General features: G+C 52.1%; 94 protein-coding genes and 1 tRNA gene (2 of these 95 cut by a window edge). 60 read left to right on the plus strand and 35 right to left on the minus strand.

The window, feature by feature from the left end; genetic code table 11:
- From SH302x_RS12670 to SH302x_RS12685, 4 genes are all read left to right on the plus strand, one after another.
- Positions 1–185 carry the end of a PVC-type heme-binding CxxCH protein gene (locus tag SH302x_RS12670; protein WP_479369049.1) on the plus strand. Its footprint begins 2,920 nt before the window's first position, so the window shows 185 of its 3,105 coding nt (coding positions 2,921–3,105); its start codon lies beyond the left edge, outside the window; it ends in the stop codon at positions 183–185.
- A gap of 516 nt (positions 186–701) precedes the next feature.
- Positions 702–3,131 carry a polysaccharide biosynthesis tyrosine autokinase gene (locus tag SH302x_RS12675; RefSeq protein WP_479369050.1) on the plus strand — a complete coding sequence of 810 codons (2,430 nt, stop codon included), beginning with the start codon at positions 702–704 and terminating at the stop codon, positions 3,129–3,131.
- Between the two features lie 567 nt (positions 3,132–3,698).
- Positions 3,699–5,777 (plus strand): S46 family peptidase, encoded by a 2,079-nt coding sequence (locus tag SH302x_RS12680; protein WP_479369051.1) that lies wholly within the window; start codon positions 3,699–3,701, stop codon positions 5,775–5,777.
- A 343-nt stretch (positions 5,778–6,120) separates the two neighbouring features.
- Positions 6,121–6,621, plus strand: a complete 501-nt coding sequence (locus tag SH302x_RS12685) for a macro domain-containing protein (protein WP_479369052.1) — start codon at positions 6,121–6,123, stop codon at positions 6,619–6,621.
- Between the two features lie 113 nt (positions 6,622–6,734).
- Here the strand turns inward: SH302x_RS12685 and SH302x_RS12690 are convergent, their stop codons facing one another.
- From SH302x_RS12690 to SH302x_RS12715, 6 genes are all read right to left on the minus strand, one after another.
- Positions 6,735–7,613 (minus strand): alpha/beta hydrolase, encoded by an 879-nt coding sequence (locus tag SH302x_RS12690; RefSeq protein WP_479369053.1) that lies wholly within the window; start codon positions 7,611–7,613, stop codon positions 6,735–6,737.
- Positions 7,614–7,646: 33 nt separating this feature from the next.
- Positions 7,647–8,927 (minus strand): outer membrane protein assembly factor BamB family protein, encoded by a 1,281-nt coding sequence (locus SH302x_RS12695; RefSeq protein WP_479369054.1) that lies wholly within the window; start codon positions 8,925–8,927, stop codon positions 7,647–7,649.
- A 172-nt stretch (positions 8,928–9,099) separates the two neighbouring features.
- On the minus strand, positions 9,100–9,507 hold the full coding sequence (locus SH302x_RS12700; RefSeq protein WP_479369055.1) for a hypothetical protein: 408 nt from the start codon (positions 9,505–9,507) through the stop codon (positions 9,100–9,102).
- On the minus strand, positions 9,488–10,549 hold the full coding sequence (locus SH302x_RS12705; protein ID WP_479369056.1) for a flotillin-like FloA family protein: 1,062 nt from the start codon (positions 10,547–10,549) through the stop codon (positions 9,488–9,490). Before SH302x_RS12705 ends, SH302x_RS12700 begins: the two co-directional genes overlap by 20 nt.
- A gap of 79 nt (positions 10,550–10,628) precedes the next feature.
- Positions 10,629–11,216 (minus strand): hypothetical protein, encoded by a 588-nt coding sequence (locus SH302x_RS12710; RefSeq protein ID WP_479369057.1) that lies wholly within the window; start codon positions 11,214–11,216, stop codon positions 10,629–10,631.
- Between the two features lie 250 nt (positions 11,217–11,466).
- Positions 11,467–11,733, minus strand: a complete 267-nt coding sequence (locus SH302x_RS12715) for a TIGR03643 family protein (RefSeq protein ID WP_479369058.1) — start codon at positions 11,731–11,733, stop codon at positions 11,467–11,469.
- 186 nt (positions 11,734–11,919) lie between these two features.
- Here SH302x_RS12715 and SH302x_RS12720 point away from each other — a divergent pair, with 186 nt between their 5' ends.
- Together SH302x_RS12720 and SH302x_RS12725 are read left to right on the plus strand one after the other, a co-directional pair.
- A complete protein-coding gene (locus tag SH302x_RS12720) occupies positions 11,920–12,246 on the plus strand; it encodes a hypothetical protein (protein ID WP_479369059.1) in 327 nt (108 codons plus the stop codon).
- Positions 12,234–12,443, plus strand: coding sequence for a carbon storage regulator (locus tag SH302x_RS12725; RefSeq protein WP_479369060.1), 210 nt, complete (start codon positions 12,234–12,236; stop codon positions 12,441–12,443). The genes SH302x_RS12720 and SH302x_RS12725 overlap by 13 nt, the downstream gene beginning before the upstream one ends.
- Positions 12,444–12,833: 390 nt before the next feature.
- Here SH302x_RS12725 and SH302x_RS12730 read toward each other — a convergent pair whose 3' ends face one another.
- Positions 12,834–13,352, minus strand: coding sequence for a hypothetical protein (locus tag SH302x_RS12730; RefSeq protein WP_479369061.1), 519 nt, complete (start codon positions 13,350–13,352; stop codon positions 12,834–12,836).
- Positions 13,353–14,188: 836 nt separating this feature from the next.
- Between SH302x_RS12730 and SH302x_RS12735 the strand changes: the two genes are divergently transcribed.
- The 4 genes from SH302x_RS12735 to mgtE all read left to right on the plus strand — a co-directional run bounded on the left by SH302x_RS12735 (position 14,189) and on the right by mgtE (position 19,816).
- The gene (locus SH302x_RS12735; RefSeq protein WP_479369062.1) at positions 14,189–15,142 is read left to right on the plus strand and encodes a TIGR01777 family oxidoreductase; all 954 of its coding nucleotides are present in this window, start codon (positions 14,189–14,191) and stop codon (positions 15,140–15,142) included.
- 585 nt (positions 15,143–15,727) lie between these two features.
- Positions 15,728–16,864: a THUMP domain-containing class I SAM-dependent RNA methyltransferase gene (locus SH302x_RS12740; protein WP_479369063.1), complete on the plus strand. Its 1,137-nt coding sequence runs from the start codon at positions 15,728–15,730 to the stop codon at positions 16,862–16,864.
- Positions 16,865–16,946: 82 nt separating this feature from the next.
- Positions 16,947–18,194 (plus strand): hypothetical protein, encoded by a 1,248-nt coding sequence (locus tag SH302x_RS12745; RefSeq protein ID WP_479369064.1) that lies wholly within the window; start codon positions 16,947–16,949, stop codon positions 18,192–18,194.
- A 278-nt stretch (positions 18,195–18,472) separates the two neighbouring features.
- Positions 18,473–19,816, plus strand: a complete 1,344-nt coding sequence (gene mgtE / locus SH302x_RS12750) for a magnesium transporter (protein WP_479369065.1) — start codon at positions 18,473–18,475, stop codon at positions 19,814–19,816.
- A gap of 7 nt (positions 19,817–19,823) precedes the next feature.
- Here the strand turns inward: mgtE and SH302x_RS12755 are convergent, their stop codons facing one another.
- On the minus strand, positions 19,824–22,538 hold the full coding sequence (locus SH302x_RS12755; RefSeq protein WP_479369066.1) for an MMPL family transporter: 2,715 nt from the start codon (positions 22,536–22,538) through the stop codon (positions 19,824–19,826).
- 405 nt (positions 22,539–22,943) lie between these two features.
- Positions 22,944–23,846 carry an MBL fold metallo-hydrolase gene (locus SH302x_RS12760; RefSeq protein WP_479369269.1) on the minus strand — a complete coding sequence of 301 codons (903 nt, stop codon included), beginning with the start codon at positions 23,844–23,846 and terminating at the stop codon, positions 22,944–22,946.
- A gap of 339 nt (positions 23,847–24,185) precedes the next feature.
- Here SH302x_RS12760 and SH302x_RS12765 point away from each other — a divergent pair, with 339 nt between their 5' ends.
- The 3 genes from SH302x_RS12765 to SH302x_RS12775 all read left to right on the plus strand — a co-directional run bounded on the left by SH302x_RS12765 (position 24,186) and on the right by SH302x_RS12775 (position 29,755).
- Positions 24,186–24,791: a hypothetical protein gene (locus tag SH302x_RS12765; protein WP_479369067.1), complete on the plus strand. Its 606-nt coding sequence runs from the start codon at positions 24,186–24,188 to the stop codon at positions 24,789–24,791.
- A 142-nt stretch (positions 24,792–24,933) separates the two neighbouring features.
- Positions 24,934–25,575, plus strand: a complete 642-nt coding sequence (locus SH302x_RS12770) for a hypothetical protein (protein WP_479369068.1) — start codon at positions 24,934–24,936, stop codon at positions 25,573–25,575.
- A gap of 280 nt (positions 25,576–25,855) precedes the next feature.
- Complete coding sequence (locus SH302x_RS12775) at positions 25,856–29,755, plus strand: hydantoinase B/oxoprolinase family protein (RefSeq protein ID WP_479369069.1); 3,900 nt, start codon at positions 25,856–25,858, stop codon at positions 29,753–29,755.
- A gap of 22 nt (positions 29,756–29,777) precedes the next feature.
- On the opposite strand, the gene SH302x_RS12780 is transcribed toward SH302x_RS12775, so the two are convergent.
- A complete protein-coding gene (locus SH302x_RS12780) occupies positions 29,778–31,082 on the minus strand; it encodes a DUF1552 domain-containing protein (protein WP_479369070.1) in 1,305 nt (434 codons plus the stop codon).
- Positions 31,083–31,571: 489 nt separating this feature from the next.
- Here SH302x_RS12780 and SH302x_RS12785 point away from each other — a divergent pair, with 489 nt between their 5' ends.
- Positions 31,572–31,871 carry a hypothetical protein gene (locus SH302x_RS12785; RefSeq protein ID WP_479369071.1) on the plus strand — a complete coding sequence of 100 codons (300 nt, stop codon included), beginning with the start codon at positions 31,572–31,574 and terminating at the stop codon, positions 31,869–31,871.
- Positions 31,872–32,035: 164 nt separating this feature from the next.
- Here SH302x_RS12785 and SH302x_RS12790 read toward each other — a convergent pair whose 3' ends face one another.
- On the minus strand, positions 32,036–32,644 hold the full coding sequence (locus SH302x_RS12790; protein ID WP_479369072.1) for a cytochrome c oxidase subunit 3: 609 nt from the start codon (positions 32,642–32,644) through the stop codon (positions 32,036–32,038).
- A gap of 284 nt (positions 32,645–32,928) precedes the next feature.
- On the opposite strand from SH302x_RS12790, the gene SH302x_RS12795 reads away from it, so the two are divergent.
- Together SH302x_RS12795 and SH302x_RS12800 are read left to right on the plus strand one after the other, a co-directional pair.
- Complete coding sequence (locus SH302x_RS12795; RefSeq protein ID WP_479369073.1) at positions 32,929–33,183, plus strand: hypothetical protein; 255 nt, start codon at positions 32,929–32,931, stop codon at positions 33,181–33,183.
- Between the two features lie 478 nt (positions 33,184–33,661).
- On the plus strand, positions 33,662–34,177 hold the full coding sequence (locus SH302x_RS12800) for an NUDIX hydrolase (RefSeq protein WP_479369074.1): 516 nt from the start codon (positions 33,662–33,664) through the stop codon (positions 34,175–34,177).
- Positions 34,178–34,196: 19 nt separating this feature from the next.
- Here SH302x_RS12800 and SH302x_RS12805 read toward each other — a convergent pair whose 3' ends face one another.
- Positions 34,197–35,060 (minus strand): c-type cytochrome, encoded by an 864-nt coding sequence (locus tag SH302x_RS12805; RefSeq protein WP_479369075.1) that lies wholly within the window; start codon positions 35,058–35,060, stop codon positions 34,197–34,199.
- 146 nt (positions 35,061–35,206) lie between these two features.
- Between SH302x_RS12805 and SH302x_RS12810 the strand changes: the two genes are divergently transcribed.
- The 4 genes from SH302x_RS12810 (at position 35,207) to SH302x_RS12825 (ending at position 38,384) form a co-directional block, all read left to right on the plus strand.
- Positions 35,207–35,821: a c-type heme family protein gene (locus SH302x_RS12810; RefSeq protein ID WP_479369076.1), complete on the plus strand. Its 615-nt coding sequence runs from the start codon at positions 35,207–35,209 to the stop codon at positions 35,819–35,821.
- A gap of 115 nt (positions 35,822–35,936) precedes the next feature.
- Entirely contained in the window at positions 35,937–37,139 is a 1,203-nt protein-coding gene (locus tag SH302x_RS12815; RefSeq protein ID WP_479369077.1) for an NAD(P)/FAD-dependent oxidoreductase, read from the plus strand.
- Positions 37,140–37,276: 137 nt separating this feature from the next.
- Positions 37,277–37,759 (plus strand): bacterioferritin, encoded by a 483-nt coding sequence (locus tag SH302x_RS12820; RefSeq protein WP_479369078.1) that lies wholly within the window; start codon positions 37,277–37,279, stop codon positions 37,757–37,759.
- Between the two features lie 28 nt (positions 37,760–37,787).
- Entirely contained in the window at positions 37,788–38,384 is a 597-nt protein-coding gene (locus tag SH302x_RS12825) for a methyltransferase domain-containing protein (RefSeq protein WP_479369079.1), read from the plus strand.
- Between the two features lie 112 nt (positions 38,385–38,496).
- Here the strand turns inward: SH302x_RS12825 and SH302x_RS12830 are convergent, their stop codons facing one another.
- The 4 genes from SH302x_RS12830 to SH302x_RS12845 form a co-directional block, all read right to left on the minus strand.
- Positions 38,497–39,252: a choice-of-anchor M domain-containing protein gene (locus tag SH302x_RS12830; protein WP_479369080.1), complete on the minus strand. Its 756-nt coding sequence runs from the start codon at positions 39,250–39,252 to the stop codon at positions 38,497–38,499.
- A gap of 25 nt (positions 39,253–39,277) precedes the next feature.
- Entirely contained in the window at positions 39,278–39,685 is a 408-nt protein-coding gene (locus SH302x_RS12835) for a hypothetical protein (protein ID WP_479369081.1), read from the minus strand.
- Between the two features lie 89 nt (positions 39,686–39,774).
- On the minus strand, positions 39,775–40,923 hold the full coding sequence (locus SH302x_RS12840; protein ID WP_479369082.1) for a DUF1559 family PulG-like putative transporter: 1,149 nt from the start codon (positions 40,921–40,923) through the stop codon (positions 39,775–39,777).
- 245 nt (positions 40,924–41,168) lie between these two features.
- A complete protein-coding gene (locus SH302x_RS12845; protein ID WP_479369083.1) occupies positions 41,169–41,606 on the minus strand; it encodes a hypothetical protein in 438 nt (145 codons plus the stop codon).
- Between the two features lie 278 nt (positions 41,607–41,884).
- Between SH302x_RS12845 and SH302x_RS12850 the strand changes: the two genes are divergently transcribed.
- The 7 genes from SH302x_RS12850 (at position 41,885) to SH302x_RS12880 (ending at position 53,292) form a co-directional block, all read left to right on the plus strand.
- Complete coding sequence (locus SH302x_RS12850; RefSeq protein ID WP_479369084.1) at positions 41,885–43,237, plus strand: DUF58 domain-containing protein; 1,353 nt, start codon at positions 41,885–41,887, stop codon at positions 43,235–43,237.
- Complete coding sequence (locus SH302x_RS12855) at positions 43,218–45,593, plus strand: transglutaminase-like domain-containing protein (RefSeq protein ID WP_479369085.1); 2,376 nt, start codon at positions 43,218–43,220, stop codon at positions 45,591–45,593. The genes SH302x_RS12850 and SH302x_RS12855 overlap by 20 nt, the downstream gene beginning before the upstream one ends.
- A gap of 96 nt (positions 45,594–45,689) precedes the next feature.
- Positions 45,690–46,646: an AAA family ATPase gene (locus SH302x_RS12860; protein ID WP_479369086.1), complete on the plus strand. Its 957-nt coding sequence runs from the start codon at positions 45,690–45,692 to the stop codon at positions 46,644–46,646.
- A 63-nt stretch (positions 46,647–46,709) separates the two neighbouring features.
- The gene (locus SH302x_RS12865) at positions 46,710–47,261 is read left to right on the plus strand and encodes a hypothetical protein (protein WP_479369087.1); all 552 of its coding nucleotides are present in this window, start codon (positions 46,710–46,712) and stop codon (positions 47,259–47,261) included.
- Positions 47,262–48,908, plus strand: a complete 1,647-nt coding sequence (locus SH302x_RS12870; RefSeq protein ID WP_479369088.1) for a permease — start codon at positions 47,262–47,264, stop codon at positions 48,906–48,908.
- A 1,014-nt stretch (positions 48,909–49,922) separates the two neighbouring features.
- Positions 49,923–50,723 (plus strand): GxxExxY protein, encoded by an 801-nt coding sequence (locus tag SH302x_RS12875; protein ID WP_479369089.1) that lies wholly within the window; start codon positions 49,923–49,925, stop codon positions 50,721–50,723.
- A 1,234-nt stretch (positions 50,724–51,957) separates the two neighbouring features.
- Complete coding sequence (locus SH302x_RS12880; protein ID WP_479369090.1) at positions 51,958–53,292, plus strand: LamG-like jellyroll fold domain-containing protein; 1,335 nt, start codon at positions 51,958–51,960, stop codon at positions 53,290–53,292.
- 66 nt (positions 53,293–53,358) lie between these two features.
- On the opposite strand, the gene SH302x_RS12885 is transcribed toward SH302x_RS12880, so the two are convergent.
- Complete coding sequence (locus SH302x_RS12885; protein ID WP_479369328.1) at positions 53,359–53,610, minus strand: hypothetical protein; 252 nt, start codon at positions 53,608–53,610, stop codon at positions 53,359–53,361.
- On the opposite strand from SH302x_RS12885, the gene ahr reads away from it, so the two are divergent.
- From ahr to SH302x_RS12910, 5 genes are all read left to right on the plus strand, one after another.
- Positions 53,506–54,495 carry an NADPH-dependent aldehyde reductase Ahr gene (gene ahr / locus SH302x_RS12890; RefSeq protein ID WP_479369270.1) on the plus strand — a complete coding sequence of 330 codons (990 nt, stop codon included), beginning with the start codon at positions 53,506–53,508 and terminating at the stop codon, positions 54,493–54,495. The genes SH302x_RS12885 and ahr overlap by 105 nt on opposite strands.
- 36 nt (positions 54,496–54,531) lie before the next feature.
- The gene (locus SH302x_RS12895) at positions 54,532–55,413 is read left to right on the plus strand and encodes an RNA polymerase sigma factor (RefSeq protein ID WP_479369091.1); all 882 of its coding nucleotides are present in this window, start codon (positions 54,532–54,534) and stop codon (positions 55,411–55,413) included.
- A gap of 66 nt (positions 55,414–55,479) precedes the next feature.
- Positions 55,480–56,232, plus strand: coding sequence for an SDR family NAD(P)-dependent oxidoreductase (locus SH302x_RS12900; protein WP_479369092.1), 753 nt, complete (start codon positions 55,480–55,482; stop codon positions 56,230–56,232).
- Between the two features lie 46 nt (positions 56,233–56,278).
- The gene (locus SH302x_RS12905; RefSeq protein WP_479369093.1) at positions 56,279–56,566 is read left to right on the plus strand and encodes a DUF1330 domain-containing protein; all 288 of its coding nucleotides are present in this window, start codon (positions 56,279–56,281) and stop codon (positions 56,564–56,566) included.
- 375 nt (positions 56,567–56,941) lie between these two features.
- Positions 56,942–58,810, plus strand: coding sequence for a glycosyl hydrolase family 28-related protein (locus tag SH302x_RS12910; protein WP_479369094.1), 1,869 nt, complete (start codon positions 56,942–56,944; stop codon positions 58,808–58,810).
- 476 nt (positions 58,811–59,286) lie between these two features.
- Here the strand turns inward: SH302x_RS12910 and SH302x_RS12915 are convergent, their stop codons facing one another.
- Complete coding sequence (locus SH302x_RS12915) at positions 59,287–60,702, minus strand: hypothetical protein (RefSeq protein ID WP_479369095.1); 1,416 nt, start codon at positions 60,700–60,702, stop codon at positions 59,287–59,289.
- Between the two features lie 319 nt (positions 60,703–61,021).
- Between SH302x_RS12915 and SH302x_RS12920 the strand changes: the two genes are divergently transcribed.
- The 8 genes from SH302x_RS12920 (at position 61,022) to SH302x_RS12955 (ending at position 67,077) form a co-directional block, all read left to right on the plus strand.
- Positions 61,022–61,249, plus strand: coding sequence for an addiction module protein (locus SH302x_RS12920; protein WP_479369096.1), 228 nt, complete (start codon positions 61,022–61,024; stop codon positions 61,247–61,249).
- Complete coding sequence (locus SH302x_RS12925) at positions 61,246–61,536, plus strand: type II toxin-antitoxin system RelE/ParE family toxin (protein ID WP_479369097.1); 291 nt, start codon at positions 61,246–61,248, stop codon at positions 61,534–61,536. The genes SH302x_RS12920 and SH302x_RS12925 overlap by 4 nt, the downstream gene beginning before the upstream one ends.
- 108 nt (positions 61,537–61,644) lie before the next feature.
- Positions 61,645–61,869 (plus strand): hypothetical protein, encoded by a 225-nt coding sequence (locus tag SH302x_RS12930; RefSeq protein WP_479369098.1) that lies wholly within the window; start codon positions 61,645–61,647, stop codon positions 61,867–61,869.
- Positions 61,853–62,251 carry a hypothetical protein gene (locus tag SH302x_RS12935; RefSeq protein WP_479369099.1) on the plus strand — a complete coding sequence of 133 codons (399 nt, stop codon included), beginning with the start codon at positions 61,853–61,855 and terminating at the stop codon, positions 62,249–62,251. Before SH302x_RS12930 ends, SH302x_RS12935 begins: the two co-directional genes overlap by 17 nt.
- 348 nt (positions 62,252–62,599) lie before the next feature.
- Positions 62,600–63,694, plus strand: coding sequence for a M14 family metallopeptidase (locus tag SH302x_RS12940; RefSeq protein ID WP_479369100.1), 1,095 nt, complete (start codon positions 62,600–62,602; stop codon positions 63,692–63,694).
- Positions 63,695–63,764: 70 nt separating this feature from the next.
- Positions 63,765–63,977 (plus strand): hypothetical protein, encoded by a 213-nt coding sequence (locus SH302x_RS12945; protein ID WP_479369101.1) that lies wholly within the window; start codon positions 63,765–63,767, stop codon positions 63,975–63,977.
- A 1,908-nt stretch (positions 63,978–65,885) separates the two neighbouring features.
- Positions 65,886–66,452 (plus strand): hypothetical protein, encoded by a 567-nt coding sequence (locus SH302x_RS12950; protein ID WP_479369102.1) that lies wholly within the window; start codon positions 65,886–65,888, stop codon positions 66,450–66,452.
- 133 nt (positions 66,453–66,585) lie between these two features.
- On the plus strand, positions 66,586–67,077 hold the full coding sequence (locus SH302x_RS12955) for a hypothetical protein (protein ID WP_479369103.1): 492 nt from the start codon (positions 66,586–66,588) through the stop codon (positions 67,075–67,077).
- 78 nt (positions 67,078–67,155) lie between these two features.
- Here the strand turns inward: SH302x_RS12955 and SH302x_RS12960 are convergent, their stop codons facing one another.
- Positions 67,156–67,368, minus strand: a complete 213-nt coding sequence (locus SH302x_RS12960) for a hypothetical protein (protein ID WP_479369104.1) — start codon at positions 67,366–67,368, stop codon at positions 67,156–67,158.
- Positions 67,369–67,644: 276 nt separating this feature from the next.
- Here SH302x_RS12960 and SH302x_RS12965 point away from each other — a divergent pair, with 276 nt between their 5' ends.
- The 4 genes from SH302x_RS12965 to SH302x_RS12980 all read left to right on the plus strand — a co-directional run bounded on the left by SH302x_RS12965 (position 67,645) and on the right by SH302x_RS12980 (position 72,080).
- Positions 67,645–67,983, plus strand: coding sequence for a hypothetical protein (locus SH302x_RS12965; protein WP_479369105.1), 339 nt, complete (start codon positions 67,645–67,647; stop codon positions 67,981–67,983).
- Between the two features lie 83 nt (positions 67,984–68,066).
- On the plus strand, positions 68,067–69,950 hold the full coding sequence (locus tag SH302x_RS12970; RefSeq protein ID WP_479369106.1) for a 2-oxoacid:acceptor oxidoreductase subunit alpha: 1,884 nt from the start codon (positions 68,067–68,069) through the stop codon (positions 69,948–69,950).
- A 109-nt stretch (positions 69,951–70,059) separates the two neighbouring features.
- Entirely contained in the window at positions 70,060–71,076 is a 1,017-nt protein-coding gene (locus SH302x_RS12975; protein WP_479369107.1) for a 2-oxoacid:ferredoxin oxidoreductase subunit beta, read from the plus strand.
- Between the two features lie 242 nt (positions 71,077–71,318).
- Positions 71,319–72,080, plus strand: a complete 762-nt coding sequence (locus SH302x_RS12980; protein ID WP_479369108.1) for a 4'-phosphopantetheinyl transferase family protein — start codon at positions 71,319–71,321, stop codon at positions 72,078–72,080.
- A 40-nt stretch (positions 72,081–72,120) separates the two neighbouring features.
- Here SH302x_RS12980 and SH302x_RS12985 read toward each other — a convergent pair whose 3' ends face one another.
- Positions 72,121–74,070 (minus strand): hypothetical protein, encoded by a 1,950-nt coding sequence (locus SH302x_RS12985; protein WP_479369109.1) that lies wholly within the window; start codon positions 74,068–74,070, stop codon positions 72,121–72,123.
- Between the two features lie 358 nt (positions 74,071–74,428).
- Between SH302x_RS12985 and SH302x_RS12990 the strand changes: the two genes are divergently transcribed.
- The gene (locus SH302x_RS12990) at positions 74,429–75,064 is read left to right on the plus strand and encodes a DUF2238 domain-containing protein (protein WP_479369110.1); all 636 of its coding nucleotides are present in this window, start codon (positions 74,429–74,431) and stop codon (positions 75,062–75,064) included.
- Between the two features lie 26 nt (positions 75,065–75,090).
- On the opposite strand, the gene SH302x_RS12995 is transcribed toward SH302x_RS12990, so the two are convergent.
- The 3 genes from SH302x_RS12995 to SH302x_RS13005 all read right to left on the minus strand — a co-directional run bounded on the left by SH302x_RS12995 (position 75,091) and on the right by SH302x_RS13005 (position 77,541).
- Entirely contained in the window at positions 75,091–75,948 is an 858-nt protein-coding gene (locus tag SH302x_RS12995) for an ATP-grasp domain-containing protein (RefSeq protein WP_479369111.1), read from the minus strand.
- 63 nt (positions 75,949–76,011) lie between these two features.
- Complete coding sequence (locus SH302x_RS13000; protein WP_479369112.1) at positions 76,012–76,725, minus strand: hypothetical protein; 714 nt, start codon at positions 76,723–76,725, stop codon at positions 76,012–76,014.
- Between the two features lie 267 nt (positions 76,726–76,992).
- A complete protein-coding gene (locus SH302x_RS13005; protein ID WP_479369113.1) occupies positions 76,993–77,541 on the minus strand; it encodes a nuclear transport factor 2 family protein in 549 nt (182 codons plus the stop codon).
- A 397-nt stretch (positions 77,542–77,938) separates the two neighbouring features.
- Here SH302x_RS13005 and SH302x_RS13010 point away from each other — a divergent pair, with 397 nt between their 5' ends.
- The 3 genes from SH302x_RS13010 to SH302x_RS13020 all read left to right on the plus strand — a co-directional run bounded on the left by SH302x_RS13010 (position 77,939) and on the right by SH302x_RS13020 (position 79,526).
- On the plus strand, positions 77,939–78,619 hold the full coding sequence (locus SH302x_RS13010; protein WP_479369114.1) for a hypothetical protein: 681 nt from the start codon (positions 77,939–77,941) through the stop codon (positions 78,617–78,619).
- Positions 78,620–78,754: 135 nt separating this feature from the next.
- Positions 78,755–78,958 (plus strand): CsbD family protein, encoded by a 204-nt coding sequence (locus tag SH302x_RS13015; RefSeq protein WP_479369115.1) that lies wholly within the window; start codon positions 78,755–78,757, stop codon positions 78,956–78,958.
- A gap of 355 nt (positions 78,959–79,313) precedes the next feature.
- The gene (locus tag SH302x_RS13020) at positions 79,314–79,526 is read left to right on the plus strand and encodes a hypothetical protein (RefSeq protein ID WP_479369116.1); all 213 of its coding nucleotides are present in this window, start codon (positions 79,314–79,316) and stop codon (positions 79,524–79,526) included.
- A gap of 231 nt (positions 79,527–79,757) precedes the next feature.
- Here SH302x_RS13020 and SH302x_RS13025 read toward each other — a convergent pair whose 3' ends face one another.
- Positions 79,758–80,096 (minus strand): hypothetical protein, encoded by a 339-nt coding sequence (locus SH302x_RS13025; protein ID WP_479369117.1) that lies wholly within the window; start codon positions 80,094–80,096, stop codon positions 79,758–79,760.
- A gap of 261 nt (positions 80,097–80,357) precedes the next feature.
- Between SH302x_RS13025 and SH302x_RS13030 the strand changes: the two genes are divergently transcribed.
- Genes SH302x_RS13030 through SH302x_RS13040 form a run of 3 tightly spaced genes read left to right on the plus strand, consistent with a single transcriptional unit; the run spans position 80,358 to position 86,995 of the window.
- Positions 80,358–81,248 carry a hypothetical protein gene (locus SH302x_RS13030; protein WP_479369118.1) on the plus strand — a complete coding sequence of 297 codons (891 nt, stop codon included), beginning with the start codon at positions 80,358–80,360 and terminating at the stop codon, positions 81,246–81,248.
- 51 nt (positions 81,249–81,299) lie between these two features.
- Complete coding sequence (locus SH302x_RS13035) at positions 81,300–83,579, plus strand: efflux RND transporter periplasmic adaptor subunit (RefSeq protein ID WP_479369119.1); 2,280 nt, start codon at positions 81,300–81,302, stop codon at positions 83,577–83,579.
- A gap of 5 nt (positions 83,580–83,584) precedes the next feature.
- Complete coding sequence (locus tag SH302x_RS13040) at positions 83,585–86,995, plus strand: efflux RND transporter permease subunit (RefSeq protein WP_479369120.1); 3,411 nt, start codon at positions 83,585–83,587, stop codon at positions 86,993–86,995.
- A gap of 9 nt (positions 86,996–87,004) precedes the next feature.
- Here the strand turns inward: SH302x_RS13040 and SH302x_RS13045 are convergent, their stop codons facing one another.
- On the minus strand, positions 87,005–88,648 hold the full coding sequence (locus tag SH302x_RS13045) for a TolC family protein (protein WP_479369121.1): 1,644 nt from the start codon (positions 88,646–88,648) through the stop codon (positions 87,005–87,007).
- Positions 88,649–89,135: 487 nt separating this feature from the next.
- Between SH302x_RS13045 and SH302x_RS13050 the strand changes: the two genes are divergently transcribed.
- The 4 genes from SH302x_RS13050 (at position 89,136) to SH302x_RS13065 (ending at position 96,163) form a co-directional block, all read left to right on the plus strand.
- The gene (locus tag SH302x_RS13050; RefSeq protein WP_479369122.1) at positions 89,136–92,366 is read left to right on the plus strand and encodes an efflux RND transporter permease subunit; all 3,231 of its coding nucleotides are present in this window, start codon (positions 89,136–89,138) and stop codon (positions 92,364–92,366) included.
- 85 nt (positions 92,367–92,451) lie between these two features.
- Positions 92,452–93,777 carry an efflux RND transporter periplasmic adaptor subunit gene (locus SH302x_RS13055; protein ID WP_479369123.1) on the plus strand — a complete coding sequence of 442 codons (1,326 nt, stop codon included), beginning with the start codon at positions 92,452–92,454 and terminating at the stop codon, positions 93,775–93,777.
- A 309-nt stretch (positions 93,778–94,086) separates the two neighbouring features.
- On the plus strand, positions 94,087–95,022 hold the full coding sequence (locus SH302x_RS13060; RefSeq protein WP_479369124.1) for a DNA integrity scanning protein DisA nucleotide-binding domain protein: 936 nt from the start codon (positions 94,087–94,089) through the stop codon (positions 95,020–95,022).
- A 166-nt stretch (positions 95,023–95,188) separates the two neighbouring features.
- Positions 95,189–96,163, plus strand: a complete 975-nt coding sequence (locus SH302x_RS13065; RefSeq protein WP_479369125.1) for an SMP-30/gluconolactonase/LRE family protein — start codon at positions 95,189–95,191, stop codon at positions 96,161–96,163.
- Between the two features lie 600 nt (positions 96,164–96,763).
- On the opposite strand, the gene SH302x_RS13070 is transcribed toward SH302x_RS13065, so the two are convergent.
- Entirely contained in the window at positions 96,764–97,924 is a 1,161-nt protein-coding gene (locus SH302x_RS13070; protein ID WP_479369126.1) for a transposase, read from the minus strand.
- 199 nt (positions 97,925–98,123) lie between these two features.
- Here SH302x_RS13070 and SH302x_RS13075 point away from each other — a divergent pair, with 199 nt between their 5' ends.
- Positions 98,124–99,185, plus strand: a complete 1,062-nt coding sequence (locus SH302x_RS13075; protein WP_479369127.1) for an ImuA family protein — start codon at positions 98,124–98,126, stop codon at positions 99,183–99,185.
- Positions 99,085–100,794, plus strand: coding sequence for a Y-family DNA polymerase (locus SH302x_RS13080; RefSeq protein WP_479369128.1), 1,710 nt, complete (start codon positions 99,085–99,087; stop codon positions 100,792–100,794). The genes SH302x_RS13075 and SH302x_RS13080 overlap by 101 nt, the downstream gene beginning before the upstream one ends.
- Positions 100,795–100,808: 14 nt before the next feature.
- Here SH302x_RS13080 and SH302x_RS13085 read toward each other — a convergent pair whose 3' ends face one another.
- Genes SH302x_RS13085 through rho form a run of 4 tightly spaced genes read right to left on the minus strand, consistent with a single transcriptional unit; the run spans position 100,809 to position 104,311 of the window.
- The gene (locus SH302x_RS13085) at positions 100,809–101,171 is read right to left on the minus strand and encodes a hypothetical protein (protein WP_479369129.1); all 363 of its coding nucleotides are present in this window, start codon (positions 101,169–101,171) and stop codon (positions 100,809–100,811) included.
- Positions 101,172–101,181: 10 nt separating this feature from the next.
- The gene (locus SH302x_RS13090) at positions 101,182–101,925 is read right to left on the minus strand and encodes a pyridoxine 5'-phosphate synthase (protein ID WP_479369130.1); all 744 of its coding nucleotides are present in this window, start codon (positions 101,923–101,925) and stop codon (positions 101,182–101,184) included.
- Entirely contained in the window at positions 101,922–102,941 is a 1,020-nt protein-coding gene (locus SH302x_RS13095) for a hypothetical protein (protein WP_479369131.1), read from the minus strand. The genes SH302x_RS13090 and SH302x_RS13095 overlap by 4 nt, the downstream gene beginning before the upstream one ends.
- Positions 102,942–102,991: 50 nt before the next feature.
- Complete coding sequence (gene rho / locus SH302x_RS13100) at positions 102,992–104,311, minus strand: transcription termination factor Rho (protein WP_479369132.1); 1,320 nt, start codon at positions 104,309–104,311, stop codon at positions 102,992–102,994.
- Between the two features lie 907 nt (positions 104,312–105,218).
- Here rho and SH302x_RS13105 point away from each other — a divergent pair.
- From SH302x_RS13105 to SH302x_RS13115, 3 genes are all read left to right on the plus strand, one after another.
- Complete coding sequence (locus SH302x_RS13105; protein ID WP_479369133.1) at positions 105,219–106,847, plus strand: thioredoxin fold domain-containing protein; 1,629 nt, start codon at positions 105,219–105,221, stop codon at positions 106,845–106,847.
- Between the two features lie 107 nt (positions 106,848–106,954).
- Positions 106,955–107,028, plus strand: a tRNA-His gene (locus SH302x_RS13110).
- A 247-nt stretch (positions 107,029–107,275) separates the two neighbouring features.
- Positions 107,276–108,739, plus strand: a complete 1,464-nt coding sequence (locus SH302x_RS13115) for an IS701 family transposase (protein WP_479364550.1) — start codon at positions 107,276–107,278, stop codon at positions 108,737–108,739.
- 40 nt (positions 108,740–108,779) lie between these two features.
- Here the strand turns inward: SH302x_RS13115 and SH302x_RS13120 are convergent, their stop codons facing one another.
- From SH302x_RS13120 to SH302x_RS13140, 5 genes are all read right to left on the minus strand, one after another.
- Positions 108,780–110,261, minus strand: a complete 1,482-nt coding sequence (locus SH302x_RS13120; RefSeq protein WP_479369134.1) for a J domain-containing protein — start codon at positions 110,259–110,261, stop codon at positions 108,780–108,782.
- Positions 110,254–111,321 carry a hypothetical protein gene (locus SH302x_RS13125; protein ID WP_479369135.1) on the minus strand — a complete coding sequence of 356 codons (1,068 nt, stop codon included), beginning with the start codon at positions 111,319–111,321 and terminating at the stop codon, positions 110,254–110,256. The genes SH302x_RS13120 and SH302x_RS13125 overlap by 8 nt, the downstream gene beginning before the upstream one ends.
- A gap of 46 nt (positions 111,322–111,367) precedes the next feature.
- On the minus strand, positions 111,368–113,083 hold the full coding sequence (locus tag SH302x_RS13130) for an Hsp70 family protein (RefSeq protein WP_479369136.1): 1,716 nt from the start codon (positions 113,081–113,083) through the stop codon (positions 111,368–111,370).
- 248 nt (positions 113,084–113,331) lie between these two features.
- A complete protein-coding gene (locus SH302x_RS13135) occupies positions 113,332–114,750 on the minus strand; it encodes an NAD-dependent malic enzyme (RefSeq protein ID WP_479369137.1) in 1,419 nt (472 codons plus the stop codon).
- A gap of 77 nt (positions 114,751–114,827) precedes the next feature.
- On the minus strand, positions 114,828–115,343 hold the final stretch of the coding sequence (locus SH302x_RS13140; protein ID WP_479369138.1) for a hypothetical protein. The gene runs 870 nt beyond the window's last position; 516 of the gene's 1,386 nt are visible here — the last part of the coding sequence; its start codon lies beyond the right edge, outside the window; the stop codon is at positions 114,828–114,830.

The raw sequence follows: 115,343 nt of genomic DNA on the forward strand, positions 1-115,343 counted from the left end.
AAACGCTTACATTACAAACGCAAACGGAGCTTCTGACAATTGCACTGGAGGATATAGCGGAGATTAAGCAAACGACGCTTTCGCCAATGCCAGACGGGATTTTCGACACGCTGACGCATGGGGAAATAGTCGATTTGATATCGTATTTGCAGGGGCCGACGCAGGTGCAGTTGCCGCAAAAATAGCACAGGCACTCTCCGAGTGCCGTGAGTAACGTAGTTGCCTTTGTTACGGCCCACGGAGTGTGCCTACTACCTTACGGCCCACGGAGTGTGCCTACTACTGGGAGCGAGGGGGCTGAGCAGAACAGTCCCAGAGGTCGCACAGTTGCTATAATCCGAACAAACCAGCCGATTCGGCAGGTTCGCCGATCGGTGGCAAACTTCCGTAGCGACAAAATCGGCGGGTTGGGCTAGAATTTTAACCATTCATTCTTTTTATAGCCCTCAATGGATTGAGGGATTTCTGTTACCTTTTAGACGACCGCGACACACAATATGTTACAATTCCCGTTCTGAGCCATTACCGAACAACCGCTCATTTGACCGACCGCTGCACGCGTTTTGAAACATGGGAAACGCGAAGGATTGCGGCCCACGGTTACTTGAAAGCAACGAAAAGCTTCGTTGAACGGTTTTGCTTTTTACGCGACCGTAGGCAGCCGAAATTCAAACCCCTTTTTCTCGTCGATTTGAACCAAGATGAATGCTGAACGCGAAGTGCTAAACCAAATACCCAACCAAACCAACCCGTTGTTGATGGAAGCCCTTCAGCAAAAGACGGACCGGGTCGACGCGCTGCTGACAGCGTGGCGATGGAAATGGTTGATTCTTTTAGGTTTGCTGTTGGGTGTCGCGATCGGCTATTTGATCGTCATTCAGTTAGCTCCACAGTACACCTCGTACGCGATGGTGCAAATATTGACGCCAAATCAGAAAAGTGCCACGAGTGCTCAGTTGGATTTGGGTGAATCCGCGATGTCGGAAACGCGGCAAGACGAGATACGAATTATGCGTGGCACCCGCGTGATTGAAAATGCGATCAAAATGGGTCGCTTGGATCAGCATCAAATCTTCACGGGCAAATCGCCAGCCGATATCTTCGCATGGATTGTCGACGAGTCGCGTTTGAACATTATACCTGGGACGAAAGAAGCCAAGACCGACTTGATCGATCTGACGTTCGAGTGCGAGGATAAAGAGTTCAGTGCAGAAGTGTTGCAAGCGATCCTAGCGGGCTACGAAAAGTACTTGCAGGATGTTTATACCGACCGCGGTGGTGAAGTTTTCGACAAGCTGGCTGAGTATCGCGACCAGTACGACGATCGTTATCGCAAGGTCAAAGAGCAGTACATCAAACGTGTAAGCTCCGGCAACATTGTTTGGGCGAACGAAGAACTGCGTAACCCGTACGCTCAAGCTTTGGACGATATCACCAAGAAGATTACGGAGCTGACTTCCGAGGCGGATCACATCGACGCAGTGATGAATCAGGTTAGTGAAGCGATGAAGGCGAACCGTTCAGCAGAAAGCTTGCTGACTTTGCTGGGTAAAGAGCTTGGGCAGATGGAGCGAGCGCGATTTGAAACGACGCTGGAAGCGATCCAGAAGAACGAGGAATTGTATGGTTCGAAAAACTCGCAAGTGACCATGCTTAAAAACTTGATCTTGGAAAAGGATATCGAAAAAGACAAGATGACCCGTATGTTTGGTTTAAAGCACCGAACCGTAGTCTCAATTGACGCAGAGATCTCCAAGCTGAAGCAAGAACTGGAGAACGCTCAAAAAGGCGAGGAAGAACGCAAGGTAAAACTCCAAGAAGACTTGATGGCGAACTTCAGCGGTGCTCAGACGCCCGAAGAGCGATTGTCGATCGCGATTGCTTCGATGCAAGAAACACGTCAGTCGCTTGTCACCGAACTCAGGATGTTGGCTACACGAGCGGCAGAGCAACGGCAATTGAGCATGGAACTGCAAGCGCAATTGGCTGAAGTCGAAATCTTAAAGAAAGAAATGGACTTGTTCGAAGAGAACGCGACGGAATTGAAGAAGTCTTTGGAGAGCTTGCGGATTGGCTCAGACTACAATCGCAAACGTATGGTGCGGCATACGGAGCCTGGCATTGGTGAGCGAACCGGGCCTAGCTATCTGAAGTTTTTGGGATTAGGCGGTTTGCTGGGCGGTGCCATGTTCTTTGGGCTTGCCTATCTGCTCGAGATGGCGGATCGCTCGTACCGTTCCCCAGATGAAATCCTGCGATCGTTGAATGTACCGGTGCTTGGTCACATCCCGATTTTCGAAGTGGACCGACGTGAACTGCGCGACGAAAATGTCGACGGATCAGTGGTCACGCTTCATAAACCGCAATCGAATACCAGTGAATGTTATCGCGGAATTCGGACTTCGCTGTTCTTTGCCAATAAAAAGGATACGACGCGTGTCATTCAAGTGACCAGTCCGTTGCCCGGTGATGGGAAAAGTACGTTGGCGTGTAATATCGCCGTGTCGCTTGCACAATCGGGACGCAAAGTGCTCTTGGTTGACTGTGACCTTCGCCGACCTCGTGGAGCGAAGATTTTTGGAGTGAAAGATGACCTTGGTTTAAGTTCTTGCTTGGCCAGCGACGTTAAAGTTGCGGAGGCAGTTAAAGAAACGGCCGTGGAAGGCTTGTCGGTCTTATCCAGTGGACCGCGGGTTGCAAATCCATCGGAGTTGTTGGTCTCGCCTGAGTTTGAAGCACTGCTGGCTGAACTACGACGAACGTATGAGTTCGTCATCATCGATACACCGCCCATGTTGTCGGTAAGTGACCCGGCAAGTGTGGCCCCAATGATGGATGCCGTGATTCTGACAATGCGGTTGCGACGCAATAGTCGCCCAATTGCGGAACAAGCAAAGAATATCCTTGATTCCGTCGATGCGAGGATCGTGGGCATTGTGATCAACGGCGTGGATCAAAAGAACAATTATGGATACGGCGGTTATCGCTATGACACATCCGGCATGGCAGGTTACTCCTATGCGAACAAGAGTTACGGCTACGGCGGTTCTGGAAAAGTATACGGGGACGAGCAGATGCAAAGTTTTGCACGTCCGCGAGCTGAAAGAACTGAGCGAACTAACCGCAGTTAGCGGGCTGTTGATTTAGTGACTGTCGCCTTTCGCCTCGCGAAAGTGCGATCCCCTAACGCACTTTTGCGGAGCAAAAGGCGACCATGTTTTGCCGAATCGGATTGAATCAACAGTCCGCTAGCATGCGGTTGCGATTACCTCTCGTCAGTCATACCACGCCATCGGAGTGTCTTGGCGTGGTATAGTTTGGTGCCATCGAGTATTCGCCATCGAGTATTCGCCACCGAGTATTCGCTTGGTTAACGTCCCGTGATTGACTCCACGGCGATCTCGGCGGCTAAGCTACACTTGGCAAAGCTGTCTACCACACTTTGACAAAGTGGAAGACAGGTGGGAAATCGTCTGACTTCCAATCGGTCAGATCTTCTTTCAGACCGAGCTTAGCTATCTTTGCGGCATTCTCTCTTGTTGGATGCTTGATGCGAGTGATTGGCTAACGATAAAAATTCTGGTGTCAACGTACTAGTCATCAAAAATCATTTTCGTATGATCCTGCATGTAGCAATCGAGCAGGCGAGATTTGTCTTGTAGCCTGTATGCTCAGTCGAACTCTTTACGAACTGAACCATGAATCGATATCCGAACACTCGATCCAGCGCTGCTTGCTTCTTTGCATTTCAATGGCTCTTGATACTGATCGCAATGCCTATGACCGCATACAGCGACGAAGGAATGTGGCTGTTCACACACCTTCCCCGCGAGCAATTAGCAGCCCGCTATCAATTTGAAATTACCGATCAGTGGGCTCAACATGTGCAAATGAGTTCGGTGCGGTTCAACAGTGGTGGTTCTGCGTCATTCGTATCATCGGATGGGTTGGTGCTGACCAATCATCATGTGGCTGCTGATACTTTGTTTAAACTTTCAAGCCAAGATGCGAACTTGTATGAGCAAGGTTTTCTAGCAAAGTCGCTTGAACTTGAGATCCCTGCTCCTGACCTGGAACTGAACCAGTTGGTCTCTATCGAAGACGTCACACAGCGCGTAAAAGAGGCTGTTCAAGACGGCTTAGATGCGGCGGGTGCGGCTGCCGCGCGTCGAGCGGTAATCGCGGATATCGAGGAGGAAAGCAATAAGGCGACTGGTCTGCGTTCCAACGTGGTTACCCTGTATGGTGGTGGGCAATATCATCTTTATCGCTTTAAGAAATACACAGATGTGCGTTTAGTGTGGGCACCGGAAGCGGCGGCTGCTTTCTTCGGTGGCGATGCGGATAACTTCGAGTATCCACGTTACTGTTTGGACGTAACGTTGTTTCGGGTCTACGAAGATGGAAAACCAGCTAAAATTGATCATTTTCTTAGGACGGATCCGCAAGGTGCCATGGATGGCGATTTAATCTTTGTATCGGGGAATCCCGGTCGTACGCGTCGTATTTACACCGTCGATGCGTTGAAGTTTCAGCGGGATGTCGCACTGCCTCGCAGTCTAGATCTATTGCGTCGCAAAGAGGTCTTGCTGCAGCAGTACGCGCTTAACGGACCCGAGCAAGATCGACGCAGCCGCGACGACCTGTTTGGTATCCAGAATTCTCGCAAAGCGTACTCTGGCATGCTGGCCGGTCTTCAGGATCCTGCTTTCTTTGAACGCAAGATTGCGAGCGAGAATGCGATGCGATCCGCGATTGCAACAGACGCGAAACTTGCCAGTTTGGATGAGGCTTGGTCGCAAATACAATCGGTCGTGCAACAGCGAAACGCACTAGTCAAGCAAAGCGGATCGATGCGAAGTCGCTTGTATGGATTGGCGGAAACCATTGTGCTTTTGGTTCAAGAAGATCAAAAGCCTAACAATGAACGGCTAGAAAGTTTTCGTGAAAGCAATCGGGAGTCCTTGCTTCAGGAACTGTATTCGCCAGCACCTCTGTATGAAGACCTTGAAAGGATGGAGTTAGCCGACGAGCTGGCGCGCATGATGGAAGATCGTGGCGGCAGCGATCCCATCGTGCTACAACTTCTGGCTGGCCAATCGCCTCGGGCAAGGGCTGCGGAAGTGATTGCAAAGACCAAGCTATTTGAAGTGGAGGCACGCAAGCAAATGGTTGGCAGCGGATTGGATGCGGTCACGAGTTCACAAGACGCAATGATTCAGCTAGCGTTGATGTTGAATCCGGAATATCGTCGCTTGGAAGCGGTGAACAAGGAGATTGGTGAACTAGAAAAGCAAGCTTATGGCAAGATTGCGCAAGCCAAGTTCGCGATTGAAGGCGATGCGGTTTATCCCGACGCGACCTTTACGCTGCGGTTAGCTTTCGGTGCTGTGAAAGGATATGAAGAAGACGGCGAAACGATTGCTGCTCATACCACGATGGGTGATGCGTTTGAGCACGAAGCGTTGCATGGCAAGAAGGACCCATGGGTTCTGCCGGAAAGCTGGCATCAGGTTCGCGGTGCCATCAAGTCTGATACGCCTTATAATTTTGTGTGTACCGCGGACATCATTGGCGGGAATAGTGGTTCGCCGGTGGTCGGTCGAGACGGATCGATTGTGGGCATCATTTTTGATGGCAACATCCATTCGTTAACGGCGGATTATTACTATTCAGAGGATCCTTCGCGAGCGGTTGCTGTTCATATTGCTGCGGTGTTGGAAGCGTTGCGAAAGATCTACGGTGCTGACAGTCTCGCCGATTCGTTGGGCAAGTAGCAGCAACACTCCGAGTGCCGTCTTAAAGGTAGTAGGCACACTCCGAGTGCCCTAACGAATGGTTCTTGCCACGGCACACGGAGTGTGCCTGCTGCCCTGACAGCGTGGCGATATCGCTCGCGTTGCGGGCGCTTGCGAGCGATATCGCGCATACTGCAGCGATGCACGATTCCTGGGCGAGCCAGCCAATAGAATTTATCGCTCATATCTCCTAGCAAATTCTGCTACCAAACGCCCTAAGTGATGCAAACCGAGAATCTAGGCACAGGGATTGCGATCGCTATCGTTATCTTACGGAAACCGTTGCGACGGTATTTTTGATTTGCTTTTTAGGGACCTCAAGATGATTCACCAAGTCAGCGGAGACATACTTCTAACCCAAGCGGCTGCGATTGCGCATGGAGTTTCTCCAGACGATCACTTTAATCAAGGCTTAGCTTTAGCTTTACGCGAGCAATGGCCTTCAATGGCCAAAGACTTCCGCCATTGGGCTCACAATCAACATCCCAAGCCCGGCACGGTATGGATTTGGAGTGGAGTTGGTGGTGCTCGAATTATCTGTCTGGTGACACAAGACGTAAGTGCTCACAATCATTCGCACTCGAGTAGCTCTCGCACGGAGTACGTGAACCACGCGTTAAAAGAATTGCGTAAGCTTATCGAGAAAGAAGAATTAGCGAGTATCGCGTTACCCAAGCTTGCCACTGGTGCAGGTGGTTTGGCTTGGGATGAAGTCCTACCGTTGATCAAGCATCACTTGGGTGATTTGCAGATCCCGGTCTATGTGTACAGCGAGTATCACAAGGGAGTTGCGGCCCAAGAGTTGGCAACGACCGCACATTAAGCCAGCGAACTGCTCTTTTGAAAATGTTACAGAACCCCCATCAACGAGGTTGGAAAACCTCGCTGATGGTATTGCCTCCAAAGGGTCAGACGCCTTTACCAGCAGAGCAAATTTTAGAACTTCTCCGTCAACAGCTTTTGGTCAACCAGCCATTCCCGCATTCGGGCTGGCCACTGGCCAACGGCTGTTTTGGCATTTGGACGGTATCCAAACCCATGGCCCACTCCAGAGTAGATATGCAATTCGCATGGCACCTTGGCAGCTTTGTATTTTAAGTACAGTTGTGCCATACCTTCGGAAATATCAGGCCGATCGTTCTCTCCCAAAGCAATGAATGCGGGAGGCATCCCCGATTCGACGCTATAGCGATGAGAGCGACCGGGATAGATGAGCACTTGGAAGTCGGGACGGCTACTGAATCGTTCTACTGCATCGGCTGAATTCGCATCGCCATTGTCAGATTGCATTGCGGCCAGTGCAGCTAGCTCTCCACCTGCGGAAAAGCCAAGTATTCCAATGCGAGTAGGTTCGATGTTCCACTGCGCCGCTTTGCTTCGTACCAAGCGAATCGATCGCCGAGTGTCCAGCATGGCGTGGTCGTCGACCGTGTACTTGGAGCCTTCTTCTTCGGCTAATCGATACCTCAAGACAAACGCGGCGATGCCATGATCGGCCAGCCATTGCCCTAAATCATCGCCCTCATGGCCAAGGCACAACATGCGATGTCCACCACCAGGAGCGATGATCACTGCGGTGCCAGTGGCTTTGTCAGGCGTTGGTAAATACGGAGTGATCGAGGGATTATGCACATTCGTGACGTTGCAGCGACCTTTGGCAGAATCGTCCACGTTCTCAGCTTCGTTCATCCTTGCTTCGAATCCCGGCGCGCCCTTATCCCATAAGTAGATGCGATCCGGTTGCTCGGCGGCGAATAAGCAGTTGCTGACAAACGTAACCAATAACAAAAACGTCCATCGAATTGGATGCATCATAATTCCCCCGAGTATGACAAAGGAAACGGCGTACTACTGCGCCGTTGAAACTGCATACAGTGTATTCGAAGATCGGATGTAGAGGGCAGAACCACCCGCAGCCGATGACGCCCAAAACCGAGAATTATTTTCAACTGGCAGCTTGTTCACTCTCACCAAATCCAATTTGTCGCTTGGTTTGATGACGAAAGTTTGACCATTCTCGTCGGGGCAATAGACCATGCCGTTGTAGGCCCAAGGAGATGCCCAAAACGCACCCGCTTGTGGCAATCGCTCTTCGAATAATTTTGTACCAGTCTTCGCATCAACGCAAATGATCTGTCCTCCGCGTCCGCCAAGCAGGTAGACTTTGTTATCGATCACCAGCGGCGAGGAGCGTTGCGGACCGAAGGCTGTTGAACTCCATAGAATTCCGTCTGCGCCAGCGGCTATGTTCAGATCGCCCGTCGCGCCTGCTTTGACGGCTACCATCCCGGCACCTTGTCGTCCTTGATTGCCGACGACTAATATTTCCTTGTTGCCAGAGGGAGTGGAACTGACACCGCCGGCTGGCAGGGAAGCCTGCCACAGCAAAGTCCCGTCGGCTGGGTCATAGGATCGTACTGTTTTACCAGATGTTACCAGCTCGGTCCGTACCGCATTCTTCCAAATGATAGGTGACCCCCAATTCGATTTTTCATCGCGGCTGGCTCGCCATCGTTCTTCACCAGTGGCGACATCCATAGCGACCAGAAAGGATGCCTCTTCATTGTCGACCTGCAAGTAAACCAGTCCATTGTGGATAATGGGCGAACTGGACGTGCCCCACTCGTTCTGCATCTTGTAGCTCCCGAGATCCTTCTTCCAAAGCTCATTGCCGTCCAAGTCATAGCAAACGACGCCCATCATGCCAAAGTACGCCACAATGTGACTGCCGTCGGTAGCTGGTGTTTCCGATGCATATGTGTTGTCGCGGTGTGTTCCCAACCTGGGCTTGGAATTGATCGCAACTTTGGACCACAGGATTTTCCCTGAGCTGGCTTCGAGGCAATGTAGAGTCCACTGGTGTTCGGAGTCCTTGTTCTTTTGGCCTGCAGAGACGGCGGTGGTGACGTACAATCGATCCCCAATCACAATCGGTGCCGACCAACCTTCACCTGGGATCTCTGTTTTCCATTGAATGTTGGAGGTCTCGTTCCATTCTTCTGGAATCTTGACATCCTCGATAATCCCGCTGCTATTGGGGCCGCGGAACTGCGTCCAATCTGCGGCGATAGCGAGTGAACTGGAAAAGCTGAGAGCGACGGCTAGACAAGCGGTGGGCTTCAATTGCATGCGTTGAGATCCTAAGTAAAACGAAATAGACGGTCCAATGTTCGGCGCTTCATATGGTAGGCAGCGGGAAAGCTAGCCTAAATATCGATCCGCAGCGCGACAACGGGCGTTCGCGCTGTGATTTTGCGTTAAACGGAATGTAAACATTGCTCGAGCGACGAAGTTTCGCGGGCTAAGGAGCAATCTTTCGCTCGGTAACGTGATATTGCTGCGATTCAGGATTCAATTCCAAATGAAAGGGAGCGTCGACTTGGTCGCTTTTGGCCTCTTGAGAATCTAGGACGGCGGACATCGAGGCGGCGTTTAGTGGCGATTGGCTGGGGCTGGTTGCATCCAGCACAAAGAACCGTTGCACATCGTCTTTGATGGCTAACTGAATTAACAAATAGTTTCGGACTAACGGATAAGGTCTTAGCTCCAGGTCGCTGGCCTTGAGAAAATGGTCATAATGCTGTTTGTCGGAGAATCCAAAAATAGCTGAACGCAGCTTTCCCGCTTCGTCCGGCGCAAGCGGAGGGCCCAGTGCTGTGTTGTCTTGTAGAAGGAGGTAGCGGGGCAGGCTAGTTGATAAAGAGTTCATTGTCTAATCCTCGTTGAGTTGGCTTGGTTTTTGCGCCGGGGTTGAATTTGATTTGCGGAAAGTTCGTTTTCGACTTCCATTGACCATCGCGAATCGCAGCCGCGATGGCAGGTTGCAATTCCGCATCAGCTTGGACCAGCAATGCTTGATTCTCGACGACTTTGGCAGCCATCTCTTGAGTAAAAGCGATCGCTTGAGCACGTCGTATTTCGGCTTGAGCTTGTGCGATTCGTGTATTGGCATGGGCCTGATCGATCTGCAGTCTCGCGCCGATGTTATCGCCAACGTTAATATTGGCGATGTCGATAGATACGATGGCATAAGCGGTATTGGCGTCCAAGCCACGCTCCATCACGATCTTTGAAATTTGAGCGGGCTTCATGAGCACATCCATATGGGTGGCCGCTGAGCCGATCGCTGTGATGATGCCTTGGCCAACACGCGCGATGATTGTTTCTTCGGTAGCGCCGCCAATCAGTTGGTCAAGATTGGTGCGTACCGTAACCTGCGCACAAACCTTTAACTCCACACCGTTCTTTGCGACGGCGCTAAGCATCGACTTGGCGTGCTCGCTTTCAACGGGGCATCGTATGACACGCGGCGAGATGCTGGTTTGCACAGCCAACAGTACGTCACGACCTGCTAAATCGATTGCTGCTGCGCGATCATAGTCCAGATCGATACCAGCTCGTTTCGCCGCGATGATCGCTTGCACCACGCGCATAATGTTCCCACCCGCAAGTGAATGAGAAAGCAGACGCGCGGTACTCATACCACCTTCATGACGATCGATCCGCAAGCCTGCTTGTCGCACCATGACCTTTGCATTGACGATCGTGCCTTGATCGATGCGCAGAAGGCTCATAACAATCAAGCTGGCCATGCTGACTTCCGCGCCGCAGGAATAGGCTTGGATCCAGTAAGCGCCCCACTTCGCAAAAACGACCAAGAGACCCAACAGTACGATGCTGCCGACGATTAGTGCAGCCCAAGCTGTTTGCTGCCAGCTAGGCATCCATAATCCAAATAAAAGATAAAACATCGTCGCCTTCCTATGTCAGGCCGACTCTTCCGCTTACCAAGGAAACGAATGTCCTCGATACAGCACCCTCCATCCAGTCTCAGTCTGCCTTCTTGCGACTGCTGGAGTCTTTGCCGTTGTTTACTGTTTTCGCAGAACGCGCGGCTGTCGATTTGCTGCGTTTACGTGGCTCTGATTTTTCGAGCGCTAGAGTTTCGCAGCGTTCTTTCACCGAAGGAAATGGCATGCCACCTGGGAGCTCATACCGTTCTGCACGTACAAACCAAAATGCCAGCCCACCTGAGTTATGAGCTGCGTTGGGCGTCGTTTTATCGGTAGCACGCACACCCAGTGAACCTTTGCGACCCGACTTCTGCCAGCCGCGCTCTTCCATCACGATACGCACGACAACTCCGATCGCTTGGCGAAAACGAGTATTGCGGCGTGGCTGCGGTTGACGCAGAAAGCTTTCGATTTCAGGAACAGACTCTAGCTCGCGTACAACGCCTGAGAGCGGCGCGCGATCATGATGCAGTTCCGCTTCATCCATGCGTCGTTGTCGATGCTCTTCGCTGAAGAACTCAAGAATATGAGCGAAGGGTTGTTGTGCGTCATTGACTACGTCGCTGAATGTCTTGCCTTGCGAATCCGCTAAGAACTTCGCGGATGATATTGTGAACTTAACCATACGTTTGACTGCCTTTCAGGCCGACGTGTGCTACAGGTGCAGAAGTTGCACTTGCATGCAGTGTAGGGTAGTCTCGCGAAATAAGGTCACAATTCGGCGTGTAATGCCAATTAAGAGCAAATAAAGTGACACCGGTAGGGTTTGCCATCATCCGCCCTTGCATTTATTCTCGCTACGATTGCTGCCCTATTAGCCCCATTTGCGAAACCAAGCCTAGTGACAGCCGCCAAGTTGCGTGCACCTAGTGAAGCTAGCGAATTTTTTGACTAGGGCATCGAAAGCGTCCTACTTCAAATCCTCGTTTGGCCACATGCTTCGTCTTCCGGCCAGCAGTGCGCGACCGCCACAATCGAAAAGAAGAGGGGCGGAGCTCACGCCGCATCAAGTGAATGACCTCGCCAGGAGTGATCAGGAACTGGCGTTGGATCGCATCAAAACTTGTGCGATCTTCCCAAGCCATTTGAATGATTCGATCGATTTGCGTTTCAGTGAGCGTGTCTATTAAAGTCCGCTTCATCCAATACTCCCACTCAGTTGCCGACTAGCTACCATGCGAAAGACCGCAATTGCCGCCCCCCATTAACTCCGCTACCGCGCAGCAAACCAGATCGCTGAAGTTCGTAGACCCTACTTCAGGCGGAAGTCAGGACGCCAAGCACAAATCCAACCCTACATCCACAAGCTCACTGAATTGCCAGCGTGCATGAAGAGTCAACCTTATGAAGCAAAACAAGGAGAATTTGCCGCAAAAGGCCTGTATCCATTGTTCTCGTCCGTTCACGTGGCGAAAGAAGTGGGCCAAAGTGTGGGAGCAAGTGCGGTACTGCAGCCAGCGATGTCGGCGAGAGGCCCACAGGCGCAGCATCAGGACTTGAACTGGAAAAACGAGAAAAAAATATCGATCGCCGATTGGCGTGACCGAACGTGTCACGGCAGTGCTGATAATATTTCTGTTGGTTCGCGGCAGGCCAACTATTGCAAACTGCCGCAACAGTCCAATGCAAGGAAGAACGCAAGATGCTTATACTAACGCGCAAAGCAGGAGAGAAACTTCTCATTGATGGCAATGTTACTGTCGAAGTCATCAAGATCCAAGGGAACCGTATCACGATTGGAATCGAAGCTCCGTCCAAAGTGAAAATCTGGCGTGGCGAATTGAACGAACGAACGACTAGTTCACAGACCATCGAGCTTGAGCTTGACGATAGCATGTTGGTCTCCTGTTAGGCAATCGCTCGAGCTTGGAGTACCGTACGACGGAATTCCAAGTCCGTCGATACTTCAACGGACAAAGATGTCCGTTGGTACATTTATTCCGAGCATTTGCCTTAGCGAACGTAGCCGCAGGCATTTTGTGGTGCAACGCATCTTCCACTGTTGATATCCAGAAACTCCTGGAGTGGACCTTGTTCAAGGTCGACTCTCAATCGCGATAGCGTTCCATTCCTAGCGGAGCAGCTCGAGTTGCTCGGTGTAAGATTTGGTACTTATTGGAGATACCGGCCGGTTTTCGGTGTGCCAATTCGATTGCAAATGAGCCAAGAGGAACGGAAGTAAGTGTTGAGGCCAATTACGCTTGATACCGTCCACCGTAGAACGACATACTCGATGGTAAGTTCATTGCATGTTATCCATCAAGACACCCACAAGTCCGAAATTGATGACCACCGCTAGGCAAACGAGCCAAGATTGTTTAATGGGTTCGATGATGATTGACATTGGTCGATATGCAGGTGAAATCCGATGACGAATTTTCCCACAGTCAAACAACAGTTGTCCGAGATAGTATGGCGCGTGGTAGGTGTAATAGAATGAGACGAACACAATGCCAAAAATTGCAGTTAGCGCAATCAGCCCGAGCGCTCCATCGGAGTCTCGCGCTGCCTGGTGTATTGATTGCTCAACTTGTTCGTCGAACTGTTTATCAAAGTCGGTATCTCCTGGCTTAGCAGTGGTAATGGTAGCAGCGACTTTAACCATTTGCTTGCAGTCGATAACGGGAACGGTTATTAGCCAAAGGGACAGAAGCGACAAGAAGGTTAGATATGCCAGACAGCCTGATAGAATAAGCACAATCCCATAGCTTTGAAAACCATTGCTCCAAAATATGGCAACATAAACGGCAAATGTGATCATCGATATGCATATCGAGGAAATGGCAATAAGCCGTGGATGTCTAGTCCTTCTCAGCCAATCACCGCCGCGCTGTGAAAGCAAGATCCGCATGTTGTCACGGTAGTACGACATCCAATTTCAACGATCGTCCAGTTCGAACAAGCTTTAATTCCGTAGCGTCCAGACGGCTTCCACAAACGCCTGCAGAAGCATCGCTACGATTTTGAGTTGTTAAGGATCTATAATCGATTGCGACTTGCCACTGGAAGCCATCGCGACCTTTTGCGCACCAACCATTTGATAATATCAAACACTTGAGCACGCGGGTAGTTGCTCAATTAAAAGCTTCCAACAGAAGCAGTGTGGCTGTAGTTAACAGTAGCCATACCGACGAACCGCACAATGCTGCCGGCATAAAAAGTCTTCGCCCTCCAACGAGAAATCCAATCGCTCCGCAAACTAGAAACCCTGGAAGCAAGAGCATTGCAATTAACTGGAGCGAGACGCTTCCCAGCAAAAAGCCTCGACCGTTGATGCACGCGCACATTCCCCCCCAGCAGGTTACATAGGCGATCAGTTCTGACAGGGAATAGCCTCGATCGATATACATACCTAGCCCCTTCGGAAAAAAGCCTTCCATGTATTCTATCACCAAGTGGGTTTCGTCTGTGACAGCTTTCGGGGAAAATCGAGTTCTCAAAAGTCTTCATTTCTTTAGGACAATCGCATGGGCCGGATGGTTGACTGGCCAACTATAATTTAACCCCTGGCGTGAATAACGGCGATCGCTTGCGGTTAGTCCACGAGGTTTCTTTTCAAAACACGTTCTGGGCCGTGGTCTGTGAAGGTGAACGCAGATGGATGATCTTTCAGGTAAACGGATCGTGATTGCTGGTGGCAGCGGATTCTTGGGGTTAGCACTGGCAGAGTATTTCATTCAAGCTGGCGCGAATGTAACCATCCTATCGCGCTGTAAACCAAAGGCTGATGACCGCTGTTCGCACTATTTTTGGGATGGGCGGACGTTAGGAAGTTGGTCACTAGCAATCGACGGTGCCGACGCGGTTGTGAACCTTGCCGGTCGAACTGTGAACTGTGTCAAAACTCCTGATCACCAGGACGAAATTCTGCGATCGCGGGTGGAGTCGACGCGAGTTCTGGGCAGGGCGATGAGTGCTGTGAACACCCCGCCAACAGTCTGGGTTCAGATGAGTACCGCTCATATCTACGGCGATCCGCCTACTGCTGTATGCAATGAGGAAAGTGAAGAAGGAATTGGATTCGCACCTACGATTGGTCGAGCGTGGGAGTCAGCTTTTAAAGAAAGCATCCTTCCGCACCAACGTGGTGTGGTCATGCGAACCAGTTTTGTTATTGGGCGTGATCGCGGTGCAGGAGGAGGCGCTTTGGCTACGCTTGGTTTGATCGCACGCTTAGGCCTAGGTGGCAAAGTCGGAGCGGGGACGCAAGGGATGTCGTGGATACACGAGTATGATCTTCAACGATTGTTCGCCAGGGCGATTACGGATCAAACTATGTCCGGCATGTATATCGTTTCTTCGCCCAACCCTGTTTCACAGATTGAGTTTATGAGAGCGTTGCGCAAAGCGATTGGAATGCCGATTGGCCTACCAGCCTTTGCATGGATGGTGCGTATCGGAGCACCATTGTTTCTGCAGACTGATCCAGATCTTGCTTTGTATGGGCGGTATGTTGTATCGAAGCGATTGGCCAAGGAAGGTTTTGAGTTTCGATATGCAAGACTTGAAGCTGCACTCAGCGAATGCTACTCCCGGAGTGGAGCTCGTTAATGGACTTCGATCAGTGGTTATGCGAGCGGCAGAGGCAAGCGTACGGAATGTAGTGGAATTCGCCAGAGTTCCCTTGCCAGAATTCACTGCTTACCAATGGAATTCTGGCGAATCCCATTACGGTAAATTATTTCCTCTCGCTGGCATTATGCTCACCGGTGCCGCATCGTGTTGAAGGCGGTTGCGTTCGTTGGCGGTGTGTTACGGCAGACGGAGTGTGCCTACTACCTTGGTTACGGCAGACGGAGTATGCCTACTACCTTGGTTACGGCAGACGGAGTATGCCTACTACCTTGCGCTAAGCAAAATTAAGCCTTTTGTAAAACCTTCCTAAACTTTGGACTTGAAAGCTGTCACGATCAAGACTTGAATGTCTGGATCACTTTGTACATTGTTCCTATCCAGCGCAACCGCCAGCCCGATCGTGCCGCACTGCTCTTTATCCAACATGACGGACTGTAGATTGCCATCGCATTCCTTTTGCCTTATGAGTCGACGGCAATCGAAAGCACGCAGCCTTTCGCGGGTCTTACTGAGCGATTTTCACAGCCAAGGTACATCGTTATCTAAAGCAAGAGCGGCTCAATGAAGCTGTCGCTGTTTGCATCCTGTGCGCCAGGATTAGAACCCTGGTTAGCAAATGAAGTTCGCGAGCTGGCGGTTGGGACACTAGCCAGCGAGTCATGGCCTACGGGCATTACGGAAGACATCGGCGGCGTTCGTTTTGAAGGTGACCAATGGACACTCGCTCATGCGCTTGTAGGGCTTGGTTTGGCGGCTCGTATCCTCGTGCGCATCGCTGTATTTCCGGTAACAGAACTATCGAATTTGGAATCGTACGTAGGACGGCTGTCTTGGTCCGGATGGCTGCAACGTGATGTTCCACGAGTGATTCGAGCGTCTGCCAAGAAGTCGCGACTTTATCACTCTGGGGCCATTGAGCAGCGTGTGATGCAGGGGATTACGCGAAGGATGAAGGATAGTCCGCCATCGGTTGACGATTCAACACAAGCGGATGTAGCTTCGCTTGTCGTGCGCATAGAACATGACGTCTGCACGATCTCATTAGATGCTAGCGGTCAACCGTTACATCGAAGGGGATATCGGTTGAACCCAGCGCATGCGCCGTTGCGAGAAGACCTAGCACGCGCGGTGGTCGTGGCATCGGCTTGGGATCGAAAGCGACCGTTTGTCGATCCGATGTGTGGTTCGGGTACGCTGGTGATAGAAGCGGCGATGCTAGCGTCGAACTGGCCGCCGGGGATGGGCCGACGTTTTGGCATCGAAGCAACCGCGTTAGCACGGAAGGTTTCCATTGACGAAGTAAAGCAACAGCGGCTAAGCCAAGTGAAACCGAGCGTCGCGATGATCATGGGAAGCGATCGGGATGAACGCGCCATCGCCGCCGCCCGCGAGAACATATCCAGCTTCGATTTTCCCATTGCTTTGAATGTCCGATCATTGAGTGAGGTGGAGTTGCCTGAAGAGCCATTAGCGATTGTGACGAATCCACCTTGGGGCGGGCGTGTTTCGGCTGATCGCAATTTGTATCCGCTCTATCGATCCATTGGTGACTTGCGACGCCGTGCGGAGATTGGCTCCACATTAACGATGGTCACGAGTCGTCGAGAGTTGGCTTATCAGACGGCTGTTCGTGTACAGTCTGCATTTTTGACGGACGCTGGCGGAACCAAAGTGAACGCTTTTGTCGAAGTCGCCTAGGCTCGTTGAAAGCAAAGTCCGGGCGTACTACCATAGTGAAAACTTGCAGACGATCGGTAACCCATCATAAGCAGCCACAATTATGGGAATAACCATTCATTATCGCGGGACATTGGATGATATCAACCAGATTGAAACCATGGAGGACAGGCTACTTGATCTCGCCTTTGCGCTTGGCGGACGAGCCCGGATTTGGCGATCTTTCGCCGATCATGATGCTTCGCGAATTGTGCGTGGATTGATCATTAACCTGGAGCCCGGGCAAGAGACCTTCAGTTTATTGGTCTCGCCGGAAGGACATCTGACGCCAATGTTTATGATCGAAGAAGCAGAGAATGAACCCTTTGACGAGCCGCCATATTGCTTTGTCAAAACGCAATTCGGCTCGTTAGAAGGCCATGTAGCCATTGTGCACTTATTAGATGCAATCAGGCAGCGGTTCTGCTCAAACCTGTATGTGTATGATGAAGGCGACTACTATGAGAATCGTGACCTAACGAAGCTTGCCCAGAAAATGAACTTTCTGAATTCTGCGATCGATGCAATGGCCGATGGCTTGCGAAAGTTCGGACTCTCTGCCGAGGCGGCTGAAGATCCGAACATCTTAATCAGCCGAATTCAACGCATCGCATCGCTTGTTTTCCAACGGGTTGTTGAAGAACGACAAACTCATTCCGCTGCCAGCGCTACGCAAGCATCAGATTCTTTCCATGAGCCATCGCTTGAGGAAGAAGTGGAAGCGATGGATCGTCTACGACGCAAGAGCGATTTGCGCAGCGAACGCATAGCCAGGAGAATTGCGGAAGCGACTGCTTCAGGGCTTTCCGTCGAAGAATCCTTCGAGCTTGCGATGCAGGAAGAAGAGTTAAGCATTCCAACGCGAGACGCAGATGAGTCGATCGAATCGACGTCCGACGATTCTTTGATCGACTACTTGCCGTCACATCCCTTCGATGATCGCAGTGAGTTTGAACGAGGGGCCGAGCACCCCGCGGTAAGGCAAGCGCATGATTTTGTGATGCAGGTGATGGAGATGGAGAAAGTTGAATCGAATCGATCGCCATTCTATTCCACAATTGTGCAGGCGAGTTTGGACATTGCCGGAGGGCTCGTACAAGCCACTTGCGAGGGCCCGGACGACACGCTTCATCGCGCTTTGGCAATCACGCAATTAAAGCGAGCCTTGGCGGGACACGCCTACGCCCGAGGGGCCGTCGTCGGGCTACGAAGAACGAAGGAAATCACTGATGAGCGAGCGCACCTGTTTCACGAACAACTGGATGCATTGCTCGTTACCATCTACGAGCTATCTGAAGCCGCTTGGAGGTAAGGCTGCCTAAATTGCCAAGCAGTGTGTCGGCGTTTCGCGGACACTCCCGTTAGAGATTGAATGGTCGATGCTGACTGACGACGGGAGATGATGCACCCGTAATCTTGTTTACGGAACCGATCGATTACTTACGTTGCTGGCTGTTTGTGGCTGGACGTAGTTGGCATCAAGGTACGGAAGACTTTGGTCAGAGCCCGAAGTCAGCCTTACGACTCCGTCGGTGTTAACCTAGAATATTGTTTTGATTTTGGTTTCCATCGCGAGCAGCTTTCTACGACATGACAAATCCACTACTCATCCCAGAAATCCGTCAGATGATCAGTGAAAACGACGGGACTGGCCTGGCGGAGATCATGACGGAGCTGCATCCGGCCAGCATAGCGGAATTTGCAGAAGGATTGCTGGTAGAAGAGGCTTGGAAGTTGCTGTCGCATGGCAGCGTTCAGCGACAAGCGGAAGTGTTTCCCTACTTCAGTCCAGAAAAAGAACTGGAGCTGATCGAAGGAATTGGCAAAGAGCAGATGCTGCGGTTGCTGGAAGCAATGTCTCACGACGACCGGGTCGATCTGTTGAAACGATGTGATAACGCGACCGTCGAAGGGCTGCTGCCGCTGATGGCAAAGGCGGAGCGGGAGGACATACGTCGACTACTGACTTTTCCTGAACATCAGGCTGGGTCGGTGATGACGACCGATTATGCCACGCTGTCGCCTGATATTACCGTCGCGGTCGCTCTCAATCATCTGCGGTTGCAAGCGCCTGACAAGGAGACCATCTACTACGTCTACGTGATCAATCAGGATCGAGAACTTCTCGGTTTCGTGTCGTTGCGTGATCTAGTGCTCGCCAAGCCGACGGAGATCATTCGCGATATCATGACCGAAGATATCGTCTCGGTACGGGCCAACCAAGACCAAGAGGAAGTCGCTCGCGAACTGGCACGGTATGGCTTCCTAGCAATACCTGTCGTCGATGACGGCAACCACATTATAGGGATCGTGACCTACGACGACGTGATTGATGTTTTGGATGAGGAAGCAGCCGAAGATATCGCTCGTCAAGGGGCGTCCGAGCCTTTGGGGAATGCGTATTTTTCAGTGTCGATTCTGAACTTGCTGCGCAGCCGCGTGATCTGGTTGTTTATGCTTGCCGTTGCGGCCACCCTGACTGTGAACGTCCTGAGTGTCTTCGAAGCGACACTGGAACAAGTCGTCACGCTATCCTTGTTCATTCCCTTGCTGATAGGCGTAGGTGGGAATGCAGGAGCTCAGTCAGCGACAACCGTCGTCCGCGGCTTGGCAACCGAGGAGATCATGTCGCAAGATCTGTTTCGCGTAGTGTTTCGAGAAGCTCGTGTTGGCTTTCTGCTGGGCCTCACGCTGGCTGTGGTTGCGTACTTTGTAGTTTGGTTGGTGTTCGACATCCAAATGGCGATGATCTTGTCTTTGTCACTGGTTGCGATTTGCAGCCTGGCATCCGTGGTAGGTGCTTCGATGCCCATTCTCGCAGAACGTTTCGGAGTCGACCCTGCCGTCGTAAGTGCACCTTTTGTGACCACGATTGTCGACGCGTCGGGGCTGCTAGTGTATTTCATCATTGCCAAGTCAGTGCTCGGCATTTAACAGCAAGTCACGCCAGCTTTCGCCAAGCGATGTAAGCGGGCACCAGGATTGTGCGCACCACGAAGGTATCTAGAAGCACACCAAAACTCAACGCGAACCCCAGTTCGCTGATGCCTCGCAAGGCGGGAATGGACCATCCCAGTTCTGATACCGCATCCGTCCGCAACTGCAAGCCGCCGACACACATCGCAGCAAAGGTGGCGCACATGATAAGTCCGCAGCTTGTAATGATGCCACCGGTTGAAACAATCGCTCGACGCAGACCAACGCGTTGGCCACGTTGCTTCTGCTCCTCTAAGACTCGCGTCGTCAGATAGATGTTGTAGTCCTGTCCAACGGCCACGAGAATCACAAACAAAAATAATGGAACTTTCCAATCGAGCCCTTCGTAGCTGGCGCCGTAAAGATATTTGAAAAGCACCTGCGTAAGACCTAGTGTCGCAAAGTAGCTCAGCAGCACGGAAAACATTAGATACAAGCTCAACTCAAGTCGTCGGATGAGGACCAAAAGAATCAAAAACACGCTGCCGGTCACTAGCACTTGGACCCGTGTTTCGTCCGCTTGCGTCGCTTGCTTCAAATCAACAATCCCGGCAGTCGTTCCCGAGATCGCAGCGGCGCTTTGATACCACTGCGAATCTGCGGTGGCGCTTAAGTCCTTGGCACGCTGTTGTACCCTTTGCAAGACTGCCGCGGCCTCGTCGCTGAAGGGATCAGCGCTGGTCACAATTTCGAACCGAGCGGCTTTCAATGCATACGCATCTACTTTGGAGGTAAACTTCTGCTGCGTCAATGGATGATTCTGCAGCAGTCGACGACGCCACGCTCCTTGCGAAAACAAACTCATCGTTCGATCGGGCGGAAACTCGCCCAGTGGGTCCGTCAATGCTTGCACCGAATGTACACCTTCGACAAACAAACGTTTGCGATAGCTTTCGATCGCTTGCCGCAGTTCGGCTTCACTTTCAAAATCGCCGGCTGCAATGACGCAGAGCGTGATCGAACTGGTTTCGATGCGCGGCAAGTATTCTTTGACTAAGAGCTGTCCCTGTCGACTCGTCGCATGGCTGCTCAATTCTCCAACCAAATTGTAGGTGACCTCGTCCATCATCCGCCAACCGTAAACGGCAGGCACCAGCAAGATAGCAAGGGTTGCAACGAGCACTTTGGCGGGACGAGCCATGATCTCGTTAGCAATTTTTAGCCACAGAAGTTTGCCACGATCGATCCGCAGTTGGTTGGCTTCCTGGCTGCCTGCTTGCGGTCGTCGCCGCGGCCAAAACGCAGCAGGCCCCAATCCGGCCATCATCGCGGCTGGCAGCGTCAAACAAACTGCCAGGGTAATGAGAATCGCGATTGATATCGCAATGCCTGAATAACGAAACTTCGCAAAAGTCGAAAAGGACATCATCGATAATCCAATTGCGGTCGTTAATCCGCTGCCAAGTATCGCGCCAAAGACTTGGGACCAACTGAGCTGCACGTCCCCTTTCCAGTCGCTTCGGTCGGACTTCCCTTCAAAAAAGGTCTCGCGACAACGCACAATCAAAAACAATGTCAAATCCGTTCCGATGCCAAAAATCAAGACGACTAAGAAAACTCGAGTCGTCGAATACACCTCCACAAGCTTGACCGTGTTCTCTTGAGCCGAGAGTTGAGCTGCCATCGATAGAATACTAGTCGACAGCGACAATGCGACTCCGATGACCACCATGGGCAGAAAGACAAGGAGTGGGGAACGATAGATCAGCGATAGTGTCACAATGACGGCCAGCACCGTATACAGTTCGCTTTGTTGCACACTGTACTTAGCAGCCATCATCAAATCCGCTCCGACGGCTGCTGGCCCAGTAATTTCAACTTGCATTTGCGATACCCGGTCCGCTTTCGCATCGATACTCGCGCGCTGCGAAACGGAACTGCAATCGTTTATCAGTTGCTGCAGCGACTGCATCAAGTCGATGTTGCGAATCGCCATGAACTCTTCACGCAACTGCAAAGCAAGCAGTTTTATCTGGGCGGAATCGGCGCCAAGGTTCGGTGCAAGTACTGGGTCACGCCAAGTCCATATGTCTTCAATGGAAGGTGCTAACGATGGAGACAAAGTTAGCAACTCCGAGTTTGATGATTGCTTGAGCGTCAGTGCGGCAAGTGTTCGTCGATCATTGTCAGCAAGCTCTTGATCGCCCACCATGTCAGCCAACTGCAGACGGTTGCGATAAGCCTGCACTAAACGTTGACTTGCAACCTCCGCATCTTCGCCCGCCAACTGTCGAATGCGTTCAAACCATTGCTCGTCATAATAGACCGCTGCATCTAACGTGTGTCGCAAACGCTGAACCACGGCGGATTCGAGTTGCAATTCGGTTGTTGCTTCCAGTGTCCTTTGAAGATTGAATTGTCCGACAGCGGTCGTCAAACGTCTGGCTACATCCAACATCGTGCATTGGTCTAACAGCGGCACCTGTTCGCTGGGATGTGCAAAGACGATCACCATCTGAGAGCGAGATGAATCGTCGGGAAAAGCGGTTCGCAATGTCGCTTGGCCAATACGGCTGGGACTGCTAGCTGGCAGAAACTGGAAATCCCCATCCTGCACCACGCTGTCCCAGCTTGGACTTGTGAACCTCAGTAGTAGGGCCAGACCGATCCATCCCATGACGATGAAATACCATCGCCGTGTGATTATATTCGCCAGCTTCTCACGGACATTCACCCACATTCAATGTTACCAACTTACTGCGAACCGGCGTAAAATTCGGGCTAGATCGAATCGCTAACCATCAGGTCATGTTGCAACCAAACGGGCCGCTGTTTGTCGATACAAGCCCACGCCCGCGCATCTGCGACTACCTAATATACTTTAAGTTACCGCGGCGACGAGTACGTATCACGTCAACGAAACAGGGCAAGTCAGTTTTTCAGTCTGCGCGATTAGCCGAAATGCGTTAGCATCGGTTCTCTTCGAATAGCCGAAATGCGTTAGCATCGGTTCTCTTCGAAACCGTGAGCTAACGCTGAACGGCTGATTGACCTGGATTCAAAAAATGACTTGCCCTGGTCAACGAAACGTATCTCGCAAAATTTCGCTCAAGGCTCGCAAGCTGTTGGAACGCCAGAAGCTCAGTTAAGCGTCAGCAGCAAGATTTGGAGGTGGAGGAGTTGTAGACGCGTGCAGCCATAAGTTCATACGGCCTTGCAACAGATCAGGAATAGAACGTTTTACCCAGCGGACAATTTGAGCATCAGAGTAGCGGGTGCTGAAATGTCCGCAAACCACATGTTGGTTTTGGAAGCGGTCGAGTCTTGCAACATAATCATCCAAGTGCATGTGGCCATGCTTATGGATTTTTTCTTTACGGTGGTTGGGGGCTAAGAAGGTTAGCTCGGAAATCAATACTTCTGCGCGATACATGTCGGGGCAGTCATCCAAGCCCGGTGGCGAAGTGTCGCCGGTATAAGCAACTGCTGGCAGCCGAATTTCATGGGAAACTTCAACACCGGAAAGGCGTATGTCGCGAATTTGTTCACCGCTCAAATCTGCATATTCTGGCTTCAATTTCCTGCGACGTTCCCACACGATGTAGCCTAATGAAGGGACGGTGTGCCGCGTTGCGGAAGCGGAAACGACCAGCTCCCGCGATACTTCCACTTCGTCGCCGGGCTTGAGACCAATCAACTCGCAGGGCAAACGACCTCGGTCCAACCGCGAGTAAACTTTTAGCAAAGCGGCTGTGGCATCAACAGCGCTTTCCGGCAGATAAATTACCGGCGGTTCCATCTTCATCATTCGTCGTCGCGCAACGTACACGGGCAGCGTCGCAATATGATCCAAATGGCTGTGAGTAATGAAGATGCGTGGCAAACCCATGAAGTCCCAGGGGTGGGCACCGACATCGAAACCGATCTTCATCTCAGGGATTCGCCAGTACGTTTGCACAGCCGCACGTGAGTAACCTTCCACGGTCCAACGCCCCAGTTTTCGCGCGATGACTGGCACGTTGGCTACAGGCACATCCAACTCGGCCATCTGCTCTGGCGAAGTACGGCGGTTGGAGCCAGCAGAATTCGGCTGCTTTGCTGGTCTGTGTTCAGGTCGGGCATCACTCATGAAGCGTTTTTTGTCTAAAGCTTTATATCAAAAATCAATGCGTGTCGGTCGAATTCGTCGTTTTAGAACAGGTTTGTCGAACTTGGAAGGCCAACCGCTCGATTTGCAGCCCAAAATGCAATTGCTTCAAACCCTCGCTTTCCTGTATTGCTGCTACACACGGCCAGTTTACTTGGATAACCAGCTAGCGAGCGACGAATGCTTCCAAAAATGAAACGCCCTTCTTTCCTTATGTTCATCGGCCTCCTTGCGTGCGCGATGGTCACTATTAATAGCACAGGCTGTGTTGGTTTAGCTGCCAATCTCCTGCATGCCATCTATGGGCATGAGGTAAAGCCTGAGTTCGAGGGGTTGAAGAAGGAACGCATTGTCATCCTTTGCATGAATGAAAAAGGCGTTCTGAAGGACGAAGTGACCTTGGGCATCGAATCTACGATGCGAATGGTGCTGATCAACAAATTGAAGAAAGCAACCGTAATTCCCAAAGAAGAAATCGTCTCATGGCTAACGGACGCTCCTGCCAACGGGGAACTTGCCAAGCATGTGGGCAAAGGCGTTGGCGCCGATATCGTCATTATGGTGGACATTCAAGGGCTCAAGCTGATGGATGGCCAGACAATGTATCGCGGAACCAGCGACATTGAGGTGGACGTCTACAATGTCAAAGAAAACAAGTATGTCTTCACCAAATCCTTCCCCGCGTACACTTATCCAGTGACCGCCGCGATCAGCACGACCGAAATGGAACTCGCCCGCTTTCAACGCTTGTACGTGATGATGGTCGGCGAGCGAGTGGCGCGTCTGTTCGTTCCCAGCCAGATGGGGGCCGATGTCGCAACGGACGCTAGAATTTTGGAATACTAAGGCCATAATCAAGCGAAACTCGTGACGATTTTGGCGATTGCAGTTCAAAATCAAGTGCAATTCTGTGGGCAGCGAATATCATAGATAGATGTTTTTCCTGCCTGCGCAAGGCATTTAAGCAACGCACTTTGATTTTGTCGCTATGAAAAAACTTCTATTTTCTCTCGTCTGCGGTTCTGTCTTTGTTCTACCAATCCATGGCACCGCCCGAGCTCAAGATGAAGTCATCGCTGAAGCCATAGCAGAAAGCGTTGAAGTACCGGGCATTCCGCTGGAGAAAGTGGACCCGAATGTTCGCCCATTAACCGTCGTCGTCGAACTGACCGGTTCTCTACCGCGTATTTCCGGCACCTTGGTGGATTCGACGCAACTGAACATGAAGACTTCTTTTGGCGAAGCATCGATCCCGCTATCGGAAGTGGCTGGCGTGCGATTAGCCTCCGGTGAAGACGTAAGTACGACTGTCATTATGCTTAATGGCGATTCGATTACCGGCGCAATAGACGTCAAGCAATTGACGGTCGAAACCGACTGGGGCACGGCCAATATTAAGGGTTCATCGATCCAGTCGATGTTGTTTGTACCCAACGTGCAATGGGAGCCTAGCAACAATGTCAGCGGACGTCGTTGGTCATTAGTTGACAGCAAGCCCGCTGCGGCTCCGGCATCGCCAGCCAGCGGATATTCGGCACCACCAGTGCAATCGCAATCGTTGCCTGGATCGCAAGGTCGTCCAGCGAATACGCCTCAAACGTTCCGCAATGGTATCATCATTCAGCAATAGGAAATGGCCCACGGAGAGTGCCTACTAACTTGGCAGCGCCGGAATTTTGTAAAGCCTAATCATCGACTGCCGCTTGGCTTTGCGACTTTGGCTGGCCTTCCGAGATCGAAGATCTGCGTGAAGCAGGCTTTCCTTGTTCCGGCCTACGTTCTACGTTCCAAGAAATCTAGCGATCAGGTCGGTTTCCTTCAGGCTTCTTGGCTACGCACGTCCCCCTTGACGGCTGTGGTACAACATAACCAAATGTTGTTTGGCCGCTAACGTCTAGAGAGAAGCGATCGTGATTAGAGTTTGGTGTGATGTCGGAGGCACGTTCACAGATACCATCGCTGAAGTCTCGTTGCAGAACGGCTCTGCTCGCCAAAGACGAAAGGTTTTAAGTTCGGGAATTGTCCCCGGCAAGATTCATCATTGGAATAGCGGTCATGAGTTCGCGTCTGACTTGGCTGGCTACCAAGAGGATTTTTGGAGTGGAGCTTCGATCCAAATCCGATCATTAGATGGCAACATCTTGACGAGAGTTGACCTGCTAGGCCAATCGGCGGATGGAATCATCCAGGTGGCCGAGCCATTGTCAGAAGAGATGCAGTTACGGGCGGCAACCTTCGATGTCGATGCCGGTTTAGAGGCCCCGGTCATAGCCACCCGCATTTTGCTACAGATCCCGTTAAGCGAACCGCTGCCAGCAGAGCTCGATATTCGACTGGGAACAACTCGCGGCACCAACGCTCTGCTGACTCGTCGCGGAAGTCGCGTCGCCTTTGTAACAACATCGCCTTTTGAGGACCTGTTGCTCATCGGCAATCAAGATCGACCAGCGTTGTTTGATCTGGAAATCCGAAAACGCCAACCGCTTTACGAAGCGGTGATTGGGATTCATGAAAGAGTGCTTGCTGATGGTACCATCGAGCGACCTATGGATGAACACGCCATTGGGTTGCAACTAACCACGCTGCTCGAGCAAGGGATCGAAGCCATCGCGATCAGCCTGATGAATGCTTACGTCAATCCAGTTCATGAGTTGCGTGTGGCTCAAATCGCTAGTGATTTGGGTTTTGAAAACATTTCAGTCAGCCATCAAATCTCGCCTATTGCGAAACTGGTCGATCGCAGTGAAACGACGGTAATCGATGCTTATCTCGGCCCTGTCGTTCGTTCCTATTTGAATCGACTGCATCAACAGTTCGGTGGCCACGCGACGACGCAGCTTAAGGTCATGACCAGCGCGGGAGGGTTGGTCGACTTTCGTAAGTATAGTGGCAAGGACAGCGTTCTGTCCGGTCCTGCGGGGGGCGTGGTGGCGCTCGAGTCGCTCTCTAATTCGCTTGGTGACTCGAGTCCCTTGAAGCTCATCGGTTTGGATATGGGTGGGACGAGCACGGATGTGTGTCGGTTGCAAGGCCGCGCGAACATCAGCTTTGAATCGGTCAAAGCTGACTTGCGAATGCTTTCGCCCACGCTGGATATCCACACGGTCGCTTCAGGTGGCGGTTCTATCTGCTCGCACGACGGCGTGCAGTGGCATGTTGGCCCGCAATCTGCCGGCGCAAGTCCTGGCCCGGCGTGCTATGGCCGCGGTGGTCCGCTGACGGTGACGGATCTTAATGTGTTGACGGGCCGTCTGCCAAGTGAAGCGTTGCCATTTGAGCTTGATCGCACCGCGGCCGAACAAGCGCTGCTGAAATTAATGTCAACCGCCGGTGTGCATGCAAGTGAACTGTATACATGTGCTGACGGACTGCGTCAGATCGCAAACCAGCAGATGGCGGCCGCGGTGCGAGCAATCACGATCGCGCAAGGGGCCGAACCAACGGATCATATCCTAGTGGGCTTCGGCGGAGCGGCCGGCCAGCATATCTGTCAAATTGCGGATATCTTGAATATCGATTGCGTGCTGGATCCAATCGACGCTGGCGTTATGAGTGCTGTCGGGATGGGGCTAGCCGCCATTTCGCGCAGCCAAGCTCGTTCGGTGTACTTGGGTGCAAGCGATTGTTCTGATCAGTATCTCAACGCACTGTTTGACGAACTACGATTGCAACTCAGCGATGACATGTTCGCAGAAGGTGCCGTGGCCTCGCAAATCGATTTTCAAGCGATTGTGGAAGTGCGAACCGTTGGTACGGATCGTACGTTGGCTGTAGAGTGGTCCGATTTACAACAATTGCCAGATGACTTCCACCTTTTGCATAAGCAGCGATATGGCTACAGTCGTCCAGAGTTGCCGCTGGAGATAGCCGCTGTGCGTCTGATCGCCAGAGCGGCGTCGCAGGCCGATTGGGGCAGCCCCCACCCCCAGGAGCTTGAGCGTCTGCGCCAAGCTGCTGCGACAATCCCAGCTTGGGATGAAGACAACGCCGCAGTGGGCTCGGCTTCCAGTAACCAGTCAATACCGATGTTCTGCGAAGGTGGTTGGCGTTCCAGCCGCATCTGGCAACGATCGTCGTTAACTGCGGGAGAATTGCTGGTCGGCCCATGCATTGTCTTGTCCAATTCGCATACGACGGTGATTGAAGCGGATTGGGTGGGCTTGGTTTGCAATGACGGTTCCATTTTGGCTGCTAGAATGAGTCAACAGAGGACTGAATCGGGCGCTGAACCGGCGCAAACAAGCAGACAGTCGGCCAACGAGTTAGTTTTTCGCGAAGTGTTAGCTCAACGTTTCGCGGCGATAGCATCGCATATGGGCATCGTGCTTGAGCAGACGGCCATCAGTGTCAACATCCGTGACCGCCGCGACTTTTCGTGTGCGGTCTTTGATCGCGACGGATACTTGATCGCCAATGCTCCGCATGTACCAGTTCATTTGGGTGCGATGCAAGCGACTGTTCAACATGCGATATCGACTTATCCAAACATGCAACCAGGCGATAGTTTTGTTACCAACGATCCGTACTGCGGCGGCTCCCATTTACCTGACATCACGTTGATCACGCCGGTGTTTCTGGCGGATCAAAGCACGCTGGCGTTTTTCGTGGCCAATCGAGCGCATCATGCGGAGATCGGCGGTATCGCGCCAGGTTCGATGGCTCCCGGAGCCACACGCTTGATGGAAGAAGGTGTTGTGATATCGATGCAACACTTTACGGCGGCAGGCAACGATTGCTCGGAACAGATCCTACAATTACTCTGCAGTTCGCTGTATCCATCGCGTTTGCCCAAGCAGAACATGTCGGATTTGGCAGCCCAAGCGGCCGCTAACCAACGCGGCGTCACTGCTTTAAAGGAACTGATTGAGGAGTTGGGCTGGGACCGTGTGCGAGAGACAACGGAAGAAGTGCTGCAGATCACCGAATCGAAAGTCCGTCGCTGGATTGCGAGCCAAGCGTCATCCACCTTACAGTTCCGCGACACGTTAGATGATGGGACGCCGATCGTTGTGCAATTGAAATTCGCCGAAGATATTCTCACCATTGATTTCGAAGGTACCGGTCCAACATCTGCGGGCAACTTCAACGCCGGACTTGGAATTGTCCAAGCCGCAGTGTTGTATGTCGTAAGAACTTTGATTCAAGATTCGATGCCACTCAATAGTGGTGCAATGCGGCCGATTACGATTCACGTTCCGCCGGGCGTGCTGAACCCGGTGGCAAATGTTCCTGCGGTCGAACGGCCCGCAGTCGCAGCCGGGAATGTGGAAACGAGTCAACGCATTGTCGATGTCTTGTTAGGTGCATTTGGAGTCTGTGGGGCCAGTCAGGGTACCATGAACAACTTTTTAATGGGCAATGAAGATTTTGGATTCTATGAGACCATTGGTGGAGGGACCGGTGCGACGGCTAATACCGATGGAGCAGCCGCGGTTCACAGCCATATGACCAACACGCGATTGACAGATCCCGAAGTCTTAGAGCAGCGTTATCCAGTTCGGTTGCGGCAACTAGCGATTCGACGTGGCAGTGGTGGTCAGGGGATGCACCAAGGAGGGGATGGGATGATCCGGGAGGTGGAGTTCCAAACGGAGTTGCAGGTCTCGTTGATCACATCGCGGCGATTACCATTTGCACCATATGGTCAGGCGGGTGGCCAGCCGGGTGCTTCAGGGATGAATTACTTGTTGGATGCGACAGGTCAAGTTCGCAATTTACCAGGCTGCGTTCAATTGAGTGTTAGTCCGGGGCAACGTTTAAGAATAGAAACACCTGGCGGCGGCGGCTACGGTTCAGCCAAAGCGAGGTAATGTCATCTTGCACAAGATGCGACTAGACAAGCTCGCTTAACTTTTTCTCACCGGTGGGGAATTTACCAATACGAGCACCAACCACTTCTTCGGCAAGCGTGGTATACAAGTCGCCCACGGTTCCGGTAACGCGTGTATGTAAACCGGTCTTCATTCCACCGGCGTGTCCGGCGGCAATCATCGCTAACCCTGCGTTCTTGTGAGCATTGCATTCCGCATGCTCATGCACGAACAACGCGCAAGTATGATCCAGGAGAGTTCCCGCGCCTTCGGGAGTCGCTTTCAGCTTTGCAATCAAGTAAGCGAACTCTTCGACATGCCAGCGACAAATGTCACGCATCGTACGTTGGCCTTCAGGCGTTTCCACTTTCCCGTGCGTATACTCATGATGACGCTCATACGTGTAACCTAGCCAAGGGAATCGTGACAAGCCTTGGCACTTTGTCAACATATAGGAAGCAACATGCGTTTGTCGCGATGCCAACGCATGGACCAACAGGTCGGTCTGGAGTTTTGCAATTCGCGGCCAGTCTTTAAGATCGCCTCCTTCAGCAGGTCGCTCGATCACACGCGTGTACTCAGGCGGAAGACTTGCCACCGACTGCTCTAGACTGCGGACTGAATTCAAATACTCATCTAATCGATGTTGGTCGCTGTAGCCCAATGTCCGCTTAAGTGAACTCGCGTCCTCGGACACCGCGTCCAAAATGCTCTTTTTGCGTTCAATCCAGTATTGATCGCGAGTACCGAACAGGCGATCAAACAGACGATGTGGCAACATCTCGGGCGGCAAAGGGCGATCTCGCCCAGCCCAGCTTAGATTTCGCTGAATGCTCTCACCAAACGATTCTTGGCAAACTCCAATTTGCAAAGAGCGAAAGCGCGTCTGCGTCCCAATCTGGTTGGCGATGACTTGATCAATAGAAGCCCCCCCCGCACCGCGTCCCGTAAACCCTTCGCCAGTAATCAAGCCGCTCATTGAGTTATGATGGCCGTTCCCACCACCAATTCGAGCCGCTGGATTATCGACACCGCTCAAGACGTGAATGTCCTCCTTGAAACGTGCCAAGGGCTGTAAGCAAGGAGTGACTTCATAGTCGCGGCCAGCCTGTCTGGGGATCCAATACTTTTCGACAATTCCGTTGCCATTAAACCAGTAGATGAAGCGATTGGGGATACTCTGAGCTGGACTATCGGGCGATGCAGCATAGGCGGTACCAGACGCGTTCAACATCGATTCAAGAGTTGGCAGCCCAACTTGGATCGCCGCTCCAGATAGCCCAGTACCCACCAAGAAACGTCTTCGTGAAAATTTAGTGTGACTCATCGAATTCTCCCGTCGAATGCCCCTACGCCTGCCGGTCCGCGTATCTATTATACACATGCTGAGCCGCTTGCGGACTATCTATTTGCCAACGGGTTTGGCCGCAATTTGCTTCGTTTCAATGCCGTTCCGTTTCGCGAGTTTAGCATAGGACTTGGAGCATACGTTTTTATCATGTCAGCCAGGAGATCAATCGATGCCTTGGTTCATAGTTGTAGAAAGTTTCGCGAAATAGTTTCGCTAGGAGTTGCATTTCAATCGCGCGTCCTCCATAAATAGCTGCAGTTGTCTTTTGCCTGTCAGTTGGCTCCCTTGAGCTATGGACGAGTGGGCGACAGTAATAATTTTGTACCGCGTGCTCCAGTTTGTCGCGTCTTGGATCAGACGGACAACTTTTCCGTTGCAGGAAAGGCAGGCTGGTGCGACTGACGCTGGCGTTCGACTGAGAGCAGCTTGGATTCGTTTTTCCCCTTTCCTATGTGGATATTTGACGTGAAGAATACTTTTTTGGCCATGCTGATGGCGTTAGTACTATGTGTGGGCGGTTGCGATCAGGCTCATCCTGGCAACTGGGCTCAAGACAAGGTCGAGGAGCAACTGAAGAAGTCGCTGAATTTAACTGATGTTTCTTTAACGGCGGCACCAGAGGGCGGATACACCGGGACCGGTAAAACCAGCGATGGCGAATCTTTTCAATTGACCGTAACGCAAGACGCGGCTGAAAAATCGCTGAACTGGAAAGCCAGAGGCGATCGCGGATCGATGGAAGAAGGCAACTACGCGTTCGATTAATTTGAACGATAAAGTCCATACAATCTGGCAATAACGTGGTAGCGTTTCGCTTACCTGCAATACCGTTCAAGGAAGCGAACTTCGGTGTTCGCCGCGCCGCCAAGACTTCTGCGGCTTGATGTAGTTTGCCGGTCAGGTCAGGCAGTTTAGTTGACTTTTCCTCTTCAGCGATTGTACATCGCGCTGGCGACGTAAAAGGACACCAGCATGATAACCCAAACAACATCCAGAAAATGCCAATAGATGGCGCAGATTTCTAAGCCCAGATACTTCTCGTGGTCATAGCGTTTCAAGAACGATTTGATTGTCACGGTCATCAATCCGGCCAAGCCAGCCAACACATGCAACGCATGGAGGAACGCCAAGATCACGGTGTATGGATAAGGGCTAATGGCAGATTTTTCAAAGGACTGCGTTTGAGTGACGAGTGCCGCCATCGCATCGGACTGAAGCACTAGGAAGGCGATTGCGGCGGCGAGCGCCAGGCTTGTCCGAACCATCACTTTGACAAATCGATCCCGTTTGGCCGCCACGATCGAAAAATGCAAGCAACCAGATATCGCCAACAGCAGGGCCGTGGTCAGCAAAAAGCTGCGCGGGACCAAGAACAATTCATCCGGATCAGGGCTGCGGCCTAATCGCCAGCCAATGTAACCCAGATACAACAGCATGCTGGCAAAGAAAAAAATCCCCAGCGATCCTACCAGCAACCAAATGCCCTGCAAGTTTCTGCGACGTATGTGGGCGGTGGAATCGTGAGGCGTGAATTGCACGGGTGTTAGATCTTGTAAGTGGATGAAGCGTCGCAGTTTGACCGCAATTTCAGGCCAAACAAAACAACGTTTCCATTCGAGAGCAGAAAGCTCCGCTGGTCAAGCGTCAGTGCGATCTGTTGGCAAGCTCCGTCGGTAGGACATTTTGCGTCCATGCGTGCAGCGTGCTTTTCACCGATACCCTTCCGATGGCCAAACGAAAATAGCCCCGCATTTCTACGAGGCTATTGCATCTTTTTGAACTCAGAGAGTCAACTGGATTAATTAGTAGCCACAGCCACAGCTTGGAGCTGCGTAAACTGGAGCTTCGCAACCACAGCTTGGAGCTGGCTCGCAGCAAGCTGCCTTGTGGTGATGGCGATGGAACAAACCACCGAATGGATGGCGATGACCGCAGCCACAGCTTGGGGCTGGAGCTTCGCAACCGCAGCTTGGTGCAACTGCTACTTCGCAGCCACAGCTTGGAGCTGCATAAACTGGAGCTTCGCAGCCACAGCTCGGTGCTGGTTCGCAGCAGGAAGCTTTGTGATGGCGGCTGAATAAACCGCTCAACTTGCTCTTCAGACCGCAGCAAGCTGGTGCTGGAGCTTCGCAACCGCAGCTTGGTGCCACAGCAACTTCGCAACCGCAGCTTGGAGCTGGTTCGCAGCAAGCTGGTGCTGCATCGCAGCAGGAGCTATTACGATGGAACAGACCTGCATCAGCGCTATTGGATGCAACAACAAAGCAAACTGCGGCAACGGCAGCCAAAATGATTCGACGCATTGGTAAAACCTCGTGGTTTAGTTGCCAAGCGTTTGACAGGCGTCCGTACGTTTGGCACAACAGTGAAATTAACTGGTACCGAGATTCTCAGGTGAACAATTCAACCGACTGGTACTCCGAATGAACTTGCCTTACGCTTATAGAACAGGCTGGAAAATTCTCACTGATCGATAAACTTTACTTCAGCCGCGATTCGACTTTTATGATCGAATCGGTTGTATCGATAATTTGAAACTTAGAAACAAGAAAACGATGAACAAGATCCTTTTGCGAACCAAACGATTCAACGTCGAAGTAGTCGACCAACCGCTTGAAGATGGCTCAACCCTCCAACGCGAGATCATCCGTCACAATGGAGCGGTTGTGATCCTGCCGCTGGTAGATCACGATCACGTGTGCCTGTTAAGAAACTTCCGACCTGCTGTAAATCGTTGGCTGTGGGAACTGCCGGCTGGCACGCTGGAACGTGGTGAACATCCTGATGCAACCGCTCTGCGAGAACTGCAAGAAGAAACCGGCTATACAGCCAAATCTATGAAGCATGTCCACACGTTCTGTATGTCGCCGGGCATTCTCGATGAAAAGATGTACTTTTATGTGGCGTCCGATCTCGAAAGCGGTGCGCACGCGCGTGAACAAGGCGAACAGATGGAGAATCATGTGTTCGATTGGCCAACACTGGATCGTATGCTGCGCGATGGCGAAATTGTCGATGGCAAGACCTTGGTCTCCTTGCTGTGGTACATGCGATATCGAACTCACGCCTAGCTTGGCTTGCCTCAGGCATTCATTTCGACGAATCCGTTTTACCGTTGTACACTCCCATCTCTGACGGCGGCGGCAAATGCTCGCTCAGCACAAAATGGGGACGAGGGTGCGAGTTCACAAAAGCCGCAATGTCTACCGCATCCTGCTCGGTCAAATCCGCGTCGTCCAACGGCATCGCTACATGTAGCCACGCAGCTAGGTTGTCGACGTTGGATAGTCCAGCGCCATCATTGTAAGATCGCTCTCCCCACACCGGTGGATTGTCTGCGTCACCCAATCCATTCTCGCCATGGCAGTCGGCGCATCGCGTTCTGTAAAGCTCTGCTCCACGGTCCACATTCGCAGATGGTGATCGTGTGGAAAGCGGCTTGATACCACCTGGCCCAATGGATTTTCTTGTGTTCATTTGCATCGCGTCGCCCTGTGACAGCCAAGTGATATAAGTAGTCACGGCGATCGAGACTTCGCTGCCGGCCGGTGGCCGCACTCCATTGCAACTGCGCATGAAACAGTTCAGCACGCGATCTTCCAAGGTAATGACGCGCTGCTCGCGCGGAGCCCAGGCGGGATATGCGGTCGCTGTGCTCAAGAACGTTCCTGCGTTAGGATGTTGGCCATTATTTAAATGACAACTGGTGCACTTGAGATCGTTCCCAACAAATTGTTTGGAAAGCGGATGTGTCGTTGTTTCTGCGACGATCGCTTCGCCCACACGAACAACATCGCCCAGTGGGCCTTCGGGCAGGCTTCTAAGCGATTGTGGCCGTGTGCCCAGCTCTGTCTGCGCCATGACGTTGCTCGCAGCGACCGTTAAGCTTAAGCAAACGAGCAACAATCGGCTGAATGCCCGCTTGGTCAGAATGAATTGCCGAAGATTGACCATATTGTTGTAACTTTTCTTGAACTGCTGGATCAAAGTTTGAAGTGGATCGTACGTACGATCCTCTCGGCGCAAAGTTCTGTCACAAGACCTACGCCGCCTGATCGATGAGGACAACCGCAAGCGCTGGCGATAGCAGGAAATTCCAAATGCAGCAATTTAGTCTGGCGAAGCTGACCATAGCGTCAATGGCACTTGTTGTCGTTTTCCTAACGAACGTTGGTTGCAATCGACCGGGAATGCGGGCTGCAGATTCTGGCGATTCCAACGTGCCGTTAGCGATCGTGGCCGGAGCAAGCCCCACGGAGCAACAGAAGCAGCAGCTAATAGCGGCGAAAGATGCACTGTTTACCAAACTCTCGGCTCGATTGATGGAATCGATGGCCAAAGCCGGACCGGCGGGCGCGATTGAAGTATGCAGCAAAGAAGCAAACAAGATTGCCAACGACGTTGGTCTGGCCAGCGGTGTTCGCATAGGTCGCACGGGTGTGCGTCTGAGGAACCCACAAAACCTAGCACCAGCTTGGGCCAATCAGTTCGTTGCCGACAAGACCAGCGAACCTCAGTTCGTGATATTGAGCAATCAGTCGCCAGCAGCGTTGCTGCCTATCAAGCTGCAAAATCAGTGCTTGATGTGCCATGGTCCTGCTGACCAGATAAGTGCGGATGTTCAACAGAAGTTAGCTAGGCTTTATCCAAAGGATGCAGCGGCCGGCTTTAATGAAGGAGAGCTTCGCGGATGGTTCTGGATCGAAGGCTTGTAGAGCCGCCGTGAGTTCGTAGTTCGTAGTCCCGCCTTTCAGCCTATGGGTTCGTATCATTACGGCGCATGCCAACCGGTATTTGTTCCCACCAAAATTCAACTCATGAACTAGACCGATGAATAACCCAACGACCAAAGATCACTTCCAAGTCCTTATACTAGGCGGTGGCACCGCTGGCATTACCGTTGCTGCGAGACTGCGACGTCAGACGCGCTCATTTGACATTGCGATTGTCGAACCGTCCACTAAACATAACTACCAACCATTGTGGACATTGGTGGGCGGCGGAGTCTTTCGAAAGGAACGAAGCCAACGGGAGGAGTCATCGTTGATTCCCAAGGGTGCGGTGTGGATACAGGATGCAGTCGCAGAACTGCAGCCCGAGCAGCGATGCGTCATCACCTCCAGTGGTCGCCGCATCACCTACGACTATTTGGTTGTTGCACTTGGCATCCAAATTGATTGGGACAAAATCCCGGGGCTCCGCCAGTCGTTAGGGCAGCAGCAAGTCTGCAGCAACTATGCATACGATCAAGTTGACTATACGTGGCAATGCATAAAAAATTTCCGGGGCGGGACGGCATTGTTCACCATGCCCAACACGGCAGTGAAGTGTGGCGGTGCGCCGCAGAAGATCATGTATATGGCCGATGACTATTTTCGGAAATCGGGAGTCCGGTCCAATAGCAAGGTCATTTTTGCGTCGGGGCAAAGTACCTTGTTTGCAGTTGAAAAATACCGCAACACGTTGCTCAAGGTCGTGGAACGAAAAGAGATCGAAATGCAGTTGAAGCAGAACTTAGTCGAAGTGAAAGCGGACAGCAAGACAGCCGTCTTCGAAGATGCCGATAGCAAGCAGTTGCGAAGCATTGCGTTCGATATGCTGCATGTTACGCCGCCGATGAGTGCACCGTCGGTCATCAAAAACAGTTCGCTGGCCAATGCCGCCGGTTGGGTGGATGTCGACAAACACTCTTTGCAAAGCCAGAAGTTCCCCGACGTCTTCGCGATTGGCGATTGCAGCGGATTGCCAACGTCCAAAACAGCCGCCGCTATTCGCAAGCAAGCTCCGGTGCTGGTCGCAAATCTACTTTCGGTCATCAGCGGGAAACCGACGGCGGCGAAATATGATGGCTACACATCGTGTCCACTGGTAACAGGCTACGGTAAGCTGGTGCTGGCCGAGTTTGACTACGACGGGAATCCAGCCGAGACTTTTCCGATCTACCAATCTAAAGAACGCTACTCCATGTACCTCCTGAAAGCTTACTTGCTGCCGATTCTTTATTGGCACGGAATGCTACGCGGTCGTGCGTGATGGTAGGACGTTTTTTATGAGAGTTTTAATCAATCGTCTGGTTGAACGCTTGCTACGATACACTGACCTTTGAGCCAAGCACAGTCTTGTTCTAAGGACCTTGCCTGCTTAGTGAACCAATTTTTAAAGGAACAAACATGTCCAAAGCGAAAACACTTGCCAACCTTCAAACTGCATTATCGATGGAGCTGTCGGCGATGCACCAGTACCAATTGCATGCATGCGTGCTAGATGATTGGGGCATGGAACTTCTAGCTGCCAAGATGCGTGAAGAGATGCAAGAAGAGCTTGGCCATTCGGAGCAGTTCCTCGTTCGTATGCTCTTTCTGAAAGGTGATCCCAAACTCGAGCTAGAGAAAGCGCCACACCGAGCGACGAGCTTGAAGGAGATGTTCGAGATCGATTTGGCTGATGAGAAGAATGCGATCGACTTTTACACGGCCGCTTCAATTCAAGCGGCTGAGGAGCGAGATATTGGCAGCCGACAATTGTTCGAGCAGATTGCGCTGGATGAAGAAGGTCACATGAGCTGGCTTGAATTGCAACTGGACTTGCTCAAGCGCATGGGTGAACCCGCCTACATCGCCAAACACATGCCTAACGCGACATCGGCGGGCTAGCGGTAAATTCTTAGAATGGAAGATACCTATGGATCAAGATGAACTAGATCTGTCAGCGTCCGGTTGGCAGAGCCGATATGATCAAGGGAAAACGGGCTGGGATCGAGGGACGGCCAATCCGATGTTGATCGATTGGTTGCAAGGCGGTCAAATCACCGGGCGTCGCGTTCTGGTTCCTGGTTGTGGCCGGGGACATGAAGTGCTTGAACTGGCCAAGGCGGGATATGATGTGACTGCTATTGATTTTACGCCAGCGGCGGTTGAGCATCTACGGAGCGAACTTCAACAATCGGACTTACGCGCAGAAGTGGTACAGTCGGATGTGTTTGCGTTTCAAACGCATGAACCTTTCGACATCATCTACGAACAAACTTGTCTATGCGCGATCTCTCCCGCTCGGTGGAAAGAGTACGAGGAGTTGCTGGCTAAGTGGCTTGTCCCTGGCGGCAAGCTCTTGGCGTTGTTTATGCAAAGTGGCAAGACGACAGAGCCACCTTATAGTTGCGAGTTAGACAAGATGCGTGATCTGTTTAAGACCCCAGTGTGGCGCTGGCACAGCGATCCCGTGCGGGTCGAGCATCCGACAGGCATGCACGAGTTGGGCTGCGTGCTGATTCGTGCGTAAAAAAACCGCCTGAGCAAAGTATGGCTTCCGCGTCATTACGCAGAAGCCAATCTTTCAGGCGGGTAGGTGCATTAGCTAGGTGCTATTTATTAGCTACGATCGATAAATCCAACTATGCATCGACAGTCGCTTCATCTTTTTTGCGTCGTCGCGCATACCAACCGGAAGCACCAGCGGCCATCGCGAGTAGGCCCAAAGTTCCGGGTTCAGGAATCGCCGTGGCACTGCCGACCAGAAATCGGAACGTTCCGACGTCTGTCAAAGTCTCGGTACCATTAAAGGCTCTGCCCTCGATGGTCAGATCGTAGATTCCTTCGGCAGTAAACCCCCAGTTGGCATGAGTATGACTTCCGATGCCAATCGGAAACTCGTTATCTCCCGCTAATGTGCCGTCAGACTTGGCTTCAAAAAAGACCCCGTTGTTGTTAAAGAGTGCAAAATTGCCAGGACCACTAAAGCCAATGAGGCGAAGGGAGGCTGTCGTGAAGGGAGGGTTGCTTAACTCTTCAGCGGCGAGCCCGATATTTGGAATACCTGGCTCTGGGTTATTCGGAATCACCCATAGACTGTCTCCGACACTAAGTCCAAGAAACGGCAAGTTTCCCAAAGCTGTTAACCTCGCAGAGTCGGCAACACGAACTACAACTTCGCTTGGGGCAAGCTCAAGTTCGTCGTTTGGGGCAATTGTATAGTTGGCGAACTGAGACTCATCCGTAAAGTGAAAGTGGAGAAAGAGCGACCCGTCGTCTTCGACGGCCAAGCCAATATCACCGTGTCCAGCGGTGTACTCTAAAATCTCGGCAGTGCCAACCTTGGGCAACAAAACCGAGCATAAAAAAAGACCAATTGCGACGATTCGCTTTAGCATTTTGAAAACCTTCTAAATATAGAAATCAAGGAAGAAAATGTTCATTTGGAAAAACCTCAAGCACGCTCAGCCAACGGTTGTCGGTCTGGCATTCTCGAAGGCGGAAATGGTGAGCATCGGTCTGCCATTCAACACAAGTGGCCTCCTCTTTGCTCACCGCAGGCAGCGAGTCTGCTTTCGCATAACTTGCCGCGACAAAACTTTTTATTGCATCGCTTGAAATGATCGATACAGAGTGCTCCGCAGATTTAGTCGACTGGTCAACTTGTCCGCTAGCGGTTCGTGCAACGGGCGTCTTCAAAGGCGATAAAGACAAAGCGATCCAAGTCCCCTTACTCAGCTCTTCGGCATCATTAACTTGGTCGAGCGGCGGCTGCGTTTCGGCATAGACCACTTCGACCGAATCGTCAGTACTGCCTAACAATTGAGTCAAGACACGAGTTGCAGCTTCATTCCTTGGCGCAGCGCAGCCAGTCGTGAAAAGTGCAATCAAGCCAACGGTTAGTATTCGGCAGTTGCAGATCACTGCTCTACACCTCGCACGCCGTCATTGACACTGCCCATGCTCCACCAAATACGCATATCGATCGATTCCGATCGAAAATCAACGCGGCCGTCGGCCATCGCGACATGCAGTCCGCTCAGGTGATAGCTGCTGGGCGTGACGATGTTATTGCCATCGAACTCGCCACCATAAATATGGCAGTTGCGTTTATTGGGAGGCATGACGTGCATATAAGTATTCGCGGCAAAAGACCAGCCGGTCATCCATGAGTGGCCATGCTTGACCGAATAAGCAGGATCACCATGATCAACTCCACCGCAATACGTAACCCATCGATCTAATGCACGTGGGGTCATAGATCCACCGCAATACGATTGCATGCGGTCTGGCGTACCAGAAGCAATGTATTGCCCACCCCAAGCCGATCGCACCACGACTGTCTTAGCGATCACACGTTCAGAGATTGCCGCAGTGTTTGATGCACCGTCGGTCAAGTCCGAAAAGCTGACTCGCTCTTTCTGCCAAGTGTTCTCTACGCCCGGATGGCTCAATCCGATGAAACCGTTCTGTTGTAGAACAGGTGTGCCACCTGGTAGCGACGAACCCAATGGCCAACCGACATTACCAACGTAGCTGCCTGGTGCTAATCGCTCCTCGCCATGCACCTGAACGCGTCGCTCAGGTTCCGAGGGGCACAAAAACACGGGCACCATCGTTGATGCGGCTCTGGCATTCGGATGACTGGCTGGAATGCGGTACCTTTTGTAGTCCGTCGTTCGGCCGTAAAACGGTCTATCCGCCAGCGGCAGTTTGAAATCGATCGAACTGTGCAGCGGCCGCTCGTCGACAAAGGGCAAAATCTGAGCCAGCCAACTATAAAAGCCGCTGCCGGTTCCCCCTGCTGTGTTCCCGCAACCTGTAAAGTTTGTCGGAAAACTTCCGAACGCTTCTTCATAAGTATGTGTTGCCAACACGATCTGACGAAGGTTGCTGGTACACTGAATTTTTCGAGCGGACTCCCGCGCGTTATGAATCGCTGGCAGCAACAGGCCCGCCAAAACTCCGATGATCGCAATCACCACTAACAGCTCCACCAACGTAAAACCCACGTTGCGGTTCTTCATTGCCAATTTGTAAACCACTTGGGTGTTAAAACTTCGGTTCATAATCATCACAATCCCTTCGGCTCCGTGCGCTTCATCATCAATGTCAGCTACCGACGAAAAACATGTTCAATCCCGCGAAAACTCTGCCTTGCTCGACAGCCTGTTCTAGATTGGTCGGATCCAGATCGACTCGCCTCACAAGGCAGAGCAAACGCAAGGATCAAAGCAAAGTAGCCGATAGCGACCAGTCCCAATGTCAATGGCTTGGAATCCCAAAGCAATCAACAGTGCAAACCAATTCGAAGCTAAACCGTAGGCGGTCCGCGAGTTTCAAACCAACGTACAAAAGATAGTTCTGGGCAGAACTGTAATGAAGTTGCTTCCAATGGAAGCGACACTGGCGATAAATCGACCTCGAGTTCGGATCCGCCAAATCCGGCAGGCATTAACATTAAATGACATACTACACAGTCATCCGAATCGTGCGGCTGTTGTTGCTCGTGCGAACGCTCCTGTGCTAGCTTCTCAGCCGCTGCTTGCTTTTCGTCTGCTCGCTCAGCCGCGGTGCGTACAGTGCAGCCATGATGACCACATCTCCCAAGTTCCTGCTGCTGTGCCATCGGCTGCGCCGCGATTGCATGATGCTGGTGATGTTCTGCTACGTGCGCCCAAACTGCGAACTGCCCAGCAATGAGCATCGCTATCAGAAAATGGACGAACGCAGGACGAGCCAGACGCAACATGAGGTGTCTCGAAGTCGGAGACGATGGACTAAAGGTTATAGGAATATCGCTTTACTTACTCAGCCTAGCTCGCTGCGGCTGGGTTCCCGCACGACAAAGCTGCAAAATCCAACGCTGCGCTATTTCAGTTCGCCGCATTGAACTTAGAATAAGTATGTGCGTATTGTAAACGCACAACAAGTGCAAAAGATAGGTGCAGAGTTTTGCAAATTGATGGTTTTCTGGAAATTGTCCAATTGTTAACCGCTTCGCGCTGAGAACAGCTTCAGAAAACCGTCATGTCTAACCTTTTGCTGTCCGTCCGAACACGCCTTGCCCGGCTCAGTGGTTTTCTCAACCACGACTTTTGCCCCAACGCGAACCGCTATGTCTATTGGTTAAAGCAACCGATTGGGTGGTTTGTACTGGCAATCGCCGCGAGCATGCTGGTCGGCATCTACTTGAACCCGCGGGCCTGGGCAATCGCAGGTGGCTTGACTGGCGTCGCGCTGCTTGGACTCGCGTTCCCGTGGCTGGCGATTCGGACTTCCACCGTAACGCTACGCCCGCAGCTATCCGAAATTGAAGAAGGTGAACCCACTCACCTTATTCTATCCGTAAAGAATCGGCTTCCGATTCCAATCTGGGGGTTGCTGGTGGAAGGCTATTTATCCACGCCGCTGCCGCCGGTTGCTTTTGGCCAAACCGATGAGTCGGTTGCAAACTTCCGTCGCGAGGATACGGGTTTGGCTTGTGCCCCGGCACTTAGCCAAGCCAGCTATCATCTGCCGATCACACCAGAATTTCGCGGACACTATCCGGCGGGCCAAGTGTTCGTTTCCTGTGCATTTCCATTCGGGATTTGGACCGCGCGCCGTCCGCTGGATACCACCCAGTCGTTGACCGTAAGGCCGATGCAAATTGGAACCACAGCGAATCTAGAATGGGATGGCCGACGCATGACGGGTATTGGTACGGGACGCAAATCTGGAGGCTCTGGCGAGTATCTAGGTGTTCGGCCATTCCGCCGTGGCGATTCTTTGAAAAGCGTGCATTGGGTTCAAACCGCTCGCACTGGCGACCTCGTTGTGTGTGAGCGCACTCAGCCCATGGAACAAACGGTTTCGCTGAAGCTTTCGCTGGCTAGGTCCTTGGGCAGGGCCTTGGAGGCGCGTTATCATCTCGCTTGGCGCGTTCGCGTCGCAGCCACGATCGCTAAACTGCTCACCGATCAACACACCACCTTTCAATTAAAGCTCGATGGGACCGGAGTCGACTTCGGCGCACATCGTGCCTCAGTGTCCCAGGCCACCGGCCAGACATTAAAATCTGCCCTGAATGTTTTGACAGAGATCCCATTGGATGCCTACGCCGCCAGCGTTTCGAATACACCTGCTGCGCACAACAGCGTATCGATGAAGTCGATGGCCATGAGGGCTGCGTCTACAAGCAACCAAATTGCGATTGAAGCGTGCAATCCTCAAGGCGATCCACTGCCGCCTAATCAGATGCGGTTGACTTATCATCGACAAGCTAGTGGCAAGTTTGCTGAACCAGTCCATTTTGAAGCCGTTGTCACTATCGGTCCGGAATTGCCTTACCAAATTCAAGTCTTCCTCGAAGAGGCCTGCCATGGTAAGCAACTTGCTTGAGCGTCAAACGCCAACTTCTTCCACCATGGCAAGCAATGCGTTTGGGCTTTCCACGCGCCGTCGTAACGGAGTGCTCGCGATGGCGATCACTGCCGTCTGCTCACTTTACTTGGTTCGCGCTCGATACGATTTGCAATGGTTGATGAATTTGGAAATCATACTGTTGGCTAGCGGTTGTGCTTGGCTGGCCGTATCGGACCGTTCGCGTTCAGCCAGCAATCATTTTCGCGGCATTGTATACGCTTTGGCCATTCTGCTGCCTTGGTTGCTGAACGCATTATCGCGGAGTCTTGGATATGGCAACGGTGCCGAGGTCAATGCACTGAGCAGTTTCGCGTGGTTTAGTCTCTCGGTCGCTCTGCTGGCAACGCAAACCCGTTCATTGGCGTTGTCGGTGGTATGCAGTGGATTCATGACCCTATTCATAACCAGCATGGCAGATTTCTCCGCTGCCTTAATTCCGGCTGGTGTCTGGGGGACGTTATGCATGTGGTGGCTAGTTGCCAATCATTGGGAAACCATCGCGACGACCGCAGTGATCAACGTCCAGCGTCCGAAAATACTACGCACCAACGTGTTGCTGGTCGGCGGGCTATTGTTTGCATTAACCGCTCTGCTCGCTGCACGCAATGCTCCAATGCTGCGACAATTGCAAATGGAACTAATGCCAACAAGTGGTGGCAGCAGTTACCGCGACTCGTCGGCACGAAGCGGAGTGGGTGATGGCGAAGCACTCGTCGCCGCTAGAAATACCGCGAACTCTTTTGGAAATGTCGACACTGACCTGTTCGTTGATTCGCCCGAGCCAAGCTTGTATGACCTATTTAGTGAGCAGTATGGCGAACCGCGAAAGAAGAAGAAGTTTCAACGTGCCCAATCGCTAGACGCTAGTCAAGTGCGTGAGCAGGATGCCAAGCTATCCGAAGGGAAGCGTTCAAGTGAGTCCTTTTCTATCGACCGTGTTAAACCAAAATCGTTTGCCAAGCTCAATGACTTGCAATCCAGTGCTTTGATGTTTTGGTCTGGGCGCAGCAACGTCTTGCTAGGCGCTGCACGCTATGAAAACTTTGATGGTACCGATTGGGTTTCCAATGGATCATCGATGCTGGACCAATGGCAGCCAAGCGGCCGCAAGATTGGCGAGCAAACTTGGTTCCATTGGCCTTATACTCATCGCGATCCGCTGCGATCGCCGCCATTTTTTGGCCCGCGAAACGAAGCACTCAAGTTCGTGAACTACCGCACTCCGGTGATTCCCACCGAGGCAAGTATTTCGATGTGGAGCATTGACCTAGTGGATCGACCGGATTTTTTTGGCCTTCAAGACGGCAGTTGCTTGTTGATGACCGATCGCGAACATATCCCCGACTATACGATGATTCGCTTTGTGAATCGTGATATGGACTTGGACGCCATTGACTCGCTGCTTGCTAGTTTTCAACCTCGTCATCCGCGAGAACAAACCGATGCGCCCAAGTGGCTGCAACAATTAAAAACGATGGCCTTTCAGTCCACCAAGGAGTATGCGCCGGGATGGAAGCAAGTAAATGCGGTGACCGAGTTCCTGCGAGCTCATTTCCAACTGACCGATCCGGTTGCTAGCGACCAGCCCCAAAACGATGAATCACAGAAGGCTGAGCAGGACAACGGCCAAACTTCGCGTATGGAGGAATCGGATCCGATGGAGCAGTTTGTTGCGCTGAAAGCAGGCAGCGATTATCATTTCGCAACGGCAGCGGCACTTTTATTGCGTGAGTTGGGCTATGAAACCAGGTTTGCCACGGGTTTTTATGTTCGACCACGATTCTTGAGTGCGTCTGCAAAAGAGGTTGCGATTGCTAAAGAAGATGTACACGCTTGGATCGAGATCCACTTGGGAAACAATCAATGGATTCCCATCGAGCCCACTCCCACGTTCGCTCAACCAGATTATCGCAAGGGGCTCTGGTATCGCATCAAAGAGGCCAGTGCTTGGATATATGCAGCAGCGTTGGTGATAGTTGTCTGCAGCCTGGCCCTCTACGCCTGTCGACGCATTCTGTTTGAGCTATACTGCCGATTGTTGTGGTATGCCGCTAGTTGGTCTAGCGATGCTCGAAAGGTTCGGCAGCTTACATGGCTGCTGGATCGACGTTTAGCATTCGCGGGCAAAACTCGGCCGCCAGGGGCACTGTTACAAACTTGGATCAAACATGAAACGCCTGCCGCAGGACAATTGCAGGACGCACTGTCGGCGTTTTTTAACGAAGCGGATCGATTGGCGTTTGGCCGCGGTCAGCACATATCCGTGTTAGGTCAAAATGCCATGAATCAACTGTGGCGTGAGTTAACCATTAATCGATTGCGTCGCGACTGATCTGGAATCGATGCAGCATCGGATTCACTAACCACATAGGTTTTAACAACAACGCCTCGTACTTCGCCTTGTCATAGAAATTATCCTTAGAAACCGATGACCATCCCCCACAAACCACCAACTGCAGTTCGGCTTGATACCTCAGGCATACTTGCGCAACTGCGGCAGCGACTCAATGAAGTGCTGCTCGGTAAACAAGACAAGATTGAACTGGTACTGGCCTGTCTGCTATCGCGGGGCCATCTGTTGTTGGACGATCTGCCGGGGTTGGGCAAAACGACGTTGGCCAAAGCGATCGCGGGATGTTTCGGAGCGAAGTTCGCTCGAGTGCAGTGTACGCCAGACTTATTGCCGACGGATGTAACTGGATTTAATCTATTCAATCAGAAGACGCGTGAATTTGAATTTCATCCGGGACCTGTTTTCGCTGAGATTCTGTTGGCGGACGAATTGAACCGAACTACACCGCGTACCCAGAGTGCGCTGTTCGAAGCGATGGCCGAACGTCAGGTGACCATAGATGGGCAAACGCGGCCACTTGCTAAATCGTTCTTTGTTATTGCGACGCAGAATCCAATTGATAGCCATGGGGCTTATCCGCTGCCGGAAGCTCAGTTGGACCGTTTCGCAATGAAGCTGGAGATTGGATATCCTAATCAAGAAGCGCAGCTAGCGATTCTAGCTTCATCCAAAACGCATCTATCGAATGAATCGGCTGGAGCAGCCATGTTGAACATGGAGTTGCTCGATAACCTGCAGCGTGAAGTGCAAGAAGTACATGTAGACGTTCGCGTTCAAAAGTATCTTGTCGAGTTGTGCGACCGAACGCGTAGTCATGAATCGGTAGAATTAGGAATCAGCCCGCGCGGGATGCTGATCTGGCAACAAGTCGCCCGCGGTTGGGCGGTACTGCACGGCCGCGATTTTGTGAGCCCCGCGGACATTCAAGAGGTCGCTATGCCTGTGACCAGCGTGCGTTTGGTGACACGGCATCAGCGAGTCAACCAAGTGATGAGCGATATCTTGGAGTCAGTCCCAGTACCTGCATATTGATCAGGTCTTTCACCGTACAATCGAAATACCAATGAGTTGAAGGTTCCATCACGAGCAATAGTTATGCCTACCAAGCCACCTATGACAACCACGCGAACGTGTACCTATACCCTTAAGGCATTGCGCAGCAGAAGGATCGACCTTTGCAGAACGCGTTCTCAAAGCGTTGCGATTCTGCACCCTCGCCTGATTTGGCCTTATCTGGCAATTCTCATTTCGCTGGGATTGTTCCTTGGATGCGGCAAGGAGCAAGCTTCGTTGTTTGAGCACGATCATGAGTTACCTAAGAATTGGCCGCACAGCCTTAGCCAAGCGGCCAGTCGGATCGAGCAGACACTTACCGCATACAAAGCGCTTGAATCAGCGCAAACAATGGCCAAAGGTGATTTGATTGAAATGATTGGATGGATCCCGGAAGTTGCCGCCGAAACGGAATTGACCGAAGCTCAGTGGAACCAACTGGCCGATGAGTGCGATGCCGCCGTCAAATCGCTGCAGCGAACCAAAAACTTTGTCGATTCCGACGTGAAAGTCTTGAACGGTCTCGCCGAACGACTTAATCAAACGCAACAAATTCTGTCAAGCGACCAAGTATCGCTAGTGGAGAGTAATTAAATGGAAGTGATGCTCCTGGGCGGCCTGACACGCGGCTTACAAACGCTGATACTTGCAGCACCGACGCTACTGGTGGGATTGTTTATCGCGGCCTTGTTTCGATATTTCCTCGGCCAGCACGGCATGCATAAATTGTTTGGTGGCGATTCAATTCGATCGCTTCCACAATCCTGGTTGGTTGGCATGTTGCTACCGGTGTGTTCCATCGGTGTCATCCCTATTTTAAGAGAGATGCATCGCGCCAAACTGCGTCCTGGGGCCATCACGGCATTTGCACTTTCAGCTCCGCTTTTCAATCCGCTCTCATTGCTCTACGGACTAACACTTTCGCAACCGTCAGTCATCATCGGATTTATCCTCGGTTCTTTGATCGTAGTAACCTTGCTGGGATTGATCTGGGACCGCTATGCGCGTCGAGCGTCGTTGATGGCTGTCACGGCTCACACGGCGACTTTAAGTCCACGAGAGGGGAGCGAGCTGAACGATGATAAAGTATCTTATGGAACAAAACGCATCGCAGCGTGCGCGGTCTTGATGTGTCGAGAGCTATTTGGACTGACCGGCGCGTTGAGTTTACTTGCTGCGTTAGGCATTGTTGCTCTTGGGACGTTTTTGCCGCATGGAGCGTTGCAGACTTCGGTCGAACAGAACGATCCGTTAGCTCCGCTGACCATGGGGGTGGCTGCCGTGCCGATCTACTCCACGCCCATGTTGATTATGAGTCAGTTAGGGATGATGTTTGCGCACGGCAATTCGCCAGGCGCCGCCTTTTGCTTGTTGACATTGGGGGCAGGCCTAAACTTAGCGACCATCCTATGGATTGCGATCAGTTACGGTTGGCGACAAACAGCAGTATGGTTTACTGCTTTGATCGTCATCGTGCTTGGTTGTGCATATGCCATTGATAAACCCTTGATACCTAAAGGAGTGGAACCAGCCGGGCATACACATGCCTTTGATGTTTACACCAACCCGTTTCACCAAGGCCAAGCGATCGATCTCGATTTAGTTCGCACGACGGTCTTGGAGGCAGGTGATTTTGCAACTCGATTTAGCCTGCGATCGTTAGCGGTTTTGCTAGTGGGAGGGATCGTGTTGCGTGTGATGGGCAGCAACAACGCGATGGACCGCTGGGTTTTTGTTGACGCTAGTCCAGAGGGGCAGGGCAAGCTTGGAACGATCATACCTCCATCGGTGGTAGGACTGACTTGTCTAGTTGGCTTAGTGGTTTTAAGCGGTGTTGGTTGTTATGCTTATTATCCTGCCCCGAGCGAAGTCTTGAAAGAGATCCAGGTTGCCAAAGCAGAGGCATTGAGTGGTGCGTTGGGGGGTGAGATCGATGTTGCGTTGCATTGGATCCCGATATGGGAAGAGTGGTCGCGTAAGCTAGAGGTTGGAACTTATTTGCGTACCTTCGAGTTGCGGAGGTACCAGCGGATGCAGACCTTTATTTTGCGTAAGCAGTTGGAGTTGCTGGAGCATGCATTGGAGCATGAGAAAGAAGCGGCTGGCCGGGCGTCTCATGTAGAAGAAGAAGGAGGTTCTCACACGCATCCCAACCATGCGCACGATCGCAAAGAAATCCAAGAGCTCATTGGTCGATTAAGTCGAACCAGTCTAAAGATTAGTGAATGTTATCGCCAGTAGCAGGAGTGCGCGAAGGTAGAAGAAACACTTCGTGTGCCGTAACAACCTTTCATCTGACGGCAGTGGGAGACTGCCTGCTACCATCGCAATGGATTGGGCAGGAGAATCTGGGCAGTAGAATGAAAAGCATAGTGGCAACAGTTGGAAATACTGTAGCTTGCTTCCGAAGATTCTGCTGCCCCCATTCTGTTGCCAAACACGATCCCGATTTGCACCATCGCGATGGATTGGGCAATAGAATCAGGGCAGTAGAATGAAAAGCATATTGGCCATAGTTGCAGATACGGCAACTTGCTTCCAAAGATTCTGTTGCCCCCATTCTGTTGCCAAAAATGATCCCGCTGCACCGAGTCGCGATGGATTGGGCAATAGAATCTGGGCAGTAGAATGAAAAGCATAGTGGCAACAGTTGGAAATACTGTAGCTTGCTTCCGAAGATTCTGCTGCCCCCATTCTGTTGCCAAACACGATCCCGATTTGCACCATCGCGATGGATTGGGCAATAGAATCAGGGCAGTAGAATGAAAAGCATATTGGCCATAGTTGCAGATACTGCAACTTGCTTCCGAAGATTCTGCTGCCCCCAATTTTTTTGCCAAACATGCTCCCGCTCTTGCACCCAGTCGCGATTGGACTGGGCAATAGAATCAGGGCAATAGAATGAAAGGCATAGTGGTAATAGTTGGAGATGCTTCAGCTTGCTTCCGAAAATTCTGCTGCCCCCATTCTCCTGCCAAACATGATTCCGTTTCGCACCCAGTCGCGATGGATTGGGCAGGAGAATCAGGGCAATAGAATGAAAAGCATAGTGGTAATAGTTGCAGATACTGCAGCTTGCTTCCGTAAATTCTGCTGCCCCGCATTCTCCTGCCAATCACGGTACCTCTGCACTCAGCCGCGATGGATTGGGCAGCGGAAGTAGCGGCCTGGGAAGTTGACGCGATTTGCTAGCTAGGATTATCATTTTTAGTTGGTTTCTGCACATTAACAATGATTCCTGCGGCACTCCTAGCTATGCCAATTAGTCACTCACTCAAACTTCGATGCATAAGTAACAAGGAATTCTCGGATATTGACGCTACGGTGATGAGGTGCGCTTATGCCACGCAGAATCATTTTGGTCGACTCTTTGACGAGCGTGTTTATGAGAATGACTTAGCATCAAGACTTCGTGCCGAGGGGCTTGACGTCCACACCCAAGTGCAGATTACTCTGGCTCACGCCGCCTTTGCAAAGTGTTACTACCTTGATCTGGTCGTGAACGATATGTTGTACGAATTGAAGGTGGTGAATTGCCTAGGCCGCGAGCACTTTGCACAAGCCCTGCATTACGCGATGTTGCAAGATGTCGAATTGGTCAAATTGATCAACTTCGGGGAATCCAAAGTGATTGGCAAGCTTTTGAGGAACGTGGTGCCCGCCGAAGCCCGTTACAACGCAACATTCGATTTGTCGCATTTTGCGCCGCTAGGGCTACAGGGTGAACGGTTGCTCGAATGTGTGAAAGCAGTAGTTCTAGACCTGGGAACACACTTAAGCTTTCGGATCTACAACGAAGCGGTAATGCATGAGTTTGGAGGAGAGGCAGTCTGCCTTAAACGCATTGTTCTACAGACTGCAGGCAACCGGCTTGGAACTCACATAGTGCAGATATATGATGCCGATCGGGCGTTCGTAGTGACTGGTTTTTCTCGCAATCAAGAGCGATATCGAAGACACCTACAAGTCCTATTGGAGCATGCAATTGGTCTCGAAGCAGTTCAATGGTTTAATCTAAATGGCTGCTGCTTGGAAGCAACAACCATTGCGGTGTAACTTGTAGATCTATTAGGGGTAGAAGATCGCGAACCTAGTAGATGACAAGCTGACAGAATGTTGCTGCTATCCGAAATTCTGCTGCCCCGCATTCTACTGCCAACATGATCCCGTTTCGCACCAGTCGCGATGGATTGGGCAATAGAATCAGGGCAGTAGAATGAAAAGCATAGTGGTAATAGTTGCAGATACTTCAGCCGCTTCCAAAGATTCTGCTGCCCCCATTCTGTTGCCAAACATGATCCCGCTGCACCGAGTCGCGATGGATTGGGCAATAGAATCAGGGCAGTAGAATGAAAAGCATAGTGGTAATAGTTGAAGATACTTCAGCCGCTTCCAAAGATTCTGCTGCCCCCATTCTGTTGCCAAACATGATCCCGCTGCACCGAGTCGCGATGGATTGGGCAATAGAATCTGGGCAGTAGAATGAAAAGCATATTGGCCATAGTTGCAGATACGGCAACTTGCTTCCAAAGATTCTGTTGCCCCCATTCTGTTGCCAAAAATGATCCCGCTCTTGCACCCAGTCGCGATGGATTGGGCAATAGAATCAGGGCAAGAGAATGAAAGGCATAGTGGTAATAGTTGCAGATACTTCAGCTTGTTTCCTAAATTCTGCTGCCCCCATTCTGTTGCCAAACATGATCCCGCTGCACCGAGTCGCGATGGATTGGGCAATAGAATCAGGGCAAGAGAATGAAAGGCATAGTGGTAATAGTTGCAGATACTTCAGCTTGTTTCCGAAGATTCTGCTGCCCCCATTCTGTTGCCAAACACGATCCCGATTTGCACCATCGCGATGGATTGGGCAATAGAATCAGGGCAGTAGAATGAAAAGCATATTGGCCATAGTTGCAGATACTGCAACTTGCTTCCAAAGATTCTGTTGCCCCCATTCTGTTGCCAAACATGATCCCGCTCTTGCACCCAGTCGCGATGGACTGGGCAATAGAATCCGGGCAATAGAATGAAAGGCATAGTGGTAATAGTTGGAAATGCTTCAGCTTGCTTCCGAAAATTCTGCTGCCCCCATTCTCCTGCCAACACGATCCCGTTTTGCAGAGTAGGAAAACGTGCGTTCTGCCCCGCTACCGCTTCCCGATGCGCCGGCGTTGTGATCGGATGGAAGTCAATACGCAAGGGGGATCCACAGCCGTACCGCAACTAACTAAAATTGATCGATCATCACTAGATTGAATCCTCTCTCGTAATCACCGCGAAACTTGAAGCTCATATGAAAATCATATCGCAATCCTGGGTACTACTTATTCTTACCCTATTCGCAGCTTTTGTTCGGGCTGAGGGTACGGAGGGATCGGCTGCCAATTTAATCGAGCAAAGGTCAATTGCTGATGTCGAGCGAATACAGGCGGATGCGGTCAGTGCCGTCACTAGTACGCCTGGTCTTGTCGCGTTCTGGGATTTCATGCAGCGAGAATCTACTGAGCCGAATCGATTCATCGCCCACGTTCCTTACGGCCAATCCAATCGCTATCCGCTCGATGCAGCGAATTACATTCGAGACTACTGGCGGGCTGGGCGCGAAGCAACATATCAAGATTTCCCACAGCTTGGTCGTGGTCCTTTCGGCAACGCGATTCGCATTGTCAAAGAGACCGATCCTGATTTCCGTCCTTTCCTCTTCGTACCTCGCTCACGGCTGCATGACACGCCGCTTGACATCAAGGGTGCGGGAAAGTCGGTCTCATTAGTCGTGTGGGCCATTCGCGAAAGTGGCAACCACGCGCTGGCCGGTATCTGGCACGAAGGCACCGACTTGAAGCAGCAAGAAACGACCGGGATCGCGAAGGTGGAACGCGGGCAGAGGCAGTATGCACTCTTCGCTGGATTGAATAAGCAAGGAAGTGCATGCGGCCACGTATCGGAGAACGGCGCGAGCTCATTCATGAATAAGTACGCTTTGCACAAGTCCAATTCGCTTGCCCAATCCCCCGAGGTGCCCGCGGACTCGCCCGCTGAAGTACTTGATGCTTCGTGGCAATGTTTCGCAATGACATTTGACCATGAGATAGACGAACTCACTGGTTGGTTGAACGGAGTCTCGGGTGAGCGATGGCTGGACAATCCTAAGAAGGACACACTGATCTCCTATGCGTACAACGCTTACATGCAGGGGCATTATGCTGGGCTACCGGGTAAGCAGGATGGCGAAGACGAAAGCTTTCCCAAGGACCAATATTACAATCCACCCGAAGGTCAACCGCTGAGCGTGAAGCTTATTCGTGAGTCGGCCGGTCATCGCGTAGAACTGCATGAACATCGCTATACGAAGATTGAAGTCACTCTGCAAGACGGCAAGGAAGTCTCCCGTGATCTTGTCGCAATCAAGCTGAACCCTTGGTGGTATCCACATGACCTGTACTCGCCGAAGGATGCGCAAAGCGGCGGGCCATTCACGATCGGTCGAGTGATCCACAGCTCGCGCAGCGTCGGCTTCACGGGTTGGATAGGTGGAGTTGCGGTGTTCGACCGAGCACTCAGTGAAAAGGAACTTAAGACGCTTTCAAGCGTGAGTCAAACCACATCTACCAGCTCACGGTCCCCCTGAATGTTCATCATTCATCTCGGAGCGATCAACTTGCTCGTCGCTTGTTCATTTCACAAAAGCCAACTGTTACGATAGAATCGAGTTCACGTCGAGGACTTTGGCCGAACGCGCGATGAGTCTGTTGGTCGAAATGGAATCGAATATGTCGAATGTCGCTTCGTGAAAGCCTTGGCCTTCCGTGAAAGAGAATACGTAATGGACTATCAAGCGTGGGTGGCGTCCGCCGCCGGGGCAGCCTTCCAAAAACAATTGTTCGACAGGCAACCACTGGGACCAGAGGAAGTAGAGGTCGCGGTCGAACATTGCGGCGTTTGTCACTCGGACCTCTCAATGTGGCAAAACGAGTGGGGCATGGCGGCTTATCCTGCCGTTTTGGGACACGAAGTCGTCGGACGCGTTACCGCGCTGGGTCCGCACGCCAAAGGATTGACCATCGGCCAACGAGTCGGAATTGGTTGGAACTGTGGAAGCTGCATGCATTGCCGCGAGTGCATGTCGGGCGAGCAACATCTCTGTAACGAAGCTCAACCGACCATCGCTGGCCATTTCGGTGGCTTCGCAAACTCCGTGCGGGCCCATTGGGCGTGGGCCATCCCGCTACCCGAAGGTCTGAACATCGCTGATGCTGGGCCACTACTGTGCGGAGGTATTACTGTCTTCAACCCCATTGCGATGTTTGCGACGCCAAAGAGCCGCTTGGGTGTGATTGGTATCGGCGGCTTGGGTCACATGGCGTTAAAGTTTGCCACAGCGTACGGCTGCGAAGTCACAGCGTTTACCTCGAGCGAAAGCAAGTTCGATGAGGCACGAAGTTTTGGGGCTCAGCATGTTGTCGCCACTCGCGATAGCGATGCGATTCAAAAGCTTGCCAAATCGTTTGACTTGTTAATCGTTACCGTCAATGTTCCGCTTGACTGGGATTCACTGATAGCTTCGCTAGCACCCAATGGTCGAATGCATGTCGTTGGTGCGGTTCTAGAACCCATTCCGGTCGCGGTCTTTCCACTGCTCACGCGGCAAGCCAGCGTCAGTGCGTCTCCGACCGGGTCGCCGGTCAACATGGCTGACATGCTCGCCTTTGCTTCGCGGCACAAGATCGCGCCGCAGACGGAACATTTTCGGATGAGTGAGATTAACGAAGCGTTCGAGCATGTGGCCGCTGGCAAGGCGCGTTATCGAGTCGTTTTGGACGCAGACTTCTAAATTCAATCGTTAAATCGAAAGAATAGTGGGCCAACCATGCACAATCCGTTTGCCGAGATTGTCGACGAATCGACCGATTGTGAACTAATCGAACAATCGAAAAATGGAAGCCAATCTGCGATCGAAAAACTGATCCTTCGGCATCAAGCGTGGATCTACAACATCGCGCTACGCATGGTCTTTCATCCTCATGACGCTGAGGAAATCACGCAGGAAGTTTTGATCAAAGCAATCACGCGACTTAGTACATTCAATGGCGAAAGCAAGTTCCGAACTTGGCTTTATCGGATCACTGCGAACCATGTCTTGAACATGAAACGTCGCGGCGGTGAAAAGGAAAGTCATACTTTCTCAAGCTATGCCGATGCCATCAACGGCACCCCTGAACTCGATTTTCCCGATCCAAGGACGGTGCCAGTCGACGTGCCTCTCTTGGTGGAGGAAGCGAAGATCTCTTGCACGATAGGCATGCTGTTGTGCCTCGATCGAAAGCAGCGACTCATATTCATCTTGGCAGAGGTGTTTGGTGTCAGCGACACGGTCGGCGGCGAGATTCTGGAGATGTCACCCGATAACTTCCGGCAATCGCTATCTCGAGCGCGCCGTGACTTGTACCAATTTATGAACAACCAATGTGGACTTGTCAACGAGAGCAACCCCTGCCGCTGTCCAAAAAAGACAAAGGGTTTTATCGAGGCCGGTCACGTCGATCCACACAACTTGATATTTTTGTCTTCACGTGTAGGCCAGATACGGAGCGTAGCCGCTGCTACGTACGCTCACATCGACGACGTCCTGGATCAGCAGTACGCGGCGATCTTTCGCGATCATCCTTTCCTCGAACCGAAGGATCAAGTTCTTTGGTTGCGGAAAATGTTGGACGAACGCAAACTTCGCGAAACATTGCACCTGAACTGAAAAAAAGTGCTCGGGTTTTGTCACAGTTCTCCATCGAAGGTGTCAATAGTCGTAGGAGGACAAAACATGTCTAAATTACAATCAAAAACAGCGTTAGTAACAGGCGCTTCCAAGGGGATTGGGGCGGGCATCGCTCTCCAACTCGCTTCGGCTGGGGCAGCCGTAGCAGTCAACTACGCGTCCGACAAAAGCGGAGCAGATGCGGTTGTTCGTTCGATTACTGAAGGTGGCGGTCAAGCGATCGCGATTCAAGGTGACGTTTCGAAGTCTGAGGACGTAACCCGCATGTTCGAGCGGACGGCCAATGCATTTGGATCCATGGATATCTTGGTCAATAATGCAGGCGTGTATCAGGCAATGCCACTAACGCAGATGACGGAATCGGAGTTTCATCGGGAAATGAATATCAATCTGCTTGGCCCGCTGTTGACGATCCGAGAATCGCTTAGGCACTTTGGTTCAAAAGGTGGCAGCATCATCAACATCGGATCGGCCGCCTCGCGATCATTACCAGCCGAGTTCTCAATTTATGCGGCGAGTAAGAGTGGCCTCGACGCCATCACGGGCGTGCTGGCCAAAGAACTTGCCTCGCGTGGCATCCGTGTTAACTCAGTCAATCCGGGTGCGACACTCAGCGAAGGCACCAAGGAAGCGGGACTCTACGGCGTTGGAAGCGATATTGAGAAAACGCTTGTCGGAATGACTCCGTTGGGACGCATTGGCACGCCGCAGGACATCGCGCGAGTCGTCGTATTTCTAGCATCAGAAGATTCCGGTTGGCTGACCGGCGAGATCATCCATGCGACCGGTGGTCTTTGATCGTTCAGATTTAACTTCAAAACTTCATCACAAATAGGAAAACAATATGCCTGCTTACATGATTTTTATTCGCGAACAAACACTCGACCGCGCCGAGTTGGAAGCCTATTGGGCCAAAGTTGCTTCAACGCTTGAAGGAGTGCCGCTTAAGGTGCTCTCTGCCTATGGTCCCCATGTGACACTGGAGGGGCCGGACGTGGAAGGCGTGGTGATCGCGGAGTTCCCAAGTGTGGATGCGGCTCGCCAGTGGTACGACAGCTCCGCATACCAAGAAGCTGCGAATCACCGACGTATCGGCGCGATATACCGTGGATTGATTGTCGAAGGAACTTAGACTTGGCATTGAACGAAGACGACGTGGTTGTTTGGCAATCGCTTGTTCTGATGGGCTTAGCAGCGTTCATCACGATAGGGAACTCGCTGTTTAGATAATATGCCGGCTTCCTTTAAATTGGCGATCCAGCAAATTCTTGTTGTCTCACTTGTGAACGAGTCTTTGTGAATTTTCATCACTTTAAAGCTGGCTGTGGCCCATTGATGCAGGTTGTAGCCCGTTGCCCCGAGAATTCCGCTATAATCAAAAGGTCCAACATATCATTGCATCGAATTTATGCACACGTCGGGAATTGATTTAGTCAGCCACACGTCGTGGGCAGCCGAACTGAGTCGTTGCGGTATGCCATTGAGAGTATGCGATTAGGAAGCGAAGATGAAGAGATCAAATTTTGTTCGCCTAGTTATGTTGGCTGCAGCGTTGATTTGTACGGTAGATCAAGATATTACTAATGCGAGCGAAGTTGTCTTTCCGAGCCATCGCAACGTGGTCGATGTGACTCGCCCGCCGTACAATGCAAGTGGCGACGGAGTAACTGACGACACTGAGGCTCTGCAAAGGGCCATCAACGAGAATGTCGGTCTTCATCGTCTCCTGTATTTCCCGCAAGGCACTTACCTCGTGAGTTCGACGCTGACGTGGCCCAAGCAATTTGGCGGGCGCGAGAACTGGGGTTTTACCTATTTGTCCGGTCAATCGCGAGAGACCAGCATCATCCGGCTAAAAAACGGGACGTTTACTGATGCGGCGAAGCCCGAGCCAATCATGTGGTGCGGTGGTTTCGGATCAGCCGATTGGTTTCACAACTATATCGAGAACTTGACCTTCGACGTTGGCGCAGGCAATCCCGGCGCGGTCGCTTTGCAGTTCTACTCAAACAACTCCGGTGCGGTTCGCGATTGCCGTTTCCGGGGCGGCTCGGAAAGCGGTCACACCGGACTTGACCTAGCGCATCGCGACATGAACGGGCCGTTGATTGTCCGGAACTGTGAGGTGCTGGGTTTCCGGCGCGGTATCGCCACGGGGCGTTCGGTGAACGGACAGGTCTTTGAGCACATCATGCTGCGTGGTCAGACGGAAGTGGGGATCTTGAATGAAGGTCAGGCGATCAGCATTCGAGGATTGTCCAGCGACAATGCAGTGCCCGTAATTTCCACCTACGGTACGTTGTGTTTGCTGGACGCCAAACTTATCGGACAAGGTGAGGCTGCGAGAAGGCCAGCCGTCGTGAACTACAATGGGGGGCGAATTTTTCTACGCGACGTGACTACGATCGGATACGGACGTGCTTTGGCTGACGTCTCGCACACCCCCGATTCTGCCGCTGCGTATCGCATTCAAGGCATACACAAGCTAGGGAGCGAGGGACCGAATATTGACGAGTATTGCTCACATGCGACAACAAGTTTATTTCCTTCGTCGCTGACCTCATTACGACTCCCAGTGAAGGAAACCCCCGACACTCCGCGCGATGAACCAAGTACCTGGGCGAATGTAGATGACTTCGGCGCCGATCCGACCGGCAACGCGGACTCGGCTGCTGCGATCCAAGCGGCGATGGACTCTGGAGCAACCACCATCTTTCTCCCGGGCAGTTACAACATGCGCAAGACGGTAACGATCCGCGGCAAGGTCCACCGTGTCGTTGGTCTGGGCGGCCAAATCAACTACGGTGTCGGGCTGAAACCCGATTTCAGGCTTGAAGATGGCGAAGCGCCAGTGGTGTTTCTAGAGCATATTGCCCACATCCACGGCGGGCTGGAAGTAGACACAAAACGTTCGCTCGTTGTGCGCAGCGTGTCCGACTGCAATTTTTCCTGCACCCACAATGCGGAGGGGGCGGAATGGTTTTTCGAGGATGTCGTGACACACGACTTGCAGATCAAACGGCAGAGTCTCTGGGCACGGCAACTCAACATTGAGAACCAAGGCACGCACCTCCGCAACGACGATGGCGATCTCTGGATACTTGGCTACAAGACAGAGCGCGGCGGCACACTGCTCGACACACACGGCGGCGGACGCAGCGAAGTTCTGGGCGGATTCAGCTACACTACTACGGCAGGCCGACTCGCGCCGATGTTCGTCAACACGGACTCCTCGGTTTGGGCATATTTTGGAGAGGTCTGCTACAACGGAGAGCCGTTCGAGGTCTTGGTCCGGGAACGTCGCGGCAAGGAGACCCGCGAAATCCGGCAAGGGATGGGAGGCACTTGGCCTTATGCGGGTACCCCAAAACAGTAAGAACGCGTTTCAGTGTTAGCCAGAGGTAGCGTTGCAAACGAATCGCGGAGCCGTTACTTTCGGAGATCAACGTCAACTTTAATCGATTCAATCGACCTGGCTGTACGTTAAGGTTGAGCAACTCACGCGGAGAAGACTGCGGCGGCGGAACCTGGCCTGTCACTTCCGCGAAAGTTGCGATGATAATTTCAGCCCAAGGATGTCTGTCAACGGTGCAAACTAGCTTGATGCTTTTCGTGTGGACTCGATGGTGGCCAACTTAAGTCAGTTGCTCGTTTGAGGAAACTCAATGAATAACAGTATGCCCAAACCGGACCCTGCTTTTGCGAACCCGCTTCTGCGTGTGCGACTGCGGCGGCGCGTTAGTTCGCTGCTAAAATGGATATTTGCGGTGCCGGAGGAACGATTGGGTTGCTTAACGCTCGCGCGTTGCGGCGGTACCTACAGTTATCAGTCCATGTTGGGACTAATCGCACTTAGTCGATGCGCTTTAGTTGATAAGTGAATGCACCCAACAACTCTCCTGCTTTGGTGGCGTGGCAACTGAGACAAACTTTGCCCCCTCGGATGGCACCTACAAAATTTATCTCGTCAGGTCTCTGGTCAATGACTAACAGTTCGCCCCGGTACAATTGCTCTACGGCTTCGGATTCAAATTTCGTCAAACGCCTTGTTGGAATGTCATCCAAATGCGCCATATCGGGAAGATAATCCTCTGAAAAGTAAGCCATTGGTATGTTATGCTTGAGAAGGCTAACAAGCTCCATGCGCTTCAGTTGCCAAACGTTCGAGATGGCTGCTGCATCGGCTGTTGAAACTGAAGTGGCATCATCGTGCAATTGATCATTGTCTTGCTGGTCGATTTCTTGGAATGTTGTTCGGATCCTGGCCACCGCGTGCTTTCTATGCCCCCTCGCTTTTCGATATGCCACGGGATAACCCAGTTCTTGTTTAAATTCGTCCGAAGAACTTTCAAACATTTGTCTCATGTACAGCTCGATCGAGTTAGCTTGATATCCAAGTTCGCGTAACTCGGGATCGTGAATATCAATCTTGGGAGACTCTGTCACAACTATGTCGTCAAACCCAATGAAGCGAGTCCGGAACCAGCCGAACTCAGGAATCTGTGCAAACGCATCGAGCTTCTTGTCATGCAACTCTTTTAGAGCTTGAGTTGTTCTTGGCTCCCACCATTGCGTCTCTTTAGGATCGTATTGCGGATTCGGGCGATGTGAATCTGGTGTTTCGCTGAAATGCATTGCGTTCCAGATGTGCATCTCCATGGTGTCAGCACTAGCAAGTGAATAGGGATAGCGGTGCTTCGCTGAATGTTTACTCAATCGGCGTCCGGTTTCGTGCTGCAAATCAGCCGCGTAGTCTACGACCGGAAATTTATCTAGAAAGAACTGTGCGACTTTGCGATGTTCTTCAAGTGGTAGCAGGTCTTTGTGAATCCCGAGCGACCTCGAAAAAGATTCTGAGTCCCTCATACTTCCTATTCGTATCGACTTTAAATACTCATTTGCCGTGCTCGGAAACATTTCCTCCAGCGTTCGACCTCCCCCCCAACCTTCGAACTGTACTTCTTCAAAATCTTTACTGAGCAGCACTCGACGAAACTTTTCTTGCCGTTTCGCAAAGTCCTGCTCAAAAGCCTTTGCGCGCTGGTGTGCCCCATACTCAAACGAGAGCCAGATGGAAGAAACTACGAAAGCCGCTATCAGAGCGAACGCTAGAGGTTTCATGAGAACCGCCTTAAGCAACAGATAGGAGAAGACTGCCGTTATGTACCAAGAATATCTTCCATTGTACTGAGTTGAGTCGCTTAAGTAGAACAATCCTTCTTCCTTGATGATCAAAAATCCAAGAACGTAGCGACGATCGTACAACATCGCTTGACACGGTGAGGCTCGCGGTAGTCCGCAAAACAGAGTGACGCTCGTTTGGAAGTCGGGTGAAAAGTCTTGGGATCGCTTGGTGAGTTCCCTGCGTTGGATGTCCAAAGAAATTCTGGTGAATCCCTCTACACCAACTTGTAAGACGTCAGCATCAAAGCGGAGTACTATGTAGAAACACGTTTTTACGCTGCCCAGTGCCAGCTAGTCGTGGAGGGGATAGGCGGGTGGCGTAGGCTAACATCAATGTGATGTCCAATAATGGTATTTGCACCGTTTCCCCGCCATGTTAAACTGTCAGTTTGGAGATCGAAACATGACCGTTGAGCAAGCAATTAACGACATTTCTACGCTGCCACCGATCGACCAGCTTCGTGTCGTTCAGGCGATCTGGGACCGACTGGCGGACGGCATTGGCACTGAATTGAGCGATTCACAGCGTGCCGAACTGGACCGTCGCTGGGCCGAGTACAAGGCAGATCCATCGACTGCGCTTATCGAGGAAGAATTTCGAGAACGCATCCGTGTGGCGCGTGGTCGATGAAGGCACGTATAACGACACACACCGAATCTGATCTGCTGCGGGGCATTGATTGGTTCGATCGCATTTCAACTGGTCTTGGCGAAATGTTCGAAGCAGAATTTTACCGTGCTTTAGAACGGGTCAAGGCAAATCCGGAGTTGTTCGCCGCTGACCATACGGGCTACCGTGCTTGCCGGCTCAAACGATTTACCGCTGTTTTGTATTTCCGTATCGACGAACAGTTCGTGGTTGTTGTTGGGCTTTTCACCAGCGGCGAAGATGAGGGCGACATTCAGAATCGTAGATAGCTTCCGCATGCACCGGAGTCGCGGGTTGAATATTTTTTCAGATTAAGCATTACTTGTCGTGACCTCGGTGATGCTTGCTGTTCGTCGACAAAAGAAGAGGACTTCATCATGAGGCAGCACTACTTTCTCGGGACGCCGGTGCTTGGTATCGTTGCGATAGCAGCTTCTTGCTGTTTGGCGGCTTGGGCGTTGCAGTACGAGCATACGGAGGGCCGGCTGCAGATTAACGCCAGTGAAATTGGCCGCTCAATTGACCTTGTTGGAAGGCTCGGCGTTCCGATGGCAACTGTTGTTGGAGTAGAAGGACGTTTGGAGAATGCAGCTCAAAATTAGCGACCTGATGATGTTTGTAACCGTCGTCGCGGTTTATCTTGCCGCAAGATCGGCAACAATACAGAAAGAAAGTCTAGCGTTCGTCGAGTACGCACCGCTTGTCGTTTCCGTACTGCTTTCTGGACACGCTGCGATTCGGCGGGCTTCCTACCTGCGGATTTACCTAGTCTCATTCCTAGGAGCTTTTGCAGCGTCGTTGGCGTGGTTGTATGAAATGGTGACACGCTCGTCAGCGACAACCTTTCTACATCAAGACTTCGTCTATAACAATTACCAGTCAGATCTGTTCTTAAATTCTATTGGTGTCGTTTTAATAACAGCCATTGGCACAGCTTTTTGTGGTAGTTTTGGTGCAATACTTCGTTATCATTGGACAGATTGATGCGACACCAACTCCAAATACGGACGAATCATGGGACGCAACGCAGCGTCTGTGACGGCGTTTCTCGTGAGAGCAATGTCGAATTGGGCCGCGCGTTGATTCCGGTCGTTCTGCCAATAACACATTTGTCACGTGCGGTCCTTCCTGAGTATCACACGTCAACCGTACGAAGAGCCTTATCACGTCGATTTGCTTCTGTCTGCCGGAAACCGGTCTGCACCGACGCAGTTCGAAGTCGATGCCAATGCTTCCGACTTGAACGATGCCGCTGAATCGGTTTGAATTTGAGCTTATTGGCATTCAATCTGGCGTTGGGAAAACGCAGCCGTTATGCATCGGAAAGTAACTGTGGCGAGCAAAGTACCAACCTCATTTTCACATGACTACGCCACCGCTCGGCAACGCTTTCGCCAAGCCGCGTCGCAGCTTGGTTGGCAATTAGAAGCTCACTCCATTGGTCATCTCGGACCGAGTGGTGAAGAGTTGACATTTGATGTCGCACTGTCGCAAGCGGGCGGCCCAGAGAAAGTGTTGGTCGTTTCGTCCGGCATACATGGTGTCGAAGGCTTTTTTGGGTCAGCTATACAAGTCGCAATGATGGAACAATGGAGGTCCTCTCGTACTCCGCCAATTCGATGTGTGTTTCTGCATGGGCTGAACCCTTTCGGCTTCGCTTGGCTTCGTCGGTTCGACGAAAACAATGTCGATCTTAATCGGAACTTCTTGCTGACCGGCGAACGTTTCGAGGGTGCTCCGGCTGGCTACGCCCGGCTTGACGGTTTCCTTAATCCACGTAGGCCGCCTTCCTCGTGGGAGCCATTCTCGTTGAAGGCACTGTGGCTAATTTCCAAGTATGGTATGCCCGCGTTGCAGCAAGCTGTAGCGGGCGGTCAGTACGATTTCCCGCGTGGGCTTTTCTTCGGAGGCAGCGGGCCTTCGCGCTCGCAGCAATTGCTGAGCGAGCACCTGCCCCGATGGCTTAGGGGAAGCAAGTGTGTCGCCCATCTTGATTTTCACACAGGGCTAGGTCGGCAAGGTGCCTGCAAGTTGCTTATTGATTACCCCCTGAATGCGACGCAGCGAAGCTGGCTGACGGATTGGTTTGGGGCCGACTCATTTGAAGCGTGTGATTCTAGTGGCATCTCTTATGCTGCGCGAGGCGGATTCGGGCGATGGTGCGTGACAGGCGGACTGGCCCCGACTTATCTGTTCGCCTGCGCGGAGTTTGGTACGTACAGCCCAGTGCAGGTAGTTGCAGGGTTGCGTGCAGAAAACCAAGCTCATCATTGGGGTGACCCGAAAGCAGCCTCCACCCTTAAGACCAAACAGCGGCTCACCGAGTTGTTTTATCCGGCGTCAGACATCTGGCGCTCGAAGGTCCTAGAGTCAGGATTGGATCTTGTATTTCGAGCCCAAAAGGGATTGTTGCAAGTCCAATTATGATGCGGTCACGCGATGCAACTCCAAGCCCATCTCGGGCGCAGTGTGCGTTACTCTTAACACTACGCGCAGCGTGTCGTCGAAAGTTTGGCAAAGATTACGTACCTACAAATCGATCTTCTACACGATTGTTGCAGCCGATTTCGCATCCATGGCTCAAGCGGGAGAGTATGAATTGGAGAGGCCGATAGCGATGGGCTTCCAATCGTTGCTGCTCCCGGTTACTTCTCGAAACTTTCTCCTAGCCCGTGCACGTGAGATTCGTCCGCAGTACAATCGAGATTGAGTGAAGGTTGTTCATTTGCCACCTGCAAACGTGACGCGGAAGGATCAAGCGATCTACGCTGGTGATCGATGGACAGTTAATTTCAATAGAAGTCGTAGTCGGTGACGGACGCGTCGCTAGCATTCATCATTATTGGTAACAGCTTGAATCCCTATTCACCATGCACTATCGAAACGGCAGGCGTTTTCGCAAAGAATTGCGTACAACGGGACGGTGATTCTCTAGTTACGAGAAATTGCTGCGAGTTTCCCGCATACTGTGTGATATCAGGTATTCGGCTTGACGAGGAGTGCTTTGTGGATCGCCACCTGCATTCATCGTATTTTGGGTCGGTGTTTCCGCTTCACTGTCGAGTCCGATATTGCCTGTCCATCGAGTTGCAGAGGGCATACAAACGCAGACGACTATTGGTCAGAGTGCTAAGGTACTTGGGAATTGCAGTGTTTGCTTGGGGCTACTATTCCAGAGATGCCTTGATTGACATTTTACCGTGGCAATTCTTTTGTGGGTTAGTTACGCTCTCATTTATAGCGTTAAACTGCATATCATTGGACCCACTTCGACTACAAAAGAGAATAGGCACCCAGTACTGGATTGCTGGAGCGAGCCAAAAATTTCTGCGCCAGATACCAGAGATAGGGGAAGACGGAGCGAAGGGTTTCACCGATGATGGTCAATTGGCAAATGTCTGATTTGATCTTGGCCACCGCTCCAACTTGTCCGTTACTGTCATCGCAGTTAGCTGTGAGCTGTAGTTATCGGGATAGATACTCCCTTCAAGAATGCAGATTCCACTTCGCACAAATGTGACTGACTTGAGCAACGATGAGCTCCTGTTGTTTGACTTTCTATTCGATAGCAGGCTGGGATTCCATGCACTTCGAAGGGAAGATTACGCCTTCCACATGAATTGTTCGTACTCACACGGACTGGATGACGACGCCTTGGAGGCAGTCCTCTTATCGCTTACTACTAGGGGGCTTCTGCACCGAAAGATTGCTCCAGTTTACGACGTTGAGACGAGAGGATATGCAGAAAAAGATCTCTATACCATGTCCGAGTTCGGCGGCAGACTTTGGGAACTTGAGAGGCTTCCTGACTGGGAGCGATTCGTTTGCACCGCACACTGGGCGCTCGGTGGGAATAAAAGGGGAATGATGCGCGTGATCTGCATTGACGAGAGTATCGGGCTCATGTGCATGGGGGCTATGTTTGCGTGTGGGCTGATATCCCCAGTGGGACGCTTGCGTATTCGGGAGGTCTGGGACGTGAGACTCTTGCCCTGGAGAACATTTTCCAAAGCGTACTCAATTCGTTGCCGAACAAACGATACCATTCACGACCTACATTTAGCGATCAAGTGGGGTGTTTACAACAGAATGCGATGCTGGTGGAGAGACATACACGAATTAGACTCGATAAGTCGATCGCTCCGCAAATCATTTTGATTCGTTGCGGCATAAGATGTTGCAACTCATTCGGCAAGGTTCAGAATGCGCATGCTGTGCATATCATCGATGGCTGGCCTTTTGGTCTCATGTAGGCCGTTAGAATATCGCTTGGCGAGGTCGCTTTCCTCGCGTTGCCCGGGATTGTTACTTTTGTATCTGCGATGGCTTCGCTTGCTGGGACATTGATTGTCCCGGACTTGTCTAGCTACAACTTTTGTGGATGACGAAACTGTTTGTTGAGTTTCAAGTCTGGCCGGTCTCGGTAGCTGCAACTACAATGTGGATGTCAACTAAGTAAGACCGCGAGAGGAATTGCATTTTTGAGATTCGATCCCCCTTGCCTTACGACGGAGGAGCAATCTAACACTTGGGTGAGGAACATCGGTTCCTGTCCGAAGCTTTACGCGTTGAAGATGCCACTGGTCGGTCTCGATATTTGCTCAGCAGGGGGGGCATTTTGTTCGCGCCTTTAGTCTTACCAATCCAAATCACCTGCGTTGTGCTGCTTCTCAGCTTGATTGTTTTGTCCAGCTTGATGCGCCGCTACACAAAGTATCCGCTGATTGCCTCTTTTGGCGTCTGCTTTATTGCTGGTACTCCAATACTTATGCTCGTGGGTGCAGTCGTTGACTCTATTCGATATGGAGTATTTGAGTTCCCAGATGCCTCGCGATTGAACGACCGCTATGGGGAACTACCGAGAGACGCCACGAATATTACGCTGCACAAGTTCGCTTCCGGACATAAGCTAAGATTCAATATTGCTGAGTCGTCGTTAGAATCTTGGATGGCCGACGTTACACAAAAGCGATCACGATACTTAGATGCCACGCCATTCAAGCTAGACATTTCCGGTGGCCTGCACCTCAACGAAGAGTTTACCAGCCGATTTGCTCTGTATCGTTGGCCTTGTCCATCGGACATAATTGTTTATCGCGGCTGGCGATCAGGGCGTGGCGCTGGGTTTGACGTGTGGTATTCTAAATCCCAGCAGTTGGCCTACGTCAGCGCATCCTACTGGTAGTCACAGGAATGATGCCGCGGTGTACTGAAGTCGCTGAGTGCATGCTGCCTGAAATCATCGTATTCTGCTTTAGGTTGTTTTATTTTCGCTGTTCGTTGACCTGCCCACTCAACGACTCGTATTGGATCCTTATATGATTGATGCGCAAACGCTCAGCGAGCTTCAAGCTGTATTGATTGGAGGTGGCATGTTATGGGGGATTGGAAGAACCATTCACTTGCTGAATGCAAGGACCAATGATTCAAAACGAATTCACGGACAGTTTCTCCCGGAATGGATCGGCGGTATGTACATCGGTGCGGGACTGGTTGCTCTTTTTTGGTTCGGTCCCGTTGCGAGGGTCCCTGTACCACCTTCTCTCGGATATGCAGGTTTCGGACTGCTTATTGGATTAATAGTAGGATGGATTCACGGCAGCATTCGTCTTCATCGTTATTCACGCCAGTCAGTGACTCTAGAAGAGCACCAGCCGATTTCGGGGGCGGATGATGGTAATCCTTACCGAGCACCGAGTTTCAGGAGCGAAAAGCACACAAAAGCACACAGAACTGTAAACCGAAGTTTTCTTAGTCGTTGCAAACTGGAGCTGCGACGAATGCAAAAACGTAGTGACAGGCAAAGTTAGCTTGCAGAAATTTTATGGACAATGCGACAGTTCGGATCGTTCACGGCTTTGCCGTTACGTCAGCAGTGTTTCGGCCACTTATGCGTAGGCTGCGAAATGCGTCGCTCGAACCGACTCTTTTTCGCTATCCAAGTGTCGGGCTGACGCTGAATGAAATTGTTGATCGATTGGCTTTCGATCTTGAAGATCAGCGGCCAGATGCAATTGTGGCGCATAGCCTCGGTTGCCTTGCGACGTGGCTGGCCGTTTACCGGACGGGTTGGGAAGGTCCGATCGTGCTGCTTGCGCCACCGCTTTCGACTATTCCTTCGACTCGTCTGATCCCTAGTTGCTTGCGGTGGCCGTTCGGACCGTTGCTCGATCATCTCGCTTTAACGTCTGCTTCAAGTTTTGGCTTGCCATCGCTATCGGGATGCAGAATCAAAGCGATTGTCGGCGGCTTTGATTTGTCGGTCCCAATTTCGTGTACACGCCACGCTGGCGTTGAGGATTCGTTGGTTGTGTGGCACACTCACAATTCAATGCTCTTCTCAAAGTCGATCGCGAAGCTGTGTGTGGATTGGATTTATGCTTCCGTTTGAGCAAGTAGGGCTTAGGCGGGATTTTCGTTTCGCCGAATCGCTTGGTTTGGCTTGGGCGTCAGCGGCGATGTCGTTGTGGGGCAAAGTCCCGGGCAGCAAGCTTTCGGGAGAAATGGAGAAATACGGGGCAGATGCGAAGCGGACTTTGACGCCGCCCGGTACAGATACCAGCAAATCGGCACGTCGCCAGTTGATCGCCGTTGATCGATTGGCAGGGATTGTCGGGCTCAAGCAGTTAGAGTTTTTGGCATTCGCCGGTAAAGGATGGGTAAAAAAGGGACATTTTGCCATATTCAAACCGTTGATTCTTCGCCAAAATGTTTAATTCGCCTTACCGGAATATTCGATACTATCGATACCAAGCGCCAATTTTACGCGCTGTTTTTGCTTATCCTTCGCAGTTTATCCATGTCGACGAATTCAGCATCTAAGAAAGTCAACGTTGTTAGCGGTGTTACTGTTCGCTTGGCCGGAGATTCCGGCGACGGTATGCAATTGCTGGGAACGCAACTCACCAACACCTCTGCACTCTCCGGAAACGACGTCGCGACCTTTCCCGATTTCCCTGCTGAGATTCGCGCCCCGCGTGGAACTCGAGGCGGCGTGTCAGGTTTTCAGGTCCAGTTTGCATCGCACGAAGTCCACACGCCCGGTGACGTGGTCGATACGCTGGTGGCGATGAATCCAGCGGCGCTGGTGACGAATTTGGGCGACTTGCGTCCTGGTGGGACGCTGATCGTTAACGAAGATAGTTTCGAGGAGAAGGATTTGAAGCTGGCGAAGCTCCGGACCAGCCCTCTGGAAGAGCCGGCGATGGAGAATTATCGCTTGGTGAAAGTTCCGATGACGCGGCTAACCAAGGAAGCAGTGGCGGAGTTCAATATTAGCGTCAAGGAAGCGGATCGCTGCAAGAACTTCTTTGCCATGGGCCTGATCTACTGGCTGTACGGCCGTAACATGGAGCCAACGTTGAAGTTTATTCGCGGCAAGTTCGCGGCCAAAGATCCCACGATCGCACATGCCAACGAGAAAGCGCTGAACGCGGGTTGGGCCTTTGGCGAAACGATCGAAGCATTGCCGACCAGTTACTCGGTCCAGCCCGCTCGGCTTAAACCTGGCGTGTACCGCAATATCATGGGCAATCAAGCGATGGCTCTGGGGTTGATTGCGGCCGCCAAGCAATCGGAGAAAGAGCTATTTTATGCTTCTTATCCAATTACACCTGCCAGCGATATTCTGCACGAGCTATCGCGACACAAGAACTTTGGCGTCGTGACATTCCAAGCCGAAGATGAAATTGCAGCGGCATGTTCGGCAATCGGAGCCGCTTACGGTGGCCAAATGGCGGTCACTTGCAGCAGCGGCCCAGGCATCGCACTTAAAGGTGAAGCGATGGGGCTGTGCGTGATGCTGGAGTTGCCGATGATCATTCTGGATATCCAGCGTGGTGGACCTAGCACGGGGCTTCCTACCAAGACGGAACAAAGCGATTTGATGCAAGTTATCTTTGGCCGCAACGGTGAAGCTCCGATGCCGGTTCTAGCAGCGCAATCGCCGTCCGACTGCTTTAACATCGTCTTGGATGCGTGGATGTTGGCGACCTCGTTGATGACGCCCGTTATGGTGTTGTCGGATGGGTATATCGCCAACGGTTCAGAGCCTTGGTTGATTCCGAACGCCGATGATTTGCATCGAATTAAGATCGAGCATCCGGAGCACAAGAGCGAAAACAATGTGTTCTTGCCCTATGCCCGCAACGAACTTCTGGCACGGCCATGGGCGATTCCTGGCACACCGGAATTGATGCACCGCATCGGCGGGCTTGAGAAGGAAGACGGTACCGGGAACATTTCTTACGACGCGGAGAATCATCAGAAGATGACAAATATCCGCGCTCAGAAGATTGCCAATGCCGCTCAGTTGTTGCCGCCGCAGCATGTGGATGGTCCGCAGAGCGGCGAGCTGCTGGTGGTCTCATGGGGGGGGACATACGGCGCGGTTTTCACGGCGGTCCATGAAGCTCGCAAGGAAGGTCGCAGTGTCGCGCACGCTCATATTCGATACATGAATCCTTTCCCAAGCAATCTTGGCGAAATCCTTTCTCGCTACGAAAAAGTTTTGATTCCTGAGTTGAATTGCGGGCAATTGCGGATGCTGATTCGCGCCCGCTACCTGGTCGATGCAATTGGCCTGAATAAGGTCAAAGGCAAGCCATTCACTATTCATGAACTACTGGACAAGATCAACGAACTCACGACGACGCAAGCTCATGTCGCCAGCCGCGCGAGCTAACGTTGATTGATCCTGTTTCCCACTCTTGGCGCTGCATTCCAACACTCTGGAGCAGCCCGCAATGCCTGATGCCAGTCTAACTCAATTGTTTTACTCATAGATTATTACCATGAACGCTCCCCTACCAGTATTAACTGCTAACGATTTTGCCAGCGACCAAGACGTACGATGGTGCCCAGGTTGCGGCGATTATTCGATCTTGGCTCAGATGAAGAAGGTGTTGCCGGAAATTGGTGTGGTACCGGAAAAGACTGTGTTCGTGTCCGGCATTGGATGCTCCAGCCGCTTCCCCTATTACGTCAACACCTACGGCATGCACTCCATTCACGGCCGTGCTCCCGCAATCGCGACAGGGCTGAAGGTTACGCGGCCAGATCTCACCGTTTGGGTCATCACCGGTGACGGCGATGCATTAAGCATTGGCGGTAATCACTTTATTCACTGTCTGCGACGTAACTTGGACGTGAATATTGTTTTGTTCAACAACCGCATTTATGGTCTGACGAAAGGCCAGTACTCGCCAACCAGCGTACAAGGTCAGGTCACCAAGAGTACGCCGATGGGCTCGGTGGATCATCCTCTGAATCCGATCTTGATCGCGATGGGGGCTCAAGCGACCTTTATTGCTCGATCAATTGATGTCCATATAAAGCACCTTGGCGAGACGCTCAAGCGAGCGGCTGCTCATAAAGGAACTTCGTTCGTGGAAGTCTATCAGAACTGTAACGTGTTCAATGATGGTGCTTGGTCATATGCTCAGGATAAGTCCACTCGCGACGACAATGTGGTTGAGCTGGTGCATGGTAAGCCGCTGATTTTCGGCAAGGATCGCAGCAAGGGAATTCGCTTGCAAGGTTTGAAGTTGGAGATTGTCGATCTGGAGAAGGACGGTGTCAAAGAAGACGACCTGCTGTTCCATGACGAGCAAGCGGACATCACTTATACTTGCCTTTTGGCAAGGATGCGTCGTCCTGAGTTTCCTGAGCCGATTGGGGTCTTCCGTCAAGTGTCTGATTCGACGTTTAACGATGACTTGCGAGCTCAAGTTACGGAAGCAACTGCTAAGAAGGGGCCCGGTGATTTGCAGCGTTTGCTGACGGGCTCCGACACTTGGACCGTGAACTAAAGGCGTTTAACCGCAAGACCGTTCAATGAATTCCATCATGGCAGACTTTTCGTTAAAAAGTCAGCCGTAGGTGTACTCGTAACGAAATCGCATACGCCTTCGGCAAATGTTTGAGCGGTTCCTTGAACGCTAGGATGTTCAACCGCGTTCCCGGCGGGCCGCGTTGATGCTGTCGGGTAAATGAACTCAACGGATTAGAAATCTATCGCAAATTGAGCCCACTCACATCTTAGATGCCGCTGATGATGTCGCAAAAAATCGAAATCTGGCATGGGTGTGTAGCGGCCAATGCGAACGAAGCCGCATCGTTTCGAACTCTGCTGAGTGATGATGAGCTTGAGCGGGCGGACCGCTTTCGCTTTCCTGAACTGCAGCACAAGTTCGCTCAACGTCGCGGACTGTTGCGCATCATTTTGGCCAGCTACCTCGATGCGGCTCCAGCAAGTTTGCAGTTTGAACAGAACGCACATGGCAAACCATTTTTGTGTGTCCCCGGTTCGGAAGTTCAGTCGCGTGAATTGTTCGCTGGGCTGCAGTTCAGCTTGTCGCACTCGAAGGATCGTATGATGGTTGCCGTAACAAGCCAACGTGATATTGGCATCGACGTTGAATTCATACGCGAGGACATCGATTTCCTGGGCCTCGCTCAGTCATTCTTCGCGAAAGAGGATGTGGCCAGTATTCAAAGGCAGCCAACTGTTCACCGGCAACGGCAAGCGTTCTTCGAGATATGGACTGGCAAGGAAGCGTATGTCAAAGCCATTGGTCAGGGGCTTTCCATTCCGCTGGACCAATTCTCCATCGATATGGAACAATCCAGTCCTTCATTACGCTTTGCATCTCATCCGCAAGTTGCCCCAATCTGCGGTGATAACGCGCGGTGGAGCTTCGCAAAGCTGACTTTGGCCGATAGCGAAGCAGCATGCGTGGCGTACACCGGCGCGGTTTGCAAGATTACTTACCGTACCATCGAACCGCGTTTCGATCACCTAAGCTTTCGCTAACGCCGCAAGCATATCGCGGCCAGACCAACTACTTCGGTGGCTAGTTCAATGTAAACTGCAACCAACCCATGTCTGAATTTATCGCGGTGGTGGTTAGCTGCGGGGCTTCTGGCGGTAAACGATCGGTGGGACGAACAGGAGCGTCGAATAATTGTTCCTTGAACGCCTTGTCGAATTTCGACTTCAAAAAACCTCGCAGTGTGGCGCTTTGAGTCCCACGCGCCATGCGTCCGGAAAACTGGATATCAACATTGCCTTGGCGGTACAACTGAAGGTAGCCATCCTGCAATTCAATTTTGTAGGTTGCACGGATGGTGGCTGGCTGAGCCAACTTCTGGCGTCCGCGGTCGAGACTTACGGTACGAATTTGGAAGCTTACTAAGTCATCTTCAAATTCGACTTCGACAGGATGATAGGAAGCCATTGTGATCGACCAGTTTTCGCCGGATGCTTCCTGCGAGAGTTCATCATCAATCTTCGCTCCAAACTGTTTAGCGAAGCTGATGAGATCTTTGTTACTGATAACGCGACCGGCCAATACGGGTTCAAGGTAATTCGTAATCATGCTTTGGTGAATCTGTGCCGTGACACCTTCGACTGGCACGACCAACGGGCAAGAAGCGGGTGCGGCCAGTTGCACGTTGTCAGGAGACCTCCATAGCAAAGCCATGAAAGAGTTTGAGCTCCAGCTTTGTCGGTCAGGACGCGGGAGTCCTAGTCGTTCTAGCGCGGGGAGTGCTGGAGGCGTCAACCGCGAATTCGACTGGCTCAGTTGACTCACCAACTGCTCGTGAAACTGTTCCGCGATGCGACTTTCCAGTCTCGCTTGACCAATCGCGTCCGCTTGCGGCTTCTGCTCCGCAGCCTTCTTCGACGCGATCCGCCGCACAATCTTTAAATTGTGCTGGATCGAATTGATTTGCGATGAAAAATTCGAGTTGACGTTTGTGTCATTAAAAGTAACTAGTCCATTGTTAGTCAACTGCAACGTTTCGCAAGCCGCAATGCCCGCTTGGCTACTGGTCAACAAGCGAACGCCTCGGTTTGTACCGACGTTGTTGCTGCTGAAGTTGGCCAATAAATTCAATTGAATGGTGGCAGCGCTGTTGTTGGAAACCAGCACCGGAACGACTTGACCTTGCATCAGGCTTTGCCCCCGCAGACTGGTACCCAAGATCACTTCATTGACCGGGTTAGACTGATTCACAGGCCGCCCAAATGATCGCTGCACAAAATCAGAGCTTAAGAGAACTCTCGCGGTGGGCTTTGAGTATCGCGATGTGATCGTGCGCTGCAGATCGGGCACTTGATTGGCTGATTTTAAGTAGTAGACGATCAGTCCTAGATCGCGATTCATTTCAAGTTCACTCAGAGAATCGCCCTTTTCGAGCAGTTGCTTGCTGAGTGCTTCCAGCAATTGATCCAATCGCTTGATCGTGGCCTCTTTGTCTGCTCCGAAACGCAGGGCATCGATATGGGCCTCGATCGCTTTGCGCAGTGCTACGACGGCAGGCATTTCAAGACCAAGATAGTTCTGCCTTGCGTTCTTTTCGATTTGAGTCAAAACCGCAGGGTCGGGCACGCTTTTCGCCAGCTCCGCTTCCAATTGTTCGATTCGCAGGAATCGCAGCCAATCGGATTGACGCTGGCTGCCAGCTCGACTCAGATTCGTTCGCAGGGTAGCAATGGCGTCATTTAGCTTTACGATCGTCTGCGACGGGTCGGGAAGCTGCGTGCTGGTCAAACGAGGTCGTGCATTGCTGACCGCTTCTGCAAGCGATCGGATATCGGCCGGAATGTCTTTCGCATTCAGCGTCACTTGAGGAGGTTCCAAGGTGAAATCGGTAGGGATTTCTACCGGAGACACCGTCGGCGAATCCTGCTGGGCCTGAGCGGTCGCGGCCGTCAAAAACCAGGAGGATGAGACCGCCATTAACAATGCGTTGCGGAGGGAGATTTGTAGTTGATTCAGCGTAGTTTTCTTCAGCATAAGTTGCAATCCAAGCTTCTGCATCCTAAGTATTCTTGATGCGACACATTTGAACGAGTCATTCTTTGGACGCCCATTCTAACGGCAGCAGCCCCCTTAAAAAGCCCCCAATTGCCCCAAACTAACGTCATCTTGCGCTTTTCCCGTCGACAAAACTCAGCCAAACAACCCCTTCTATTGTAATTGGCGGGCTGAGGCGGCACACGAGAATGTGGAAGTTCGCAGGATTGACGGCACAAGGGGGCCAGCGAAGGCGTTGGACGAAAAGTAATCGCTTGCAAGGAGTGCAGGCCGTCCCCGCGGGGCTTAGAATGGCACGACTCTCATTCCTCTAGTTCGCTTTTTCAAAAGATCATCTATGGACGCTTGGCGGATCTTCTGGCTGTGTCTGACTTTGCTTGCCGTCGCCGCATCGTTCGTGCATGCTCCTTATCCGGCCGAGTTGGTGCTGCAGCATGTGCCCACCGTAATAGGGATTGCAGTGCTAGGTGTTGTCACAGCAAAATTCCATGCATCTTGGATTTCTTTCGCCTGTTGTGTTTCATTCCTATGGCTACACATCATTGGAGCACGGTGGATTTATTCATATGTACCATACGACGAACTAGTCAGCTTCTTCTTCGGTCGCTCTTTGACGGAAGTGTTTGATTGGAAACGCAATCACTACGACCGATTCGTCCATTTCGCTTCAGGATCGCTGGGAGGCCCACCTATCGCAGAATTCTTGCAGTTTTATTGCAAGGTCACGCCGATGATTGCGGCCTGCCTAGCAATCGCCTGCATCCTGGCCATCGGCGCGGTTTATGAAATTATGGAATGGCAAATCGCGATCGTATTTTCGCCATCGATGGCGGAATCTTATAACGGCCAGCAAGGGGATATCTGGGACGCGCAGAAAGATCTTGCATTCGCTTGGCTTGGGGCAACAATCGTTTTTCCTGTCGTCTGTCGCTGGATCCCTAGTAGCGTACGAAATCGAGTACCTACGCACTGACCGAAAACGTCCTTCAGGCGTCAGTGTCAAGCGACCAAGAAATTGAGCATCTTATCAACTAAGCAGTTTTGCCCCGCATCGTCGAAACGCACGAACATTGGAAACGAGTTCACTTCCAGAAACACCGGTTGCTCGAAACCATTGCGACAACGAAAATCGAGTGCACAGTAGTCGAATCCAATATGCCTTACAAAACGTTGCACCGAAGTTTGCAATTCTTGCGGAACTTCCATTTGCTCGACGTGCACGCAAGGATCTTCACGATAATCCAAGTGCTCTGTCGCGAGATGAAAGCAGAATAGCTCATGATCAATGACGAACACCCTTAAGTTCTCGCCTTCCAAACGCTCTTGAATGAACTGCGGTTCCCACTGGTCCAGCAAAACACCTTGCTCAACCAGCGACTTCGCATTCTGAGTATGCGAGCCACCGTTGAGCGGCTTTACTGCTCGTTGGTCTGCGTTAGGCAACGTAGCTAGTGGACTGAGATCAGCCAGCACGGTCGTATCTGGTATGGTCAATCCGAACTCACGAGCCAAGCGCAGGTTTCTTGATTTGTTATTGTTGTCGGTGATTGTCGCTCGATTGAGCAGTTTAACGTCAGGCCATGCTAACGCGTACGCTTGAATGGCTTCGAAGCAGTTGCGATCGTTCGCGGAGTTACCGTCAAAAACGTTGTACCGCAAGAAGATGGATCTGGGTTGATACGACTGATTACCCAAGTCGATCGCTGGGCCGTGGAAATCCCAGGCGATCTGACAACTGCACGCATCCGAAGAATCCCAAAATACATAATCGATGTTTCGCAAGTGAGCTTGGTCGACTACCCGCTGCGTATTGGGATCTGAATGGCCACCAACAATCAAAAGTTCAGGATGCGTCATCTATAAAATCGCGTCTATATTCCAGCGAGATGGATAGGTAGTTTTATTCGCGTGGGCATCAAGTTACCAACGACGAAAGCCCTTCCAAGGCTGCGGGACAATATTCGGCGTCGTTGAGGGACGCTTGATAATCCCGCCGGTGTTCTCTTCACCCATCGCTTTGGTGGTTGGCGTGGGAGTAGGGGAGGGATTGGGTCTAGGCCCTGACTGGTTTTCTTCACCTGCGGCTCGAGTGGAAGGGAAATTGCCGCCGCCGGAGTTCTCTTCGCCAGTTGCCAAGGTGGTAGGGTTATTAGCGGGTCCTTCTTCGCCAGATCGTAACGTTGTGGGGCCGCTTTCTTCGCCAATCGCATAGGTGGTAGCTGGCGGTTGTTGGCCTTCTTCACCAATCGCGAAGGTTGTGGCTTGTGGCGGTTGGCCTTCTTCGCCAATTGCATAGGTTGTAACCTGAGGTGGGTGATTTTCTTCACCGACGGCGCGAGTGCTGGCCGTACCTTCTTCGCCGATGACCTGTGTGGTTACTGAAGGCGACCCGGACTCTTCACCATTTCTCTGAGTGCTTAATTGGTTCCCGCCGTTTTCTTCGCCTAAGGCGTAGGTCGTTACTGTCTGCGCTGCTGCGGTGGAATCGTTCAGCATGCGATAAGCCGCAGCAGAGGATAAACCAAGTGCAAACACTTGTCGCAGAAAGTCACGCCGACCAGTTTTACCTTGTTGGTATGCCAGTACAAGCTTTTGCAGCGGACTATCGTTCGTTGGTTCTTGATTAGAGTTCATAAGGGTTTTCCGTTAGAAAGAAGAGGAATCCTGATTGACTTGGGCATGGTGCAATTACCTCGAAGTCCGCTTGTCTTTTGTTCAGTGAACACTCATCTAAAGCGAACGAGGATGCTGCTGGAAAGATTACGCACGTCGAGCTTGGATATTAATGGAAAATGGAATTTTTTTTGCCAGCCGAAAGTTCGATCTTCAGTAGCAGCTCATCAATATGGCGTTTTTGGCGTTGGCAGCCAAAGCGGAAGAGGCCACCATATGAAGGTCTATTTACGAATCATCGTCATTAGGCGCATGCTTTACAGTTTCGACTTGCTTCATCGCTTCAAAGGTGTCGAAGCGATCATCAAAGACGGTCATTAAGCCATCCTTAAAGTCCATTTTGATCGCAAACTTTAGCGGAAAACTTGTTGGCTTGCCATGTGGATGCGCCCAAGTTTCACCCCAGACGAGTGCACCGTGACCAGTGGACACGAACTGGATATTTTCCATTTCAGAAGTGTCTTTTGGTGGTTGAATCATTTCGTAAAACGCGGCGAACGCTCTTTTTGATGCTTCAATTCCCACATGCGTACCGGCAAAAGGGAATGTTGCCGGATCACCAGAAAAATGAATAACCAAGTCCGGAGAAATGAAGTGCGCGTTGACATCGAGTGCTTTCGGACCATGCTGATACGTCGATAGGAAAAACTCTTTCGCTAAAGCGGCTGGATCTGCTGACAGGTCGGCAAAAGAAACGTTTGCTCCATTTTCTTTTAGTGCAATCGCGATCACATGCAGCGACGAAGCCGCTATGTTTTGGCTTGCTTCCGCCTTCACTATCAGTCTTTCGGAGAATCCGGCTTTGGTGGCGAGATCTCGTTGTGTCCAACCAAGCTGCTTACGAAGCAATGCAATAAGTTTGCCGTTGCAAGGAATCGAACGATGCGAAAAACCATTGGGATACTTAGTCATAGGTTCGTTCCGGTACCGTGCTAGTTCCGTTCCTACCTAGGAATCAGCAAGGTCGACATAATCGCGGATGGTGTACTAGCACAGAACGTTGCAGCAATCTAAGCCAGATTGTCAAAACGACACAGGGGTGCGTCGTGAGTTTGGAAACATTATCCAGAAGTCCGTTTGGTCAGTTCGCCGTTTTTACTTCTGTTTTTATTGACGATTGGGGAAGCCGAATATGGATACATGTTTTGTCAGATCTCTTACTCTTCCTGTAAGTATGTTGCTGTTACTGATAAGTGCTCAGTCCGGTCAAGCCGATATTGTTTTCAGTGCGCCGCTCCAAGCGAATTTTGTGTTCACCACTGTCGAAAACAATCCGTTGGGTTTACCTGATAATTTTGAACTGCCCTTTGTCGCTTTCGGCTCGTTGACTTTCACCCTTGATGACTCGATCCCCAACGCGACCACGATGGCGTTCACGAATGTTGCTGGTTCTTTGACGGTTAGTTCGCCATTTCCAGGGGCAGTGATGTCGCCCCATGAGTTTGTTCCTGGTGGGACACTTCAGGACATTACGCGAGATGGACTTGGCGTGATCACCGGTGGCAACGTTGTAGATTTAAGAATGCGTTGGCAAATGCTGGTGACCAATCCTGATCTTTCAACTACCAGGTTGTACACGATAGACACTCTTCCGTTCGATGGTCAAATCAGCGGTCTCCCTTTTCAGACGGGTGACTTTATATCTGGTCCAGATCCGTTTAACGTTTATGTCGACGCGGGGCTTGGCAATGCTGGTCAACCCGGCGGTGATCCGCTGGCTGTTGTCGGAACCAATCGATTTCTAACGGTAACCGCGGTTCCAGAACCAAGTAGTTTCGCTTTTCTTACCTTAAGCGGTATGGCGTTACAGAGAATCCGAGCACAAGGCCGTCGTCGCCGGGAGGCTGTGAGCTGATTAGATTGATAGGCCCTAGGCTAACTCATTAGGCCATGTGTCTTCCAACATGCTGCCTGGAATGCCATGCGCTTGGCCCCGAAAATGCATTGTGCTAGTTGCATTACTTCAGCACAGAATTCAAGGAGAATTAGCATGAATTGGGACCAAATCAAAGGTAAGTGGAAGCAGGTCAAGGGCAAAGTGCAACAGCAATGGGGCGACCTGACCGATGACGATCTGACCGTTATCGATGGCAAACGCGAAGAACTCGTCGGCCGCGTTCAAGAGAAATACGGTATCGCTCGCGAAGAAGCGGAGCGACAAGTTGCCGACTTCGAAACTAGGTACCGTGACTAACTTGTTTCCACCACGCGACCTCGAAGACTACGCCATCAAGTGTTCCTTGAAAGCAAATGGGCTCTTAGGCACGCGGCAGATGATCACGTACCCGATGTAATGGGAGTCGCCAGAATTCTCGATGTAGCAATGGAATTCTGGCGAGTCGCACTACGGTAAAACAATTGCTGCCGCTCGCATTATTTGTCCGTTTGTGTGGCCTTCAAAACAACGTTCGAAAAACCCATCGCAACATCAAGTTCAGATTATGAAAGCAACTCTCTTTCACGCATCGTCCGCACTGCTCATCGCTCTAAGCTGTTCACTGGGATGCGATACCAACAACTCACCGAGGTCGACAACGGGAACTCCGGTAATGCCGAACGATACTCGGGACGTCGCGCCAGCTCCGGTTGTTGTTCCGCCGCCAAATGACACTTCGGTTAACATCGACATCAACGGCGACCGCGACGGGCTTGGTAATCGGGCAGAGACGCGGGCTGAGCGACGCGAAAACTTGAGGGATGTGCTGGAGGACGTGGAAGTCAACGTCCAAGATGACAATGTGGACGTAAATATTGGTCGATAACGCTGCACAGCAATAGTCCGAAGGGCGGCAGAACTGGGGGCAGTAACACGCTTTTCGCATGGTCGACGTGCATTAGAACAGTGCCAGTGGAACTCACGCGAAGTTCCTGCTACAATCGAGCATAGCTTTGGTAATCGCTTGTTCGTTTCTGTTTCTGCAAGGCAGTCCTGTGGAACGGGTTTCTCCCATTTATCGCTTGGCTCCGCGAATTGTTCTGCTGTTGGCAATTGCCTACAGCCAAATCTTCGGTGGAGTTACTTGCTGTTGCTGGTCGGGGTTCCTGCCTGCGATTGCGACGAGCTTCAAAGCTGCTTCTGCGATCGTCACGACGAATCCTGTTGGTGCGGTAGCTCCGCGATGCTCCAAGTGTGCTGGCAAGCAGCCAGCAAACGAAGCCAGGACAACCGCTGAGCGTGCCAGTGGCAAATCGGGGCTTAAGTTTTGTGAGCAAGATGATTGCCAATGTGCAAAACACATTGCGTCGGCTGCAGTGACTGAAGAGCTGTCACTAGCGTCTGAATCTCCTTTGCATACTTCATGGAGCCACTGGCAGAATTCAACCGCTTTCATTGCATGCGGTGCCACTTGGTCCGTACATGCAACGCCACCACGACTTGCGGGGCGTGATTGGCAATCTTTCGCCTGCGTTTGGCTTCATTGAGCAGCATTCTGCGCGGCTCACAGTGCGATCGTTTAATCTTTGTCGGTCGCCGTTGCAATCTTGTTTCAAGCGGAACGGCGCGGCCCGTCCGGTGATTCACATTGTCAGCGAGTCGGTATCGCTGTCAAAAAATGTTGTTCGCTCATTATAAACACTTGAAAGTTGATCTTATGTACTCCTTTAACTTGAAATCCATCTCGCTGTGTCTGGCCGGTGCGTGTGCATTGGTGTCGTGGACAGGGTGCTCGCCTAGCAATTCCAATGAAGGCGATCCCCAAGCCGGCATGGAGAAATCAAAAACTGAGGTATCCGGCGAGGGCAATTCGTCCAGTGGAGAATCGTCGCTTAATGATCATTGCCATGGTGCTGGCAAACATGGCGGGACGCTGATATCGCTGGGACGCGATAGCTACCACGTGGAAGCATTAGTTGACGTTGACGGTGTAATACGGCTTTACACCTACGGTCAGGACGAGACGCGAGTCATCGATGTCGAATCGCAGTTGTTAACGGGATTTGCGAAAGAGCCTGGCGGCGTTGAAGCGCATCCGATTTCGTTCGAAGCGAAACCGCAGGAAGGTGACGCGGAAGGCATGACATCTCTCTTCGTCGGTACGTTGCCGGAAGATTTAATTGGAAAGCACGTCGATATCACTGTTCCCAATATTCGTATTGCAGGTGAACGTTTTCGGCTCGCATTCCATTCCGAACAAGACGCGAGTCCGCACGCCAACGCGATGCCAGAAAAGCTGGCCAATAGTGAAGAAAGGGATTTGTATCTCACGCCAGCCGGACGATACACCGCAGCGGATATCGAAGCAAATGGAAATGTAACTGCTAGTCAGAAATTCAAGGGCTTGCGGTCGGCTCACGATATGCATCCCAAGGCCGGTGACCAAATCTGTCCTATCACAGAAACCAAAGCGAACCCAAAGTTTGCGTGGATAGTCGACGGAAACACTTACACATTCTGCTGCCCTCCTTGTGTGGATGAGTTTGTGCGCATGGCTAAGGCGGCAGACGATCCGCTGCCAGCGCCAGAATCCTTCGTGAAACCATAGCGAGCCCAACCAGGAGAGAAACTTTGTCGCTCATATCGCGGAGGTACATCTATGAAACAACGTAGCAAAGCTTATACCTGCATCGCCCTCTTGGTAGCAGCATCGACTTGTCAATACGCTCATGGACACGAAGGCCATCAGCCTTTGCCGTCCAAAGGCGTTTTGGTCGATGTAGTCCAAGGGCAAGTCACACTTACCAGCCAAGCTCGTGATGCGATTGGACTGCAAGCTCGTGAAGTCGGCAACGCGGAATTGGGCTCTGATCTCGTGACTTTCGCGGAAACGACAGCTCCGTGGCAGGCGAAAGCGTTTGGCTCAACGCCCTTTGCAGGCAAGATTACCAAACTGCACGCACAGCCAGGTGATGCTGTTGCGAAAGGGGATGTAGTCGCTGAGCTTAGTAGCCGCGAACTGGAACTTATGCGACTGGAATATCTGCAGGCCAAACGGAACGTCGAACTCAGCCGGCAACTCTTGGAACTTACGGAGCCATCGGCCAAGTCTGGTGCAGTCCCACAACAGCGGTTTATTGAGCTGGAGACGGCTTATCAACAGAACGTCAACATCTTTGAGATCGCCGCAGCACGAGCCAATATTGTGGGCTTGGAGTCCCAACAGCTTGAGCAAATGCAGGACGAGGACTTGCGGTACGCCATTCGTGCGCCGATCTCAGGAAGGTTAGTCCACGTGGATTTAGCGGCAGGCTCCTTCGTCAATGCATACGAACACCTGTTTGAGATCGTGGACAATAGCGTTGCATGGGTGAAGATGCAAGTGCTTGAAAAGGATCTTGGCCGAGTTCAGGTGGGCCAGCAGGTTGATTTGCGGTTCTCGGAATTCGATCTAGAAGTCAGCTCGACGATCGATAAGCTCGACTGCGCTCAAGATCCAAAATCAAAAGTCATTTGGGCTTGGGCAACAGTCCAACATGCCAGAGTTGTTCCAGGCTTAGTGGCCACAGCGACCATTCATTGCGAGCGTCGCATCGGTCGATTGTCGGTGCCGCAGGAAGCTGTACATTTCGATGGCCTGCAGTCGTATGTATTCGTAGAGGAAGCTGCGACCAAGCAGTCGGGGGAGTATCGCAAGCAACCCGTCGTGCTTGGTGCTAGCACCTCGATCGAGAAGAGTTCGACTCGTCGCTTTGTGGAAGTGATCAGCGGCAATGTCTATCCCGGGGATCGAGTGGTAACTCAGGGGGGGCATGAATTGTCGAGCCTATTTTTTCTCGAGGTTCTCAAATTGACGGAACCGGAGCGAAAGCGATTGGGAATTCGAACTTCTGCTGCAACACATCGAACAATCTCCACCGTCTTAAAGTTGCCCGGCGTGGTCGCATTACCGCCGGAAGGGCGTTGGGTGGCTGCGACTCAAATGCGTGGCGTTGTATATTCGCACAGTTTAGCGCCGGGTATGCAAGTTCGCCGCGGCGATTTATTGATGGAAATTGCATCTCCCGATTTTCAAGACCTGCAGTTGGACTTATTGAAGGCAATTTTGGACGGTCAGTTGGCTCGACAACGCGCCGATCGCTTGGCCAGCCTACGCGACGACGCCTATTCAAAAAGAATCCTGGTAGAGATTTTGGCGGAAGCTGCACAACTTGAGCAGCGGGTGCAAAGCCTCCAACGGCAACTGTTAGCCTTGGGGCTAACCGCCAGTGAATTGGAGGCGATCGTATCCGATAGAAAGCCGTTGCGATATCTGCCGATTCGTGCTGGATTAGATGGTTGTCTGGTGCAATGGACCGGGGAGTTAGGCAAGGTGGTCGACGCAAATGACGGTCTTGTTGAGCTGCATAATCTTGCGACGATCGTGATTGAAGCTCGCGTTCCTATGCAGCACATGCAAGATGTATCGCTGCTGGGCTTGGGCCGCGCAACCTTGCTGGCCAATGAAGACGTTCAGCTTCCCGTTCGAGTCTCGCGTATTGGGCCTATCGTCGATCAGTCGACGCGAACGAGAGCTATTTGGCTGGAGGTGGCTTTGCCTGCAGATGCAGATTTTTCACCAGCGACTAACACGCAACCAGTCGAACAGTTACAGAACTTGGGTACGCATCGGGTCGTTCACGGAATGCAAATGACCGCAGAGCTTAAAGCCGAGTCCGTTCAGTCAGCGTTGGCTATACCCACCTCCGCAATCGTTCAAGATGGCCTAGATAAGTTCGCTTTTGTACTGAACGCTGATGGTTCGATCGAGCGTCGACGCGTCAACGTTGGTCGCAGTGATGGAGAGTACGTGGAAGTTGTCAGCGGGATCACTGCCGGAGAAGAAGTTATTGAATCGGGCAGTCGCCAATTGCAGACCGCTATTAGATCTTTGAGGTAAACAACTTGCTTGATTCGATCATTCGCTTTTCCTTACAAAGCCGCGCGCTGGTCGTGGTCGCTTCGTTGCTGACGATGGTCGTCGGCGTCATCTTGCTAGGCCAGATGCCGGTCGATGTCTTTCCCGATCTGAATCGTCCGACGGTTACCATTATGACCGAGGCTGCTGGTCTGGCCCCCGAAGAAGTAGAAGTCTTGGTAACGCGTCCGATCGAACTGTTACTTAATGGTGCGACAGGAGTCAAACGCGTTCGTTCGTCATCGGCCATTGGTTTGTCGATCGTTTGGGTCGAATTTGATTGGGGAACTGATATCTTTGTTGATCGTCAGATCGTGGCCGAGAAACTGCAACTAGCTCGTGGCAGGTTGCCCCCTAGTGTCAATCCAACGCTCGCTCCGATTTCGTCCATCATGGGCGAGATCATGCTGCTGGCGCTGCGAAGTGAAGCGGTTCCAACGACGCAAAATGAAGCGGATCTGAAGGCGATGGAATTGCGAACGCTGGGCGAGTTCGCGGTGCGCAACCGACTGTTAGCCGTGGAAGGCGTTTCTCAGGTTTCTGTCATGGGCGGGATATTGCGACAGTATCAAGTGGTCAGCTCGCCAGCGCGTTTGGCGGCTAAAGACGTGACGCTTAGCCAATTGACCGATGCGGCGGCGAAGGCCAACGTGCTCGCCGGTGGCGGCATCATGAACCGCGGACATCGCGAATCTTTGTTGCGAATCGAAGGTCAGTCGTTAACCTTGGATGAAGTAGCCGCCACACCAATCGTTTGGCGCGAATTGGTCCCCATCCGTATTCGCGATGTAGCGGACGTGCGCTATGGCGGTCCAATCGCACGCGGGGATGCTTCAGCGATTGTCAAAGTTGAACCCGATGTACAATTCGCTGTCGATCACGACGCCGAATACATGGCAATCCGTCAATCAATCCCTTTGGAGCAGGGTGAGTTTGCGACGGAAACAAGCTCCACGCAGCGACTGCCCTACCGAGAGTTGCGAGGGGGTGCGGCGGTTATGCTGACAGTACAGAAGCAACCAGAAGCAGATACAATCCAACTTGATCGACGCATTATGGACCTTCTGGCATCCATCCGCAGCGAGTTGCCATCGGACGTAAAACTAGAAGCGGAAATTTTTCGTCAAAGTCACTTTATTGATGGCGCGATATCCAACGTCAGCGAGGCGGTGCGCGATGGCGCTGTGTGGGTGGTCGTGATTCTGTTTCTGCTGATGGGGAATTTCCGAACGAGCATCAGCTCGCTCTCTTCAATGCCGCTATCTATTCTGTTGACAGTCGTCGTCTTCTACATCTTTGGGATCACGATCAATACGATGACGTTGGGCGGTATTGCTGTTGCAATTGGCGATTTGGTGGATGATTCAATCGTAGACATCGAGAACATTTATCGTCGTTTGCGCGAGAACAAACAACTGCCGCTTGAATCCCAGCAAGCTCCCATGCAAGTCATCTTTGCAGCGTCCAGCGAGATTCGCAACTCGATCGTGTACGCAACTTTGATTGTCGTTTTGGTTGTCGTACCGCTGTTCATGATGTCTGGTTTAGAAGGACGACTGTTTGCACCGATGGGCGTTGCCTACATCATTGCGCTGTTATGTTCGTTGTTGGTGTCACTTACATTTACGCCGGTGCTGGCAAGCATCCTTTTACCGCGTGCTCCGTTCTTGGCCGATAGACGAGAGCCGCGCTTGATGGGTTTGCTAAAATCGATCGATGAACGCATGCTGCGCTGGACTCTGCATCGCCCACGTTTAGTGCTGGGTGCGGTAAGTGTGCTCGTTCTAACGAGTTGTGTGACGTTGCCGTGGATGGGGGGCGAGTTCTTGCCGCCCTTTAATGAAGGCACGGCCACGATCAATTTTCGTTTGGAACCCGGCACATCCTTGTCAGAAAGCCAGCGGATGGCTCGACGCGTTGAAGCGATGTTGTTGCAGGTTCCCGAAGTGCTCTCGGTTGCGCGCAGGACAGGACGCGCGGAGCTTGATGAACATGCCGAAGGTGTGAATAACACGGAGTTCGAAGTGCGATTTGCGGAACACAAAATTGCTCGACAAGGCTGGCACTTTGCGGTTCTGCGTGCCATCCCAGTCGCTCATCTGTGGAGCTATCGCTATCAGGGACGTCCACAATCGGAAGTATTTGAAGATATTCGTGATCGCATTTCGAGTATTCCAGGTGCCGCGGTGAATATTGGGCAACCGATCTCGCATCGATTGGACCATATGATCTCTGGAATACGTGCTCAAGTGGCAGTGAAGGTCTTTGGCCCTGACCTCAGCGAAATTCGAACTGCAGCTTATGACGTTCAATCGCGGATGCAGAGTATCGCAGGTGTTGTCGATTTGCAGATTGAGCCGCAAGTTGAGATATCTCAAATTCAAATGCGGGTAAGACGAGAAGCCGCAGCGCGCTATGGACTTGCGCCCGGTGACATCGCGGAACTGTTGGAGACTGCTTTCAAAGGCCGAGTCGTGTCGCAGATCATTGAAGGCGACAAGTATTTTGATCTGGTTGTTTGGTACGACGAACAATCGCGAAGCGATCCGAATGTAATTCAAGAGACGATCCTTGAGACGCCCTCGGGTACCAAGGTTGCTTTATCGCAAGTGGTCGAAGTGCTTGATACGACGGGGCCCAACGTGCTGAACCGCGAGAACGTCCAACGCCGCGTTGCGGTGTCGTGTAATGTTCAGGGCCGAGACCTAGCCAGCGTTGTCGCGGATATCAAAACTCAACTCGCTCCGATTGATGACGCACTGCGTAAACTTCCAGGCGAGTACTATCTTGACTATAGCGGTCAGTTTGAAGCGCAGCAACAAGCAACGCTACGGCTTTGGGGAACGGCATGCTTAAGTCTGATAGGCGTGTACTTGCTGTTGATTAAAGCATTGGGGACTCAGCGCGCTGCGCTGCAAGTCATGGCAAATGTGCCGCTAGCGGCCTTTGGTTCAATCGTCACGCTACTGATCATTAACCGGCCGGCGATGAACGAACTTGCTGACGCGGCCTGGTATCACTGGCCAATGATTTGGATTCAAGCGACACATTTATCGCTTGCGCACTGGGTCGGCTTTATCACGTTGATCGGGATTGTAAGTCGTAATGGGATCATGATGATTTCGCATTACCAGCATTTGATGAACGTTGAAGGGATGCCGTTTGGAAAAGAAATGATCATTCGCGGCAGCCTTGAACGATTGGCACCAGTGATGATGACGGCGATGACCAGTTTCGTTGGTACAGTGCCATTGTTGTTGGGGTTTGGCGAAGCGGGCAAAGAGATCTTGCATCCGTTGGCCGTCGTTTTGTTTGGCGGGATATTAGCGTCAACGTTGCTTGATCAGTTAGTCACACCGTGTTTGTTTTTTTTAGTAGGCAGGAACCGTAGACCGTAACCCGTAGGCCTATGTACTGATCGGCCATCCGAGGGCCCATTGAAGCGTCAGTTGGGCGCGATTGTAATCAACGACGGCCTTCAGATAAGTTCTTTGTGCGGTCTCTAGGGCCTGGATCGCTTGCAGCGCTTCAATCGGCAACCCTTGGCTATCCCGAATGCGATCGATGTTCCGCTGGTAAGAATCTTGCGCACGCCCAATCGCCCGTTGCGCCATTTCCACTTGCTGTTTGCGAACGATGACTTGAGCGTTAGCCTCGGCCACTTCTTGAGCGACTTGATCCATCATCCGCAGTTTAACGAAGTTCGCTTGTTGGACTTGCGAGCTCCGTTCACGTCGCGCTGCACCTTCTCCAAAACCGAGATTTCGCATCTCCCACACCATCATAGCATCGACGTCATATCGTCCGCCAAAATTATCTGCTTGGCTACCAACCCCCCCGCCAAAGCTGGTGGTGCTGAAGCCCAGTAGAACACTTGGAACAAATGGAGCATACTTCTCGCGTTTAAAAGCTTCACATGCTGCAGCTACAAGCGCTTGTGATTCTCGCAACTCTGGCCGCGTTGCAAGTCCCGTTGCGATCAGCGTTGATTCATCCAACGCTTGCGGAAGCATATCCAGTGGAACGGCTACAGTGTCCTGAGGCAATAATGTTGATGTCATCGGAATACTGAGTGCTCGAGCTAAACGCGTCGACGCAACCAATTGTTGCTCTTGGATGCCCAGTTGACGAGTCTGCAACAATGCGAGCTCCGTCGCGGTGCGATCGGCGTCCGATTGCAACCCCTCGCCTGCTTCCGCATAATCGTCTGTCAGCTTGGCAAGATCCGATGTGCGTTTGACTGCTTCGCTGATGATCACTTGATCTTGATAAGCTTCTAGCAAGTCGATGTAGGCGACACCAACGTTTAACAATTGCTCGTTAAGCGTGGCAGCAGCGGCATGGCCTCGAGCCCACGCGGTCTTCTCCGCGGCCTTTGGTAGAAAGATCGCATCGGCGAGATGAAACTGGGCTACAACACCGGGCTGAGTTGGCGAGCCGGCGGCCACAGCACCCGCTCCCAAACCATAGTTCATGGAGTTCAGGTTGACGTCGACAATCTCGCCCCCCACTGCCTGATAATTGCCATCGCGCCGACGATAGTTAAAGCCTGACTGTATACTCGGCAGCCACATGACCTTGGCTCGGTCAAGCTGTGCATATGCTTCTTGAACTCGCCAGCGAGCGAAGCCCACCACGGGATGTTGCCCACCAATCATCGCCAGCGCGGTCGGCAGGTTGATCGGGACCGCAGATGCAGACGCAAACTCAGAAGCAACGTCAGGTGCAGCGTCAGGTGCAACGTCTATAGGTTCGCTTGGAAATTGAACATCGCTGGCGACGGCAATGATCGCAGGTGGTACGCTCGCATCGGAGTCATGATAGGATTCGCCTGTGACTGCAGGTCCATGAGAATCAGCGGGCTTCTGTAAGTGGTAGGAAGCTGGCTGGATCCTGTTCACATCCACTTGTTCGGGCGTCTCATCGACCTTGTGGATTTGAGCGGCACTCCCGGTCGTTAAAATGGAGCTGCCATGTTGACGCGAAGCGCAGCCAGCAACGAGGACCGTAGTCGCCAATGTCCCTATCCATAATGGAAGATTACGCTTCATATCGCCTTGTCCTATAGTCGCTGCGAGCGTCAAATCCGCAGGTGCTCAGTGTCTGTACCATTCGATGAAAGGCTTCTGCCGAAGTAGGTACAAGCTGAATCTGCAAGCTCGCTGGCCTGCCTGCGGACTGCCGCATGTGCCGTTTGTAGGGCCTGTAGTGAATTTGTTTCGACAAACGGTTAGCTGAGCAATAGCGTCTGTTGAAACGGATAAGCAATAATTTTTTACTATGGCTTCGATGCGACTCGCTGAAGGGATTAAGATGGGACTTCCTGTTCGGTAAACCTTGCCACGTAGGGAAACGAGATCGCTTGAATCAAGTGTGCCGGAACAAGCAAACAAAGTAGGCCGGAACAAGTAAACGTTAAGTTTGCGCAGTTCCTGCAAGGCATTTGATACTCATTTGGGATGCAAATGCCGCAGTGGCGCTGCGATTGTTCCAGCCTACGAAACCGGCCTACGAAAGAAACATCGGACTCCACACTGCATGCAACTCATACTTTCCGCCATGCGTCGCCCCGCGACCGTCATGGTTCTAGTCCTCAGTTTGACACTCGGCTGTTTCCTGGCAGTTGGCCCGTCGGTATTCCAGCACTACAAATGGCCCTATCCGGCCGGTTTGCCCAAGGGGATGGAAGTCGACATCTTCCCGAAGCTGAATCTTCCAGTGATTTATGTGTGCCAACCCTACGGCGGGATGGACCCTGCGCAAATGGAAGGTTTTCTGACGAACTATTATGAATATCACTTTCTGTACATCAGTGGCATTCATCACGTCGAGTCGAGGAACGTTCAGGGTACGGCGCTGATGAAGCTGTATTTCCATCCCGAGACCAACATGGCTCAGGCGATGGCAGAGACGATCAACTATGTGAATCGATCGCAAGCGTTCATGCCGCCTGGGACAGTGTCCCCGTTCGTAATGCGATTCGACACTGGGTCAGTTCCCGTTGGCTACCTTGTACTATCGAGCGATACACGCAGCATCGCCGAGATCCAGGACTTGGCGTTGTTTCGTGTGCGTCCGATGTTTTCGAGTCTGCCAGGTGTTTCAGCTCCGCCTCCGTTTGGTGGTAGCGCACGGTCGATCGTCATCACGGTCGACCCGAAGAAGCTGCAATCGTACAGCATGTCACCCGACGAAGTGATCACGGCATTGACCAAGGGGAATACACTCAGTCCGTCAGGAAACATTCCTATTGGCGACTCGTACCCGATCGTTCCAGTTAACTCTGTTGTTAAAGACCCGCAGCAGTTGGGAACAATCCCTGTTCGCACTGGCAAGAACCCGGTCTATATCCGTGACTTGGGAACAATTGCAGACTCCGCCGACGCGCCGGCAGGTTATGCTCTCGTCAACGGTCGGCGTGCCGTTTACATCTTGGCGACCAAGCGAGCGGAGGCTTCCACGCTCAGCGTCATCAACAATATCAAAGAAGCCCTTCCCAAGATGAAGGACGCCTTGGGCGCGGACGGCGAGGGAATCGACGTCCGCTTCGAGTTTGACCAGTCGCCCTATGTAACGCGGGCGGTGGGTGGTGTTGTTACCGAGGGTGTCTTGGGAGCTGTCCTTGTCGGCTTGATGATTTTGTTGTTTCTACGTGATTGGCGAAGTTCGTTAATCGTCGTGCTCAACATTCCACTAGCCTTGTTTTGCTCGATACTGGCACTCTGGATAACGGGTCAGACGATCAACCTCATGACGCTCGGTGGACTGGCATTGGCTATTGGCATTCTGGTTGACGAAGCCACAGTGTCGATCGAGAACATCCATTCGCATCTTCAACGTGGCGTTCCATTGGCGCGAGCCGTCCGCGATGGCTCTATGGAAACGATCGTTCCGCGGTTGCTGGCGATGCTCTGTATATTAGCTGTGTTCGTTTCATCGTTCTTCATGCAAGGGGCAGCTCGAGCTTTGTTCGTCCCGCTTTCATTGGCAGTGGGATTCTCGATGATCGCTTCTTATTTCCTATCGAGCACGTTTGTGCCAGTCATGTCCGTGTGGTTGCTGAAAAGCGAATCCGGCCATGACGCGAACCATCTTTCGGCATTTGATCGGTTCCGAGGAGTTTACGAAAAAGCTTTATCTGGGTTGGTTAGGATGCGGTGGTTAGTTGTGCCTGCCTATCTTGCGATCTGCTTGGGGCTGATTACCTGGGTCGCTCCCCAGTTGGGTCGTGGTGTATTTCCGGTGGTCGACGCAGGCCAATTCCGCTTGCGAATGCGTGGACCCGATGGAACACACATTGAGAAGTCCGAGGCTTTGGCCAAACAAGCACTGCGATTGATTGGTGAAGAGTTGGGACAAGATAACATCGCGCTGACGCTCGGATATGTCGGCATGATCCATTCCAACTTTCCAGTGAACGCCGTTTATCAATGGTCGCGTGGTCCTGAGGAAGCGATTCTATATGTGGATTTAAAGGACGATTTTCATCTCTCGGATGAGGTCATGAAGGAGCGCGTACGCAATCGACTTGCCAAGGAGATGCCAGAGGTCCGCTTCTCGTTCGAACCATCGGATATAGTCAATGAAGTGATGAGCTTCGGTTCGCCCACGCCGATTGAGGTAGTGGTGAGCGGTTCTGAGTTCGTCAAGAATCGCGAGTTTGCGGAAGTGTTACGCAGAGAACTCGCGCAAGTGCCAGCACTGCGCGATCTTCAGCTCGGCCAGTCGATGGACTATCCAACAGTGCAAGTCAACGTGGATCGCGAGAAAGCTGGCTTAGCGGGATTGACGCCGATCGATGTGTCTCGGGCGCTGGTGACGGCAACCTCGTCGAGTCGTTTCGTAGTGCCCAACTATTGGGCGGAACCCAAGAGTGGCGTAGCCTATCAGGTGCAAGTTGAGATCCCGCGTCCAGTCGTTCGCTCACCTTATGATGTGGAAACCATAGGTTCGATGGACCAACTCGGGCGTATCCCACTCCGAAAGACCGACGAGGGGCAAGTGCTCATTCGAGATGTCGCGTCACTTGAACGAGGAACGATGCCCGGACAGTACGATCGATACAACATGAAACGTCAAGTCACCCTGACGGCCAACATTGCCGGGAGCGATCTTGGCTTGGTATCGTCACTCGTGCAGAAGGCAATTGCCAAAGCGGGCCCGCCACCAACTGGTAGCACGGTCGAACTGCGAGGTCAAATACCTCCCATGCTAGAGATGCAATCGGGACTTTCCATTGGTCTGCTCTTGGCCATCATTGTGGTATTTCTATTACTGACCGCTAACTTCCAGTCAATTCGTTTGTCGCTTGTTACTGTGTCGACGATACCAGCAGTCGTGACCGGAGTCGTGTTGATGCTTTACTTTACGAATACGACAATCAACATTCAATCTTTCATCGGCGCGATCATGGCCGTGGGCGTAGCGATGGCGAATGCCATCTTGTTGGTGACTTTCGCAGAGAAGCGACGAGCTGAAGTCAGTGACGTGAAAGATGCTGCGGTCTCTGGCGCAGGGAGCCGGTTACGAGCCATTCTTATGACCAGCCTCGCCATGATCGCAGGTATGTTGCCAATGGCGTTGGCATTCGGAGAGTCGGGCCAGCAGAACGCACCGCTGGGACGCGCGGTCGTCGGTGGACTGATCGCTGCGACATTAGCCACTCTCTTTTTATTACCCCTGTTCTTTGCGATGCTGCAGTCGAAGGCAACTTTGAAATCGGCCTCGATGGACCCAGACGATCCCGAGAGTTTTTATTATGCAAAGTAGATTCCGTATTTGTAGGCCGGAACAAGCGCAGCGCAGTTCCGGCAACCCGGACGTAAACAACTTTCACAAATGCCGGAACGGCGCTGTGCTTGTTCCGGCCTACTTGTTGCTCATGGTCGTAGGGTGCTCTCGGGCTGAAGTGGCTGCGCCCGCAGCCGATCAAGGTTCGGCGGCCGCCAGTGCGCTTGATCGCGTCACGGCAGGACCACCCGTGAAAAAGACGCTCCAGTTGTTCACAGAGCAGCCAGGTCGTGTGGTCGCATTTGAGGAAGCACCGATACTTTCCAAGCTACCCGGCTATGTGGAGTCGGTTCATTTCGACATTGGTGACAAGGTTGCCAAAGGACAACTGCTCGTCCGAATTCACGCGCCTGAGTACAAGGATCAACTTGAACAAAAACGTGGACTGCTTGGTCAAGCCGAGGCACAAATCAAACAAGCTGAAGCGGCCCTGGTTGCTGCGGAGGCGGCTGTGAACTCCGCGGAAGCGATGGTTTCTCAAGCAGAAGCCGGCATTGGTAGGACCGATGCCGAATACGCGCGGTGGGACTCGGAACTGAAGCGGATGCAGCAGTTGGTCAGCAAGGGCTCGGTGACACCTAAATTGGCGGACGAAACGACCAGTAAGTTTCAAGCGGCTGAGTCGGCGAGAAAAGAAGCTCAAGCGAACATTGATTCGGCCAAGGCCCGCCAGCGCGAAGCAGAAGCCAATGTATTGACCGCGAGAGCTGATATCGACGCAGCCAAAGCCAGGTTGAAAGTATCCCAGTCGGACATTGCTCAGGCGGAAACCATGTTGACCTATACCGAGTTGGTCGCGCCATTCGATGGCTTCGTTACCAGCCGTAATGTGGACACCGGTCACTACGTCCAGCCAGCCGGAGCCAGCAATGCCCAACCACTGATGACGATTGCCAACGTCGCGAAGGTTCGAATCTTTGTCAATGTTCCTGAAAGCGAAGCGGTGTGGGTGGATGCTGGTTTCGAGAACTTAGAATCTGGCGATCCCGTTACTATTCTTTCTCCTTCGCTTCCAGGTGGAAAGATTGAATCACGAGTGACCCGCACCAGTCTGCAGCTTGATCCGCAAAGTCGGACGCTGTCGGTTGAGATCGATCTCGAGAACCAAGAACTGAAAGTTTTGCCAGGTGCGTTCGTCACTGTGAAGATTCTGCTTGAACAGCGCGACAACGTGTTGACCTTGCCCATTGGTGCTGTCGTGAAAGCCGCCGAGGAGACGCGTTGCTGCGTGGTCGTTGACGGCAAGATTCAGTTCCGTCCGATCGAACTCGGCCTACGCGTGGCCGACGAGGTTGAAGTCAAATCGGGCTTGGAAGGGAACGAAGTGGTCGTTCTTTTGCGAGCCGCTTCATTGCAGGACGGGCAATCCGTAGAACTGATCGCTAAGTGAAAGCAGATTGGTATCTACGCATCTTTACGTTTGGTTCGCAGGCGAAACGAGGTAAACGTCGTATAACCGCGTGCCCGACGGGCCGCGATACTGTTTACTGGCACAACAAACGCGGGGCGATGCTCACGCGGTTAAACGAAACCCTGCAGTTTCACGTAGCAAAACAAGCTAGCATCTGCTTCAGCGCCACCCATACTTTGGGCATTTCCTAGCCCACTTTGCCAGTTGGCGATTGCAATCACGTTTGCGAGCCGATACATTTTCACTTTCTCTTTCGAAACCTCAATCATGGATCGTGACTTGCTGTAAATGCCGACCCTGAAGCTCACCAAGAAGAATACGGACATAATCACGACCGCGTGTAACTTGGCTGAGCAATCTCATACGCAGGCTCTTTTGTTGCTGTTGGAAGGCGAAACGGATTGGGCCAAGCTGCGTGAGATTGTTCCCAAGACGATCAAGCAAGTGATCGTAGCGGCAGATCATGAGCAAGAGTTGGTGGGAGCGCGGGAAGCGGGCTTGATTCCGCTGGTATTGCAAAAGGAGGACGCTCCGGCGATGGAGCGGTTGCAACATGCGTTGCTGGAAGCGGTCGCCGATGACTTGATGAAAAACCAAGACGACGTGATTGCGGTCTACAGTGCCTTTGACGACGAGAAATTGGATTCCGTGTCTGTCATTCGGCTGGATGAACGGCTTAGCCGCTTGACCAGCCGTGATTTACAGAAATTAGAGTCGTCGGTTCCGCTGAACACCCTGAAAACCGTCATCGATTTAGCTGTTCAGATTGGCCGCGAAGGCCGCGAGGGCAAGAAAGTCGGTACGATGTTCGTCGTTGGGGACATGCGGAAAGTGCTGCAGGTCTGCAAAGACAGTGGTTTTGATCCGCTGAGAGGATATTCGCGACGCAACCGCAGCGTCCATGATGCACGCGTTCGAGAAGACATCAAAGAAATCGCTCAGATGGACGGTGCCTTCGTCGTTTCGGCCGACGGGATTTTCGAGCGATCGCGACAGATTATCGAAGTTCATCACGAAAACATCACGCTCAGCAAAGGCCTCGGGTCGCGACATTGGGCCGGGGCAGCGATTTCGCAGAAATCGAAAGCCATCGCGGTGGTGGTTAGCCAGAGTACTGGCAGCGTGCGATTGTTCCAAAATGGCAAGCTCGTTTTGCGAATTGAACCGATGGAGCGAGCGGTCAAATGGCGAGATTTTGACGTCGATCGCTCAGAAGAAGAATAGCCAGCGGTTCCTGCCGGGCGTCCGGTTGCATCCAGTGCGTCTTATAGTACGCTAGACAACTCCTTCCGGTACCGCTTTCTTCCTCTCACTTCGCGAGATCCCTATGCTTCGCAGATTGTTCAACTTGAGCTGCGTTTTATGCTTTGCTACGACAGCGATTTACAACATGAATATCACCACAGCAAATGCTCAGTCGCCCGTTCGATCGTTGGGCAAGATTGAGGTTATCGATTCCAAGCTACTGGAGCTGATTGACCAAGACGCTCCACTGGAAATCTTGGCCGACGGTTTCACTTGGACGGAAGGCCCGCTGTGGGTACGCAGTGAAGGCGACGATCATTTGTTGTTTTCTGATATTCCGCGGAATAGTATTTTTAAGTGGTCGCCCAAGACCGGTATCACATTGTTCATGAATCCGTCGGGCTATACGGGAGTCAGCTATTACGGTTTGGAACCTGGTAGCAATGGATTGACGATGACTGCCCAAGGGGAATTGATTCTGTGTGAGCATGGGGATCGGCGGATTGCCAAATTGACCAAGGGGGGCGGTAAGATTACGTTGGCCGATCGGTACGAAGGCAAGCGTTTGAATAGTCCCAACGATGCGGTTGTGGCCAAGAATGGCGATATCTTGTTTACCGATCCGCCATACGGATTGCCAAAACGCGAGAACGATCCAATGCGAGAGCTGGATCATTTTGGCGTTTATCGGATTGTGGCAGCGACCGGTCAACTGCAATTGCTGACCAAGGAACTGCAGCGGCCCAACGGGATCGTGCTTTCGCCTGATGAAAGCAAGCTGTATGTCGCTCAAAGCGACCCGAAGCGAGCGATCTGGATGCAATTCGATGTTGATAAGGACTTTAATACGTCCAATGGTAAAGTGTTTTATGATGCGACCAGTGAAGTTGGCAAGCTGCCTGGTTTGCCCGATGGAATGACAGTCGATGCAAAGGGGAATTTGTGGGCGACAGGCCCTGGCGGCGTCTATGTTTTCGATCCTAACGGCAAGTTGTTGGGGCGATTATTGACCGGCGAGCGGACATCGAATTGTACATTTGGTGAGGATGGCGGAACGTTGTTCATGACCGTCGATTCGTATTTGGTCCGCGTGCGTACCAAGACCACAGGTGTCCGGTAACTGGAACATTTCTTGAGCGTTCCGCCCGCACCGGGCTATCCGGTGTAATTTCTAGTGCTCCCGGCCTGCTCGGGAGCTGCTTCCGTTTCTGGCTAAAGGGCAGGTTAGCCACCGATTCGGCTCTCCCAATCGGTGCCAGGCTCTCCCAATCGGTGCCAGGCACCAAATGTACTCCCTATCGGTGCCGACCCGATCGGTGCCAGGCACCAAATGTACGCCCCAGGCACCAAATGTACGCCAAATGTATGTATGGGACCCGCTAATTGCATAGCTGGCTATTGAGGCGATGGAGATTGCGAGCTGTAAGATGGCTTTGCCCAGCGGGTTTGGAGGCTGCTGGACGCCCGCGCCAACTGGAACCTAGTAGAGCAATACCTAGCTGCGCTGCCATCGCAGAAAAATCTCTCAGCAATGCCCAGGTTACTCAAAAAGCTACTAGCACGAGACGGGTACTGCACGGCACACGACACGTACAGGAACGACAATCGCTTGCCAAGCAACCCTTGAAGAGATCTTTTGCTAGCTTGTAAGCTGCGGATGTGGGCTAAGCTCACCCTAGCTAGAGAAATCCACCCAAGCATGCAATGTTAGGCTGAGGCGTCAACTGCTAACGAAACAGTTCGCCGCCAAGCGCTGGCCACGACGCCAAGCTCGACCGCTACGCTGTGCCTCCTGCTGCATGCTCTGCGGACGGCCAGCGCTCTTGCCAAAGTATCGCTTGAAATTCCATACCAAATCACACCACATCGACGCATCAATCCCTAAGCCCTGCATCACCAACTGTAGATCCTGGGGCAACGACTCCCGACGCTCCCAGACTCCCTGCCGAGCGGTCCACTTCAGCAGCGACATATAGTCCGCTAGCTTCAACGACAAAAAACCTTTATCGCTGGCTCGAACTCCGGTCTTGCTGACCTGGGCACCCAACTCCTCCTGGCGACCATCGATCGTCAGCGGGGAGAGCCAACCATCACGCAGAATCCTGCGACCGCTGAGCCCCTTGCGCTGCTTAGCCCGCTGGGCTTTCAGGTCCGCTACCGGTGTTTGGCGAATCTGACGGCCCGCTTCCTCGTGATCAATCACCACCAAGTCCGCTGCAGCAGACTCAATCTGCTCGCCCTGCAACGCCTTGAGCCTATCATAAGCTGAAGTATGCAAGGACTCTTCGGGCCCTTGCGCCAACGCTGCACGCACCGGATTGAGATCGACATACATGCTGCAAGCCAACAAGCCCGCTTCGTCGGCTATTCGCTGAGCCTTAAAGCGACCTTCCCAGAAATGCCCTGTGCACTGATCGAACTTATTAGCCATCCTGGCAATCGGTTCGCACAAGGCCTTCATGAACCACGACAGATCCGACAGGCGTGAGCGAATGACCGCCAAGCGATTCTTGTCATTGACTAGAGTATCGACATCCTTGGAAGTGGGTTCGGCCAGTTGTTCATCAAGCCTTCTGCCAGGGAAGACACGCAGCCACCGGATGGCGACTTCGCGATCAGACCAAGCGGCGACCACGTCAGGACGAGTTCTGGTAACCACGTGCAGGTGGTTCGATAGTATGGCATAGGTCAGGACATCGACGCCAAAGACACTGGCGAGCAGTTCGAGTCTTCTTCGAATCCATTCACGTCGGAAGTCGTAGTTCACTCCGCTAGCGGCATCCAATCCGGCGAGGAAAGCTCGTCTGACGCAGCGTTGTATGCAGTGGACGATAGCGATTTCGTTAGGTTCGAAGGTTTCAGCTCTTGGCGTTCTGGGCATAGCAAGTCTCCTTTTGATCAGAAGTATACCAACCCGCTCAAGCAGTACAATAGGTGCCTGGCACCTATTGGGAGGGATTTGTTTGGGGGCTTTGACCAAACGTGTCCGAAAGCTCGCTTACCCTGCAAGCATAGGGTTCGCCACAAAGCAGTGGACAATCGAACGCCAGTTAGCTAGCATTCTGGGCAGGGAGCAGCAGATGGCCAACTTACTTACCAAGTCGAGAACAACGTTTGCACAGACTGGCGAAATCGGCCACGCTCCGGTCGTGGGTAATAGCAGGCCGCCCAGTCCCCAGAACGCTCAGGTCCTGCGACAGCTTGCCAAATCGATCCAAGCAATCGAGACCACGGCGGTACAAGCTTCCCAGGTGATTTCCACCGGTTGCCGCTTCCTGGACACCGAACTCCCCGGCGGCGGTTTCCACCCCGGCAGTATCATTGAATGGCTCAGTTGCAGCAACGGCGATGGTTCGTTGACGCTGGCTCTTCAAACTGCCAAGGCGGCGATGGGGGAAGCCAAGCATGCGGTAATTATCGACCAGCAGCGACGCTTCTACCCGCCAGCAGCTCAAGCGCTGGGCATCGACGTGCAACGTTTGATCGTCTTGCACCCTAGCAACAAAGCGGATGCGATATGGAGCTTTGACCAAGCGCTGCGGTGCCCAGCCATTGCCGCCGTCATCGCTTGGCAAGACCACATCGACGACACCAATGCCCGCCGCTTGCAATTGGCCGCCGAACAAGGCAACACGCTGGGCTTGCTTTTGCGCAAGACAACGCGTCACGGCTTGCAAACCCATTGGGCGGATATGAGCTGGCAAGTAACACCCGTACCAGCAGCGATGAGTGCTGTTCAAGCAAAATCAGTCAAGCTGAAGTCAAGCCAAAGTCCGGCTAGCCAAAACCAAATGAGCTGTGTCCCCAATCAGCTTTCCGACCAACTTGTTGTCCCCGATCGACCCGCTGGCGTTCCGCCTTACAGCGACAATTATCGCTGGTTGCATCTGCAACTGAAACGGATGCGGGCCGGCCGCGGGAAATCGAGCTTGGCATCGCAGATTGCCGCAGGCGAAACCAGTTATCTGGTCGCAATCAACGGTCATGATGGCAAGATATACGCTCAGCGTTCGATGCAACATAGCTTCCGAGAGGTTCAGCATGAGTCGTCAAGTGCTCTGCATTTGGCTGCCGAACTGGCCGTGCCAGCGAGTCGCAGTCGCAATGCAAGCGGACCACGCCGCGCTGCCCAAGCCAGTTGAGCTGCGCGGACGAGCGTTCGCTTTGCAAGTGCATGATCCCAAGCGTGGTTTGCGCATCGCCGCCTCCGATCCGCTGGCTCGTCATAGACGCGTTATGCCAGGAATCTCGTTGAGCGAAGCTACCGCGCTACTGCCAGAATTGGTCATCTTGCCATATGACCCACAAACGGACTTGCAAGCGTTGAAGGAACTGACCGATGCGGCCAGCGAATTTAGTCCACTGGTTGGATTGGAATGGACGGACAAACATCCTTGGGTAGGACGCCACCTTGCCGAACCACAATGCATCTTGGCAGACGTCACCAGCTTGACGCATTTCTTTGGTGGCCCCCAGCAGATGGTTCACTCCGTCGAAGATTGGTTGCTGCAAAAAGGCTACGTTGCAATCGCCGCCATCGCGCCTAGCCTCGGGGCCGCTTGGGCCGCCGCGAACTATGGTTGCCATCGCGAAACGGTGGCCAATCTGCTTTATCAAGCACGCTGTGAGCCCCCCCCTTTGCCTTCCTCGCAACGGGCCAGTGGTTTGGTGTGGCAGCCAGAAAGCCTTGATGAACATCTCAATCCGCTTGACCCCGCCGCGATGCGCTTGCCCTTGGGAACTTACAAAACGCTGCAACGGCTGGGCATTCGCAACATCGGTGCTCTGCGCAAGTTACCTCGCGCTGGCCTAGCACCGCGTTTGGGCAACTTGCTGCTCGAACGCCTGGACAGTCTATGCGGTGACTATCAAGAGTCCATTGCGTGCTATCATGCAGGCCCTGAATTCTACGTCGATACCACATTGGAAAATCCTACCAATCGACGCGATACCATGGAGGAGCTCATCCGGCGGCTAGCCAGCCAATTATGCCAGCAACTGCTCCAGCACGGGCAAGGCGCGTTGCGAGTCCTTTGCCGCTTGAGCACCATGGAGCATGGAGTGTTGACGCTTAAACTGGGCACTTATCGTCCCACCTCGGAAGCTGCCCACTTACAACGTCTGCTCCAGGGCCAATTTGAACAACAGGTCCGAAAAACCTCGACGTTAACGGCGATGTCTTTGCAAGCCACCGTAGTCGGTGCGCTGCGATGGCAACAAACGGATCTCTTCGGGCAAGCGAAAGTGGACATTCAAAGCAAGACGGCGGAACTGATCGATGTTCTCGCAAGTCGTTTGGGAAGCGACGCCGTGCTGGCTCCGCAAGTGATTGTCGATCCGTTGCCGGAAACCGCTCGACAATACCAAGTGCTAACCGGTCAACAGATTCAGGCCCCGCCCCCACCTGCTTCCGCAAAGAAAGCTCAGCCAATCGACAACTCGCTCCCAACTGGCAGTATTTTGCCAACGAAAGATGAACCGCTGCGACGTCCGCTGAGCTTACTGGAAATTCCGGTGCAACTGGATGTTCTAGCGATTTATCCCAATGGCCCGCCGATCCGTTTTCGTTGGTCAGGCCGACTAGAGCAAGTGATTCGGCACTGGGGCCCCGAGCGAATCGAAACCGGTTGGTGGTCTGGTCTAACACAACGCCGCGATTACTATCGAGTCGAGACGCAGTCGGGGGCTTGGCTGTGGTTGTTTCGAGACCTGCGCGAGCAGAATTGGTTTTTGCATGGCGAGTTCTGCTGAATTGCCGGCCCTTGCTAGCTGTCCGCCGCAAATGGATCGTCCGACGAATCGGCACTTGCTCGCGCATCGTGTTGCTTGGAAGCATACCAGCGATTGACTCGCGTGACGATTTGTACCACCAACGCCAAAAGCATCGTCGAACAGTAACATAGCAGCAAGAAAATCAGTTGCGAATAATGTCCGCCTGAGGTGGTCTGGACCGGTTGGCCGCTCCATAACGCAATTTCAGCCGCGATGTCCGGCGTACGAATCGCGGCCACTAAAATGCTCGACCCAATCGCAAATACTGCCGTGATTAAGAATATTGTGCGCACCGAGAACGTCGGTACTTTACGCACTGGTTTTGCGAACGGCGATATCGGTTGTCGAGATTCCATAGCATCTATTCTAGCGGAAATGAGCCGTGTTGACTGCCGCGCTGACTAACAGACGCTTCATTTCCGCAACCGCCTCTTTCAAGCCCACGAAGATCGCGCGTGACACGATGCTGTGCCCAATGTTTAATTCCTTCATCCCCGCGATTGCGGCCACCGGACCGACATTCTGATAGGTCAATCCATGCCCCGCATGTAAATGCATACCAAGTTCCACGATCGCTTGGGATGCCTCGATCAATCGTTGCAGTTGCTCGTGACGCTGAGCATCCGTGGCCGCTGACGCATACTGCCCCGTGTGCAATTCTACTGCGACTACTCCCATCTTCGCTGCCGCTTCAATTTGTGCCAGGTCTGGGTCCAAAAACAGACTGACAGGAATCGATTGGCGATGCAGCATATCGATGGCAGTGGTCACGCGCGCATGATGAGCAATCAAGTCCAAACCGCCTTCTGTAGTTACTTCTTCGCGACGTTCTGGAACCAAGGTCGCTTGATCGGGCGCACTTTCACAAGCGATGAGCACGATCTCATGGGCACACGACAGCTCAAAATTAAACTTCACACTGATGGTGTCCTTCAAGATGCGGATGTCGCGGTCTTGGATGTGACGGCGGTCTTCGCGGAGATGGACCGTGATTCCATCAGCCCCCCCCATTTCGGCCATGAAAGCCGCTGCGACAGGATCTGGCTCATACGTCTTTCGAGCTTGCCGGACCGTTGCGACATGGTCGATGTTTACACCCAATTCAATCATCGGTTCAATGCTTCTTTCATTTTGTTCCATTGTTCAATACGATCGATCCGTTTGGCGATGTCATCCAAGTGTCGCGTTGCGATGGGCAACAGCGGCGAGAAGGTATGGTCAGCCAACATCGCAGCTTCGATCCACAATAAGTAAGCTTGTTGATCATCCCCTGATCGCTCAACAGCATCTGCAATGCACAGTGCAGGCCCAACTTGCAGCGGCAGCGGCAACTGGTCACGAAATGCGATCGCATCCTTCAGCTTGTTGGCTACAAATTGCTGCGGCGGGATCACTCGCCATAACTGCGCGGTAGCAAGCAAGTTTAACGGCGTCTGGTCGCTTTTGGCAATCAAGTCCAATTGGCCAGCGTAACGCTCTCGCTGAGTGCTGTTCAACTGCCAACTGCTGACAATCAAGCGATACAGCGAATCGGTCTCGCCAGCGAACTCTTCCAATTCGGCTTGCACGCTGGGCAACACAGGATCACTTGTCCAGCGTAGAGGTGCATACGCGTAACCGAATTGAGGCAAACTGCCCGCATGTAATAACGAGAAGACCTTCGTCGCAATCCGCAGTTTTTCGATCTGAATCGCAGCGGAAGTTATCTGCAGGAGCGACAGCTTCTGCTGCCATGCTTGGGTGGTTGGGTCGTTGACCGCGCGTTGGTACCGCAAGATCGCATCCGCAAAGTCGCCAGCATTGAATGCCGCGTTAGCTTGTTGCAACGGACCTTCTGGCCAAGTTACCTGAATCCCCACAACTTGGTCGCTGGGGATGGTCAAGGGTGGTTCGGCCGGATTCACCTCAATCACGGTACGCTGTTGATCAAAACCGATCAGCTTTCCGCTAACGGTAGAAATCAGTTCGCTGAAGATGACGGAGTCCACGGCAGCTTTGCGTTTATGCCAGTAGACCGTTGCCTCTTGAGCTTCGCTGACGCCTGAGAGCGAACTCATCAAGCACGCTAAGCCCACTAGCAAGCAACGATACCATCCAGTCTTGACCAACCTCATGAATGCAAACATCAAGCGTACTTATGCAAGGCTTCCATCAGTGGCAGAGCAAATCTGTCTTGCTAATCTTGCAGTCGAGCACTGGCGATCAGCTTCAAGAATTTTTCGTTGGTATCAAACTTACCCAATTGCGTCGTCAACTGCTCCATCGCTTCCACTGGATTCATGGAATTCAGCGTGCGTCGGATCATGGTCACGGCATGCAAAGTCTCTGGGCTATGCAAAAGTTCGTCGCGTCGAGTGCCTGATTGTGTGATATCGATAGCTGGCCAAACGCGGCGTTCCGCCAGTTTGCGATCCAGCACCAATTCCATGTTACCAGTCCCTTTGAACTCTTGAAAAATAAGTTCATCCATCCGCGATCCGGTGTCCACCAGCGCGGTACCAACAATTGTCAGCGATCCACCTTCGGCAAAAGCGCGAGCAGTAGCGAACAATTTCTTTGGTACGTCCATCGCTTTGATGTTCACACCGCCGGACATGGTAGGGCCATTTCCGACCCACTTATTGAACGCACGGGCTAGACGAGTGATCGAATCCATAAGCAAGAACACGTCTCGCCCGGTTTCTGCCAATCGCTTGCAGCGCTCGATCACCAGTTGGCTTAATCGCACGTGAGAATCGACATCCTCATCCAGCGAACTCGCGATGACTTCGCCATTGGTCACACTGCGACGCATATCGGTCACTTCTTCGGGTCGTTCATCGATCAGCAAAACGATCAGTTTGACGTCGGGATAGTTCATCGCGATGCCTTGGCTGATATGTTGCAGCATGATCGTCTTGCCAGAGCGTGGCGGAGCGACAATCAAGGCGCGTTGCCCGCGACCCAAAGGGGCCAACAAATCGATGACGCGATTGGTAAGTGGATGTTTGCCAATCTCTAACTGCAACCAACGATCGGGGTTGATCGCAGTGAGCGTATCAAACGATTTAACATTCAAGTAATCGTCAGGCGGCATGCCTTCGATATCGAGGATCTCTTTGATCCTTGGACCTTGTTGCTTGCGAGTGTGGATCGATTGAGCTCGAACCATCACGCCGGGGCGCAACTGGAACTTTTCGATCATCGTGCCAGGCACGAAAGGATCGGTTCGCTCGCGAGAGTAATTGTTTTCGGGGCTACGCAAAAAACCATAGCCGTTGGGGTGCATTTCCAGCAGGCCCGTAAACTCCTTGATGGTCTCTACGTCACCTTCGCCGGGAACTTCGTCGACAGCGGTTCCGGCAGTTTCGGCGGGAGCGCGGCTACCATAGCTGCGACGAGGGCCAGTACTGCGAGGTCGTTTTGGCCGCGCACGCGCTGGGCCAGGGGCACTGCTGCCACCTTCGAAACCATCACCAGTGGAAAATCGAGATCTATAACGCTTTTTCTTTGGCATTGAAAGAAAACCTGAAATGTAAAAACGCTCTGACGAGTTTGGTTTGCGTGAGCCCAGACCGGGCAGAACAGCCGCACAAACCATGAGATATCAGAACTGAAACAAAAAGCGACTCCTAGACAACTAAGCCTAATGACACGCACAAAATTCGCATACAGCGACGTCCACAGATAAACTGAACACGCCGTTGACTCTGCGAGAATCAACTAAAAAACGGAAACTGGATAAAACGAGCAAGTTAAAGATGACTTTCGAAATGTGACACTGGGTACTAGCAAGCGACATGCCACCTAGCCCAGCGATCTTCCAAAAACTGTTGATCAAAATTTATAAGCGGTAAGCTTCTTTGCTACTGTAGTCACCAAGAAAATCGTCTCCCGATAACTGCCCGAACGCTAAACGCTGTCCAAGCGAACCGCAACATCCTGTTATTTGCCGAAACCACATACTTCGGACTTGGGAAATCTACTGTTGATGTTACCAACCTAGCAACCAGGCCTACTCAATCCAACAAGTATTCGACTTCCGCGATTGGCCGTGTTCCAGCCAAAATTGTACTCGTGTGACACGCGATTTCTGCAGACTAGACGCCGCACGCGTGTTTCAGAACCATGTCTTAATGCTGTTACTTTTGCATCGCGGACCAACAATGTCAAGTGCGGGAGGGATGATTGGCCGGAATTTTCAATCGAATTGCTACGACTTTTACATAAAGCCTCAAGTCCTACAGGCCTTACAACCGATTCCAACGTCAGGGGGCATCGCAGATTCAACTTTTCTACCGCATTACACTCATCAAGGGCTAAGCTCGTGCCACACAGAGCGCTGGCTTAGAGCCTATCCGAAAAAGGGGGCAGACCCCGTTTCGATGGCCCTTGGTTCCACAAAACGTTAAGGATATGCCTTCATGGTTAGAAACCCTCGCCATCCAAGCTGGAAATTAAGCATGGTCCTTGGCGGTTGGCTGATGCTAACCAACGCTGGTTTGGCTCAGATCCCCTGGACGCAAGATTTCGCAGCAGCTCAAAAAGCCTCCGAATCGACCGGCGCTGTCATGCTGCTGCACTTCTACTCCAACGACTGCGTACCTTGCAAGATGTTGGACGTTCGAGCGTTTCAAGATCCAACCTTGATCAACGCCATGAAGCAAACGGTCATTCCTGTCAAAGTCAACGTCGACAACCATCCTGAAATCGCCAAAAAGTATGCGGTCAATCGATGGCCAACGGACGTTTATCTTGCTGGCGACGGGACTGAGTTGGCGCGGACCATATCGCCACAAAAGACAGGCGACTATGTTACGCTGCTGGAACGAGTCGCGATGCGAAACAGAGACCACCTTGTAATCGCTCAAGCAGGCCAACGGCCGCCTAAAGATCTTGCCGTTCATCGCCAAGCACCTCAGCCATCAACCAGCATCGACCAGCGTTCGATCGGCCAAAACAGTTTCGCCGTGCCGACCGCGGCCGACCAAAACTCGCAGGCCTATCTGCCAAACCAGAATCAGCCGAACTTTGCACAAAATCAAGTTAGCCCGACTACCTCTGCCTTAGGCCAGTCTGTATTTGAAAATAGTCGTGCCGAGCCCGCCTATACATTGCCGCCACAAAGCTACGCATCGACCTTCCCCAACTCGTCGCCTAATCAAGCTCGCCCAGCATTCCAAAGCCCAGCGCCTGCCCCATCGACGCCGACGCCTGCGAATTTGGCGGTGCCTGCACAAATAGCCCAGCAGCAACTTGCTCAGCAGCAGCCAGCTAGCCAACCAGCAAATCGTGCCGCCCCACCAGCCATTGCAAGTTTGCAGCAATCGGTTGTCGAAAATACTTTCCTGCCGGACAACAGTGCTTCGACGGTTGCCGCCACACCCGCTCAGGTATCGTCGCCAGCAACTGCTGCAACGGAAGTTGCAGCCCGCAATCCAGCGACCGTCAATCCGTTTGCCATCCCCGCTTCGCCACCTACTGCATCGGCCAACTTGGTTTCCAATCGCAATCCAGCGGCAGGTTCAAGCCCTGAGAACGCTGAAGTGGTCCGGCTGAAAATCGCCGCAGAAGTCAAAACGGCGATCGAACGTGAAAACGCACCTGCGATGAGCGGCTTCTGCCCGGTGACGTTGGACGAGAAGTCAGTATGGAAAGCGGGCAGCCCTGCTTTTGCCGTCCGTCACCGAGGACGCGTTTACCATTTGACTAGCCAAGAAAACCAGCAGAAGTTCCTTCAAGCAGCGGATCGATACGCACCAATACTGAGCGGATACGATTTAGTTCATTTCCTTCAGACTGGCGAATTGCGCGACGGGTTGCGTGAGTATGGATGTTGGTTCAAGGGGCGTGTATACCTGTTTTCAACTGCGGCCAACCGTGAATTCTTTGACGAGCACGTGATTGAAGTTGCGGCTGCGGCGGAAGCCCTACAGTCGCAGAGTCAGTCGTCGATGCAAGCTTCTCCAGGACCGCAAAGCACTCAACCGGCGTTTGATCCTAGCCAAGGCCGCGTTGCAAATGGACCGGCTGCATCTCCGCTTGCCCGATAGGTGTTGCTTGAAGGTGGAGTGGTTTGGTGGGCGGAGAGTTTAGGAAAAATGCCTGATCGATTGACGAGGCCAAGATTGATCGATAAACTCTACATGCTTAGTAGATGGTGGTAGTAGCTCAGTTGGTTAGAGCGTCGGATTGTGGCTCCGAAGGTCGCGGGTTCGAGTCCCGTTTATCACCCTTCACACTTTATCAATGTTTTTCCAGGTCGGAACGCGGTTTAAGCGTTACCTGCGACATGCAGCGCGACCCCCTTTATTGAAAAAGACTACCGAAAAGCTCGGTGCTCATATTCAAGGCACGGGTATCTACGCCTGCACTTTAGGGAATCTCATCAATCAAGTCGAGGATTGATCTTGCCACGAAAAAGGCCCTTCGGGAAATTGGAGGTTACCACACCAAACCAATCATCCACAAAGGGCCAAGGATGGCTAAGCGTAAACACTCCGGCAGACCTCCACAAGCTCAACATGCTGCGAAATCCACGTCGTCTCAACACGACAAACGGCAGAGGTTGGTTACGGCCAATCCGAATCGTCAATCCACTGAAGCTGCCAGCGTGCCACTGCTGGGCGGTATAGCCACACTCACTACCGCCATGAGCAGCTTGCTGGACAAGCGAATCGCGTTCCGGCTGCCGATTGTTGTTGCCGGAGCTTTGCTGGCCGGAGGTCGCCGGACGGCCGCCAGTTGGTTTCGATGTGCGGGTGTCAAAGACGATTGGGATCGCTTTTATGAACTGCTTCAATCCGTCGGCAAGAACGCCGCTGCGTTGGCGTTTGCGGTTCTTGGGGTAATCCTCAGAAAGTTTGATCCTGGTGAAAAAGGTTACTGGACGATGGCCATCGACGATTCGCCAACCAGACGATTTGGGCCATGCGTGGAGGCGGCCAACATTCACCACAATCCGACTCCTGGCCCGGGTGATGGAGACTGGCTCTACGGACACAACTGGGTCTGCTTGGCGATGCTGATAAGCCGTCCGCTGTTTGGCATAATCGCGCTGCCCATATTGTCGATGTTGTACGTTCGCGAAGTTGACATCACCAAGCTGAAACAGCGATATGAATGGGAATTTCGCACTAAACACGAACTCGCCTTGGAGCTCTGCCGAAAAGTGATGCGGACCCTTAGAGCCCTGGGAAGCAAGGCTGGGTTCATCGTCGTGTTCGACGGAGCGTATGCAGCGATGGCGTTGATCCGACCGCTGATTGCCGAAGGGGCGATCATAGTGACGAGGCTGCGTAGTGACGCCAAGCTGTTTGAGCTTCCCGTGAACAAAACCGGACAGCGTGGTCGGCCTCGCAAATACGGCAAGAACCGCATCAGCCTCAAAAAGCGAGCGACTAATCGTCGAGGTTGGAAAACGATTAGCTACTGTTGTCGCGGCGTTATGGTCGAGCGTCGCTACAAGACATTTTTGGCGACAAGCCAAGTTGTGGGTGGGACAGTTCGAGTGGTACTGCTGGAATACACCAAGGGTAATTGGGCGGCGTACGTTAGCACTGACGCTTTGATGGGCGTCGAGATGATTCTGAAAACAGCGTCGGATCGGTGGGCGATCGAAGAGCATTTTCATGACGTCAAAGAAATCTGGGGTGCAGGTGAGCAGCAAGTTCGTAACGTGTGGTCGAGCATTGGCTGCTGGAACCTGTGTGGATGGTTGTATACACTGGTTGAATTGGAGTGTTGGGATCACACGAGTGAACAACTGGTGGACCGAAGCGATCGTCCATGGGACAATCCAACTCGCCGTCCTTCGCACAATGACCGCCGGCGAGGAATAGCCCGGAAAATGCTGCGCGAAGTATTTTTGAGAGATCTCCAATCTGCCGCCGATCCATCAAAAATACGCGACCGATTCGAAAGACTCTTGGCCCTAGCGGCATAAGCCTAGCACGCTATTCCAACAATCCCCTAAAGTGCAGTATCTACGCGGTAAGCACGTTAAAGTGATTGATGATTTGAAATACGGAATTGATCACCAGATCTTCCTTCAAATTATTCCTAAATTCAACCGAGAAGGCGCGACGTACAGGCGATTCGGGGCTTTCCAAGGCGAGCACGACTTGCGAAGGGTTGATCGACTTCTCGATGCAAAATCCCAGAAGTTTGACTCGCAAGGCTTGATAGCGATTCGTCTTTTGTGACGCAAGAAAGTTCCGAATCCAATCGCCATTCTTCGGTGAGAGTACTGATTTGCTTTCCTCTGAATCCCCGGTGTCGATCCAGCTATCGCGTTGAATGCTTAAAGCGCGGCCTCGCAAGAAGTGAAGTAGTAATGGATCGCATCGAACAAGCTCATCCAGTACTTGAATCTTGGCGGCTAGATTGTCTCGCAAGTCGAACATCCATCGCAACATTTGCGCTCGCCACTCTGGCCCTATCCAGTTCCAGGAATGTGCAAACAACTTCCACAAAGACTGATCCGAATTGGGATTGGACTGATAGTCAAATAGCGCTTTTGTCGTCCTAAGCAAAATATCCAAATCCGTTAGATCTCGCATGTATTTCGGTAACGATTCCGTATCGCGATTCAAATCTTCCACCATACCCATTGCAACTTGCACATGCGACAAATCTCGCGACCAAACAAGATGTTCGGTCGCTTGTTTGCTGAACTGTAGCCACGTCGAAATGTCATCAAAGTAGAACTCGTTGATCAACCGACAGTCGTCGATGATTACCTCGAAGCGATCGGTTCGATGAGCTGACTTCCACCGCAAATTGATGAATCCTGACACGACACTCGACTCGCTGTATTTCAGTACCTTTTCTAGGTCTAGGTCGAGAAGAATTTCTGGATTCTTTGTTGCCTCCAACTCCAAGCAACCAAGTAGGCTATAGTCGGATACACCTTTGCTAAACTCCCTCGATAGAACTTCTGCAGGATAGTTACTGGTTCGGCTATGAAGGGTCAACTTCGCAAGCCAGAATTCCAGTTCGACCAACGAAGAATTGGAAGTGCCTCGTCGATTCTCCTGTCGAAGTCGACGCAGTGCGATTTGGCTTTCACCTGCCGTCACGAGCTCGATGACTTCTTCATCAACGGTCTTCGGCGGGGATGGCACTGGTTTTCTTGGTGCAGACTTGCGATCGATCCGGACGTCATCGTAATGATCGCTGAGAGCTTCGCCCTTCTCGGTCACCTCGAAGTTCGGCTGGACCTCGGGGCTAGTGGAAACGTCAGTTTCAAAATCCGAAGAGTAATACATGATTTTCGAAAGGCAAGCCTCATAAGCTTCACGAAGTTTTCGAAAATGTTCCGGGCAATGCTCGGGCTTAAATCGTCGAATCAGTCTGGTATAGGCTCGTTTGAGTTCCGTTACATTCGACGATCGATCAACCCCCAAGATTTGGAAACTATCGTCAGGCCAGGCTCGAATGTCATCCCCTAAATGGAACTCACTCATCGTGGCGATCCTTGGACACTTGCATCGGAGCCTCTATCGATTCCTTTTCTCGACGCGACTGTTCGGCCACTTCTTGTCTTGTTTTCAAGATGATTAGCATGACCTCGGATTTTTCCTCGTTGGAAAGATCAGATATGCCGTTTGGGAAACGTTCTCTCAGCTTTTTGAACATGTGCCGTTTTTCATCTTCGCTCATTGCTCCGACCAGGTCGAAAGATTCTAGCGAAACGTTGGGAGTTTGCCTTGCAGGTGAGGCATAGGGATTGGTGCGATTAAATTTCCTAGTAACATTCGCCGCAATCATTACGCCATAGAGCACAACCATCAACCCGATAAAAACGAAACGAAAGCGAGTGGTGGCGAACTCAATAGGTCGCCGCACGCTCACCAAGCTCCGAAGGACAAGTTTGTTTTCTGCCTTCCTCAGATTGGTTTGGAATTTTTTTGGACTCTTCAAGTAGGCGAAATAGTCCTCGATCTGGTTTGTCACCGCTGGGACTCTGGCTTGGATGATCTCTACGGCTTTGCTCCATGTCTCAGTTCTCGATGACGCCAGCAAACTGAGCCGTTCCCACTGACGGCGACGATCAAAAGGACTTGCCAACGCGAATTGACAGAGTAGATGGATGACGTCGACTTCCTCACTCGTCGTACCAAGCTGTTTGGGATCGATGGAGAGAAAAGGCTTGAGCCGTTCAAGCCGCCTAGAGAGCAATGAGTCGCGCGACGAAACTAATGCAAGCAGTTTGTAACGAGCTTTGCGATCCCCCGGAGGAATTTCAAAAAAGTCTTGATTCAACTCGGATACCAGCGAGTGTACGAAATTGGCGTAAGCGGAATCGTTTCGAGCAGGACTGATGGAATTCTTGTCCAGATTCCGAAGCAATTGAAAGGCATGCCAATGGACCTCGCTGCCTGTATCTTCTTTGAGTCTTAAACGATTTAAAAAATGGAGTATCCGATCTCGATCAGAGGACGAATCGTTTTCTGGGATGCCTAAAACTTCATTCGCCCAAGCTTTAAGCTTGGATAGTTCTGGGTCTTCAAGCGAAGTACTCATCGTGGTGCCATTGGTAGCGCTGAAATGTGATCTCTAAGAGGGCGTTTCAATAGATGTCTTGATCAAATGATTCAAGAAAGCTTTGAAGAGCCTGACGGCACTCGTCAATGGCTCCCTCGTCTTGAATTTGCATCGAACCTTCAAAGCTATCCAAGAGCTGCTCCAAATACTTCCGCTCACGAAGCGGTAACTCTTGGTACAGGCGTTCTGCTCTGCGCAGAACGACTTGGTTCTTAGCGTCTTCACGTGGATCGATCTTTAAAACTTGCATTTCCATGATTGCCGAACGTATCTCAGATGGTGATAGATTCTTGGCATATTGAGTTAGCACATGAGACACCTTCTTTCCCGTTTTAACAATAGTCGCTTCGATTTCGAGCACGCCATTGAGATCATAGGTGAATCGAATGTCGATCTCCTGGCCAGGAGGGCCGAGTGGAATGCCTGAAACTTCGAACGCTCCGATCTTCAAATTATCCTTCGACATTCGGCTTTCACCTTGGTAGACGACAACGGATATGGTGGCCTGATTGCCTTGAACAGTTTGGACGCGATTGACGCGAGAAGTGGGAACCGTCGTGTTCCGATTGATAATCGGCAAGAAGTACCCGGAAATTTCTTGATCGCCGATCTGTTTGGCAACTTCAATTCCAAGCGTGAACGGACAGACGTCGGAAACGACCAAGTCTTCAACGTAAGCATCATTGGCGAACAAGCCCGCTTGGACCGAAGCCCCTAAACCCACGACCAAGTCGGGATCCAAGTTAGATTTCGGTTCTTGGTTGAACAACTCTTTCACGCGATTGATGACGCACTTCATCCGTGTTGCACCGCCAACCAAAATGAGTTCGTCAATGTTGTCTCGCTTCAACTGAGCGTCGCCAAGTGCACGGCGAATTGGGGTTTCAAGCCTTTTCAAAATGTTTTCGGTCCATTGAGAAAAGTCCTCATTAGATACGCTGATCCTCTCGGAACTGTCGCTGAATTTTCCGAACTTGTCGGGCAAACGAAGTTCGGCAGTTGGATGACTCGATAGCTTCCGTTTCGCTAACTCGGCCTGCTGGACCATTCGTGCAACGCGTTTGGGTGATTTCAGTTCCTCCGTCTCGAGCGTCAAACCATGCTGGCGAAGCGCGTTCGCAACGATTGACATAGTGAAGTCTTCACCGCCAAGAAAACACTCACCAGCTGTTGCACGAACTTCAATAGATCCCTCGAAGAGCTCAACGATTGAAACATCGAAGGTTCCACCTCCCAGATCAATGATCATCAGTAGACGATTTTCTTTCTGCTCATGCATACCGTAAGCAAGAGCCGCAGCCGTAGGTTCGTTTAGAATGCGTCGAACGGTAAATCCAGCCATCTGGCCAGCGGCGATGGTTGCTTTGCGCTGATGATCATTAAAATAGGCTGGCACCGTGATGACGGCTTCATCAACGGGCGTTTTCAAGAAGGCTTCTGCGTCTGCCTTGATTGATCGCAACACTAAGCTGCTCAATTTTTCAGGGGTCAAAGATTGGCTACCTAACTGAACCGCGTACGCACCGCCCATATGACGCTTGAAAAGCGACGCGCAGTTTTCTGGGTGCAAGACTTGATAGTCTTTTGCTGCCTGTCCGACCAATATTCGATCGCGTTCATCGATCGCGACTACGGATGGAGTTAGGAATTCTCCAAGCGAATTAGGAATCAAGGTCGGTCCGGTCGGAGAGAGATATGCCGCCACTGAATTCGTGGTCCCCAAATCGATTCCAATAATCATTTATTTTCTTCAGTGATGAGCGATGAAGCAAGTCGACGGTCGACATCAATTCCTGGCAGAAGCGCTTACCTTGCAAAAATGATAACTAGAGGTCAGCGGAGAAGCGAGACGTGCTCGAAAATTGTGATTGTTCCGGCCCGGTGTTTGTAGTCCCGCCTTTAGGCGGAATTACCTTACTGGTGCGGTAGGGAAGAGCCGCCTAAAGGCGGTACTACGAACGTGGGTACCCAAGCAAACGATCCTCAGCGTCAATGAGCGACGATGCCACGCTCCTTGCGCGCAACACCCGACTGATAAGCGGCCTCCTCAACGGCAGCCGCCACAGCAGGAGTGACTTTGCGGTTAAAAACCGACGGGATGATGTAGTCAGCACTCAATTCGAGATCCGATATGCAGTTCGCAATCGCATGTGCCGCCGCAAGCTTCATCGGCTCGTTAATCTCCGACGCTCGACAATCGAGCGCACCACGGAATATCCCAGGAAAACACAAGACGTTATTGATCTGATTTGGATAGTCCGATCGCCCTGTCCCGATCACACGAGCATAGGGAGCCGCTTCTTCGGGAGTAATCTCCGGTGTCGGGTTCGCTAAAGCAAAAATAATCGGATCGCGCGCCATACGCTGCACCATCTCGATCTTCAACAGCTTGCCACTAGAAACTCCCAAGAACAGGTCGGCCCCTTCAATCACATCACCCAACCGACCTTGCAGGTTTAATGGATTCGTATGCTCGATCCACCACTGGATACCAGGCTCTGCTCGATCACGATGAATCACGCCATGAATATCGCAACCAATGATGTTCGTCACGCCGGCTGTCGCTAACATCTTTGCACAAGCGGTACCCGCCGCGCCAGTTCCTGAAACGACCACCTTTGCATCCGCGAGATTTTTGCCAACCACACGCAACGCGTTGATGGCCGCAGCCAATACCACCACGGCGGTACCGTGTTGATCGTCATGGAAAACCGGGATATCAATCGTCTCACGCAAACGTCGTTCGACTTCGAAACATCGTGGAGCCGAGATGTCTTCCAAGTTGATGCCGCCAAAGCCTGGAGCAATCGCTTTCACCACCGCGACAATCTCGTCGACGTTCTTGGTGTCTAAACAGATCGGGTAAGCGTCGATGTTTGCGAACTCTTTAAACAACATCGCTTTGCCTTCCATCACGGGCATGGCAGCGGCTGGTCCGATATCGCCCAAACCCAAAACGGCAGTGCCATCCGTGACGACCGCCACGCTGTTTCGCTTGGTCGTCAAGGTAAACACTTTCGCAGGGTCGTCGTGAATCGCCGAACATACCCGGGCTACGCCGGGCGTATAGGCCAACGACAAATCGGCGCGAGTTTGGATCGGAATCTTGCTCTTGATCTCGATCTTGCCGCCAATATGCAACAAGAACACACGATCAGAAAAATGGATGAAGGTTACACCGGGCAAGCCCTTTACGGCTTCGATGATTTCCTGCGCATGCTGTTCGTCACCAGCGGCAATGGTGATGTCACGGACCAGCGTGTCAAATCCCGCTTCCACAATATCGATTGCACCAATACTGCCGCCAGCGGTGCCAATGGTAGAAGTGACTAAGCCCAATACAGCGGGCTTGTTTAGTAATCGTAAGCGGATGGTGATGCTGTAGCCATCGGTTGGTTGAGGTCTCATAGCTACGAATCGTAAGCAAACCCGCGCCAAAAGCAAAGACCACTACAGGCCCAATTGTCGTGAAAGCAGCCTGGGCCCTACTGCCGCAAGCCAAGTGTCTTTTCGATCGACTCTTGCTGCTGGTCGCGGCCTAACGACTGCGTTAGTGCTTCCCACTTCAGCCGACACTCTTCCAATGCAACCTGGACGTCAATTGCTTCGTCTTTAACAATCTTTTCTAAGCTACGCCGCAACTCGTCACGATAAGCCGCGCCGTTACGTAATTGGAAAAAGATCGGCGTGTCTTCGACAGCGCTGCCTTGAAATGCAAGATCGCGATACGACATGCCGATCGGCGGAGTATCAGCGCCTGGAAATGGAAAGCTCCATGGCCACACTTTGGCCAGCGCCGACTTCTGTCCTGCTTCGCAAATCCAGTTCATCAAAAAGATCGATTTAGCGGATTGTCTAGTGCGACTGCTAAGGAATACGACCGAAGCACGAGCACCATCCACAAGAACTCGCGTTTGCAACGCATTTCCCAGCGACTCTTGATCGCCAACTGTTGAAGAACCAAAACTGTTGTCGCTGATCAAGTGCTGGTAAGTCCCAAT

The sequence above is a fragment of the Njordella calcicola genome, assembly GCF_056494125.1.

Bases quoted from the DNA above. Each gene is read 5' to 3' on its own strand.
- SH302x_RS12675 (WP_479369050.1), top strand. From the start codon at position 702: ATGAATGCTGAACGCGAAGTGCTAAACCAAATACCCAACCAAACCAAC.
- SH302x_RS12680 (WP_479369051.1), top strand. From the start codon at position 3,699: ATGAATCGATATCCGAACACTCGATCCAGCGCTGCTTGCTTCTTTGCA.
- SH302x_RS12685 (WP_479369052.1), top strand. From the start codon at position 6,121: ATGATTCACCAAGTCAGCGGAGACATACTTCTAACCCAAGCGGCTGCG.
- SH302x_RS12690 (WP_479369053.1), bottom strand. From the start codon at position 7,613: ATGATGCATCCAATTCGATGGACGTTTTTGTTATTGGTTACGTTTGTC.
- SH302x_RS12695 (WP_479369054.1), bottom strand. From the start codon at position 8,927: ATGCAATTGAAGCCCACCGCTTGTCTAGCCGTCGCTCTCAGCTTTTCC.
- SH302x_RS12700 (WP_479369055.1), bottom strand. From the start codon at position 9,507: ATGAACTCTTTATCAACTAGCCTGCCCCGCTACCTCCTTCTACAAGAC.
- SH302x_RS12705 (WP_479369056.1), bottom strand. From the start codon at position 10,549: ATGTTTTATCTTTTATTTGGATTATGGATGCCTAGCTGGCAGCAAACA.
- SH302x_RS12710 (WP_479369057.1), bottom strand. From the start codon at position 11,216: ATGGTTAAGTTCACAATATCATCCGCGAAGTTCTTAGCGGATTCGCAA.
- SH302x_RS12715 (WP_479369058.1), bottom strand. From the start codon at position 11,733: ATGAAGCGGACTTTAATAGACACGCTCACTGAAACGCAAATCGATCGA.
- SH302x_RS12720 (WP_479369059.1), top strand. From the start codon at position 11,920: ATGAAGAGTCAACCTTATGAAGCAAAACAAGGAGAATTTGCCGCAAAA.
- SH302x_RS12725 (WP_479369060.1), top strand. From the start codon at position 12,234: ATGCTTATACTAACGCGCAAAGCAGGAGAGAAACTTCTCATTGATGGC.
- SH302x_RS12730 (WP_479369061.1), bottom strand. From the start codon at position 13,352: ATGATCACATTTGCCGTTTATGTTGCCATATTTTGGAGCAATGGTTTT.
- SH302x_RS12735 (WP_479369062.1), top strand. From the start codon at position 14,189: ATGGATGATCTTTCAGGTAAACGGATCGTGATTGCTGGTGGCAGCGGA.
- SH302x_RS12740 (WP_479369063.1), top strand. From the start codon at position 15,728: ATGAAGCTGTCGCTGTTTGCATCCTGTGCGCCAGGATTAGAACCCTGG.
- SH302x_RS12745 (WP_479369064.1), top strand. From the start codon at position 16,947: ATGGGAATAACCATTCATTATCGCGGGACATTGGATGATATCAACCAG.
- mgtE (WP_479369065.1), top strand. From the start codon at position 18,473: ATGACAAATCCACTACTCATCCCAGAAATCCGTCAGATGATCAGTGAA.
- SH302x_RS12755 (WP_479369066.1), bottom strand. From the start codon at position 22,538: ATGTGGGTGAATGTCCGTGAGAAGCTGGCGAATATAATCACACGGCGA.
- SH302x_RS12760 (WP_479369269.1), bottom strand. From the start codon at position 23,846: ATGGCCGAGTTGGATGTGCCTGTAGCCAACGTGCCAGTCATCGCGCGA.
- SH302x_RS12765 (WP_479369067.1), top strand. From the start codon at position 24,186: ATGGTCACTATTAATAGCACAGGCTGTGTTGGTTTAGCTGCCAATCTC.
- SH302x_RS12770 (WP_479369068.1), top strand. From the start codon at position 24,934: ATGAAAAAACTTCTATTTTCTCTCGTCTGCGGTTCTGTCTTTGTTCTA.
- SH302x_RS12780 (WP_479369070.1), bottom strand. From the start codon at position 31,082: ATGAGTCACACTAAATTTTCACGAAGACGTTTCTTGGTGGGTACTGGG.
- SH302x_RS12800 (WP_479369074.1), top strand. From the start codon at position 33,662: ATGAACAAGATCCTTTTGCGAACCAAACGATTCAACGTCGAAGTAGTC.
- SH302x_RS12805 (WP_479369075.1), bottom strand. From the start codon at position 35,060: ATGGTCAATCTTCGGCAATTCATTCTGACCAAGCGGGCATTCAGCCGA.
- SH302x_RS12810 (WP_479369076.1), top strand. From the start codon at position 35,207: ATGCAGCAATTTAGTCTGGCGAAGCTGACCATAGCGTCAATGGCACTT.
- SH302x_RS12815 (WP_479369077.1), top strand. From the start codon at position 35,937: ATGAATAACCCAACGACCAAAGATCACTTCCAAGTCCTTATACTAGGC.
- SH302x_RS12820 (WP_479369078.1), top strand. From the start codon at position 37,277: ATGTCCAAAGCGAAAACACTTGCCAACCTTCAAACTGCATTATCGATG.
- SH302x_RS12825 (WP_479369079.1), top strand. From the start codon at position 37,788: ATGGATCAAGATGAACTAGATCTGTCAGCGTCCGGTTGGCAGAGCCGA.
- SH302x_RS12830 (WP_479369080.1), bottom strand. From the start codon at position 39,252: ATGCTAAAGCGAATCGTCGCAATTGGTCTTTTTTTATGCTCGGTTTTG.
- SH302x_RS12840 (WP_479369082.1), bottom strand. From the start codon at position 40,923: ATGAACCGAAGTTTTAACACCCAAGTGGTTTACAAATTGGCAATGAAG.
- SH302x_RS12845 (WP_479369083.1), bottom strand. From the start codon at position 41,606: ATGTTGCGTCTGGCTCGTCCTGCGTTCGTCCATTTTCTGATAGCGATG.
- SH302x_RS12850 (WP_479369084.1), top strand. From the start codon at position 41,885: ATGTCTAACCTTTTGCTGTCCGTCCGAACACGCCTTGCCCGGCTCAGT.
- SH302x_RS12855 (WP_479369085.1), top strand. From the start codon at position 43,218: ATGGTAAGCAACTTGCTTGAGCGTCAAACGCCAACTTCTTCCACCATG.
- SH302x_RS12860 (WP_479369086.1), top strand. From the start codon at position 45,690: ATGACCATCCCCCACAAACCACCAACTGCAGTTCGGCTTGATACCTCA.
- SH302x_RS12865 (WP_479369087.1), top strand. From the start codon at position 46,710: ATGCCTACCAAGCCACCTATGACAACCACGCGAACGTGTACCTATACC.
- SH302x_RS12870 (WP_479369088.1), top strand. From the start codon at position 47,262: ATGGAAGTGATGCTCCTGGGCGGCCTGACACGCGGCTTACAAACGCTG.
- SH302x_RS12875 (WP_479369089.1), top strand. From the start codon at position 49,923: ATGCCAATTAGTCACTCACTCAAACTTCGATGCATAAGTAACAAGGAA.
- SH302x_RS12880 (WP_479369090.1), top strand. From the start codon at position 51,958: ATGAAAATCATATCGCAATCCTGGGTACTACTTATTCTTACCCTATTC.
- SH302x_RS12895 (WP_479369091.1), top strand. From the start codon at position 54,532: ATGCACAATCCGTTTGCCGAGATTGTCGACGAATCGACCGATTGTGAA.
- SH302x_RS12900 (WP_479369092.1), top strand. From the start codon at position 55,480: ATGTCTAAATTACAATCAAAAACAGCGTTAGTAACAGGCGCTTCCAAG.
- SH302x_RS12905 (WP_479369093.1), top strand. From the start codon at position 56,279: ATGCCTGCTTACATGATTTTTATTCGCGAACAAACACTCGACCGCGCC.
- SH302x_RS12910 (WP_479369094.1), top strand. From the start codon at position 56,942: ATGAAGAGATCAAATTTTGTTCGCCTAGTTATGTTGGCTGCAGCGTTG.
- SH302x_RS12915 (WP_479369095.1), bottom strand. From the start codon at position 60,702: ATGTTGTACGATCGTCGCTACGTTCTTGGATTTTTGATCATCAAGGAA.
- SH302x_RS12920 (WP_479369096.1), top strand. From the start codon at position 61,022: ATGACCGTTGAGCAAGCAATTAACGACATTTCTACGCTGCCACCGATC.
- SH302x_RS12925 (WP_479369097.1), top strand. From the start codon at position 61,246: ATGAAGGCACGTATAACGACACACACCGAATCTGATCTGCTGCGGGGC.
- SH302x_RS12930 (WP_479369098.1), top strand. From the start codon at position 61,645: ATGAGGCAGCACTACTTTCTCGGGACGCCGGTGCTTGGTATCGTTGCG.
- SH302x_RS12935 (WP_479369099.1), top strand. From the start codon at position 61,853: ATGCAGCTCAAAATTAGCGACCTGATGATGTTTGTAACCGTCGTCGCG.
- SH302x_RS12955 (WP_479369103.1), top strand. From the start codon at position 66,586: ATGATTGATGCGCAAACGCTCAGCGAGCTTCAAGCTGTATTGATTGGA.
- SH302x_RS12965 (WP_479369105.1), top strand. From the start codon at position 67,645: ATGCTTCCGTTTGAGCAAGTAGGGCTTAGGCGGGATTTTCGTTTCGCC.
- SH302x_RS12970 (WP_479369106.1), top strand. From the start codon at position 68,067: ATGTCGACGAATTCAGCATCTAAGAAAGTCAACGTTGTTAGCGGTGTT.
- SH302x_RS12975 (WP_479369107.1), top strand. From the start codon at position 70,060: ATGAACGCTCCCCTACCAGTATTAACTGCTAACGATTTTGCCAGCGAC.
- SH302x_RS12980 (WP_479369108.1), top strand. From the start codon at position 71,319: ATGATGTCGCAAAAAATCGAAATCTGGCATGGGTGTGTAGCGGCCAAT.
- SH302x_RS12985 (WP_479369109.1), bottom strand. From the start codon at position 74,070: ATGCTGAAGAAAACTACGCTGAATCAACTACAAATCTCCCTCCGCAAC.
- SH302x_RS12990 (WP_479369110.1), top strand. From the start codon at position 74,429: ATGGACGCTTGGCGGATCTTCTGGCTGTGTCTGACTTTGCTTGCCGTC.
- SH302x_RS12995 (WP_479369111.1), bottom strand. From the start codon at position 75,948: ATGACGCATCCTGAACTTTTGATTGTTGGTGGCCATTCAGATCCCAAT.
- SH302x_RS13000 (WP_479369112.1), bottom strand. From the start codon at position 76,725: ATGAACTCTAATCAAGAACCAACGAACGATAGTCCGCTGCAAAAGCTT.
- SH302x_RS13010 (WP_479369114.1), top strand. From the start codon at position 77,939: ATGTTGCTGTTACTGATAAGTGCTCAGTCCGGTCAAGCCGATATTGTT.
- SH302x_RS13015 (WP_479369115.1), top strand. From the start codon at position 78,755: ATGAATTGGGACCAAATCAAAGGTAAGTGGAAGCAGGTCAAGGGCAAA.
- SH302x_RS13020 (WP_479369116.1), top strand. From the start codon at position 79,314: ATGCCGAACGATACTCGGGACGTCGCGCCAGCTCCGGTTGTTGTTCCG.
- SH302x_RS13025 (WP_479369117.1), bottom strand. From the start codon at position 80,096: ATGAAAGCGGTTGAATTCTGCCAGTGGCTCCATGAAGTATGCAAAGGA.
- SH302x_RS13030 (WP_479369118.1), top strand. From the start codon at position 80,358: ATGTACTCCTTTAACTTGAAATCCATCTCGCTGTGTCTGGCCGGTGCG.
- SH302x_RS13035 (WP_479369119.1), top strand. From the start codon at position 81,300: ATGAAACAACGTAGCAAAGCTTATACCTGCATCGCCCTCTTGGTAGCA.
- SH302x_RS13045 (WP_479369121.1), bottom strand. From the start codon at position 88,648: ATGAAGCGTAATCTTCCATTATGGATAGGGACATTGGCGACTACGGTC.
- SH302x_RS13050 (WP_479369122.1), top strand. From the start codon at position 89,136: ATGCAACTCATACTTTCCGCCATGCGTCGCCCCGCGACCGTCATGGTT.
- SH302x_RS13060 (WP_479369124.1), top strand. From the start codon at position 94,087: ATGCCGACCCTGAAGCTCACCAAGAAGAATACGGACATAATCACGACC.
- SH302x_RS13065 (WP_479369125.1), top strand. From the start codon at position 95,189: ATGAATATCACCACAGCAAATGCTCAGTCGCCCGTTCGATCGTTGGGC.
- SH302x_RS13070 (WP_479369126.1), bottom strand. From the start codon at position 97,924: ATGCCCAGAACGCCAAGAGCTGAAACCTTCGAACCTAACGAAATCGCT.
- SH302x_RS13075 (WP_479369127.1), top strand. From the start codon at position 98,124: ATGGCCAACTTACTTACCAAGTCGAGAACAACGTTTGCACAGACTGGC.
- SH302x_RS13080 (WP_479369128.1), top strand. From the start codon at position 99,085: ATGAGTCGTCAAGTGCTCTGCATTTGGCTGCCGAACTGGCCGTGCCAG.
- SH302x_RS13085 (WP_479369129.1), bottom strand. From the start codon at position 101,171: ATGGAATCTCGACAACCGATATCGCCGTTCGCAAAACCAGTGCGTAAA.
- SH302x_RS13090 (WP_479369130.1), bottom strand. From the start codon at position 101,925: ATGATTGAATTGGGTGTAAACATCGACCATGTCGCAACGGTCCGGCAA.
- SH302x_RS13095 (WP_479369131.1), bottom strand. From the start codon at position 102,941: ATGTTTGCATTCATGAGGTTGGTCAAGACTGGATGGTATCGTTGCTTG.
- rho (WP_479369132.1), bottom strand. From the start codon at position 104,311: ATGCCAAAGAAAAAGCGTTATAGATCTCGATTTTCCACTGGTGATGGT.
- SH302x_RS13105 (WP_479369133.1), top strand. From the start codon at position 105,219: ATGGTTAGAAACCCTCGCCATCCAAGCTGGAAATTAAGCATGGTCCTT.
- SH302x_RS13115 (WP_479364550.1), top strand. From the start codon at position 107,276: ATGGCTAAGCGTAAACACTCCGGCAGACCTCCACAAGCTCAACATGCT.
- SH302x_RS13120 (WP_479369134.1), bottom strand. From the start codon at position 110,261: ATGAGTGAGTTCCATTTAGGGGATGACATTCGAGCCTGGCCTGACGAT.
- SH302x_RS13125 (WP_479369135.1), bottom strand. From the start codon at position 111,321: ATGAGTACTTCGCTTGAAGACCCAGAACTATCCAAGCTTAAAGCTTGG.
- SH302x_RS13130 (WP_479369136.1), bottom strand. From the start codon at position 113,083: ATGATTATTGGAATCGATTTGGGGACCACGAATTCAGTGGCGGCATAT.
- SH302x_RS13135 (WP_479369137.1), bottom strand. From the start codon at position 114,750: ATGAGACCTCAACCAACCGATGGCTACAGCATCACCATCCGCTTACGA.